Source organism: Microbacterium sp. SWDP-B6 (assembly GCF_059803615.1).
This window is the reverse complement of sequence record NZ_JAPFGV010000005.1, coordinates 1-113,354: the sequence shown is the minus strand read 5'-3', so window position 1 is coordinate 113,354 and position 113,354 is coordinate 1. Positions and strand designations below refer to the sequence as shown.

Here is a 113,354-nt window from a genome sequence, read left to right as displayed (position 1 = left end):
CGCAGGTATGGAATTCCAGCGCAATCAGAGTTACGTCTGGGATGAGCGAACCATAGACTTCCAGGAACAATGAGATCGGGGGAGCTGCGCATGGGCGTAATCGAGAACTTCCTGCGCGAGTATGAAAGGGAATTCGACTTCTGGGATGCATCCGCTCAGGTCGCGCGTGGTCTCCTGGAGGCCGAACTCGCAAGCTCGGGCCTGCGTGCCATTGTGACAAGCCGCGCGAAATCGGTTGACAGACTTGCAGAGAAGCTGCGGACGCGGAATACGAAAGAACGCTATCGATCAGTCCGAGCTATTCGCGAGAACATCGCCGACCTCGCCGGGGTCCGTGTCGCTCTCTACTTTCCAGGCCAGATGGACGAGGCCGAACGGATCATCCGAGACGTACTTGACGTTCAACTTGACAAGCGATTTCCGTCAGTGGGCAATCAAGGGGACGGCCGCCGATTCTCCGGTTATGGCGCGCGACATTTCCGAGTTTTCATCCCCACTCCCCGCTTGAGTCAGGGTCAAGAACGGTTCGCTAGTTCACCGATCGAGGTGCAAGTGGCGTCGGTGCTGATGCACGCTTGGTCCGAGGTCGAACACGACCTTGTCTATAAGCCGCTGGAAGGTACGCTCTCGCGATCGGAGTATGCGTTACTCGATCAGCTGAACGGACTGGTCCTCGCCGGCGAGATCGCTCTCGAGCAGCTACAAAAGGCAGGAGACGAGAGAGTGGCCGCCGCCGCTACGCCGTTCAGGAGCCACTATGAGCTCGCCGAGTATCTGCGAACGCGCCTGTCCACGCTAGGAACAACCCTGTCTGACGCGACTCTGGGTCGCGTCGACGCGCTCTTCGAGTATTTGGCGGAGCAAGGAGACGCGACTGCGGCGTCGGTAGAACCTTACTTGGACTTGCTCGAGAAGGATTTCGAGCGACGTCCCGTCTCGGCTCAGCTCGCGGATCTCATGCTCTCTGGAGATGAATCCCGCTACCGCGCCTATCTGAAGGCGATGGCGACCTCACGGCATCCGAGTCGCGCCCGAATCGCTCGAAGAAGCGCGCACGACGACTCCGACGTCACTCTCGCCCTCGGCGAGTTCGTCGCCGCCTGGGTATTACTCGAGACTCTGCTGAAGAGTCTCGTGCAGACCGAGGATGCGAGACTGCCTCCCCTATCAGTTCTGTTCCGGCGGCTCAGGACGCAAGGTTTGATCTCGCCCGAAGAGCTCGAGGAACTCGACGCCATGCGCGACCTGCGCAACCGTGTCTTCCATGGTCGTGTAGGCGAGATTCCTCCAGCTCGCCTGAGACAAGATGCTGGTTGGCTCAGAGATCTGACCATAAAAATCGAGACCGCAGCCCGTTCCGCCTAGAGCAAGAGAGATCGAGAGCAATGGCTTTGAGAATTCTTGCGCGCCCTTCTACACGAGCTGGTACCTCTATGCCTGTGGCGGCACTTGGAGATTCGCTCGGCGGAGAGCCTTGGCACAACTGAGCGACGCAGACTCGATCGTTTGTCCGTCTCAGGTTCTTGCATTGCTAACAGGCGTGGATGGACGCGCGAGGTCGCTGACAGGGTTGCTGGTAGCTGTGACGCGTCGTGAGGTGTAGCCGCAACTCCTGAGGGCTTCGGGCCCACGAGGCTCACTACCATCGGATAGGTGTAGGTGGATCACTTCGCGGACTCTAAGTCGAAGCGACGCGCGGATTCGCGTGAACCTTCAGAGGAAGGGAGAAACGAGAAGGCCCCGCACGTGGCGGGGCCTTCTCGAACTGTCTCAACACAGTGTGGAGCCTAGGAGATTCGAACTCCTGACATCCTGCTTGCAAAGCAGGCGCTCTACCAACTGAGCTAAGGCCCCGTGAGGGAATTTTTAAGTTGAAAAGTGGGCCCACCAGGACTTGAACCTGGGACCTCTTCATTATCAGTGAAGCGCTCTAACCGCCTGAGCTATGGGCCCGTCAACCTCCGAAACTTTACCGGAGATTTCCGGAAATACCCAATCGAGGGCGGGGCACCGGCGCGCCCCTGCCCTCGATCATGGTCAGCGACCCGGGCGGATGGTCACGCTGCCCGCCGAAAGCGAGACGTCGATCGCGTTCCGGGTGTCGGATGACTGGTCGACCTTCGCGTCGAGCGACCCCGCGCTGACGTCCTGGGTGATCGAGTACGACTCGTCAGGAACAGTGAGGTCGACCGACCCCGCGCTCACGTCGATCGTCGTCTGCGACGGCGCACGTCCGGTCAGCTCGACGTTGAGATCGCCTGCCGAGACACTGAGATCCGCGTCGTCGACGCCGTCGAGCAGCGCGTCCGCACGTCCGGCGCTCATGTCGATGGTGAGGCTCCGTGCGGCTGCTTCGACATCGAGCGCGCCCGCGTTGACCGTGATGTCGAGAGCGCCGAACTCGCCGACCACATCGAGGCTGCCCGCGTCGAGGGTGAGATCGGCATCGAGCTGCACGTCGAGAAGGTCTTCGGGGAGAGTCAGCACGGCTGACTGGTCGTCGCCGAACCAGCTGCCGAACCACCATCCGAACCGGAACTCGGGACTGCGCACCACCAGGTCGTCACCGTCGCGCTCGAGAGTCCACGCCGGGCCACGGGCGTCGGTGACGGCCAGCCGGGCCTCGTCGACATCCCCGAACTCGATTCGCATGTTTCGCGCATCCACGTCGAGGTCGAGGCCCTTGATTCCCGATGCGTCCTCGGTCAGCACCGAGTCGCTACCCTGCGTGGAGCCCATCATGCTGCCGGTCGCCGCGAATGCCGCAGACCCTCCCGCGCCGAGGAGCGCGATACCGCCGACGATCGCCGTCACGATCATGATCGCCGTCGTTCCCGATGAACGGCCGGCATCGGCGGGCGCCGCCTGAGCAACGGGAGCAGTGGTGGGCGCCGGTGCCGGCTCGTGGCCCTGAGGCGCGGAAGCCGGCGGGGGAGTGAGGGGGGTGTGCCCGCCCTGGAAGTCGTCGTTGGAGGTCATCGTCCCAGTCCTGTCTGTCCGGTCGGCGTGGTGCCGCCCGTGTTCTCGATGTGTGCGAGGGCCGCCAGCACGCGTCGGTTGCCCGACTCGCCCTGCTCGAAGCCCAGTTTCTGGAAGATCGCGGTGATGTGCTTCTCGACGCTCGCCTCGGAGAGGAAGAGCAGGCCCGCGATCGCCTGATTCGACTTGCCTTCGGCGATGAGCGACAGCACGGTGCGCTCGCGCTCGGTGAGACGCTGCATGCGGTCGTCGCGGTTGCGACGGGTGAGCAGCTGAGCCACGACCTCGGGGTCGAGCACCGTCGCGCCCTCAGAGATCCTCTGCACCGAGGCGAGGAACTCCGAGACGTCGGCGACCCGATCCTTGAGCAGGTAGCCCAGCGGCCCGCCCTGCGCGGAGATGAGGTCGGACGCATAGCGCTCCTCGACGTACTGCGAGAGAACGAGCAGCGGCAGCGCAGGGTGCGTGACGCGCAGTCCGAGCGCCGCGCGGATGCCCTCGTCGGTGAACGTCGGGGGCAGCCGCACATCGAGGATGCAGAGCTCCGGATCGGTCTCGATCACGGCTTCACTGAGACCGGCGGTGTCGGCGAGAGCGGCGACCACACTGTGGCCGGCATCCTCGAGCAGTCGCACCAGTCCCTCGCGCAGCAGGACGGAGTCCTCGCAGATCAGGATGCGCATGGCACGTTCACCTCCAGGCTGGTCGGCCCGCCGACGGGGCTCTCGAGACGGAAGGTCCCGCCCGCTGCCAGGACGCGGTTCGCGATGCCGTCGAGGCCACCGCCCGGTTGCACCTGCGCACCGCCCATGCCGTTGTCTTCGACACGCGCCCAGAGCACTCCACCGTCGCGAAGACGAACGGTGACCCGAGCCTCACTGGCTCGTGAATGCTTGGCGGCGTTCGTGAGCGACTCGGCGATCGAGAAGTACACGGCGGCCTCGGCCTCACGGCTGCAGCGTCCGTCCATCCTCACGTCCAGACTCACGGGGATGTGGGATCGCCCTGCGAGGGCGGACAGGGCTGCGTCGAGGCCTCGATCGTCGAGGACGGATGCATGGATGCCTCGGGCGAGCTGTCGCAGCTCGGTGATCGCTGCCTTGGTCGAAGTGTGTGCTTCAGCGATCAGCTCTTTCGCGGCATCCGGATCGTTGTCGATCTTCTGCTGCGCCAGCCCCAGGGTCATGCCGACCGACACGAGGCGGGGCTGGACGCCGTCGTGCAGATCCCGCTCGATGCGGGTGCGCTCGACGTCTGCGGCGCGCACGGCGCCCTCGCGCTGAGCGGTGCTGGTGCGCACGCGCTCCGTGAGCTCTGCTTCACGGCTGCGAACGACGATGGCGAGCGAGAGCACCCGGTTCAGCAGTGCCAGGCCGATCATTCCGGCGATGCAGGCGGCGATGCCGAGGATGCCGACGAGCGGCGCCCACGCAGGGTCGATGCCGCCCCCGCCGAACGGGCCCATCACGGCGTCCGCCCCGGTGAGGGGTGCGAACGAGATCGTGATCGACCAGACGAGGCCGAAGGCGAGGCGCAGCACGATCCAGCCGAGCACAGCGGTGATCGCGAAGTTCGCGAGGGCGCGCCACATGCGGCCGTCGATGGCCTGGCGTCCGAGCGAGCGCAGCCAGCCCACGAATCCGGGGCGGTCCCGCGGGCGCCACCGGAGCGGCGTGATCGGCGACCGGTAGAGGGCGCCGACCCGGGCCACCTCGAACCAGCCCACGCCGAAGAGGGCGTAGACGAGTCCGACGAGCAGCACGATGCCGACGCCCGCCGCGAAGAGCAGGCCGAGCCCGGTGCCGAGGAGTCCGGAAAGAGTCGCGAAGATGAAGCCGCCGATGACTCCGATGCCTGCGAGGTGCAGGATCGTGAGCACGATGCGCAACGGCGGCTTCGTGGCCGTCGCCGGTGGTGGCGTGGCAGTGTGTGTCGTCATGGTTCAAAGGTACGGCGGCGCCGATCGGGCCGACACCGAGCCAACCAGACACCCGGCTTCGGGTTTTCCCTACTCCGTCGGAGAGCACAGAAGAGGGGGGGATGCCGAAGCATCCGCCCCTCTTCGAATCCGGAGGATCAGTTCGACATGAAGCCGACGAGCAGACCGCCCGTCACCTTCACGGCGACGTTGTAGATGCCGGCGACGACCGCGCCGAGCACCGTGAACACGATGAGGTTCAGGATCGAGACGACGGCGGCGAACGCCATCACCTGCGGCAGACCTGCCACCTCGGAGATGCGCACCGAGTTGTCGGTGATCGCGCCGACGATCTCGTCGGCCTGAGTGAGGAGGCCCGTGGCCTGGAGCACCAGGAAGATCAGGAAGAACGACACCATGGTGACGATCGCGAGTGCGACCGCTCCGAGGAACGAGAGCTTCACGGCCGACCAGAAGTCGACATAGACGAGACGCAGGCGCACCTGCTTGCCACTGGTCTTGCGCGTGGACTTCTTCGCCAGCTTGTCGGCTACTGTGCTCATGCGTCTGCTTCCTCAGGGTTCTCGTTCGTCTCGGGGGCGGTGGACTCGGCGTCCACCTCAGCCTCATCCGATTCGTCTTCCTCGGTGAGGCCCCGCTCGCCGTTGCGGGCGATGGCGAGGATCCGGTCGGCTTCCGTCGTCCGTGCGAACACCACTCCCATGGTGTCTCGGCCCTTGGCGGGCACCTCGGCCACGGCAGAGCGTACCACCTTGCCGCTGGACAGAACCACAAGGACCTCGTCGTCGGCCGAGACCATCAGACCACCCGCGAGAGTGCCCCGATCGTCGTGCAGCTTGGCCACCTTGATGCCGAAACCACCGCGTCCCTGGACGCGATATTCCTCGACGGCCGTGCGCTTCGCGTACCCGCCGTCCGTCACCACGAACACGAACTGACCGGGAGCGGCGACGGATGCCGACAGCAGGCTGTCGCCCTCACGGAACTTCATGCCCTTCACTCCGGCGGTCGCGCGTCCCATCGGTCGCAGCGCATCGTCGGTCGCGCTGAACCTGACCGACATGCCCCGGCGGCTGATGAGAAGGATGTCGTCCTCGGCGTTGACCATGAGCGCCGAGACCAGCTCGTCCTCGTCGTTCAGACGGATCGCGATGACGCCGCCCTGGCGGTTGGTGTCATACGTGTCGAGGCGCGTCTTCTTGACGAGACCGTCGCGCGTCGCGAGCACCAGATAGTCGGCGACCGCGTAGTCGCGGATGTCGAGCACCTGCGCGATGTTCTCGTCGGGCTGCAGTGCGAGCAGGTTCGCGACGTGCGTCCCCTTCGCGTCGCGCCCGGCCTCGGGGACCTCATAGGTCTTCGCGCGGTAGACGCGTCCCTTGTCGGTGAAGAACAGCAGCCAGTGGTGGGTCGTCGTCACGAAGAAGTGCTCGACGATGTCATCCGCTCGCAGCTGCGCGCCCTTGATGCCCTTGCCGCCGCGGTGCTGCGAACGGTAGTTGTCGCTCCGCGTGCGCTTGATGTACCCGGCGCGGGTGATGGTGACGACCATCTCCTCCTCGGCGATGAGGTCTTCCATCGAGACATCGCCGTCGAAGCCGTGCAGGATGTGCGTGCGGCGGTCGTCGCCGAAGCGCTCGACGATGCCGGTGAGCTCTTCGCGGATGATGTCGCGCTGCAGCATCTCGTCGGCCAGGATCGCCTGGTACTCGGCGATGAGCCGCTCGAGCTCGGCCGCCTCGTCGAGGATCTTCTGCCGCTCGAGAGCCGCGAGGCGACGGAGCTGCATGTCGAGGATGGCCTGCGCCTGGTCGTCGTCGATGTCGAGGAGCTTCTTCAGTCCCTCGCGCGCGTCGTCGACCGTGGCCGACCGACGGATCAGAGCGATGACCTCGTCGAGCGCATCGAGCGCCTTGAGGTAGCCGCGCAGGATGTGCATGCGACGCTCGGCCTTCGCCAGACGGAAGCGCGTGCGACGGACGATCACTTCGAGCTGGTGGGTGATCCAGTAGGTCACGAACCCGTCGATCGCCAGCGTGCGCGGCACGCCGTCGACGATCGCCAGCATGTTCGCGCCGAAGTTCTCCTGCAGCTGCGTGTGCTTGTACAGGTTGTTGAGCACGACCTTCGCGACCGCGTCGCGCTTGAGCACGACGACGAGGCGCTGGCCCGTGCGGTCGGACGACTCGTCGCGGATGTCGGCGATGCCGCTGATCTTGCCGTCGCGCACGAGATCGCCGATCTTCACGGCGACGTTGTCGGGGTTGACCTGGTAGGGCAGCTCGGTGATCACGAGGCACGTGCGGCCCTGGATCTCCTCGACGTTGACGACCGCGCGCATCGTGATCGATCCGCGGCCGGTGCGATAGGCCTCGTGGATTCCCTTGGTGCCCAGGATCTGAGCGCCGGTGGGGAAGTCGGGGCCAGGAACACGCTGGATCAGCCCGTCGAGGAGCTCTTCACGCGGAAGGCCGGGGTTGTCGAGCGCCCAGAGCGCAGCATCCGAGATCTCGCGCAGGTTGTGCGGGGGGATGTTCGTCGCCATGCCGACGGCGATTCCGACCGAGCCGTTGACGAGCAGGTTCGGGAACCGCGCCGGAAGGACCGTCGGCTCCTGGGTCTGGCCGTCGTAGTTGTCCTGGAAGTCGACGGTGTCTTCTTCGATGTCGCGCACCATCTCGAGCGCGAGCGGAGCCATCTTCGTCTCGGTGTATCGAGGAGCAGCGGCTCCCATGTTCCCGGGGGACCCGAAGTTGCCCTGACCCAGCGCGAGCGGGTACCGCAGCGCCCACGGCTGCACGAGACGCACGAGGGCGTCGTAGATCGCCGAGTCACCGTGCGGGTGGTACTGACCCATGACCTCGCCCACGACACGGGCGCACTTCGAGAACGACTTGTCGGGGCGGAACCCGCCGTCGTACATGCCGTAGATCACGCGGCGATGCACAGGCTTCAGACCGTCGCGCACGTCGGGCAGGGCACGTCCGACGATGACGGCCATCGCGTAGTCGAGATAGCTGCGCTCCATCTCGAACTTCAGGTCGACCTGGTCGATGTTCCCGTGGTCGTGGGCCGGGGGCTCGGGGCGTACTTCGTCAGTCATGTGTGTTGTCGATTCCGGTCGTTATTCGAGCGAATGCAGGGCGCGGAGCGCCTCAGATGTCGAGGAAGCGGACGTCCTTGGCGTTGCGCTGGATGAAGCTGCGTCGCGATTCGACGTCCTCACCCATCAGCACGCTGAAGATCTCGTCTGCCGCCGCGGCATCCTCGATGGTCACCTGGCGGAGCGTCCGCGTCGTGTGATCCATCGTGGTCTCCCACAGCTCCTTGGCGTTCATCTCGCCGAGACCCTTGTAGCGCTGGATGCCGGCATCCTTCGGGATGCGCTTGCCGTTGTCGAGGCCGAACTTGAGCAGCGCATCGCGCTCTGCGTCGCTGAACACGTACTCGTGCGGCTGGTTCGACCACTTGAGGCGGTACAGCGGCGGCATCGCGAGGTACACGAAGCCTGCCTCGATGAGGCCGCGCATGTAGCGGAACAGCAGCGTGAGCAGCAGCGTCGTGATGTGCTGCCCGTCGACGTCGGCATCCGCCATCAGCACGATCTTGTGATAGCGCGCCTTCTCGATGTCGAAGTCCTCGCCGATGCCCGTGCCGAAGGCCTGGATCATCGCCTGGACCTCGCGGTTGCCCAGCGCCTTGTCGAGGCGAGCGCGCTCGACGTTGAGGATCTTGCCGCGGAGCGCGAGGATCGCCTGCGTGTGCGGGTCACGTCCCTGCACTGCCGAACCGCCGGCCGAGTCACCCTCGACGAGGAAGATCTCGCTGATCGAAGGGTCCTTGCTGGTGCAGTCCTTGAGCTTGTCGGGCATCGCGGCCGACTCGAACACGCTCTTGCGCCGTGCGGTCTCGCGCGCCTTGCGCGCGGCCAGGCGCGCGGTCGCGGCGTCGAGCGCCTTGCGGATGATGTTCTTCGCCTGGGCCGGGTTGCGGTCGAACCAGTCGCCGAGCTGATCGCCCACGACCTTCTGCACGAACGCCTTGGCCTCGGTGTTGCCCAGCTTGGTCTTGGTCTGACCCTCGAACTGGGGCTCGCCCAGTTTGATCGAGATGACGGCGGTCAATCCCTCGCGGACGTCGTCTCCGGAGAGGTTGTCTTCCTTCTCCTTGAGGATGTTGTTCGCACGCGCGTACTTGTTCACCAGCGTGGTGAGCGCGGCGCGGAAGCCCTCTTCGTGGGTTCCACCCTCGTGCGTGTTGATCGTGTTCGCATAGGTGAAGACGTTCTCGGTGTACGACGTGGTCCACTGCATCGCGACCTCGAGCGAGATCTTGCGCGCCGTGTCCTCGGACTCGAACGCGATGATCTCCTCGTTGACGACCTCGGCGTGACGCACCTTGTTCAGGTACTCGACGTAGTCGACGAGTCCGCGCTCGTAGAAGAAGACATCACCGGGCTGCTTCGTGACGGTCACACCGGATTCTTCGACCTCGTAGGCCGAGGACGCGCGCTCATCGAGCAGCTCGATGCGAAGACCCTTGTTGAGGAACGCCATCTGCTGGAAGCGCGTGCGCAGGGTGTCGTAGTCGAAGTCGATCGACTCGGTGAAGATCGAGGCATCCGGCCAGAACGTGATGCTCGTGCCGGTGTCGTCGGTCGCCTCGCCCTTGACGAGCTTCTGCTGCGGCACTCCGCCGTCGGCGAAGCTGTGCCGCCAGACGAAGCCCTTCTGCTTGACCTCGACGTCGAAGCGGGTCGACAGGGCGTTCACGACAGAGGAGCCGACGCCGTGCAGACCACCGGAGACGGCATACGCGCCGCCACCGAACTTGCCACCGGCGTGCAGGATCGTCAGCACGACCTCGACCGTCGACTTCGACGGGTCGGAGGAGTGCGGGTCGACCGGGATTCCGCGGCCGTTGTCGATGACGCGCACGCCGCCGTCTTCGAGCAGCGTCACGTGGATCGTGTCTGCGTAGCCGGCGAGAGCCTCATCGACCGAGTTGTCGACGATCTCGTAGACCAGGTGGTGCAGACCGCGCGGACCCGTGGAACCGATGTACATTCCGGGTCGCTTGCGCACCGCCTCGAGTCCCTCGAGGATCTGGATCGAGTCGGCGCCGTACTCGCCGGGCTGCTTGATCTTGGGGGAGATCGATGTGGACCTCGTCTCCGCTTCCGCGGGAGCCTGGGTCTCTGCGCCCTGTGAGGGGTCAGGGGTTTCCCCGGTGGTCGATTCCGTCTCGTCAGCAGGGAATTCAGGCGTCATCAGAGGGCATTCTCCACATCAATATCACGAACTCCCATTCTAGCGGTCTTTCGACTCGAAATCCCGCTGAACGGCCGTGTGTGGCCCTCTGAGCCTCTTGAACCCCCTGAACGGTGCCCTACCCGTAGGTATCGCGCGGGCCCCGTCCTGGAACGACTCTGGGACCCCATTTCCATGAGGGTACGTCCGGTCCGATGAAGCGGAGGTTCTCGACCCCCGCATCCGGATACCGTCGGCCGATCTCGGTGAGGATGGTCCCGCGCATGTACTGCAGGTTCTTCGCCCAGGCCGTCGAATCGCACTTCACGGTGAGCACTCCGCGTTCGAGCGAGACGGGTTCGGAGTGCTTCGCCGTGTCCGTACCCGCAAGATCGGCCCACTGCCTGACCAGGTCTTCACGGGCAAGAGTCTTCTGCCACCCGGAGTCGCGGCTGAGCTTGTCGAGCACCGCTCCGAGGGGACCGGGGTCACGTCCGGGGGTGAAGGGGGCGTTGTCATCGTCGGTGACGATGCGCCGCTTGCGCTTCCACGTCTTCGAGCTCGGTGCGAGACCGCGCAGACGCAGATACGTCGCGACCGTCTCGGGAGTCTCGGATGCCGGAACGGGTGCGGCGTCACTCATGCGGCACCTCCCTCTCGTCGCTGATGGTTCCGGCCGAGATCCTCACCACATGCGCGTGGAGCACCTCGGGGATATCCTCCTCCACGGCCGCGGTCACGACCACCTGTTCGTACCCTGCCGTCAGCCCGGCGAGGCGCTGACGGCGCTCGGCATCGAGTTCGGCGAACACGTCGTCGAGGATGAGCACGGGGTCGCCGGCGGGGGACTCGCTGCGCAGCAGCTCCGCCGAGGCGAGGCGCAGGGCGAGAGCAACCGACCACGATTCCCCATGCGACGCATAGCCCTTCACGGGCAGCCCGCGAACGCGGAGAACGAGATCGTCGCGATGGGGTCCGGTGAGGGTGAGCCCGCGGTCGAGCTCGTTCGACCGCTTGGCGAGCAGCGCGGCGTGGAACATCTCGGCGATGTCTCCCGAGGTCTCGGCCGGCGCGTCGACCCCCTCTTCGGGGTCTGCACCTCGCACCGAGAGCGCCCAGTCGAGCTGGGGACGATGGTCTTCGCCGGCGATCGCCGCATACGCCTCTGCCACCGGGGTCTGGAGGTCGGCCGCCAGACGCTGTCGCGCCGTGATGATCTCTGCTCCGAGGGAGACCAGCTTGTCGTCCCACACATCGAGGGTGCTCAGGCCCTCGCCCTTGATGCCCCGCGCTCGGGCCGACTTGAGAAGGGCGTTGCGCTGCTTGAGCACACGGTCGTAGTCGGCGAGCACCGACGACATGCGAGGAGTGCGCTGTATGAGCAGCTGGTCGACGAAGCGACGCCGAGAAGACGGGTCGCCACGCACGATCTGCAGATCCTCCGGGGCGAACAGCACCACATGGGCATACCGGGGAAGCTCGTTGGTCTTCGACGGCGAGCCGTTGATGCGTGCCTTGTTCGAGCCCTGCTTGTTGAGCTGAACCTCGATCAGCACTTTGCGTTCGCCGTGCGAGAGGCGCGCGCGGATGATCGCGAAATCCTGACCTTCACGCACCATCGGCGCATCCGACGAGACCCTGTGAGAGCCGAGCGTGGCGAGGAAGACGACGGCCTCGGCGAGGTTGGTCTTGCCCTGACCGTTGCGGCCGACCAGGACGTTGGGCCCCTTGTGCAGTGCGAGATCCGCGGTCGCGTAGTTGCGGAAGTCGACCAGGCTCAGGTGTTCCACAATCACGCTGTCAGCCTACCTTCGGGGTCTGACACCGCTGTCGCCGCGCGGAGCGCGCCCGTCGCAGGATCAGCGGAGCAGCAGGTTGGGCTGCAGCAGGTACTTGAACGAGTCGAGTCCGGCCTGATCGACCGAGGTCTGGCTCGTGATCAGCACGGGGCTGAGCTTGTTCGCGTTGTCGCTCGAGGTGAACGTGACGCGCACGAACTCGCTCTTGACCGCTCCGAGTGCCTCGATGAGGTACTGCGGGTTGAGACCGAGAGTGACATCGTCGCCACCGTTCAGGATCGCGTCGACGGACTCCGATGCACGGGCGTGCTCACTGCCCGATGCGTCCATCGTGACGCTGTCGGACGTGAACGTGAAGCGCAGCGGGGCTGCACGATCCAGCACGAGCGACACACGGCGCACCGCTTCGACCAGGTCGGCGGTGTTGACGACCGCGTAGTGCTCAGTCTGCTCGGGGAAGAGTCGACGGACAGGCGGGAAGTTGCCCTTGATCAGGAGCGAGGTGACGGTCTTGTTTCCCGCCGTGAAGGCGATGATCTCACGATCGCCGGCTCCGGAGAACGCGATCTGGATCGTCCCGGCGTGACCGAAGGTCTTTCCGACCTCGAGAAGCGTGCGTGCGGGAACCAGTGCGCTCGCCTCGACGGCCTCGCCATCCCACGGCACGTCCCTGAGCGAGACGCGGTAGCGGTCGGTGGCGACCAGGCTGAGCGTGTGCCCGGAGACTTCGAGCTGGACACCGGTGAGGACAGGGGTGACATCATCGCGTGATGCGGCGAAGCCGACCTGTGCGATCGCCGTTCCGAAGTCGTCGGCGGGAACCACACCGGACGAGCCTGAGACTTCGGGGATCGAGGGATATTCCTCGACCGGCATGGCGGCCAGGGTGAATCGTGCGGAGCCGCAGGTGACCGTGATGCTCCCGTCGTCCTCGACGGCGATCTCGATCGGCGCGTTGGGGAGGCGGCTGGCGATGTCGGAGAGCAGGCGACCGTGGACGAGGATCGTGCCGGGAGTGTCGACCGTTGCTTCGATGGTTGTTCGAGCGGATGCTTCGTAGTCGAAAGCGGAGAGAGTCAGTCCGGATCCGTCTGCCTCGATCAGGACTCCGGCGAGGATCGGCTGCGGGTTGCGCTGCGGAAGGAGCTTGACGACGAAGGACACAGCCTCGCTGAAGACATCGCGGTTGACCTGAAACCTCACGGGTGCTCCCTTGTCGTCATTCTGAGACGGTTCGTCATCGGTCCTGCCTGTGCAGGGCTTCCCATGCTAGCCCCACAGTCGGGCGGATCCCTACGAGCGGCGCAAACCTCCGTCCCGTCGGACTTTCCCCACCGTCTGGTGATCGGATCGCCCTTGAATTGAATTAACTCCTTAACGGTGTTAACACCTGTGGATACTGTGGATAACTCGGTGGAAAGCAGACGCGAGTAAGGAACTACACGGTTGTCAGTTGTGGAAACCCTGAGGAATCCGCGGGTGGACACCTTCCCCTCGGTCCGACCGTCTCCCCTAGTTATCCACAGGTTCGGTGGTTTCACACACATCCGTCCCGATCTCGAGGCGAGTCATCCACAAGTTATCCACATGTGCAAACTGGCATCGATCGAGCCGGCCGTATGCCTCTCACACGCACAGAAAGGGGGTCGTAGCGTCCCAACGGAAGCTACGACCCCCTTTTCGAGGTGTCGTGAGGTCAGCGCCGACCGAGCTGCGTGGTGATCTCGGTCACCTGGTTGTAGATCGAACGACGCTCCTTCATGAGCTCACTGATCTTCTTGTAGGCGTACATGACCGTGGTGTGATCTCGGTTGCCGAACAGCTGCCCGATCTTCGGCAGTGACAGGCTCGTGCGCTCCCGACACAGGTACATGGCGATCTGACGCGACGTGGCGATCTGCTGCGACCTGCTCGAGCCATAGAGGTCGTCGACGGTCAGCTTGAAGTACTGCGCGGTGGCGGTGATGATGTCGGTCGGCGAGATGATGTTGTCTTCCGCCGTGTCGATGATGTCGCGCAGCACCGTCTGAGCGAGGGAGATGTCGAGAGCCGAGCGGTTCAGGCTGGCGAAGGCCGAGACCCGGATCAGCGCGCCCTCGAGTTCGCGGATGTTCGACGACACCACCGTGGCGATGTACTCGAGTACCTCGTCGGGAATATGAAGGGCTTCGCTCTGCGCCTTCTTGCGCAGGATCGCGATTCTGGTCTCGAGGTCGGGAGCCTGGACGTCGGTGATCAGGCCCCACTCGAACCGGCTGCGCATGCGGTCCTCGAAGCCGGTCAGGTGCTTCGGGGCGACGTCGCTCGTGATCACGACCTGCTTGTTGTGGTCGTGGAGCGTGTTGAAGGTGTGGAAGAAGGCTTCCTGCGTCTCGGCGCGACCCTGGAGGAACTGGATGTCATCGATCAGGAGGATGTCGACATCGCGGTAACGAGCCTGGAAGGCCGCGCCTCGGTTGTTCGCGATCGAGTTGATGAAGTCGTTCGTGAACTCCTCACTCGACACGTACCTGACCTTGACGCCGGCGTAGAGCGACTGGGCGTAGTCTCCGATCGCGTGCAGCAGGTGGGTCTTGCCCAGGCCCGAGTCACCGTAGATGAAGAGCGGGTTGTATGCCTTGGCCGGCGCCTCGGCGACCGCGACTGCTGCGGCATGAGCGAACCTGTTGGACTGGCCGATGACGAAGTTGTCGAAGGTGTACTTGGGGTTGAGGCGTGATTCGTGACGCTGCTGCGTCGGCTGCTCCATCGGAGATTCGACGCGCGTCTGCTCCTGGCGGCCGTAATCCGCGACGGCGATGGGCGCCGTCGGCTGCTCGGCGAGTTCGTGGTTGACCACCACTCGGTAGGAGGTGACCTCGTCGCCGATGTGTGAGAGAGCCTCCATGATCGGCAGCCGCAGCCGCTTGTTGATCTGCGCCGCGGTGAGATCGTTGGGTACCTCGAGATAGAGCGTCGCCGCCATCACACCGGCGGGAACCGCGAGGCTGATGAATCCCTGGAGCTGAGGGGTGACTCGGTCATCCGCTTCGAGGAGCTCCTGCACCGTGGTCCAGATCGGAACGTCGGGCTGGGCAGGTGATGACATGACGCTCCGTGCTGAGGGGCGACGGGCCGTCGGGATGACGCGGCTCGCCTGTGGATAACTTCGGATGCCACGGTAGTCACCACGGCTGTGAACGGCAACCTGCCCTGAGAAATCCGCGCGCGTGTTGCGCATACGTGCACGCGGCAGGTTGTGGATAATAGCTGTGCGGATCCTGTCAGGGTCCGTGCCGAAGCGCGCAGATTTGCTCTGTGGGCCGCCAGGACGTACCCTTAATCGGTTGACTTATGCCTGAATGGCAGATCCCTATGTCTCCGGTCAAAATGATCCCGGTGGCAGCATTCCCGGAGTGATTTCATGAGCAAGCGCACCTTCCAGCCCAACAACCGTCGTCGCGCCAAGAAGCACGGCTTCCGTCTTCGCATGCGCACGCGCGCCGGTCGTTCGATCCTCTCGGCCCGTCGCGCGAAGGGCCGCACCGAGCTCTCCGCGTAAATCGCTGTGCTCGCCCGCCCGTTTCGTGTGACCCGCGGGAGCGACTATCGCCTGGTCGTTCGACGCGGATCCCGTTGTGGCGGAGCCAAAGTCGTCACATCGATGCTGACGACGGGCGAGAGCAGAGCCGCGAGGTTCGGATTCATCATCAGCAAGCAGGTGGGCACCGCTGTGGTGCGCAACACCGTGCGTCGGCGACTCAAAGCCGTGTGTGCGGATGCGCTGTCGCGGGTCCCCGAGGGCACGGATGTCGTCATCCGTGCCCTTCCTGCATCCGCGACAGCCACCTACGCAGAGCTGAGCGCCGATGTGAACCGCTGCCTCGACCGTCTCGGGCAGGGTCGAGCATGACCGCCCTTCCGGCATCATCGATCGGCAGCGCTCATCTGCAGACCGGGGACGTGCTGCGCAGCATCCCGCTGATTCCGAGGAATCTCGTTCTGGGGTTCCTCACCGGGTATCGCAAGGTGATCTCCCCCATGTACGGAGATGTCTGCGCCTATTACCCATCCTGTTCCGCTTACGCTGTAGGTGCGGTGCAACAGCACGGCGCGGTGAAGGGAGCGATGCTCTCGGCATGGCGCATCCTTCGTTGCAATCCCTGGAGCCACGGCGGCGTCGACGACGTCCGTCCGCACCAACACTTCCGTTATGACCTGACCGCTCGCGGTTTCGTCGTCCCTGCCCGAAAGGATTGATCGGTGGGTCTTGACCTTCTGCTCGCCAGCGCAACACCGTCACCGGAGCCTGCCTCCGGCGGCTTCGATCTGATCGGAACCATTCTCTGGCCCCTCAAGTGGGTCGTCGAGCTCGTCCTCGTCGCCTGGCACTGGCTTCTGACCGCCGTCGGTCTGCCGGCAGCATCCGGTCTGACCTGGGTGCTCTCGATCGTCGGCCTCGTGATCGTGGTGCGCGCTGCCCTGATCCCGCTCTTCGTGAAGCAGATCAAGAGCCAGCGAAAGATGATGGAAATCGCTCCTGAACTGCGGAAAGTTCAGGAGAAGTACCGGGGTAAGAAGGATCAGCTGTCTCGTGAGGCGATGAGCCGCGAGACCATGGGCCTCTATAAGAAGCACGGCACGACGCCGATGTCGAGCTGTCTGCCGCTCCTCGTGCAGATGCCGATCTTCTTCTCTCTGTTCAGTGTGCTGAGCGATGTCTCGAAGCACCACAATCAGGGCGTCGGCGGCGTGGGCCTGCTGAATGCAGAGCTCACCGAGCAGTTCTACAACGCGGAGCTCTTCGGGGTCGCGTCTCTTCACGAGACGCTCGGCAACGCAGTGGACGCCGGCAACACCACCGCGATCATCATCCTGGTCACGCTCGTCGTGCTCATGATCGCGTCGCAGTTCTTCACGCAGCTGCAGATCATCTCGAAGAACCTGTCGCCCGAGGCCAAGACCGGCCAGGCGTACCAGATGCAGAAGATCATGCTCTACGTGCTGCCGCTCGGCTTCATCTTCTCGGGCATCTTCTTCCCGCTCGGCGTCGTCGTGTACTGGTTCATCTCGAACCTGTGGACCATGGGTCAGCAGTTCCTGGTCATCCGCGAGATGCCGACTCCCGGTTCTGAAGCCGCGAAGGCGCGTGAAGAGCGACTCGCCCGCAAGGGCAAGGCGATCGATTCCTCGGGCAAGGTCGTTCCCATGGCCGCCTACGAAGCAGAGCAGCAGCGGCTGCTCGAAGAGGCGGAGCGCGCCAAGGCGCAGACTCCGAAGCGCCAGCAGCCCGTGGGCAAGAAGCGTGCCAAGAAGAAGGGGAGCGGTTCGTGACCGACAACATGACCGAGACCGTGGAGCCCACGGTCGCCGAGCTCGAGAACGAGGGCGACGTCGCCGCTGACTACCTCGAAGAGCTGCTCGACATCGCTGACATCGACGGTGACCTCAACCTCGATGTCCGCCAGGGCCGCGCCTACGTGTCGGTCGAGGCTGAGGGAGATGGACTGGCTCTGCTGTCGGCTCCCGACACGGTGCAGGCTCTTCAGGAACTGACCCGCCTGGCTGTTCAGAACAAGACCGGTTCGTTCTCGCGACTGATCCTCGATGTCGGCGGGTCTCGCGACGCACGCCGTCGCCAGCTCGAGACGCTGGTGAATGCGGCGGCCGCGAAGCTCGATGATGGAGCGACTCAGGCATCGTTGCCCGCGATGTCCAGCTATGAGCGCAAGCTTGTGCACGATATTGCCGCTGATCAGGGACTTGTTTCCGAGTCGTACGGCGAGGGTGCCGACCGCCACACGGTTCTGCGGCGTCGTTGACGTTTCACGTGGAACATTTGAGCGGGATGCTGTCGTGAGTGATGTCGATGTCGAGGTCGAGCCCTCCGTCGCGCCCGAGCTTTTCGGAGACCGGATCGAGCTGGCACGCCGGTTCGCAGCAGCCCTGACTGAGCATGGGGAAGAGAGGGGTCTGATCGGCCCCCTCGAGCTTCCGCGTCTGTGGACCAGGCACATTCTGAACAGCGTCATCGCTGCTCCTCTGTTCCACGGATCGGTTGCGGATATCGGCTCCGGTGCGGGACTGCCTGGAATCGTGCTCGCGATCGCCCGCCCTGACGTGGAGTGGACGCTCATCGAACCGATGGAGCGTCGCACCACGTGGCTGAACGAGCAGGTGGCGGAGTTGAGCCTGGACAACGTCGAGGTCGTGCGCGCACGTGCTGAGGACGTGCCTCGTCCGGCGGGGTTCGATGTCGTCACCGCGCGCGCGGTCAGCGCGCTCAAGACGCTCATCCCGATCACCGCTCCTCTCGTTCGTGATGGGGGAGAGCTCCTGCTGCTCAAGGGGATGAACGCCGACAACGAGATCGAAGCGGCGCAGAAGCAGATCAAGAAGTTCCGCCTCTCAGACGTCCGTGTCGAAGTCCTCGGAGAGGGAGTCCTCGGTGAGAGCACCCGCGTCGTTCGGGCTCGGGTTCGGTAGACAAAGCCGCGCGCTGCAGCTCCTAAGGGATCTTGGCCAGACGCGCCGGGAATCGTCGGAATACAGGGTCCGCCTTTTCGGACGTGGCACCCACTCCAGTGCTGAGTGGTCCGGCTGAGATGGACGGTTCGGATCTACGCGCGGGGGCGTTTGACCCCCACGTCCCTGTCGGCGGGCGATAGGTCTACGACAACTCCTGCGGTTCTGACGTTCTCGGTGAAGTCTTCTCTGATGGCGCCCCTGCCGCGGCATCGCAGACGAACCCTCGCGGCAACTGAGGTCACCCGCCTGGTTCCAGGACGAACGGTGCCCGCGCGTCACCGGCCCGCGCTCGTGCATCGTGACGTCAGCGTCCGCGGGAGGTGGATGCCGAGGAGGTGCAGGAGCCCTCGGAGATCCTGCGCGCCGTGAGTGGCGCTGATCTGGGGCGATGGGGAGTGCACGAGGGGCTTCGGCTGGCGTGGCGAGTGTATTCGATGTTTCACGTGAAACACACACCGGAGTCGATGCTCTTCGACCGGGAGCGCCAGCGGGTGCAGGAGCGGGAGCGGGCGTGGGCTGCGCCGGCGAACCCGCTCGTTCACCCTGATCTTCGCCGTGGGCAGTGAAGGTGAGTCATAGTGGCAGCGTGGTTCGGTCACGCGTCGGTGGGAACAAGGAGTGTTTCACGTGAAGCACTCCTTGTTTATGCCGCTGCTTTTTGGTCTTAGGCGTCGCGGTGTACTTCGCGAAGTTCACTTGCCGGCCTGCGCGATCCGAGTCGCAATCGACACAGGTGTTGAACCGGTGTCGCGGTCGCATGCGACTTCTCGTCGTGAGTATGGGAGGTGACCGGGTGTCACTGCCCGGTCGGCCCGTTCGAGGGTTTGGTGGATCGGCATGGTGTTTCACGTGAAACGCTTCTGACGCGGGAGCAGTGGTCCGCTCATAGGGCTCGACACCCGCCGTGAGCGTCACTATCCGCTCCGGCAGTCCGGGGGATGGGTGGATCGGCATCGTGTTTCACGTGAAACGCTTCTGGTGACGGAGCTGTGGTTTGCTCATAGGGCTCGACGCCCGCCGCGAGCGTCACTCCCCCTGTTCGGCCTGGGCCGGGTCAACGAAAGTCGCCGGGCATTGAGCCTGCGCGGCGAGATCTCATGAAGGCGCGGGCATGCGTCATGTGCACGTCCCTGGAGTAGATCCTTTTCAGTGAGAGGTATCTATCCACCCCGGTTGACAGTGGTGACAATGCTCTGTCGACCGCACCGAGCCGGAGGGACCGGACCGATCCGAGTAGTCAGGGCGGGCGGGGTGCTATCCCGTTATGTCTTCAGCTGCGCTTTCAATAGGGGATCCTTTGAGCATGTTTCACGTGAAACGCACCTCTCTGCCCCTCGGGGGAGAGACCCTCGTCCGGAGTGACTCGTTCGTCCAGCGTCAGTGGGGTCGGCGAAATACCTGAACGTAGTGCCGCGATTCGAGATCTGGTCGTGCCGCGGACACGCCTTCGCGACCTTCCAATCAGCCCGGCTGCCTACGTGCATAGTGGCTGTTCGTAGCCGCGATAACGGTGCTCGTGGCGTGAGGAGTCGAACCACGACAGGTGGCGGTGAGGTGTGACCACATCTAACACGCACCATCTGGGTATGGGACGGGTGTTTCACGTGAAACGTCATTGTGAGAAGCGTCGTCTACCCCAGAAGGCTCGAGTGCGCCCGCACCAGTCGGCGCGTACAGCCATGAGATGGCGATAACAGTGGCAGCCGAGAGGGTTCGTACCTCTTAGCGATGCCGCGGTGCGTTGCGGCATCGTCTCCTCACCAGAGGAACATGGAGGAGTCCTTTGGAGCGTGCTTCCACACACCCAGCGGAACCGCAGGGTCGTGTTGGGAGTGTCACACGTCCGTTGTGTCCTATGGCGAACGAGCCGTAGGCGCGAGATTGGGGTCTAGACCTGATTGGGGGGGGGGAGGGGCTGCACAGAGGATGATCATCAAGGGCGTTTCACGTGAAACATCGCGCTCACGTGAAGCAGCTGTCTCACGTGGAACACCGTGGTCGCGTGACTCTCATATACGTGACTCGAGCGGTCCGATCAGATTCTGAGTGCGACTGGGACTATGGGCCGCGGGAGTTCGAGCCCCACAGGAGGCCACCTCTTGGGGTTACGTGAAGTGCAGGCGACCCGTTTTAATCGCGGGATGTGCGATCCCACGACGGTGGGTGGTCGGGCGTTCCGCCTTGGTGGCTGACCCAAGCGCGGGGAAGTGGGGATACGCGCTGGGTAGGAGGCCGTTCCTATTCCGAAGACTCACTTCACGCGTTTGGGGCCAACACACGCTGTGGCAACAGAGGGTAGGTGAGCGATTTGCGAGGCTCTTCAGGACGGCCGAACTACGGAGAGCTCTCGCGCGTAGACCGTGAGCGGCGCGGCCACATCAGGAAAAGGGGTTTCTGACCCAACTACCCCGATGACCGGAGACCGAGTCAGTGCGACGGTGCCCGAGAGCGCCGGAGTCACCCGGCGCATCGATCGTGGAGGAGCCGAACGGAACGCAGGGACCGTCGCGACGATAGGGGTCGACGATAGGGGTCACAGTGAGTCGCGCGATCCGTAGAGGGGCAAGCCAGCCGATGTGCCGTCAGCATGGGTACAGTCGGGTGGCACTGACGCGGAGAGCCAATGTTCCACGTGAAACATCGGTATCGTGAGCACATGGTTCGCTTGCTCATCACTGGTATGTCGGGTGTCGGCAAGTCGAGCGTACTCCGCGAGTTGGAGGAGCGGGGCTACCCCGTGGTCGATACGGACTACGGCCACTGGACCACCGAGGCGGGGCTGTGGGACGACGTTCTCATGGGTGCTCTGTTGGGGGAGAGTACCGAAGTGGTCGTGTCCGGCACCGTCGAGAATCAAGGCGACTTCTACGACCGCTTCGATCACGTGGTTCTGTTGTCGGCGCCCATCGCGGTACTTCTCGACAGGGTACGGCGACGCACCACGAACCCCTACGGCTCGACCGCAGCTGAGCAGGAAGAGATCACGTCGAATCAGGCGTCGGTTGAACCACGGCTCCGTGCGACGGCGACGGTGGAGATCGACGCTACGCAATCCCTCGAATATGTGGTCGATCGGATCGAAGAGCTCTTGCGCGGCGCTGACCGTTCCACGTGAAACACACCGACTTCGTTCGCTCGCGAGGATGCACGCGCGAGAACGATGGCAGAGGCCGACAAGGCTCCGCGGCGCCGACAGGGATGACCCAGCCGTTGTCCCATAGCTGTGCGCAGGCTGCCGGCAGCGCAGCGGATGCGCAGTTCAGGAGGTGATTCGGCTGATCTCCACCGGTATGAGCGCGCATCACAACGATGGTGAGGATGAGCCCAGCCCGCACATCGCGTGCCGCACGGGATGATGCGTTCCTGCTGTTCGACCACTTCGCGTGTGAGGCCCACGATGCAGAGGGCGAGGGCTGGTCGCAGTCGGCGATGCTCCAGCGGACGACGACGCAGCCGTGATCCCCCGCCGGCGTGTGTGCAGCCCAGGACGGGAGACGAGACGCCACGCCAAGGCAACACACACAGAGCGTGATCCATCTTCCGTGCCACCATCGTGCACACCATGCGAGGGAGTCGATGATGACGAAGGCGCGGGGACCGCAATCGCGCACATCCACCGGGAGTGAAGGTGCGGGACCAGCTCGTGCTCCGATCCCGCGCACGACGGAGCGCCTCTGAGCCCTACCCATGCTTCGCCCCCAGAACCTGAGCGCGCAGCGGGGCGTGTGCGCCCCGAGACTCGCTGCTCCCGGGCGAGTTGACCCGGAGAGACTCTCGGAAATCGCCACCGATCCCGCCGCCAGCGCCAGCTCCGACGCAGCAACGTCCCCCGCAGCGATTAGAGTGGAGGACGGCCCCGAAAGGAGTGGATGTTTCACGTGAAACAGCCCGAAAAGGCATCACCGAAGGACTCTTTCGGGATGGATACGCCGCTCGCGCGGGAACTCGCCGACCTCTCCGCTCGACGCCGTGCGCTCGAGACGGTGAACATCGATTTCACCGGAGACACTCGCATCCTCACGGTCTCGAACCAGAAGGGCGGTGTCGGCAAGACCACGAGCGCCGTCAACGTCGCTTCGGCACTGGCGGGTCTTGGCGCCAAGGTCCTGGTGATCGACCTCGACCCACAGGGCAACGCATCGACCGCTCTCGGTGTGCCGCACAACGCCGATACCCCGAGTGTGTACGACGTTCTGATCGACGACGTCCCGCTCGCCGACATCGTGCAGCAGAGCCCGGAAGACGAGAACCTCTTCTGCGCTCCGAGCACCATCCACCTCGCCGGGGCTGAGATCGAGCTCGTGGCTCAGGTCGCGCGTGAGCATCGCCTGCGACGAGCGCTCGACGCTTATCTCGTCGACAGCCCGATGGATTTCGTCATCATCGACTGCCCTCCTTCTCTGGGTCTGCTCACGATCAACGCCTTCACGGCGGCGAGTGAGGTCTTCATCCCGATCCAGTGCGAGTACTACGCACTCGAGGGGCTGAGCCAGCTTCTCGGCAGCATCCAGATGATCCAGAAGCACCTGAATCCTGGGCTTCATCTCTCCACGATCCTGCTGACGATGTTCGACGGCCGCACGCGGCTGGCGCAGCAGGTCGCTGACGAGGTCCGCACACACTTCCCCGATCAGGTGCTCGACACCGTCATCCCGCGCTCGGTGCGGGTGTCGGAGGCACCGAGTTTCGGTCAGACCGTGATCGCCTACGATGGGCAATCCGCCGGCGCCGTCGCGTATCGCGAGGCCGCTGTCGAGATCGCGTCGCGGACGGCGACGCAGAGCAAGGAGAAATGATGGCGAAGCGCACTGGACTGGGTCGGGGCATCGGTGCTCTCATTCCCACAGCAGATCAGTCCGAGCGTCCCGTGGATGTGTTCTTCCCCGGTGCCAACCTGCGTCCGGCGACGGATCAGACCAGCGACCAGCCTGCCGCTGAAGCCGACCTCGAGGTCGTGCCCGGCATCCACCTGATTCAGGTCGACCCGCAGAAGATCGTGCCGAACCCGCGCCAGCCGCGTACGCACTTCAATGCGGAGGATCTCGCGGAGCTCGTGCACAGCGTGCGCGAGTTCGGCGTGCTGCAGCCGGTCGTGGTGCGCAAGAACAGTGACGGCGAGTACGAGCTGATCATGGGGGAGCGGCGCACCCGCGCTGCCCGTGAAGCCGGCCTGGAGAAGATCCCCGCCATCGTCCGCGAGACCGCCGACGAAGATCTCCTGCGCGACGCACTGCTCGAGAACCTGCACCGCTCCGAGCTGAACCCACTCGAAGAGGCCTCGGCCTACCAGCAGCTGCTCGAGGACTTCGGCATCACCCAGGAGGAGCTGGCTACTCGGATCGGCCGATCGCGCCCGCAGATCAGCAACACGATCCGCCTGCTCAAGCTGCCCATGCCCGTGCAGCAGCGCGTGGCCGCAGGTGTGCTGACCGCAGGACACGCTCGCGCGATCCTCAGCCTGGAGACGCCGGAGGCGATGCAGCGGCTTGCTGACAAGGTCGTGAACGAAGACCTGTCGGTACGAGCCACCGAGGTCGCCGCGAAGACCGAGCCGGCGAGTCCTGGTCGCACCGCGAAGCCGACCCCCGGCGCTCGCCGAGCCTATCTCGATGAGGTCGCCGGCACCCTCGGGGATCGCCTCAACACCCGGGTCAAGGTCTCGCTGGGTGCACGAAAAGGCCAGGTCATCATCGATTTCGCTTCGATCCAGGACCTGAACCGGATCCTCAGCGAACTCGGCGAATCGGGGTATGGCCCGGCGTGATGCCGCGCCGCAGCCACTGACCGGTCGTAGACTCTCGACATCGCGATGACGAGAGGGATGCCATGTCCAAAGCGCTGAATCCGGAAGGCGTCAGGCGACGCGTCATCGCGGTGAGTATCGCCGCAGCTCTCGGAGGGTTCCTCTTCGGTTTCGACACTGCGGTGATCAACGGCGCCGTCGATGCCCTCGCGGGCGATGTCTCGGGCTTCGACCTCGGGGTCGGGCTCAAGGGCTTCGCCGTCTCGTCGGCTCTGATCGGCTGCGCGGTGGGAGCGTGGTTCGCAGGCCCCATCGCGAACAAACGGGGGCGCATCCCCGTCATGGTCGTCGCCGCGGCGATGTTCTTCATCTCGGCGATCGGATCCGGACTCGCCTTCAGCGTCGTCGACCTGATCATCTGGCGGGTGATCGGGGGACTCGGCGTCGGTGCGGCATCCGTCATCGCCCCTGCATACATCGCTGAGGTCTCACCTGCCGCGATTCGAGGACGACTGGGGTCTTTGCAGCAGCTCGCCATCGTCACGGGTATCTTCGCTGCGCTCCTGTCGGACGCCCTGCTCGCGAACATCGCAGGGGCAGCGGACCAGCCCCTGTGGGGGCTCACGGCATGGCGCTGGATGTTCATGGTGGCGGCGATCCCCGCGCTGGTCTACGGGCTGGTGTCTCTGCGGCTTCCAGAGTCACCGAGGTATCTCGTGCGCAAGGGCGACATGACACGTGCCGCAGAGGTGCTTGAGACCGTCACAGGCGCCGTCGACGTCGACGCGAAGATCAAGGAGATCACCAGCACGATCGACACGGAGCGCAAGGAGTCACTGCGCGACCTCCGCGGCAGCCGTCTCGGGCTCAAGCCGATCGTCTGGGTCGGCATCCTGCTGTCGGTGTTCCAGCAGTTCGTCGGCATCAACGTCATCTTCTACTACTCGACGACGCTGTGGCAGTCGGTCGGATTCGACGAGTCGAGCGCTCTGCTGACCTCGGTCATCACGTCGGTGACGAACATCGTGGTGACGATCATCGCGATCCTGCTCGTCGACAAGGTGGGGCGCCGCATCATGCTCCTGGTCGGTTCGGTGGGCATGACAGTGACCCTCGGGCTCATGGCTCTGGCCTTCTCGTTCGGCACGCTCGACGCCGAAGGCGCGGCGACGCTTCCCGATCCATGGGCGACAGTGGCCCTGATCTGCGCCAACGGCTTCGTGGTGTTCTTCGGAGCCACCTGGGGTCCGCTCGTGTGGGTTCTTCTGGGCGAGATCTTCCCGAACTCGATCCGTGCCGGTGCCCTTGCGGTCGCTGCGGCCGCGCAGTGGGCGGCCAACTTCTTCATCTCGACGACGTTCCCGATCTTCGCCGACATCGGCCTCACCTTCGCGTACGGCTTCTACGCGTTCTTCGCTCTGCTGTCGTTCTTCTTCGTGTACTTCAAGGTGCCGGAGACCAAGGGCAAAGAGCTGGAGGAGATGACCGACGAGCTGACGGTGGAGCGCCGGGGCACGCGCAAGGCGACGTAGGCTGGAAGCATGACAGAGTCCGTTCCGCGCCGCGCCAGCCTCGAAGTGCTGAGAGCAGAAGCGTCGGACGAACTCGCCGTGCTGATCCAGGAGAGGCTTCTGAGCGGAGAAGACCCCTGGGAGTTCATGGAGGAGCTGCCGAGCGTCGACGAGCTCGTCGTCTACCTGCTGCGCGCCGACAACATCACGGCGAACGACGGCGTGCGTCCGAACGCCGCTCGGCACTACCGTGTGCTTCGCCAGATCGCGCTGGAGTACCCGGAGCTCACTCCGGCGGTCTGGGGCCTTCTCGACGAGAAGCAGCGCCACCGCCGCTGGGATCCCTCGGTCGCCGACGCCTCCTGAGGGCGCGGAATCGTGCCTCGAATGCTTGTCGGCTACGACCCCACCTGGCCGGAGCAGTTCGAGAGGATCGCACGGCAGATCCGCGCTCTCGGGGATGCCGACTGGACGATCGAGCACATCGGTTCGACGGCGATCCCGGGGATGCGGGCGAAGCCCATCATCGATGTGGCCGTCAGGATCAGGGACCTCGACGACTTCGAGATCCACAGCCAGGCTCTGCAGGCCGGTGGCTGGCGGCGGGGCAGCGCCGTGCGCTCGCATCCGGTGATGATCCTCGAAGCCGACGGCATCCGCAGTGCGATCGCACACTTCTTCGTCGAGGGGGAGTGGGATGCCGTGCATCAGCGGCTGCTCAGGGACTGGCTGCGGTCGCATCCCGACGATGCCGACCGCTACTCCCACGCCAAGTGCGACGCCGTGGCTGCCGCCGCACGCGGTGCGTCGACCTACAACGCCGCGAAGACTCCCGTGATCCAGGAGATCGTCGACCGAGCGCGCGCAGCCCGAGGACTGCCCTCGGTGCCGGTCTACGACAAGTAGGCGGCACGAAGAAAGGGCCGCCACTCCCGGAGGAGTGACGGCCCGTGTCTACGCGGGATCAGCCGATGAACGCGGCGAGATCCTGCTCGAGGGCCGGCTTCGGCTTGGCGCCGATGATGGTCGTCTTGACCTCACCGCCCTGGAACACCTTCATCGCGGGGATCGAGGTGATCTGGTACTTCATCGCCAGCTGCGGGTTCTCGTCCACGTTCAGCTTGAGGATGGTGATCTTGTCGGGGTTGTCGGCCTGGATCTGGTCCAGTACCGGCGCGACCATGCGACAGGGTCCGCACCACTCGGCCCAGAAGTCCACGAGGACGGGACCTTCGGCCTGCAGAACGTCCTGCTCCCAGGTCGCCTGGCTCGTAGCCTTTGCACTCATCAGAGTTCTCCTTGTTCGAGGTTCGCCTGCTACAACAGCAGACGAGGTGAAACTGTTCCCTGCCGCTCAGGCGGTGATGATCTCGGCGGCCTCCGCAGCCGGGAACTCGACCGAGGCGTCTTCGAGATCGGCCAGGAAGTGCTCGGCGTCGAGGGCCGCGACCGTTCCCGAGCCCGCGGCCGTGATGGCCTGGCGGTAGGTAGGGTCGATGACGTCACCGGCGGCGAAGACACCGGGAACCGACGTGACCGACGAGCGGCCGTCGACCCAGATGGTGCCCTCTGCGGTCAGCTCGAGCTTGTCGTGCACGAGGTGCGTGCGCGGGTCGTTGCCGATCGCGATGAACAGACCGTCGAGGGCGAGATCGCTGAGCGTGCCGTCGACCGTGTTGCGCAGCTGCACGCCCGAGACGGAGTCGCCACCGAGGATCTCGGCGACCTCGCTGTTCCACACGAACTCGATCTTCTCGTTCGCGAACGCGCGCTCCTGCATGATCTTCGACGCACGCAGGGAGTCCTTGCGGTGGATGACGTAGACCTTCTCGGCGAAGCGAGTGAGGAACGTGGCCTCTTCCATCGCCGAGTCGCCGCCGCCGACGACAGCGATCGTCTTCTCGCGGAAGAAGAAGCCGTCGCACGTGGCGCACCACGAGACGCCGTAGCCCGAGAGACGCTCTTCGCCCTCGATGTCGAGCTTGCGGTAGGCCGAGCCGGTCGCGTAGATCAGCGCCTGGGCCTCGTGCACGGTGCCACTGCCCAGCGTAACCTTCTTGACGGGGCCGGCGAGGTCGAGCTCGGTGACGTCGTCGTAGACGACCTCGGTGCCGAACTTCTCAGCCTGCTCCTGGAACTTGGCCATGAGCTCGGGTCCCTGGATCCCCTCGGGGAAGCCGGGGTAGTTCTCGACCTCGGTGGTGTTCATCAGCTCTCCGCCGACCTCGACCGTGCTCGCGATGAGCAGCGGCTTGAGGTTCGCGCGCGCCGCGTAGATGGCGGCGGTGAATCCGGCGGGACCCGAACCGATGATGATGACCTGACGCATGTGCTCTCCGTCGTAGATGCTGAGACGCCGAAAGACGTTCGACTGCTTCAACCAATGGTAGCCGCGCGACATTCCCGCGCGAGGAGTGGTCAGCGACCTGGCAGGAACCGCCGCAGCATGGAGCCCGCGACCTTGAGCTCGGGGGCACGCAGCAGGGCCAGGATGCCGATGTAGACCGCCACGACGGCGATGCCGATGATGCAGGTGCCCAGGGCACCGAAGAGCTGACTCCGGAGTGTCCAGCCGTCGTCACCGCCCATGAGGAGGAACACGCCCCAGCCGGCGGCTCCCGCCGGGATCGCCGCGAGAGCGAACCGGCCGATGGACAGCATCCACGACGCGATCTGCAGCCCGCCGATCTTGCGGTGCAGCAACCAGATCGCGAGCAGCGTCTGCGCCGTGCTCGCGATGGACTGGCCGAGGGCGACTGCTGCGGCGAGCAGGCTCGCGGGGAGAACATCGGCGGTGTAGAGGAATGACGCGAGTAGGGCCGTGCCGACGACGAGCGTGCACTGGAAGATCGTGAACCAGAAAGGCGTACGGGTGTCGTCGTAGGCGTAGAACGTCCGCTGCACGATGAACAGGATCGTCAGGGGCAGCAGTCCGATGAGGTACGCGATCAGCACCGGGGCTGCCTGGAACGTCTCGTCTATGGAACGCGTGAACACCCGGGATGCGGGAAGAGCGGCCGCTGCGACCGCGGCGATCGCGGCGATGATGAAGAACACCAGGGTGCGGATGCTGCGGCTGATGTCGGCACGCACCTCGTCGTCCCGACCGGCCGCCGCGTGCTCGCTGATCTGAGTGAAGTACGGGGTGCCGATCGAGAGCACGATCACCGAGTACGGGAGCATGAAGACGAGCCATGCGTTCGCCATCACCGTGGTCGAAGCGTCGGTGCCCGACACCGTCGTAGCGATGCTGGTCTGGAAGAACCCCGCCGCGATGCCGGCGAGAGCCATCAGCAGGGTCCACCCGGCCAGTCGTCCCACAGTGCCGAGGCCCGCGCCTCGCCAGCGGAAGTCTGGGCGGAGCGAGAGGCCGGTGCGCCGCCAGAAGACGAGCAGAACCAGCGCCTGCAGCATGATGCCCAGGGTGGCCGTGCCTCCGAGCATCGCGGTCATCTCGGGCGTCCAGGCGGCGGCTCTCGTAGGCACGTTGCCGAACAGGGCACCGAGCGCCAGGAAGCCGGCGATCGACGCGACGTTGTTGATGACGGGCGCCCACGTGAACGGGCCGAAGATGCGACGCGCATTGAGTGTCTCGCCGAGGAGCGCATAGATGCCGTAGAAGAGGATCTGTGGGAGACACCAATACGCGAGCGCGGTCGCCAGTGCGCGCAGCTCCTGCTGCTTGTCGGACGTCGCGAGGGCGACGAGTCCGGGGGCGGCGATCATCGCGATCGCCGTACAGACGAGGAGCACCACCACGCCCAGCGTGAACATCTTCGAGATGAAGGCGCCGCCGCCATCGGGCTTTGCGGTGGCCTTGACGATCTGGGGCACGATGACAGCCGTCAGCACGCCGACGGAGATCAGTTGAAAGACGCTGTTGGGGAGCTGATTCGCCACCGTGAAGGCGTCGGCAGCCTGAGAGATGGATCCGAGTACTCCGACGAGCACGATGCTTCGGAGGAGGCCCGTCACCCGAGAGACCATGGTGCCGGCCGCGATGACGGCGCTGGCGCGCCCGAGACTACTCATTCATCTCCTCGACGGCATCGGACTCGGATGTCGTCTCCTGTTCGTTCTCAGCGATGGCCTCGCGGCGCCGACGTCGGACGGTGCGGATGATGCCGAGACCGAGAAGCAGCACGATGAGGCCGCCGAAGACTCCGAGACCGATCGCCTCCCATTCGGCCCGCACCGAGACGCGGACGCTCTCCGGCTGACTGATGGGCACGCCGGTGGGGCTCGAGAGCGACAGCGTCAGGGTGACCTCGCCGCTACCGACACGGGCCGATACGGGGACCTTGACCCTCGTGGTGGTTCCGGGCTGGATCGTCCACGGCGTCACCGACTGCACGTCGAGACGCGGGTCGCTCGGCTTGACGCTGAGCTGGATGTTCACCGGCCACGGCAGATCGTTGCGCACCGAGAACGGCAGGTCGGCGTTGGCGGAGAGCAGCTGGATGGTGCTTGCCGGAGGGATGTCGACGGCGTTCAGGGTCTCTGTCGTCGCGATGGTCACGTCGGAGACGGCGTCGTCGAATCCCTTCTCCGTGAGGCCGACCGCAGTCGCCCGCATGATCTGGATGCGCTTGGGGCTCAGCAGCAGCTGACTGTCGTCGAGGATCGTGGAGAAATCGCCGAGCACGATCTCGCTCTCGAGCATCCGCTGCAGAGCCGTCGCACGAGCCTGATCGGGATCGGTCGAGAGCGTCGCCGGAGTCTCCGGGACTGCCAGCACCTCGGCGAGACCGAATCCGAGGGAGTCGACCGACGCGACGGCCTCTCTGAGCGCCTCGGCCGTGCGCGTCTCGTCGCGGTCGAGTCCGATCAGGAGCGGTGCGGTCGGGTTCGACTGGCCCGTCAGGGAGATGTGGGCGCTCGCCTCGGCGAGCCACTGCTGACGCGCGGCGGTGTCGTCTTCCCCTGCGGCCTGCGACAGGGCATCGGATGCTGCAGCCGAGGTGACCAGCACGCTGCGCCCATCCACACCGACGTGCGCACCGACGGCGCCCTCGATGGCCGAGGACGACAGGACCGTGACCGCTCCGTCGCTCATATACGTCGAGAAGACGTCGAGGTCGGCGGCGGACACATCGCTGCGCGGCCACAGGATTCCCGGGGTCGTTCCCTCGATGGCGGTGAGTCCGGCATCATCGGGCAGCACAGGGCCATCGGTGGGCGGCGACGTCGGTTCGTCACTCGGTGTCGGCGCCGGCGTCGGCGCAGTGCCTTCTGACGGCACAGCGCCCTCTGTCGGTACCGAGGCCGGAGTCGGCTCAGCAGTCGCGGTGGGGGTGGGGGTGGGAGTCTCGTCTGCGGGCTCGGTGAAGTTGCTCGGGTTGAGGAACGGCGCGAGCGTCGTGGGCTGCAGGAGCGTGGGAAGGCCAGCCTGAGCCTGCGTGGTGGCGTCGGCATCGGCGAACTGCAGAGCGAAGCGCTCGTTGGGCAATGCGTCGAGAAGGCGCAGCCACTCGCGGGCGCTCTGCGGCGCGGAGGAGCCGAGCACCCGGATGGCGGCTGGAATCGCCGGGTCGATCGCCAGGATCGCCGAGGTTCCACGAACTCCTTCGACGGCCGCGGTGAGTGCGCCGTCGGGGGCGGTGAGGGCAGTGAGTTCGTCTGCGGTCAGGAGGGCACCGTTGTCGGGCGTGGCCGTGATCGGCACCATCACGGCGATGGGAGGGTTCGCGGCGGCGGTCACGACGAGCACCGTTGCCGACGTCACCGATCGCGCATCGTCCTGAGCATCGGTCTGTGCTCCGCTGAGGGTCGCTCGCAACGGGTAGACGCCGGGGGCGAGGTCGCCCAGCACCTCGGGCGGCAGGAAGAGGCTCGAGGTCACGGATCCCTCGGCGTCGACGGGCGCAGTCGTCTCAGAGCCGAGCTGTTCGAAGCCGCCCGTGGCGTCTGCCTCGTCGAGCCATGTCGAGACGGCGGCCTCGTCGGTGAGGGGGGTGCGGTTGAGCTCCACGGTGACGCGACCGGACGAGAGCTCGGTCCGGGAGTCGTTCTGCACGGTGATCGAGGCCGTCGTCGCGGCCCCAGGAGCGACCGTGCCGCGGACACCGGCAGAGACGAGCAGATCGATCGACGAGCCCTCGGACTCGGCATCGGTGGCGGCGAACGCGCTGCCGGCCCCCGCGCCGGCCAGGCCGAGAACGATCGCCGAGATGACGGATCCGCGTGCCAGGCGGTGCAGGCGCGTGCGGAGGCCGTTCTCGGGGGTGGTCGCGGTCATGAAGGTCTTCCTCGAACGCCGGGGATCCCAGGCTGCTCGTGAGTGCTGACCTTGTGATTCTAGGCGGCTGGCTGAATGAGAACCCTGAAGACGCGTAGAGTGACGGCCGTGTCCGACACCCTCGCCCCCACGCCCGATCCGCTCCGCAGCACCGCACTCGCCGCGGATCTCGACGACGCGGATCTGCGTTCGGAGCCTCTTCGCCGACTGTGGGGAGAAGAGGAGGACGACGCGCTGGCCAGAGGCATGCGTGAGCCGATCCTGCGCTCGATCGCCGGTGACGGCGGTGTGCTCGCCACGCTCGGCAGGCTGCTGGTGCTCGGAATGCCGCAGCCGCTCGCCGCGGTGACCGCGGCTCTGCCGAGACTCGGCGCCGACGGCCTCGCCGCTCTCGGTCTCGCACGCATCGAGGGGAGCGATGTGGTTCCCACTGCGCTTCTGCGGCCGCAGTCGTTCGTCGACTCGGATGGGATCGGTGAATGGTGGATCGCCAGCGATCTGGATGAGGTGGCGCTCGACGGCGCGCTTCCGGAGGATCACGTTCTCGGCGTCGGCGGAGCCTCGCGCACCCTCGCCGAGATCATCATGCCGATCGAGGTCGACCGCGCTCTCGATCTGGGCACAGGGTGCGGCATCCAGGCACTTCTGGTCGCTCGCCACGCAGGCTCGGTCGTGGCCACCGACATCTCGGCGCGTGCCCTCGCCTATGCCGAGTTGAACGCCCAGCTGAACGGCGTCACGAACATCGAGTTCCGCCTGGGCAGCATGTTCGACCCGGTGGAGGGGGAGGCGTTCGACCTGATCGTCTCGAACCCGCCCTTCGTGATCACCCCGCGCGCAGAGGGCGTGCCCGAATACGAGTACCGCGACGGAGGTCTCGTCGGCGACGCCCTCGTCGAGCAGTTCCTGCGCGCGGTTCCGTCCTTCCTGACTCCTGGGGGTGTGGCGCAGCTGCTCGGCAACTGGGAGTCACGCGGGGGTCAGGTGGCGTTGACCGGGCGTTCCGGTCTCGACCGCCTCTCTTCCTGGGTTCCCGGCGACCTCGACCTGTGGGTGATCCAGCGTGAAGAGCTCTCGCCGCTCGGATACGCAGAACTGTGGATCAGGGATGGGGGCACGACGCCGCGGGATGCCGCGTTCACTCCGCTCCTCACGGCGTGGCTCGACGACTTCACCGCCCGAGGCGTCACCGCGGTCGGATTCGGCTACATCCTGGTGCGCAGACCGGCCGCCGACGGTGTCCCGCTGCGCCGTCTCGAGCGCGTGACGCAACCCGTCTCGAATGTGGGCGCCGCACTGCGCGCGGGCCTCGCCGCACACGATGTGCTCGCGACCGGACTGCCCGCCACGCTGCTCGTCGCTCCCGACGTCACCGAGGCACGCCATCTGCTCCCCGGCAACGACGACCCGAGCATCATCGAACTCCGACAGGGCGGGGGATTCGCCCGCACGATCACGGTCGATCCCGCGCTCGCCGGTTTCGTCGGAGCGTGCGACGGCGACCTCACCGTCGTGCAGATCGTCTCGGCCCTCGCCGACCTGTTCGAGGTGCCGCTCGTCGAGCTGTGGGCCGACCTCGAACCCCGTATCCGGCAGCTCGTGCTCGACGGCCTGCTGGTTCCGGGGGAGTGATGACGGAATACCGCACCCCATCTATGCGTTCGAATACACCATGAAGGCTTTCGGATTCCTCTCCTTCGGGCACTATGCAGACGTGCCCGGTTCGGCGACCCGCACCGCGGGAGACATGCTGAAGCAGACCATCGAGATCGCGGAGGGTGCAGACGAGATCGGCGTGAACGGCGCCTCGGTGCGCGTTCACCACTGGGCACGGCAGGCCGCCTCGCCCATGCCGCTGCTGTCGGCCATGGCCGCGCGCACGAAGCGCATCGAGGTCGGCACCGGCGTGATCGACATGCGGTACGAGAACCCCTTCCAGTTCGCCGAAGAGGCCGCCGCCCTCGACCTGATCGCCGACGGGCGCATCGCGCTCGGCGTGAGCCGGGGGTCACCCGAGACGGCTCTGCGCGGCTACGAGACCTTCGGCTTCCATGACGAGGAAGACCCCGAGCGGGGCAGCGTGATCGCTCGCGAGAAGTTCGATCTCTTCCTCCGTGCCATCGACGGTGAGGGTCTCGCCCCCGGCGACCCCCGCATGGTCGGCGCCGGGCGCTATCTCGCGATCGAGCCGCAGTCGCCGACTCTGCGCGACCACATATGGTGGGGCTCCGGGTCACGGGCCACGGCTGAGGAGACCGGGCGCAAGGGCCTGAACATGATGAGCTCCACGCTTCTCACCGAGGCGACAGGCGTGCCTTTCCACCAGCTGCAGCGCGAGCAGATCGACCTCTTCCGCGCCGCCTACAAAGAGGCCGGTCACACCGGTGCACCGCGAGTCTCGGTCAGCCGCAGCGTGTTCCCGCTGGTCTCCGACATGGACAGGGCGTACTTCGGCCTGCGCAGCGAGGAGAACGCCGACCAGATCGGCATCATCGACGGCTTCCGCTCGACGTTCGGCAAGACGTATGCGGCCGAGCCGGACGTGCTCATCCAGCAGCTCCTGGCCGACGAGGCGGTCATGTCGGCAGACACACTGCTGCTGACGATCCCGAACCAGTTGGGGCCCGCCTACAACCTCCACGTGCTCGAGTCGTTCGCGACGCACGTCGCTCCGGCACTCGGCTGGAAGCCGAACACCGAGGGGCCTGTGCAGGGCGATCCGGTCTGACGACCTGTCGGCTCGGGCGACGAAAGGGCGGATGCTGACAGCGTCCGCCCTTTCCTTGTCGCGGACCGCGGATTCCGGGCTGACCGTGCTCTGCGGTGCGGAGGCGTCGGTCAGGCGGGGTGGACGACGCGAAAGCGCTCGCAGATGATCGGCATGTCGGCCTCGAATCCCCGAGGGTTCTCGGAGTGGGCGCGCCAGTACCGCTCGTGCGATTCGCGCCAGTAGGTGAGGGTGCGGTCTCCCTCTCCTTCCGCGTGCGCGTGCTCGTCGGTGACCTCGTCGAAGGGCACAGTGCGGACCGCGGTCGTCTCGAGCACGGCGCGCGGAGCGCCGGATCCGTCGAGGATGATGCTCAGCTCTCCGACGTACGGCTCGGGGTCAACCGTCTCGTCGTAGTCCCACTGCGAGGAGGCGGTGCCGGTCTTCACGCCGGCGAGGACGAGCGCGAGCAGAGAATCGGCATGGTCGGGCGTCGCGCCGAAGGCCCAGGCGCCGGGCGTCTGCTCCGGAAGCGCAGGATTCTCTGCGCGGACATGGTTCCAGAAGGCGGTGAGCGCGGCACTGTCGGTCATGCGGCAAGCCTATTGCCGTGCTACTTGGCCGCGGGGCCGAACAGCTCCTCGCCGTGCTCGTGCAGCAGCCGGTAGGCGTCGGCGAACGTCTCGGGCTCGGGTTCGCCCGGCTTGCCGTACTTGGCGATCAGCAGACCGAGCAGACCTCGGGCAGGCGGGGTGAGCGGTTTCATCTCGGTGGGGTCACCGGGCTTCGGCTCAGCACGCTCGGGGTTCGGCGGCGTGTAGGCGGGTGTCGTGACGGGCCAGTCGGCGGGATGCCGGGGCTGGTCGAGGTTCACGGCGGCGAAGAGCGTGTTCGCCGACTGGTCGCGGTCGTTGAGCGGCTTCAGGCCGTGCAGGCGCGAGAGGGTGGCCGTGACCGACCCGTGGTGCATCTCGTCGTGGACGATGGTTCCTCGACGCGTGTACGCCGACACCGCGATCGCCGGCACACGGCATCCGAGTCGATCGAACGTGAAACCCATCTCGCCCGCCCCGGTGTCCTTCGTCGGCTTCGTCGCCGAGGGGGGAGGCACATGGTCGTAGCACCCGCCGTGCTCGTCGAAGGTGATGAGCAGCAGGGTGTTGACCGCGTTCGAGCCCTGGGGCGACGCGCTGGTGCGCACCGCCTCGTAGATGTCGTGGATCAGACGGTCTCCGGCCCGGACATCGGAGATCGCGCTGTCGTAGACGGGCTCGCCGTCGACGACACTCTCGCGAGGCGACCCGAACGGCGGGTGGAAGTCGTTGTGGTCGTAGACCATGCGCGGTTCGATGAACGCGTATGCCGGCAGGGTGCCGTTCTTCGCCTCTGCGTAGAAGTCCTCCATCGTGCCGAAGTGCTCGGTGCGCCAGTACTTCTCGAGCACTGCGGCGTGCAGCATCCCCGTGAACGACACCAGCTGGAGCTTGTCGATGTAGATCTTCCAGCTGACCTTCTCGTCTTCGAGCCGATTGAACACCGTCGGCGCCGCAGGGGCGTCGAGCCACTTGCGGTAGCCGCCGCCCGCCTGGTTGGTGACGAAGCCATGCGAGGTCGACGCGTGGAAGAACGACCGGTTGCAGAACGTCTGCGACGGCACCCCGGCATACCAGTGGTCGAACACCGCGAACTCGGAGGCGAGCGTCGACAGCACGGGCAGCATCTCAGGGGAGAAGGAGCCCATGATGTGCGCGGCCTCCTCGGGCTTGGGCTCGACGCCCTTGCGCAGGCGGCGGAAGTTGATGATGTAGTCCTCGAGGAACCCCGACATCGTCGCCTTCTCGCCGTGCGTCGGTGCGTTGAACGGGGCCGACATCTGATCGACGAACAGGTCTGCGTTGTCCTTCGGTTCGACCGTGCCGAAGATCTGGGTGTTGACGTGCGGATACTCCTCGCCCGGGTCGGGGTCGGGCAGGCTCATGATCCGGTCGGTGTCTCCGGTGTAGACGTGTGCGTCGACGACCGTGCCGTCGGCCGCGGTGTTGCTGTGCGTGCCGAACGCGAGACCCTCGAACTTCTCGCCTTTCGGAAGCGTCTCCTTCGAGTACAGATAGCCGAGCAGGTTGTCGAACGACCGGTTCTCGCCCATCACCACGACGAGGTGGTCGAAGCCGGGTTCGCTGCGCGGAGTCAGCGCGGCGAACGGATCGGGGTCGGAGGCGAAGCCCTTTCGCTGATTCGCGACGTTCACACCGATCGCCGCACCTCCGGCGCCGCCGATCACGGCGCCGGCCAGTGCGGCGCCGCCCATCTTGAGGAATCCTCGCCGGGAGGGCTCAGGCGCGGTGGAGGACTCGCTCTGTTCTCCGGTCACGATGCCGATCCTAGGACGCGGAGGGTGTCGACGCACGGGATGCTGAACGCGGCGCCGCTACGGTGGGGGCATGAGCTACGCAGGAGAGTCCTCGATCGAGGCGCGCGTCCGGGCGGTCAACGCCGATTTCGGTCGCCGTCAGACGCGGCTGTTCGTCACGTTCGCGCTGATCGAGGGCCCGGTGCTGCTTCTCCTCGCTGTCGCGATCTACGGCTTCGAGCTCATCGACCCCGAGATCGGGATCTGGTTCATCGTCGCCGTCGCGGTGATCGGCGGGTTCCTGATGACCATGCTCCTCATGCGGCTGGTGCAGGCGAGAGCTCGCGCGGTCGCGCAGGCCAAGGGCGAGAACCCCTTGTTCTGACACCCTGCCCAGACACACCAGCCGCCGACGGATGACACCCGCACCCCGGTACGCTGGAACCCATGCTCAATATGGCTGACGGCCTCGTCCGTCTCGGCGCGCTCGCCGAGAACCCGGTCGTCCGCACCCTCGCCGGGGCGTTCGAGGAAGCGGGCTTCGACCTCGCCGTGGTCGGCGGACCCGTGCGTGACGCGCTGATCGGCAGGCCGACACACGACCTCGACTTCACGACGAACGCGATGCCGGACGACATCCTGCGCATCGTCAAGCCGATCTCGACCGCCCAGTGGGACATCGGCCGCGCATTCGGCACCATCGGCGCGCGTGTGCAGGGCGAACAGGTCGAGGTCACGACGTACCGGGCCGACAGCTATGACGGCGTGACCCGCAAGCCGACCGTCGAGTTCGGTGACACGATCGACGCCGACCTGCACCGACGCGACTTCACCGTCAACGCGATGGCGCTGCTCGTGCCGGCCGTGAAGCTCGTGGACCCGACCGGGGGAGTCGAAGACCTCATCGCGGGCGTGCTGCGCACGCCGGCGAGTCCTCACGTGTCGTTCGGCGACGACCCGCTGCGGATGCTGCGCGCCGCGCGCTTCAGCGCTCAGCTCGGCTTCCGCATCGACGACGACACGTTCGACGCGATCACTCAGCTGCGAGCGACTCTCGAGATCGTGAGCCCGGAGCGCATCCAGTCGGAGCTCGTGCGGCTCATGCAGACCGACGACCCCGTGCGCGGCATCCGCGTGCTCGTCGAGACAGGTCTGATCGAGGAGTTCCTGCCCGAGGTGAGCGCTCTGCGGCTCGAGGTCGACGAGCACCACCACCACAAGGACGTCTACGAGCACTCGCTCACGGTGCTCAACCAGGCGATCTCGCTCGAGCAGTCGCGCAACCCCGGGGCTGAACCTGACGTCGCACTGCGCATCGCCGCGCTTCTGCACGACATCGGCAAGCCCCGCACTCGCAAGCTCGAAGACGGCGGCGTCGTCACCTTCCACCACCACGACGTGGTCGGGGCGAGAATGGCGCGCAAGCGTCTGCAGGCGCTGCGGTTCGACACGGACACGACCGAGGCCGTGTCGAAGCTGATCGAACTGCATCTGCGGTTCTTCGGCTACGCCGAGGGCGCCTGGACGGATGCCGCGGTGCGCCGCTACGTGCGCGATGCGGGCGACCAGCTCGAACGCCTGCACATCCTCACTCGCGCCGACGTCACCACGCGGAACAAGCGCAAGGCAGGGCGGCTCGCCTCGGCCTACGACGACATCGAGTCGCGCATCGCCGCGTTGCGCGAGCAGGAGGAGCTCGACTCCATCCGCCCGGAGCTCGACGGCAACCAGATCCAGAACATCCTCGGCATCGCGCCCGGCCGCGAGGTCGGCGAGGCCTACCGATTCCTGCTCGAGCTGCGCCTCGACGAGGGTGTCATCGGAACGGATGCCGCTGAGCAGCGCCTTCGCGAATGGTGGGCCGCCCGGGCCTGAGCTCGCTCCGCGGGCGGGCACACCTGGGGATGCCCGTACGGCAGGTGCATGCCCAGAACACGCATCTCACCCTGCATCTGTGATCCGAGCATTCACCTGCCCGTGGATCTGAGCGCGCAACCGGAATATCGCGGGTACCGCCCGCGGCATCCGGCTCCTACACTGAGGTAACGCTCCACCGACGACGAATGGAGACGCCGTGGTTGTGTCGTGGCAGGTGTCACGTGATGGCCCTCCTGAGGCCTCTCGTCTCCTGATCGAGCGTGCGCATGAAGAGCTGATCGCCGGCAACCTCGAAGATCATCGACTGCAGCAGGTGCGTCCTCTCGTCCGTGAGTCGTGGGTGCGGTCGTGGCGCGGCCGGGTCGGGCCCGAGGAGGCGCCGCGGATCGAGCTCGTGACCGAGGAGCTCGAGGCCTATCGACTCGCGCATCCGCTCGCATCCGCCATGGACATGATCCGTGCCCTGCTCCTGCCCGGCACCCCCGAGGAGGCGGGGGTGGTCGTCGCCGTGGGCGATCAGGCCGGTCGGCTGCTGTGGATCGAAGGCGACCGCCAACTCCAGTCGCTCACCGAGGGCATGGGATTCGTCGCCGGCGCGAACTGGGCAGAGAACGCCGTCGGCACGACCGCACCGGGCACGGCTCTCACCCTCGATCAGTCGGTGCAGATCCGCGGGGCCGAGCACTACAACCGGCTGGTGCATCCGTGGTCGTGCACCGCGGCACCGGTCCGCGACCCCGAGACGCGGCGGGTGCTCGGAGTGATCGATGTCACGGGTGGTGACGAGGTCGTCTCGACCCAGGCGCGGTTGCTGGTCGACGCCACGGCGCGCGCCGTCGAGTCCGAGCTGATGGTGGCGCGGCTTCGGGCGCGCAGCGAGGCCCCACGCCCCGCGACGTTCTCGTCGCGCGCCAAGCCCACGACCCGCGCGACCCTGCACGTGCTCGGGCGAGACAGAGCGCGCCTCGAGACCGAGACCGAGCTCGAGGAGTCGATGATCGAGCTGAGTGCCCGACATGCCGCCATCCTGCTGATGCTCGCGGTGAACCGTCAGGGCCTGTCTGCCGAGCGACTGAGCGAACTCGTGTACGGACCCGAAGCGTCTGCCGACACGCTGCGTCCTGAGATGGTGCGCCTGCGCAAGGTTCTCGAGAAGCACGCGCCCAGCCTCGTTCCGGAGTCCCGGCCCTACCGACTGACGGTACCGCTCGAGACCGATGCGCACGACGTGCTCTCGCTGCTCGACCGAGGCGCACATCGTGTCGCCCTCACCGCGTATCGCGGCCCTGTGCTTCCCGAGTCGACCTCGCCGGGTGTGGAGGAGTTCCGTGAGTCGGTGAGAGCGGCGCTGCGCGAGACGATGCTGTCGGAGGCGAGCCTCGACGTCCTGCTGGAATACGCCGAGATCCCGGAAGGGCAGGGGGATGCCGCGGCGCTGCGTCTCGCTCTCGAGATGCTGCCGGCCCGGTCTCCGAAACGCGCCGGACTCGTCGCGCGCATCGAACGCATCGAACGCATCGAAGATCGCTGACCCGGGGTCATCCGGCTGACGGATCCCCGCCCGGCGGCCCACACGCCGACGGCATACCCGCCATCCAGGGAAGTATCAGCCGTTCGACGGATGCCGCCATGCCCGCCCCGCAACCGTTCGCAACGTTGCGCATCGGGACGCAACGTGCGGCGACCTACCGTCGGATCACAGCCGCACGGCATCGGAGCCGCGGCCCGTCGAAGGAGTCACCGATGACCATCGTCGAAGAAGACGTGTCCACCGCATCCGCGTCGTCCGCCTACGCCGCTCCCGGTCAGCCGGGCGCCATCGCGACCTATCGCCCCCGGTACGGCCATTACATCGGCGGCGAGTTCGTGGACCCGGTCAAAGGGCAGTTCTTCGACAACGTCAGTCCGGTCAACGGCAAGCCCTTCACCGAGGTGGGCCGCGGAACAGTCGAAGACATCGACCGTGCCGTCGACGTCGCCTGGAAGGCGTTCGCGAGCTGGGGCAAGACCAGCCCGGCTGAACGATCGGTGATCCTCAACAGGATCGCCGATCGCATCGAGCAGCACCTCGAGGAGATCGCCGTCGCCGAGACCTGGGAGAACGGCAAGCCCGTGCGCGAGACGCTCGCCGCCGACATCCCTCTCGCAGTCGATCACTTCCGGTACTTCGCCGGCGTGCTCCGTGCGCAGGAGGGCGGCATCAGCCAGCTCGACGAGAACACCGTCGCGTATCACTTCCACGAGCCGCTCGGAGTGGTCGGTCAGATCATCCCGTGGAACTTCCCGATCCTGATGGCGGTGTGGAAGCTCGCGCCGGCGCTCGCCGCAGGCAACTGCGTGGTCATCAAGCCCGCGGAGCAGACCCCGGCATCCCTGCTCTTCCTCTTCGACATCATCGGAGACCTGCTGCCGGCCGGTGTCGTGAACATCGTCAACGGCTTCGGCATCGAGGCAGGTGCACCGCTCGCGCAGCACAAGCGCATCCGCAAGGTCGCCTTCACGGGTGAGACCACGACGGGGCGCCTGATCATGCAGTACGCGTCGCAGAACCTGATCCCGGTCACGCTCGAACTCGGAGGCAAGAGCCCGAACGTCTTCTTCGAGGATGTCGCGCGCGACACCGCCGACCCGTTCTACGACAAGGCGCTCGAGGGCTTCACGATGTTCGCGCTGAATCAGGGCGAGGTCTGCACGTGCCCGTCGCGCGCGTTGATCCAGCGGTCGATCTACGACGGGTTCCTCGCCGACGGACTCGAGCGCGTCGGCAAGGTGATCCAGGGCAACCCGCTCGACCCGGCCACGATGATCGGCGCGCAGGCGTCGAACGACCAGCTGGAGAAGATCCTCAGCTACATCGACATCGGAAAGCAGGGCGGCGCGCGGCTGCTCACGGGAGGCGATCGCGTCGACCTCGGCGGCGACCTCAGCGGCGGGTACTACGTCGCACCGACCGTGTTCGAGGGCACGAACGACATGCGCATCTTCCAGGAGGAGATCTTCGGGCCGGTGCTGTCGGTCACCTCGTTCGACAACTTCGACGATGCGATCTCGATCGCCAACGACACGCTCTACGGTCTGGGCGCCGGAGTCTGGAGCCGCAGCGGTGACACGGCATATCGTGCGGGGCGTGCGATCGAGGCCGGTCGCGTCTGGACCAACACGTATCACCAGTACCCGGCGCACGCAGCGTTCGGTGGATACAAGCAGTCGGGCGTCGGGCGCGAGAACCACAAGATGATGCTCGACCACTACCAGCAGACCAAGAACCTCCTGGTCTCGTATGCGGAGGGACCGATGGGCTTCTTCTGAGCGAAGCCCGCCTCCGGTAATTGAGCAAGGAGCGAAGCCCCGAGACGAAACGCGCTGAACCGCTCGCCGCGTTTCGTCTCGGTCGGCTTCGCCGTCCTCGCTCAACGACCGGGAGCTGACGAAAGGTAGGAATCATGGTGAGCATCGGCACCTATCAGCGGGTCGACGTGACGGATGCCGCGGCGTCCCTCATCCGCGACCTCACCGTGCAGCATGGCCCGCTGATGTTCCACCAGTCGGGCGGATGCTGCGACGGCTCATCTCCCATGTGCTACCCCGTCGGGATGTTCATCACGGGCCCCGGAGATGTGCTGCTCGGTGCCCTCGATGTGGGGCTCGACGCCCCGGTCGAAGTCTTCATGTCGGAGTCACAGTTCGAGTACTGGAAGTACACGCACCTGACGATCGACGTCGTGCCGGGGCGCGGTGCCGGCTTCTCGGTCGAGGGCCCGACGGGGATGCGATTCCTCATCCGCTCGCGGATGCTGAACGATGCGGAGCTGGAGTACTTCGGGCTGGCGGGTTCGGCGGGTTGACGACCGCGGACTGATGCCACGTCACGCCGCCGGCGGCGCTCAGCGGGGGAGGCGCGGAACGGCGTCGACCAGCGCCCGCGTGTACGGATCCTGCGGGGCATGCAGTACGGATGCCGTGGCACCCTGCTCCACCACGTGACCGTTCTTCAGCACGACTGTCCGGTCGCACGCCGAGGCGATGGCCGTGAGGTCGTGCGACACCATCACGAGCGACAGGCCGTTCTCGCGGCGCAGGCGGTCGAGCAGCTCGAGCACCTGCACCCGGGTGGTGACGTCGAGAGCGCTCACGGGCTCATCGGCGAGCAGAACCCGCGGACGGGAGACGACGGCCCGTGCGATGGCGATGCGCTGACGCTGTCCGCCCGAGAACTCGTGGGGATAACGGTGCGCGGTGTCGGCGGGAAGGCCGACCGACTCGAGGGATTCGGCGATGCGGCGCTGGGCGTCGGCACCGGATGCCAGGCGCAGTGACCGAAGCGGCTCGCCGATGATGCGGTCGATGCGCTGACGGGGGTCGAGCGACGAATACGGGTCTTGGAACACGGGCTGTACGCTCGCGCGGAAGCGACGCATCTGCGCGCGATCGCGCAGCGACAGGAGCTCGCCGTCGAACAGCACCTGCCCCTCCCGAGGCACGGCGAGGCCGAGCAGCAGACGCAGGATCGTCGATTTGCCGGCACCCGACTCGCCCACGAGCCCGAGGGAGTCGCCTTCATCGAGGCTCAGCGAGATGTCGTCGAGCACTCGATGAGAGCCGTACGCGAAGCCGGCGCCGCGCAGTTCGAGAAGGCTCATGCGCCCGCCTCCGTCGCATCGAGGAACGCGTCGAGTGCGCGAGCGCTGTCGACCAGCATCCGCGTATACGGCTCCACAGGGTTCCGCAGCACCTGGGCGACCGTGCCCTCTTCGACCACGAGCCCATCGCGCAGGACGACGATGCGATCGACCATGCGCGACACGACGGCGAGATCGTGGCTGATGAACAGCAGCGCCATGCCTCGCTCGGCGACGAGACGCTCGAGCAGGGCGAGCACGGCGTCCTGCACCGTCACGTCGAGAGCGGTCGTCGGCTCGTCGGCGATGAGCAGCTGCGGCTTGGCGGCGAGGGCTATCGCGATCGCGACCCGCTGCCGCTGACCACCCGAGAGCTCGTGCGGGTAGGCGCGCGCGATGCGCGGGTCGGTGAGAGAGACCTCGTCGAGGGCGGCCGCCACCGCAGAACGCAGCTCGGCGCCGCGCAGTCCGAGATGACGGCGCAGCGGCTCGGCGATCTGTCGTCCGACGCGCATCAGCGGATCGAGCGCGGTGAGCGGCTCCTGGAACACGATCTGCGCGACGGGTCCGCGCAGAGGCCTGAGATCGGCATCCCGAGCGCCGACCACCTGGTGCTCGTCGAGCAGCACCGACCCGGAGGCCGTGAGCGAATCAGGAAGCAGACCGGTGACGGCGAGCGAGGTGAGCGACTTGCCCGACCCGGATTCGCCGATCAGGCCCAGACGCTCGCCGGGTGCGAGTGAGAACGACACATCGCGCACGAGTGCGCCCGATGCCGAAAGCACGGTGAGGCCTGAGACGTCGAGGATGCTCATCGGCTCCTCCTGCGGGTCGGGTCGGCGAGATCGCGCAGGCCGTCGGCGAGGAAGTTGACTCCGAGCACCAGGGCGATGATCGCGATGCCGGGGGCGATCGCGCCCACCGGGGCGGTGAGCACGGTGCCCTGCGCCTCCTGCAGCATCCGACCCCACGAGGCGTTGGGCGGCGGGGCGCCGAGTCCGAGGTACGACAGGCTCGCCTCGGCGAGCACGGCGGCACCGAACTGCAGCGCGAGACTGACGGCGAGTGTCGGCGCGATGTTGGGCAGCACGTGCTGCATCACGATGCCGAGAACACCCGTGCCGCTGGTGCGCGCGGCGGTGACGAACTGCTCCTGCAGCACGCGGCGCGAGAGGATGCGGGTGAGACGCGCGACGACTGCCGACATCGCGAGACCGATCGCGAGCACCGCAGACCAGAGCGAGGCGCCCTGCACGGCGACCACCAGCATCGCGAGCAGCAGCACCGGGAACGCGATCACGACGTCGAGACCGGCTGACAGCGTGTCGTCGACCCAAGGGCGGGAGAACGCGGCGATGAGTCCGACGATCGTGCCGAGCACGGCGGCGATCGCGACAGAGCAGGTGCCGACGATCAGAGCGATCCGCGCACCCCACATGAGCTGCGACAGCAGATCACGGCCGAGACGGTCGGTGCCGAGCAGGTGCAGGGCGCTCGGGCCCTCGAGGCGGCTGCCACTGGTGTCGGCGAGCGGGTACGGCAGCCAGAACAGCGAGACCAGGGCGATCAGCACGATGACGCCGGTGAGCGCGAGTCCGATCAGCAGGGTCGCCTTCGGTCGGCGCCGCACGGGGACGGAGCCGGTGATCAACTGCTCGGCGACGCGGCTCATCGGTTGCCCGAGACGCTCGTGCGCAGACGCGGATCGATCAGGCGCTGCACGATGTCGGCGGCGAACCCGACGAGCAGCACGAAGAGGGTGCTGACCACGAGGACGCCCTGGATGACCTGGAAGTCGTGCTGCTCGATGGCCGACAGCAGCAGGCTGCCGAGACCGGGGAGAGTGAAGACGCTCTCCACGACGACCGCGCCGAGGAGCGTCGTCGACAGCTCGATTCCGAGGATCGCGACGACGGGCACCGAGCCGTTGCGCACACCGTGACGCAGAAGCGCTTCGGCAGTGCCGGAACCCCCGGCCCGCGCGGTGCGCAGGTAGTCGCTGCCGATCACGTCGAGGGTGGCCGACCGCACGTACCGGCTGAGAGAGGCGCTCATCACGATCACGATGGTGATCACCGGCAGGGCGAGCGAGCGCAGGGCATCGGCCGGATCCTCCCAGTCGTCTCGGGGGAAGCCGCCCGAAGGCAGCAGGCCGAGTCCGAGCGCGAAGACCCAGACGAGCACGACGCCCACCCAGAAGACGGGAACCGCGACGCCGAGCTGCGCGAAACCGGAGAGCGCGATGCCGTACCAGCGGTCGGACTTCACGGCCGCGGTGATGCCGATCACGAGCGAGACGAGCAGCGCGACGGTGAACGCGATGAGCGTGAGCGGAAGGGTCACGGCGAGGCGGTCGGCGATGTCGGGGCCGACCGGACGCGAGCTCAGGAAGGACTCACCGAGGTCGAATCGCAGCAGCTGCCCCGCCCAGGTCGTGAACTGCTGCAGCAGGGGCTGGTCGGAACCGACCTGCGCGCGGGCCGCGGCGATCTGCTCAGGAGTGGCATTGACCGAGAGCAGGGCGTTCGCCGGGTCGCCGGGAAGCAGGCGCAGCAGCACGAAGATCGCGATCATCGCGACGACGAGCGACACCACGAGGAAGGCGAGACGGCGGATCAGATAAGCGAGCATGGCTGTTCAGGATGAGGAGGGGGATGCCGACGCGCGGCATCCCCCTCGCGCGTCAGGACTTGACGATGTCGTAGGCGAAGAACTGGGAGTTCAGGCCATTGACCGGGTATCCGCTGAGGTCGCTCGAGGCGACCACGATCTGCGGGTAGAGGTACAACCATACGCTCGCGGCATCCTCGGCGATCTTCTCGTTGACCTGCTTCAGCAGGGCGGTCTGCTCGTCGGTCGTGACTGCCTGCTCGGCCTCGGCGACCCACTGCTGCACCTGGGCGTCGTTGTATCCCCAGTAGAAGTCGGGGTTGCCGTACCAGACCACGTCGCGGTCGTTCACGTGCTCCTGGAGCGTGGCCTCGAAGTCCTGCTCCTTGAACACCTTCGTGTACCACTCGTCGGCGCTGATCGTGTTGATCTCGACCGTGATGCCGACCTCGGCGAGCTGCGACTGCAGGAACTCCGCCACGGCGGGGTGCGGGTCGTAGCTCGGGGTGTCGAGCGTGAACGTGAAGCCGTCGGCGTAGCCGGCCTGAGCGAGCAGATCCTTCGACAGCTCGACGTCGTAGGGGTTCACCGCGGTGAGGTCCTCGTACCAGGGGTCGGTCGGCGGCACCATGGAGCCGATGAGCGTGCCGTAGTCGCCCCAGATCGACTCGAGGAGCTTCTGGGTGTCGATCGCCGAGTAGATCGCCTTGCGCACGAGTGCGTTGTCGAAGGGGGCGACGCGGTCGTTGAAGGCGAGCAGCTCCTTCGTGGTCGAGGTTCCCTCGCTGATCACGTAGTCGTCGTTGTCGAACTGCGCGAGCGAATCCGGGCTCTGCACGCTCGTGATCACGTCGATCTCGCCCGTGGCCAGAGCGTTGTTCTCGGCGGTCGCGTCAGTGAAGTAGGTGTAGACGACCTCGGCGTTCTTGGCCGGCTCGCCCCAGTAGTCGTCCCAGCGCTCGAGCGTCAGGGTCGAGCCCTTCTTCCACTCGTCGAGCGTGTAGGGGCCCGTGCCGTCTTCCGACCCGGTGATGTCGCCGGCCTCGTCGTTGACGACCCAGACGTAGCTGAGGTTGTAGAGGAACGAGATCGACCGCTGCGACAGCGTGAAGACGACGGTCTGGTCGTCGGGGGTCGCGATGTCGGCGATCGTCTTGAAGCTCGACTTGCGCGCCGACACGGAGTCCTCGGCGGTGACGGCCTCGACGCTCGACTTCACATCGGCGGAGGTCAGCGGGTCACCGGAGTGGAAGGTCACGTCGTCGCGCAGCGTGATCGTGTAGGTGAGGCCGTCGTCGGACACCTGAGCGTCTTCGGCGAGAAGCGGCTCGACCTCGCCGTCGTCGGTCAGGCGGTAGAGGCCCTCGTAGACGTTGCCGGTCAGGGCCTCGGTCACGCCCTGGCCGCCGCCCTGCGTGTTGCTCAGGTTGGTGGGCTCGTACAGCGACCCGATGAAGATCGTGGCGTCTTCGCTCGCGGCGTCGTCGGTGGCGCCCGACGCGCATCCGGCCACGAGGGCGAGCGTGGCCACGGCGCCGAGCGCGCCGAGGATGCGGGTTCTTCTCATGAGTGCTCCAGGGTGAGGGGGTGCGGCGTCACGCCGCGTAGATGTCGAAGCCGTCGCGGAAGACGACGTTCTTCTCGCCTGCTCGGATAGGCAGGGGGAAGCGGTTGGATGCCGGCGGCAGCGGGCAGTTGTACTGGGCGCTGAACCCGCACGGCGGCGCGAAGGCGCGGTTGAAGTCGAGCACCACGGTGCCCTCGTCGTCGCGCAGCTCGACGAACAGGAAGCGGCCGGATCCGTAGGTCTCGGCGCCGTTCGTCTCATCGCCGAACACGAGCAGCAGGGTGCCGCCGTCGTCGAAGGCCGCCAGATCGTATTCACGGCCGTCGAGCTCGAAGTGGATGTCGCCGGGGACGACGAGCTCGCGTGTGCCGCCGTTGTCGCGGATGTGCTCGAACGACACTCGGCGATCGCCGGACACCGGGGTGAAGTGACCCTCGAGCACCCACGCAGGGTCGTAGTCGTAGGTGTCGATGCGGTCGAAGGCGCGGATCGCCGGTGCATCGGCATCCCACAGACGCAGTCCGTGCTCGGCCTCGCCGGTCTCGATGTTCGTGCGCTGGATCGGCGTCACGGTCACCGTGTCGGATGCCGCCTGCTGCTCGGCATCCAGATCAGGCGCCTCGCCCGTCCAGCGGGTCTCGATCAGGGCGAGGTTGCCCGTCGCGGACGTGACGGAGGCGCGGCGCTCGGCCTGCCACTGGGTGTGATCTTCGCGTTCAGACATCACCTTCCATTCTCTTGCATGCAGAAGAGGGTGGGGCCGGGTCCGTCACTCGAGGTAATGCGCGATGACAGGCATTCGCGAGAGTGCACGAATGCCGCCTTCCGGAGGGCCTTTCTGTCCGCATTTCGTGCATCATTCCGCGGGATTCGACCGGTTCGGTCGAGTCTCTCCGACGCAACGGAATGCAACGTATGCCGGTATACCATTACTCATATACGCGCAGAGTCGTCAGTCCCCAGCTGACCCGCGCGTATGGACGGTTCGACCGTCCTGCGGAGGGAGTGTCAGATCTCCTTCTGATCCCGAGGGGGGATGGGGTGGGAACGCTGATCCCCAGTCAGCACCCACCCCCACAACCCACCCTCGGGGGCTCCCGCTCAGAACGATCTGGACCAGAACCAGAACGCCGCAAAGGCGATCATGAAGACCACCGGCACCCACGGGAAGCTGCGCTTCAGTCTGCGTCCTTCGTGCGCGACGCCCGGCGGCGGCGACAGCAGGCCGGCCGGTGGCGCAAACGGAAGCCGCTCGCCTGCAGGCCGCGGTGAGGCGGCCGGGGACGCGGATGCCGCAGCCGTCTGATTCTCGAGGAGCAGACGCTCGTCTCTCCATCGTTCCCATTGATCGAGCTTCGTGATCAAGGCGCCGACGGCGCCGAACAACCACGCCCAGGTCGCTGGGTCGAGCGTCGACACCCTGCGCTGCGTGTAGAGGAACATCCAGTCGTCGACGATCTCGACGTCGAGCTCGGCGGCGTTGTCGATGAACCGGGCCATGATGTCGGGGCTGAACAGATAGAGCGCGTCTCGCTCGTATCCCTCGGGGCAGTAGAGGGTGAAGTACTCGTCGAAGTCGCCCTCGAGCGACAGTCGCTGCTCCTTCTGGAACGACGCCGGCAGGTTCGATCCGAATCCGTTGTTGCCCTTGGCGTCGAGCACGATGTTGGGCAGCGGCACGTCGAGCTTCACCGCGACATAGCCCCAGCGGTAGGTGGTCGAGCTCTTGCCCCGCTTCACCGTGTACTGGTAGTTGCCGAACTCGACGAACCGCGGCGTCGTGCCACGCACGAGATCCGTCGACATGCGCGAGCCGCCGAGGCTGAAGATCATCCCCGGCAGCGCGGGGGCAGTCACTCGTCCCTCGTACGACATCCCGTTCGCCTGAGCGAACCGGTGCAGTCGATAGCGCGTGACGCGGGCGCGCCGCCATCCGACGAACGACCCGATGGCGATCACGACGGCGACGGCGCCGAAGATCACCAGCGGAACGATGGCGAACCCGGATCCGCCGGGCGTGGAGACCATGCCGACGATGGTCGTGAAGACCACAGGCACCACGATGATGGCCATGAGCGCGATGACGACGATCGCGATGATGCTCGAGCCGTTCGTGCCGCTGGACCCTCGGGCTCGAAGCTCGGCGGCGAACGCGGTGACCGCCTTCGGGTCGACCGGCTCGGTGAGCGGAGCGGCGTCGAAGGACGCCGTGGACGCGGGCCGCGGAGTCGTCATCGGTTCACCTCGTCGGCGTCCCACGTGAGGTCGGCGTTCTCGGGAATGGGGAATGCCTCGAGCCGTTCGTCGGCGCAGATCGCGGCGACGAGTTCGGCGGACCCCGCGACGATGGTCGAGTCGTAGTCGATCTCGCTCACGAGGGTCCACGCGTGGTCGTCCGGCCACAGGATCGTCGGGCTCTGCGCCGACGGCGGGAAGCCGTGCTCCTCGCCCGGACGGTCGCGCCAGGGTACGTCGAGCACCCAGTCCGCGCGGGCGAAGTCGCTGACCGCCCCGCGGAACAGCACGTGGTCGCGCCCGGGGAGGCGGAACCGCGGTCCTTCCGAGATCTCGCGTGACAGGATGCCCTCCTGCCACGTCGGCTTGCGGAAGGCGTTGTTGAGAGGGTCATGGATGCTGCGGTCGAGCATCGCCTGGTGATTCGGCTCGTCGTTGAACGTGAAAAACATCCGGGACGGTGAATGGCCGAGGTGTCCGACGAGACCGCCCCGACCTTCCCAGAGCGCCGCGAAGCCGGCATCCGGAGTCGTCGTGTGGGTGGTGAGGTGCCCGGCGATCACGGAGAGCATCTCCGGAGAGACTTCGCCCTCCATCGGCCCCGTGAACTCTCGGCCGTCCGGTGACAGCCGCAGGTTCCAGTCACCGTCGATCGGGGTGCGCACGATGCGCTGCCACTGAGCCGACGGGTGCAGGGTCGTGCCGAAGGCGGATGCCGTCTCCGCCCACGTCGCGGGCTCGTCGACGTACTGATCTCTCAGGCTCAGATGCTCGGCCTCCGACATCCGCTCGTACTCCTCGTAGGAGGGCACGGGGCGGTCGGGCAGAGAGCGCACGGTCGCGGGATGCAGGATGCGGGCGTACGCGGGGAACCCGTGCGGCACGACGTCGTGCATCGTCGCTTTCCACGGATCGTCGAGGCGATCGCGCAGCCAGTCGCCCGCCGAGGTGTCAGAGATCCACTGCATGCGACCCACGGTACCTGCGAGGCATCGGTTCACCTGCCCGCGCGGCGGAGGGGCGCATGCTCGACGTCGAACGAGGGTCAGACGAAACGCCGAGGGCATCGGTGCCCGCGCCTGTTTCGTCTCACCCCGCCTGCTCCGCGAGCTGCCCGGGAAGACGCTTGCCGAAGGGGCTTCAGTGCACCTTCGAGCGCCCTCCATAATCGGAGGGTGAGTTCGACTGCAACCATCCCCTCGCTCGACGGCCGCCGGTTCCTGATGGTCTCCTCGACCACCTCGGCTGTCGACCCCGAGTCTCCCAGCGAGTTCGTCTATTGGGAGAAGGACGGTGCGATCTGGGGTGACTACTCCGGTGACACCGTCACCTTCGGGCGCTTCGTCGGCACCCGCACCGGCGACACCATCTGGGTGTCGTTCGTGCACGTGCTCGTCTCAGACGGCGCCGTCGTGACCGGAGACGGCGAGAGCCAGCTCGAACTCACGGATGACGGCCGCATCCGTCTCGTCGAGCACTACGAGATGCACGGACTGCCGCAGCTCAGTGTCTGCGAAGAGCCCGTCGCGGCCTGATCGGGCGTTTCGTCTCGGTCGGCTTCGCCGTCCTCGCTCGACCACCGGGTTCGGCGTCAGCGTGGCGGCAGCATGTCGCGACCCGGCGTCGCCGGAGTCCATCGCGTCATGCCCAGCGGCGTCGCCAGGTCGCGCTCCGGCAGGTCGCTCGGCAGCAGGAACGACCGGCGGATCACCTCGTCGAGCACGACCACGCTGACGACGGTGCGCACCTCGGGCAGCTGCGCGACGACGCCGGTCGTGAACTCGTGCACGCCGCTCACGTCGACGGCACGGATGAGCAGCATGGCGTCATGCTCGCCCGTGGTGATGGCGCACCACTCGACGTCGGGCATCTCGAGCACGCTCTCGCGGAACGACGCCCAGGCCTGCGGATGCACGGTGACGAAGACGAGCGCACCGATCGACAGCCCCGCCTTGGACTGATCGACCCGCGCGCTGAACCCGGTGATGACGCCGTCCTGCATGAGCGTCTCGACGCGCGTGTAGGCGTTCGCGCGAGAAATCCCCACGGTCTCGGCCAGCGCGGCGATCGAGATCCGACCGTTATCGCGCAGCGTCTCGAGGATTCTGTATCCGATGTCGTCCAGTGGGGCGGCACTTCGTCCAGATTGCTTCACGGCTTCGTCGCTCTTGGTGGACACAATGCTCCTCGTGGGCGGGGTCTTGGACAGACTGTGATGACGTCTGCATTCTTGCTGGACACATAGTCCCATACAATGCGAATCTGATCACCGGTCGTCCACCCGGCGTCGACCGAACCCGATGAAACTCCTCGCCCCTGGAGGCCCATATGTCGTCACGTCGCAGCACGTCCGTCATCGCGATCGGAGCTGTCGCGCTCTTCGCTCTCGCCGGTTGCTCCGGTGGCAACTCGGCGAACACCGGGGGAGAATCCTCCGGTTCCGACTCGCTGGTCATCGACACCGCGTTCTCGATCGAGACCGCCGACCCCGGTCACACCTACGACCCGACCGGCAACATGATCGCGAAGGCGCTCTACGAGACCCTCGTCGACTTCGAGGGCTCGGATGTCTCGACCCCTGTGCCCGGGCTCGCGTCGTGGGAGCAGAACGATGAGGCGACCGAGTTCACCTTCACGCTCGAAGGCGACCGCGTCTTCTCCGACGGCACGCCGATCGAGGCGAAGGATGTCGTCTTCACCCTGCAGCGCATCCAGGGCATGACCGAAGCCAAGCCGAACTTCCTCCTGGGCGGCCTGACGATCACCGAGGTCGACGAGAAGACGATCTCGATCACCTCCGAGACGCCGCTGCTGCAGCTGCCCGCGATCCTCGCCAACCCTGCGCTCGGCATCGTCAACTCCGACGTGGTCATCGAGAACGGCGGATCGATCGACGGCTCCGACAGCGCACAGAGCTTCCTCGACGGCGAGTCCGCCGGCTCCGGTCCGTTCGTGCTCGACACGCTCGACCTCTCGTCGCAGGTCGTGCTGACCAAGAGCGACGAGTACAACGGGGACGAAGAGGCGGCATACGGCCGCGTCGTCGTGCGAAACGTCTCGGAGAGCGCGACGCAGCTCGCGAACCTCAAGGGCGGCGACTCGATGGTCGCGATGGACCTCAACGGCGACCAGGTCTCCGGCCTCGGCGACGGACTGAACGTCGAGTCGGTGCCGTCCGGCCAGACGATCTTCCTGCTGCTCAACCAGTCGGAGGCCGTCGCGGGTGAGCTCGCGAACGTCAAGATCGCCGAGGCGATCCGCTACGCACTCGACTACGACGCGCTGCTCGAGCTCGCAGGTGCGGGAGCCGTGCAGGCGACCGGCGTGATCCCGCCCGGATTCGAGGGCGCCCTCGACACCGGCGTGGAGCAGGACCTCGACAAGGCCGAGGCTGCTCTCGCCGAAGCCGGCTACACGGGTCAGACCCTCAAGCTGCAGTTCCCGAACGACTACCCGGTCGGCGGTGTGGAGTTCACCCCGCTCGCCGAGCGCATCCAGGCTCAGCTCGAGGATGCCGGCATCACGGTCGAACTCGCACCGGCGCCGTTCGCCACCGAGCTCGACGCCTACGTCAACGGCACCGAGGGCTTCGGCCTGTGGTTCTGGGGCCCGGATTACGCCGACTCGGCGAACTTCCTCCCGTTCGCTCCCGGCCTGAAGGTCGGTCTGCGCGCAGGCTGGGCCGCTGAGGCCAACCCCGAGATCGCAGGCATCGCAGCCGGTGCTGCTGCCGCGACCGACGAGGCCCAGCGCAGCGAGGCCTTCACCTCGTTCGCCGAGGCGATGCAGGCCGAGGGCCCCTTCGTGCCGCTGATCGTCCCCGGCCGCAACATCGCCACGGCGGATGCCGTCACCGGCGCCGTGTACAACTCGGTGTGGGAGATGGACATCGCCGAGATCACGCCTGCCGGCTGATCGGGGCTGACTGATGACGACGGTGGCCGTGCGACGGCAGGCTCAGCGTCGCAGGTCACCGCTCGTCGGATACCTGCTGCGCCGGATCGGCACTTCGCTGCTCCTTCTCGTGGGAGTCACGATCGTGACCTTCGCGCTGACGAACCTCGTGCCCGGCGACCCCGTGTCGGCGGCGCTGGGCGAGGGAGCATCGCAGAACCCCGAGACGCGTGAGGCGTTCATCAAGGCCCAGGGCCTCGATCAGCCTCTCTTCGTGCAGTACTTCATCTACATGGGCAACCTGTTTCGAGGAGACCTCGGAACATCGCTGGTGACCGGGCGACCGGTCACCAGCGACCTGGCCACCGCGGTGCCGGCGACGATCGAGATCGCGATCGGGGCCATCATCCTCAGCCTCGCGGTGAGCGTCGTGCTCGGAACCCTCGCGGCCTACCGTCGCGGCCTCGTCACCGACCAGGTCATCCGCATCGTGACGCTGATCGGGCTGAGCGTCCCGACGTTCTGGCTCGCTCTGGTCAGCTTCTACGTGTTCTTCCTCGAGCTGCGCATCGCGCCCGGCTCCGGTCGCATCTCTCCGTCGATCACGCCGCCGCCACGCATCACCGGGCTCTACACGGTCGACTACCTCCTCAACGGAGACGGCGTCGGATTCGCCGATGCCCTCGCCCACCTCGCCCTCCCGGTCATGGTGCTGTCGCTCGTGACGATCGGTCTGCTGACGCGCTTCATCCGCACATCGGTGCTCGAGGTGCTCGGCAGCGACTACGTCCGCGCGGCCCGCGCCAAGGGCCTTCCGGCCATGCGCGTGATCCTCGACTACGTGCTCCGAGGGGCATCCCTGCCGATCCTCACCATCGTCGGCGTCGCGTTCGGCTCGCTGCTCTCCGGCACCGTGCTCGTCGAGTCGGTGTTCGCGTGGCCCGGCCTGGGCACCTACGCCTACAACTCGGCGGCGAACCTCGACCTCCCCGGAATCATGGGCGTCGGTCTCGTCGTCGGCTTCATCTACCTCCTCATCAACTTCGTCGTCGATCTGCTCTACGGCGTCCTCGACCCGAGAGTGAGGATCGCATGAGCCGCATCGACTCGGCATCCGGTCCCTGGCGGTTCCGGTTCCGCTGGCCCCGCGCCTGGCGCACGCCGCTCGGCGTGATCGGCACCGTCATCGCCGGAGCATGGATCATCGTCGCCTTCACCGCGCAGTGGTGGGTTCCCTACGGCCCCAATGCCCAGGTGCTTCCTCGTCTGCAGGCGCCGGGCATCGACACACTGCTCGGCACCGACGGCAACGGGCGAGACATCTTCTCGCGCCTGATGACCGGTGCGACGGTGAGCCTTCCCCTGGCGCTCATGCTCGTGATCGCCGCGATGATCATCGGCACCGTGATCGGCGCGGTCGCCGGCTACTTCGGCGGCTGGGTCGACGAGACGCTGATGCGCATCACCGATCTGTTCATGGCGTTCCCGACGGTCATCCTCGCGATGGTGGTGGCGGCATCCCTCGGGCCGTCGCTGTTCAACGCGGTGATCGCGGCGATCGTGGTCTCGTGGCCGCAGTACTCGCGAGTCACGCGCAGCATCGTGCTCGGACTCCGCGGGCAGAACTACGTCATCGCCGGTCGTCTGCTCGGACACTCGCCGCTGCGGACGCTGTTCATCGACATCCTTCCGAACATCGCCGGACCCGTGCTGGTGCTCGCCACCCTCGACATCGGTGCGGCGATCCTGCTTCTCTCCGGCCTCTCCTTCCTCGGTCTCGGCGCGCAGCCTCCGACCGCAGAGTGGGGATCGATGATCTCCGCCGCCATGCAGAACTTCGATGCCTGGTGGCTCGGGGTCTTCCCCGGTCTCGCGATCCTCACCGTGGTGCTCGCCTTCAACTTCCTCGGTGACGCGATGCGCGACATCCTCGACCCGACGGCCGAGGTCACGCACGAGAAGCAGGCCGAGCACGTGGCATCGGCGAAGGGGGCGGCAGCATGACCGCCTCGACCCCCACGAGCGCGCTGAGCATCCGTGACCTGACGATCGACATCGGTCGCCCCCTCGTGCACGGCATCTCGCTCGACCTCGAAGCCGGACGCATCCACGGTCTCGCCGGCGAATCCGGATCCGGCAAGACGCTCACCGCGCTCGCCGTGCTCGGGCTGCTGCCCCGGCAGGCGCGTACCGGCGGATCCATCACGCTCGCGGGGGAGGAGCTCGTCGGCATGCGCCGCCGCGCCCTCAACCGCATCCGCGGCAAGCGCATCGCGATGATCTTCCAGGACCCGTCGGCGTCGCTGCACCCGCAGCTGCCGATCGGCCGGCAGCTCACCGACCACATGCGCGTGCATCTCGATCTTCGGGGCGAGGCCGCGAAGGCCAGGGCCATCGAGCTGCTCGAGACGGTGCAGGTGCCGAATCCGGATGCGGCACTGAAGCGCTACCCACACCAGTTCTCCGGAGGTCAGCGCCAGCGCATCGCCATCGCATGTGCGCTCGCGTGCGACCCCGAGGTGCTGCTGGCCGACGAGCCGACCACCGCGCTCGACGTCACGGTGCAGGCCGGCATCCTCCGGCTGCTGCGCGACCTCGCGACCGACCGCAATCTCGCCGTGCTGCTCGTCACGCACGACCTGGGCGTCATGAGTGCGATCGCCGATGAGGTCGCCGTGATGAAGAACGGGCAGATCGTCGAGCGGGCAGACCGCGCGACCCTGTTCCGCGACCCGCAGCACGAGTACACCCGCACGCTGCTCGCGGCCCTGCCGGGGTCGAAGCTCGAGATCGCCTCACCGGATCCCGCGCTCATCGATCCGGTGATGTCGGATGCGGCACTCTCGGATGCTGCCGTGAAGGATGCCGAAGAGGAGGCCGCAGATGAGTGAGATCGCCGTCCTCGACGCGCAGGGAGTCGTCGTGCGCTACCCCGGGAGCCCGCCGGTGGTCGCCGTCGACGGCGTCTCACTGACCGTCGCCCCCGGAGAGACCGTCGCGCTCGTGGGCGAGTCCGGCAGCGGCAAGTCGAGCCTGGCCCGTGCGGTCGTCGGCATCGAGAAGCTCGCCGGGGGAGAGGTGCGGTTCCGCGGCGAGCCCGTGAAGCCGCTCGGCATCCGTCGGCGCGAGCTCGCTCTCACCGGCATCCAGATGGTGTTCCAGGATCCGTCGACGTCGCTCAACCCGCGGCGTCGCGTGGGCGACCAGATCGCCGATGGCATCGCGACCGCCCGCGCTCGCGGCGCCGAAGGATCGACCGTCCCCGAGTGGCTCGACCGCGTCGGGTTGCCCACCGAGGTCGCCACGCGCTTCCCGCATCAGTTCTCGGGCGGCCAGAAGCAGCGGCTCGCGATCGCGCGCGCGCTCGCCGCGCGGCCGTCGCTGCTCGTCGCCGACGAGCCGATCTCGGCTCTGGATGCATCGACCCAGACGAGCGTCGCCGGTCTCATGCGAGACCTCGTCGCCGAGGCCGGCGCGGGGATGCTGTTCATCTCGCACGACCTCGCCGTCGTCCGGCGCATCGCCGATCGGACCTTCGTGATGTTCGCCGGACGGGTGCTCGAAGCGGGGGCCACCGATCGTGTGTGGTCTGCGCCGCAGCATCCGTACACTCAGGCGCTGCTCGCGGCGATCCCCGAGCCCGACGGAGCAGGTCGCATCCCGGTCGCGCCCTCGACGAACGAGCGCATCGTCTGGTCGGAGATCGCCCCCGTCATCGACTGACGTCTGTCGTCCGCCCGCTAGGGCGCTTGCCCGCTCGGCTGTGCGCTCGGCTGTTCGCTCGCTCGGCTGTGCGCTCGCTCGGACGACATCTGCCCCACTGCCCCCCGGGAGGAGATCTGCTCCTCGGGAGGACGGATGGGCGCGAAGCCTCCTCCCGTGGCGCAGTCGTCCTCCCGACGGGAGGGCCCTCGAGGCCTCAGCCTGATCGGCGGGTCACGGCGCCGCTGAACACGGCTGGTGCGTTCGCGTCCGCCCCTCGGGAGGAGATCTGTCTCCGGGGAGGAGGTTCCGAACCCGATCCTCCTCCCGAAGCGCAGATCTCCTCCCAGGGGATGGCCCGAGAGGGTGGGTCGAGGGATGACCCGAGCGGATGCTGCGCCAGCAGAGCCCGGAACGCACCGCGGGCCGAGGCGATCGCCCCGGCCCGCAGCATCCCCTGGTGGATCAGAGAGGTGCGACGATGTCCTGCTCGACGTCCCACTCGGTGATCTCGAGCGAGGTCTCGATCATCTGGCCGGCGGCCTCGGTGCTGCCGGTCGTCGCCAGCACCACGTAGTCGTCGGTGACCTCGAACACCACGTCGACGGCGACGCCCTGCGCCTCTGACGTGCCGCTCACGAGGTAGACGTCCTGACCCAGGCGGCTGCCGGTTCCGGTCACGGTGAACTCGCCGGTGAGCGCGCCTGCGGCCGTGGCCGGGTCGGTGCCCGCCGCCGTCGCCGCACCGCTGCTGAGCGCGGCGACGATCGGGTCGCTCGAGTTCGGGTCGGCGACCTGCCACTCGGTCGTAGGAGTCTTGACCCAGGCGTCGTCGCCGATGATGATCAGCGATCCCATCGGAGTGATGGTCTCGACGGCATCCGTCGCGGGGTTGTACCGGGCGGTCGTGTCCATGCCCAGGATCGATGTCTTGGCCTGGTAGCCGGCGGTGTCGGTCATCGCCTCGGTGATGCAGGCGCCGAGCGCGGTGCCGTCGACGGTCGCGCCTTCGGTCAGCTCAGGGCAGTCGGACTCGGGTGCGGTGGTCTCCTCCGCGGCCGCTGTGGGCTCTTCTTCGGCGGGCTCCTCGGCACCCGCGGTGCACCCGGTGAGCAGTACGGTGGCGGTCAGGACGAGGCCGACCCCCCATTTGTTGACGCGCATGGCGTTCCCCCTTCGGTCGTGTGCGCACTGAGTGTCAGACCGCACGCACTCCAGCATGCCAACTGCCCGGCGAGAGGCGTGGGGGCAGGCCGAAGGTTTCTCCGCTAGACTGTCAAGGTTGTCTGCCATCAGGCCCCCACTCGGGTGGCTCGGCGGATGACGTTCACACACCCTCCTGCTTCCGGGAAAGTCCCGGAAGCCGTTCTAGTCCGAAGGAGGTGGGTAAGTGACGCACCAGTACGAACTCATGGTCATTCTGACCCCCGAGATCGACGAGCGCCAGGTAGCCCCTACGCTCGACAAGTTCCTGAAGGTCATCACCAACGATGGTGGCTCGATTGACAAGGTCGACATCTGGGGTAAGCGCCGTCTGGCTTACGAGATCCAGAAGAAGAACGAGGGCATCTACGCCGTCGTCAACTTCACCGCCACCAGCGAGGCCACGCAGGAGCTCGACCGTCAGCTGAAGCTGAACGAGCAGATCATGCGCACCAAGGTCCTCCGTTCTGAGGAAGCTCAGGCGATGGTCGCGTTCGAAGCGAAGCGCACCGAAGAGAAGGCTGCTCGCAAGGCCGCCAAGGCTGCGAAGGCCTGAGTCCGATGGCCGGCGAAACAGTCATCACCGTGGTGGGTAACCTCACGGCCGACCCCGAGCTGCGCTACACGCAGAACGGACTGCCGGTGGCGAACTTCACCATCGCTTCGACGCCTCGGAACTTCGACCGCGCCGCCAACGAATGGAAGGACGGCGAAGCGCTGTTCCTCCGTGCGTCGGTCTGGCGCGAGTTCGCCGAGCACGTGGCGGGTTCGCTGACCAAGGGCATGCGCGTCATGGCGCAGGGCCGTCTGCGTCAGCGCTCCTACCAGGACCGCGAGGGCAACCAGCGCACCGCTATCGAGCTGGAGGTCGACGAGATCGGCCCCTCGCTTCGATACGCGACCGCGCAGGTCACCCGTGCGGCGTCGACCGGTGGCGGCGGCGGTGGTGGCGGCGGACAGTCGCGCCCCGCTCAGCAGCAGCAGGTGTCGGAAGAGCCGTGGTCAACCCCCGGCTCGTCGACGAGCGCAGACGCCTGGAGCACTCCGGGCAGCTTCGGCGACGACACCCCCTTCTGAAACAGGATCTCGGGATGCTTCGGCATCCGTCTCATCATTAAGGAAAAACAATGGCTGGAAAGTCTAGCGGCGACCGCCGCAAGCCGCGGAAGGGTGGCAAGCCCACCGCTCCCGCGAAGTCGATCCGGGTCGGAGTCATCGATTACAAGGATGTCTCCACCCTCCGCAAGTTCGTCTCGGAGCGTGGCAAGATCCGCGCCCGTCGTATCACCGGTGTTTCGGTGCAGGAGCAGCGTCTGATCGCCACCGCGATCAAGAACGCACGCGAAATGGCACTCCTGCCCTACGCTGGCGCCGGCCGGTAAGGGGTATCGAGATGGCAAAGCTGATTCTCACGAACGAGGTCGCCGGGCTGGGTAGCGCCGGTGACGTAGTCGAGGTCAAGAACGGGTTCGCCCGCAACTACCTCATCCCCCAGGGCTTCGCTACGGCGTGGACCCGCGGTGGCGAAAAGCAGGTCGCTTCGATCCAGGCTGCTCGTCAGGCTCGCGCGATCCACGACCGCGACGAGGCCGTGGCGCTGAAGAACTCCCTCGAGGCCACCAAGGTGCGCCTGGCCGTCAAGGCCGGCAACGAGGGTCGCCTCTTCGGTTCGGTCAAGACCGATCACATCGCGGATGCTGTCGCAGCCGCGGGTCTCGGCTCGATCGACAAGCGCAAGGTGCACATCCCGTCGGCGATCAAGTCGGTCGGCGAGCACGAGGCCACCGTTCGTCTGCACGACGACGTGACCGCAGTCATCACGCTGCAGGTCGTCGCCGCCAAGTAAGGCGCGACGCTCTCGAACGCCCCCTGTCCTTCGGGACAGGGGGCGTTCTGCGTTCGTGGCCGGTCGGTGTTTCGGAGGGTCTGGTGAAGGCGGTTAGCGGGTGAGACCGAGTTCGGCGGCGCGACGGGGATTCGCGGGCAAAGTCTCATCGACGTCGACGGACCGTGACCACCCGTCGTCCTCGACAGGTATGCCGCGGGAGACGAGAGCGCGCACTGCTTCGTCGACCCCGTCCACGAAGTCCCCTCCGACGTGGGATCCGGCGACCAGTGAGACGATCACGCGGATCGAGTGCCCGTCGACCGGGCCGATCCAGGTCACGGCGACGCCTCGGGCAGACAGCGGACCGAGCCTGGTCGTGAGGGTCGAGAGCCCGCTTCCGCCGATGAGGACATCGCCGACAACCGACCCGCGTCGGTGGATTCGCTGCACTCCGGCCTCGGCACCGGGCACGTCTGCACGGAAGTGGGCAGCCTGCATCGCACGGTCGATCTCGACCAGGGCGACATCGGCGGCATCAGCCGGGATATGGAATGTCCGTGCGCCGTTGACCGCCCACCGCAGACGGCGCGGATCCTCTGTCACCGCGGCACCTGCGACGCGAGCGCGTTCTGCATGATGACCTCCCCGGAGAGTCTAGGCGGATCGTCCTCGGCGTCATCCGACGCCCCTCGTGCGGGTTCCGGGCACGACGGATGCCCCGCGCTGGGGACGCGGGGCATCCGTGAACTGCGCGGCATCGCAGACGCGGGCAGGTCTGGGGAACCTGCTCAGGGCATCACGGGATCCGCACACCGGCGGTGTCGCATCTCCTCCCCCGAGGACGTCGACACCGCCGGGGTCTGCGGCTACGCCGTCACGGGGCGACGACGCAGCATTCCGGCTCCGAGGAGGAGCAGGAGTGCGGCGAGGAATGCGAAGCCGAAGGAGGAGGAACCACCGGTGGCGGCGAGTCCCTCAGCCGGGGCGGATGCCGTCACGGCTGCGCCGCTCGCGACAGCGGTCGCGGACGTGCCGGCGTCGGTGCCGACTCCCGTGACTGCGCCGGGAGTTGTGCCGGGGTCGGTGCCGGGATCGGTTCCGGGGTCCGTGCCCGGGTCGGTTCCAGGATCTGTGCCGGGGTCGGTTCCCGGGTCGGTGCCGGGGTCGGTGCCGGGGTCGGTGCCGGGGTCGGTTCCCGGGTCGGTGCCGGGGTCCGTTCCGGGGTCAGTGCCGGGGTCCGTGCCCGGGTCGGTTCCGGGATCGCTCGGGGGAGCCGTGACGGTGCTCTCGCCTACCACGGAGATCGCGTTGCCGCCGATCGTGATCGGAAGAGTCACGGGGGCGGTGACCTGGGTTCCGCCGAGGATTCCGTCGTCACCGGTGGTGGTGCTGCCGGTGGACGGGGTTGCCCCGGTGGTTCCGGTGGAGCCGGTTCCGCTCGTCGACTCGCTGTCTCCAATGACGGAGATCGCGTTGCCGCCGACGGTGACGGGCGCCGTCACAGGTGCGGTCACCTGCGTGCCGCTCCCGACCGCGTCGGTACCCGAGGTCTCGGGTGCGGTGGAGCTGCCTCCGGATGCGGGTGCGGTGGTGCCGCCGCTTCCGGTGCTCTCGCTGTCTCCGATGACGGAGATCGCGTTGCCGCCGACGGTGATCGGAGCCGTCACGGGTGCGGTCACCTGCGTGCCGCTCCCGACCGCATCGGTACCCGAGGTTTCCGGTGCGGTGGAGCTGCCTCCGGATGCGGGTGCGGTGGTGCCGCTGCTTCCGGTGCTCTCGCTGTCTCCGATGACGGAGATCGCGTTGCCGCCGATCGTGACGGGTGCCGTCACGGGTGCGGTCACCTGCGTGCCGCTCGCGACGCCGTCGTCGCCCGACGTGGACGGCGCTGTGGATCCGGTTGCGCTGCCGCTCGAGGGCGCCGGTGCTGCGGCATCCTGTCCGAGGGTCTCGCTGTCGCCGAGCACTGCGATCGAGTTGCCCGACACGGTGATGGGCGCGTCGACCTGAAGCAGGCCCTGGGTGCCCGACAGCACACCGTCATCGCCGTTCGTCGTGACAGCCGGGGCGGGGGCGGGGGCCGGTGCCTGGGGAACCTCGGCCGGCGCCGCCGACTCGCTCGACGAGTCGCCGAGCACGGTGATCGCATTGCCGGTCACGGTGACGGGAACGACGACGTCCACGACGGCCTGGGTGCCCGACGCGGTGCCGGATTCACCGCTCGTGGTGGGGGCCGGTGCGGGAGCCGAAGCCGGTTGAGGTGCCGGAGCCGGTTGAGGGGCCGGAGCCGGGGCCTGCTCCGCGGAGGAATCTCCGAGCAGCGAGACGGCGTTGTCGACGATCGTGACGGGCGCCGTGATCGCGGTGTCCGCCTGGGTGCCCGAGAGCAGACCGTCTTCTCCTGAGGTGTCTGCCGCGTTGGCGGCCGTTGCGCCGAGCAGGGTGATCCCGCCGGCGAGAAGCGTGCCCCACAGGGCCCGCTTGATGTATGTACGCATGATGTCCTTCTCCTGACTGGAAATGGGTGTGTCTGGATGGGTGCACGCGAAGAGCATGTGCGCGCGCAGCACGGCATCTGTCGTTCACGAGGAACGACCGGACAACCCGTCAGTCAGGAGAGACGTCGGTGTCGGCGACCAGAGACGTCGGCAGGACGTCGTCGGGTGCACCGGGGGTGCGCTCCACGGCACGGAACGCGACAAGACCCGCGTCGCTGAGGTGCGCGGGGGAGAGTGAGGAGGCTCCGCTCGAACCGGCGGAGGAAGACGGCGCCGCCGGGGCACCGGAGGGCGGAGGGAAAGGCGAGGGCCGGTCATCGGATGCCGGCGCACTCGTGGCGGGCACAGTGATGGGTGCTGCCGGCTGGAGTCCGGATGCTGCCGGGTCGACTGGCTGAAGGCGCGCGACCGCAGGGGAGTGGAGGCCCGTCCGCGCATCGGCTGCGGCATGGATCGGTCCGACCGGATCGGAGTCCGGCCCGGATGCGGGAACGGCTGGCCGAGTGGGCGTGAGGCCCGGGACGATCGGCGGCACGGTGTTGTCGACGACCTCTCCGACGATCGGTGTCGTCCCGTCGACGACACCGACGACCACGTCGATCACCGCGGGCACTCCGAGATCGCCGGTCACATCTCCGACGATCGGCAGTCCTGCGATCAGGTCCGTCACGGGTGTCACGATCGGCGCCACCGGGGATCCGTCGACCAGATCGGTCACGGGCGTGACGACGGCCTCGGTGGTGTCGGCGACGATGTCGACGATCGGCGACGTCACCGGGCCGACGACCGGAACCTGCGCGATCGTCTCCGCGACGTGTTCGACGGTCGGCTGAGCCACCTGCTGCACCGGCTCGACGACCTGGGCCGCGACGGGCTCGACGACGTGGGTGAGGACCGGCTCGACGACGTGGGTGACGACCGGCTCGACCACCTGGGTGACGGCCGGGGCCACGACCTGGGTCACGACGGGGGCGACCGGCGCCACGATCGGCGTGGTCGCTGCCGTGACGGTGTCTTCGACGGTCGAGACCGTCTCGCTGACGACAGAGGAGACACCGTCGAGCAGAGAATCGCTCGAGCTGTCGTCCGCGCTCGCAGACGACCCTCCCGTGAAGATCGTGATCGCCGCCCACGCGACCGCGCCCAGGCTGCCCCACAGGGCGACAGCCGGAAGGCCACGCCGGGCTTCTTGAGCGTTCACGTCGACTTCCCTCCCCCGAGAGCCATCGTTCGTTCACGACGCGCACTGCGTCGATTGCCGGTGACGATACTCCCGGCATATCGCGATGTCTAGAGGGTTCCGCTCGAAAACGATGACATCTCGCGCACATTTCAGGGGGTTGCGCAGTGTGACGCGCCCGGTTGAATCTCGGCTTGACTTTCCCCAGGTTCTACACATCCCCCACCGGATGCGATCAACCTTCAATGCCCAGTTGAACCACGTTCTCATCCACAGGGTGGGGAAACTCTAAATCCCAGACCAGTGGGAAAAATAGAACCCTGTTTCGAGGTACTCCACCGAGTTATCCACATGCGTTCTGCACAGACTCTCCGGACTTGTTCGCACGCTTTCCACATAGTTATCCACAGGCCGTGTTGCGACCGAAAACACCCGCTCGTAGCGTGGTGCAGCGACCCGATGTCGGAAGTGCCTGGTTTGCTGTGCGAACGGTCCTTCTCGAGCTGAATCGCATCGAGTGGCCGACGCAGTCGGCACCGAGCACACCGGAAGAACGTCGCATCGAAGGGAGCAGTGTGTCGATCGCCGACATCTCAGAGGAGCGCCTCGGGGGCAAGCGTCCGCCAGAGCGCACACCCCCGCACGACACGCTCGCCGAGCAGAGCGCGCTGGGTGGAATGCTCCTCTCGAAGGATGCCGTCGCCGATGTGATCGAGACGCTCAAGGGCGCCGACTTCTACATCCCCAAGCACGAGCTCATCTTCGAGGCGATCCTGTCGCTCTACTCGCACGGCGAGCCGACGGACGTCGTCGCCGTCACCGACGAGCTCATCAAGACGGGGGAGCTGAGTCGCGCCGGCGGCGCCGACTATCTGCATACGCTCACCTCGATCGTCCCCACTGCGGCGAACGCCGGCTACTACGCGGGCATCGTGTCGGAGCGGGCGATCCTGCGCCGTCTGGTCGATGCGGGCACCCGCATCGTGCAGCTCGGTTACGACGGACAGGGCGACGCCACCGACATCGTCAACAACGCCCAGGCAGAGATCTACTCGATCACCGGATCCGAGACTGCCGAAGACTACGTGCCGCTGCAGATCGCGGTCGATGCCGCGCTCGAAGAGATCGAGGCAGCCAGCGGTCGCGACGGGTCGATGACGGGCGTTCCGACGGGCTTCAAGGAGCTCGACGAGCTCACCAACGGCCTGCACGGCGGGCAGATGATCGTCGTCGCCGCGCGTCCTGCGATGGGTAAGTCGACCCTCGCGCTCGACTTCGCGCGCTCGGCATCCATCGGCCACAACATCCCCTCCGTCTTCTTCTCGCTCGAGATGGGCAAGAGCGAGATCGCGATGCGTCTGCTGAGCGCCGAAGGTCAGATCCCGCTGCAGAACATGCGCAAGGGAAACCTCGACCCGCGGGACTGGACCACCGTCGCGGCCACTCGAGGCCGCATCAACGACGCCCCCCTCTACATCGACGACAGCCCCAACATGACGCTGGTCGAGATCCGTGCGAAGTGCCGGCGACTCAAGCAGCGCGAGGGTCTGCGGATGGTCATCATCGACTACCTGCAGCTGATGACCTCGGGAAAGCGTGTCGAGTCGCGCCAGCAGGAGGTCTCGGAGTTCTCGCGAAGCCTCAAGCTCATCGCCAAGGAGCTGCAGGTTCCGGTCATCGCACTGTCGCAACTGAACCGTGGTCCTGAGCAGCGCACCGACAAGAAGCCCGCGATCAGCGACCTGCGTGAGTCCGGCTCGATCGAGCAGGACGCCGACATGGTGATCCTGCTGCACCGCGACTCCGTCTACGACAAAGACGTTCGTCCGGGTGAGGCCGACCTGATCGTGGCCAAGCACCGTAACGGCCCGACGGCGACGATCACCGTGGCCTTCCAGGGGCACTACTCGCGCTTCATGGACATGGCGCCGGGCGGCGACTTCAACTGAGTCGGGCGGGGCTCCCGGTCTCTGCGTGGTCGCATCGTTCGGCTGCGAGCTGATCCGAGGAAGGACGGGACGCCCCCACCACGGGGGAGGCGGCAGAAAGGGCGCCCCATCCGATGCCGTCAATGGGCGGCACCCCAGCTGTCGCGTTACAGCGCGACAGAACTGTGAGGCAAGCGTGACACCAGCCGCCTCGCCGCACAAGCCCTATTGTCGACCGGTATGCCGCGGGTCGAGGCAGCGTTCCGATCAGGTCAGCGCTTCGGCGTGACGCCGCAGCTCTCTGCGGTTCGAGACGTCGAGCTTGCGCATGATCCGGTGCATGTGGCTCTCGACCGTGCGCACACTCAGCACGAGTCGGGAGGCGATCTCGGCGTTGGAGAGTCCGCCCGCGGCGAGGCGCCCCACCTCCTTCTCGCGGTCGGTGAGGGTGACAGCTGTCGCACCGAACCGCGCGAGGTCGTAGCTCCTCCCCGGGTGACGGGCACGGATCTGCTCCTCGCGCTCGACCGCGCGCTGCTGTCCGAGGTCGTCCGCCCCCGCAGCGAACCAGGCCCGCGCGAAGCGGCAGGCCGACAGCGCAGTGCCGGTGAGCCCGCGCACGTCGAGCTCGTCCGCGACGGCGAGCATCGCCACGGGATCCCGCTGCACCAGCGCGCTCACGAACGAGGCCTGGGCCGCCAGCCCTGCCGCCTCCGGCAGCTCCTTCGCGTGCGCCATCGCGGCCGACAGGCGGGTCGGCGTCGGGTCGAGTTCGACGGCGGAGAGCTGGGCGGTGAGCCCTGCCACGCGGGCTCCGCGGTTCCAGAGGGCGTCGCCGGAGCGGGCGAGCAGCTCGGCGGCCTTGTCGGTGCTTCCGTCGAAGGCGAGCAGCTGCACCTGGGGCCACGCCTTGCTCTGCCCCGGAAGCGGGCCGTCTTCGGCTCCGAGCTGATCCAGGTCGGCGGCCAGCCGCTCGCCGGTCGTCACCTGCCCTCGTCGGATGGCGACCACGGCGGCGACCGCGAGCAGCGAGAGCTGCACTCCGGGCGGCAGCGGTGAGGGCTCTCCCGCCGAGAAGATGACCTCGAGCAGATCGTCGACGGCCGCATGATCACCTGCTGCCAGATGACACAGCGATGCGGCGGTGCCGAAGGCTCGCACGGCGTCGATGTCGAGATAGCCGTGCGCCTCGTCGAACCCGCGCTGCAGCACGTCGAGAGCGGCGCCCGGGTCGCCCTGGCCGAACAGTGCCATGCCGAGCAGCACCCGAGGGGTGTACCGCTGCTCCTCGTGCTCCAGCGCCTCGATGAGGCCGAAGACCCGCAGTGCATCGGAGAAACGACCGAGGCTGACGAGCACGCTCATCTGGGTCTCGAGCATCATCAGCTTGACCGCCGCGGGCAGCTCGTCGGACACCTCGAGGCGGTTGCCGAAGTCAGCGGGCACGGTGTCGAGGTTCGCGAGCAGCTGCACCTCGACGGCCCGCAGCATCCCGGCGTGCGCACCCACGGTCTGGGCATCGTCCTGCAGCTGCGCGACCGCTCGCTGCAGGTCGTCGTCGACGTAGGCGGTCCACTCCGCCTTGAGCGAGGCGAACTCGGCACGACTGGCGTCGTCCCCGGTGCGCGTCGCAGGAGACGAGAGGACGTCGGCGATCACGTCTCGCACCCTCGCTGTGTGCGTGTGCATGAGGGCACGGATGTAGCGCACGGCACTGGCGGCCGTCGGGTTCGCCTCCCACTCGGCGGCCGTCACGATACGGCGTGCGCGGGCACGCTCCTGCAGCAGCCGGACGAAGAGGGCATCCTGACCACCCGACGCGGTCGGAGACGACTGCTGGTCGGTGAGCACCGACCACACCGACTCTGGCGTGCTCAGCTGTCGCACGATCTGGCTCGTCAGTCGCGTGCGTCGCGCTGTGAGCGGCTCGTGCCGGAAGAACTCGACCAGCAGCGGCGGCATGACGGCGACGAGCTGTCGGTCGCCGCTGGGGATGAAGGTGATCATCCGGCGCTCCTCCAGCAGCTCGAGCGTGCCCCAGTCGACGAGCTGGCTCGCCGTGTCGATATCGGCCACCCCCACGATCGCGATGATCTCGAGCGCATCACGCGTGGCGTCATCGAGGCTCTCGAGGTGCGCCTCCAGCACGGCTCGCAGTCCGCTGCTCCACAGATCGCGGGTGGCGGTCCACTCGCCGCCGCGCAGCACGAGACGCTTCTCACGCACGGTCGCGTCGACCAGGCTCAGGGCGAGGCCGATGTTTCCCCCCGACTTCGCGAACACCCGGCTCATCGTGCTCGCCTCGATCGGGTGCGACAGATACTTCTCGAGAGCCGTCTCGAGCTCCTCGAAGCGCAACGGGGTCATGTCGATCACGTACGAGGGTTCGAGAGTCGACGCGGGCAGGCCGCTCGGAGTGTGTCTGGCTCGAAGACCCTGCAGGCGAGAGAGCACGATCGGCACGCCGTACTCGCGTCGCACCGACTCCGCGACACCCCACGACGACTCGTCGAGGTCATCCCAGTCATCGAGGAACAGCACCGAGCGAGAGGCGCGGAGCGCCTGGCGCAGCGAGTCGGCGGTCTCGTGAAGGCTCGGCCCCGGCCGTTGACCACTGGTCGCGCCGATGCCGGCGAGATGCAGTGCGGCGAGCGGATGCTGGCGCAGCGACGCGATTCCGCGCACCGAGACGACCGTCCATTCGTCCTGCTCGACCCGGGCACGCAGCGCCTTGAGGAAAGCGCTCCGACCCGAACCGCGGCTGCCGACGACATCGATGCTGACGCCCGCCTGGATGAGGTCCACTGCCGCGGCGAGACTCTCTTCACGACCGACCACCATGAGATTCCGCTTCCTCACGTGATGTTCCTATGCAAAAGCTACTCTCCCGGGCCTGTCAGAGATAGCCGCACGGCGGGGGTGATGCGGCTGCTCCCTCGCATGAGCCTTCCCGGTGGCGGCGTCGCTGGTGACGTGAATCCCGAGGAGTACGAGCGGCGAGTGCCGACCTTGCGTACTCACGAGCGATCAGCGGCAGGGAGAAGCGGTGTGGGCCAGTACCCGCGAGGGCACTACTGAGCATCGACGCGTGGTACTCCGCAGGGTCGTGCACACCCGCCACGCAACCGTCGGAGAGGCCCACTGATATCGAGGTGGCGGAGTGCTGAAGACGCCCGAAACCCCTCCAAGCGGGCAGGTCGCCGACCGCATCCTTACGATGACCGCCCATTCTGCGCACATCGTGCCCGCGGTCTCCCATCACTCGAGCGCGCCACATGCGTCGCGCGGAACCCTCTGGAGGACGTCAGCTGTGAGCCCGCGAGAAGAAGGTCGTCGACAGGTGCGCCGCCGGCGTCGCCTGGTGCGACGCATGCGCCTCGTCTCTGCGGTGACGGCATGCGTCGGCCTGATCGCCGGCGGCCTCCTGGTGGCGGCTCCGGCGATGTCCGCGCCCAGCCACGAGCTCGAGATCACCAGCCTCGCGTTCTCGGGAGTCGATCAGGCGCCGGGTGATGGCGTGTGCCGGACAGCCGACGGCTCCTGCACGCTGCGCGCCGCGCTCGAGGAGTCGAATGCCCTGAACGGTGCGCCCGGGGCCGTCGTCATCGGCGTGAAGCCCGGCCTCAGCGGCATCATCCGTCCGGTGATGACCCGCTCCACCGCGAACTGGATGCAGACGAGTGCGGTGTCGACCTGGGATGACGGCGCCTTCTATCGCATCACTGCACCGGTCACGCTCGACCTCGACAATCGTGTCTCCATCATTCCGACGTCCGAGTCGACCGAGGCGGCGGCATTCGAGATCAACGGTCCGGACGTCGCGCTGAAGAACTTCCGCGACATCCTCTCCAGCGGCACGTCCGTCGTGATGGGCGAGCAGGCGAAGAGGATCAGCCTCGCGGGCGGCTCGACCGTGACGAAGGAGAACTACTACCCCGAGCGCTTCGTCGTCTATCGCCAGGGTGCCAGCGACATCTCGGTCAGCGACTACGAGCTGCAGGGGTTCTACCACGAGGGACAGCAGACCTCAGGGCTGTTCCTGTTCAACACCACGACCGCCACACCGATGAAGAACATCTCCATCGCGCGGGTGAAGGTCAACTACACGGCCGGCGGCGTGTGCAACGGATCCGACGGCTCTGGCTGCCGCACGAACCTCACCACCTTCTCGCCGCGCGACGCGAACGTCGTCCTCGACGGCTTCTCGTTCACCGATTCGACCGTGCGGAACCTCAACGGGGCGACGGCCTTCAAGTTCTCGAACAACAGCACGACGGGTGTGAGGCTGTCGAACCTGAACATCTCGGGCAACCAGTTCCTCAACTCCGTCGGAAACGGCACGGGAGACGAGTACGCGTTCGTCACGCTGCCCCCGGGCACCCTCAGCGGAGAGAACCGGATCTCGCGCAACGACTTCGTACGCGCGACGTCGGGACAGACCATCGCGATCTCCTGGGACGGCCTCACCCGCACCGGCACGGTGCCGAGCGGGCTCAGCATCACCGACAACTACTTCGACGGCTACGAGTCGAGCATCCGTCTCTCGCGCAACGGTCTGACCACCGTCTCGGGCAACACCTTCGGCACGCGTTCAGGGTCGCAGGGCAGGCCGGCGACGGGGGAGGAGACCGGCGACGGAGGCTCGCTCCTGGTCGACAACGGAACCGAATCGAACCAGACGGTGTCGACGTGGTACCCCACTGCCGCGGCGTCGGTCGTGGCGGCTCCCTCGAGCGGCGCGATGGTCGCAGCGCCCCGCGCCACGTTCACCGGCGGAACATGCACCGCGGAGATCACGGTGGCAAAGCCTGCAGGCAGCGGCAAGTCGGTGCCGAGCGGACCCGTGTCGCTCGACCTCTACTGGACGGCCGACCGCACAGCCGAGATCCACCTCGGGCGCGTGACCGGAGTGACCGCCGCTGCGGCATCCGTCGCCTTCTCGCTGCCCGTCGGACCGCAGCCGCTCGCCGGCGCCACCGTGCCCGCCTCCGCGCAGGCCGTGAATGCCACGACGGGCGACGTCTCGGGTTTCGTGCGCGTGCAGACGCACGTCGAGACGACGCCGCAGCTGACGTCGTCGCAGCTCAGCCGCACGGTGGCCGTGACCGGCAACTGCCGCCCGACTCTCATGCTCGATCAGGCCGGCGGTCAGAACGACCCGACCATGAGTCGCGACCTGCACTACACGCTGAGGTCTTCGCTGCCTCTCGACCCGTCGACCGTCACCGCGGATGACATCCAGCTGAGCGCTGCGGCGACCGCCGAGACCCTCGATACCGGGCGCCTCGATCCGCGAGTCATCGCCGTGACGCCTGTCGCGGGCACGAACGGACTCGAGTTCGACGTGGTCGCGAGGGTCGACGACTCGGCATCCGTCTCGGCGACTCTCGCGGCCGGTCGCGTCACGTCGACATCGGGATTGACGAACACCGCTGCTGCGGTCTCTGCCGACCCTCGAGTGACCTTCGTCAATCCGCTGCAGGTCACCTCGCCCCGATTCACGCTCGTCACGGGAGACGAGAAGGGCAAGTCCTACTCGATGATGCTGCGAGCCGGTGCGCCCGTGCCGACATCGCCGTTGATCTTCTCGTCGAAGATCGACGCAGTGGGCGTCGCGCACGGAGTCGGTCTCTCGACTTCCACTCCGGTCATCGCCCCTGGCGCGCGTTCGACGGAGTCGATCGTGCTGCAGGCGACCGACGGAGATGTCACGGCGAACACCGAGGCGACCATCGCAGCGACCGTCGCCTCGGAGGACGAGAACTACGACGGGCTGGTCGTGCCGTCGGTGAGCGCGTTCCTGTTCGCCACAGACCCGACCATCGAGATCGAGAAGCGGGCCTACGCCGACGTGGCGGATGCCTCGACTCCCGCGACGATCGAGCAGACAGGTAGGCCCGTGCTCACCGGCGCGCGCCTCGTCGACGGACAGGCGGTGTGCTTCGTGTACACGGTCACGAACCGATCGTCCGACGACTGGATCACGAGCCTGCACGACATCGTCGTCACGGACTCGGACCTGCGCCTGGGCGCGCGGGGAGTGATCGGCTCGATCTCGCAGCTCGCCGTCGGCGAGAACGCGAAGGTCGCCGCGTGCGGCACGATCGTCTCGAACGGCACTGCCGACGGGTGGGGACGATGACCGCCGTCGAGGCTCGGCCCCGCGGCCGCACGCTGCCCCTGGTCGTGAGCGTGATCGCCGTCGCAGCCCTGACGGTCGCGGCGATCGGCGCCGGCACCTACGCGCTGTGGTCGTCGGAAGACACGTTCGCAGGGTCTCTGTGGCGGGCCGGCGACCTCTCGATGACCACGGAGGACGCATCCTGGCGGCAGATCACCCCGGGCGTGACCGAGCCGCGGTCCGGCGACCTGGCAGCCACGCCCGAGGACTTCTTCACGATGCCTGGCGACGTGATCGAGATCACGCAGCCGCTCGAGACCTACCTGTGCGGCGAGAATCTGACCGCGGCGCTGAGTGTCGAGTTCGCGTCTCCCGACGCAGTGCGGGCGCAGGAGGAGACGGGCGAGATCGCGATCGCACTGCGCGTGGAGAATGCCGAGGGAGACACGGTCGCGACCGGCTCTGCCGACGGGACGCCGCTGGCCGTTCCCGGTCTCGCGGGGTCGTCGCAGGGCGAGTCCGACCGGTGGTCGGTGATCGTGACCGTCGAGGTGCGCGGCGACTACGCCTGGACGGACGCCGACGTCCACAGTGCCGCGGGAGTCTGGGCCGCGGGCGACCTCATCGTGCGTCTCGATCAGGTGCGCGCGAACGGTGCCGGTCGATGAGGCTGCGCACGACTCTGTCGCTCACCGCCGCGATCGCCGGTGTCATGGCCTTCGGGGTCGTCTCGACAGCGAACGCGCTGTGGACCGCGAACGACGCGGTCGTGGTGCCTGAGCTCCGCACAGGAGCAGTGACCTTCGGAGCCGCCGCCGAGTCGCAGCGTGTGCTGTCGGCGGCGGGCGAGCCGGTCGAGATCACCCTGCCCGGCACCGAGATCGCCACGGTGCTCGATCAGGGCGGCTTGAGAACAGAACCCGTGATCTGGCGCTTTCAGGTGACCGGGGCCGCTCTCGGCATCGCCGGACTCGACTACGACATCACGCTCGGCGATCAGGTCTGGCACGACGGTCGCTCGGCCGAGCTCGCCGGGGGCGTCGCCCAGGACGGCACACTGCTGGCGGACTCGACCGTTCGGATCTACCCGGCCGGCCTCGGCGACGACTGCTCGGTGATCCCCGACGCGCCCGTCGACGGCGGGGCCGCCGTCGACGTGCACCTGCTCGACGCGTCCGATCGCACGCTGCAGGCGCCCGCGGCCAACCCCACCGGCACCGAGGTCACACAGACCTGGTGCGTCGCGATGCTCTGGAACCACCGTGCCGACGGCGTGTACGTCTCGGAGGCGAGCGCCCGGGGGATCGCCGTCGACGGCAGCGAGAACCGGGACTTCGACACGTGGGACGCCGCGGTGGCGTTTCCCGCGTCCCTGAACGCCATCGGCGTCTACGACCACACGGCGTGGGCGGAAGGGACCGGCGATGACGGCACCCTGTCGCGCGACGACTCGTCGTGGAGCGGATCGGTGCATCCGGATCCCGCGGGCGAACCCGACCTCGTGATCCGCATCGACCCCCGTGTGACGACCGCGAACCCCGCCGTCGCACCCGGCGATCACGCCACTCGCTAGTCGCCGAAGCAGAAACACACCACCCAGGAGAAGGAAGAAGAACATGTCCAACGAGAACCCTCAGATCATCGTCGTGACTGAAGAGCGGAAGAAGCGCCGCGGCGCTCTGCTGCTCGTCGCCGGTGGCGCCGCCGCACTGCTCGCGGGCGGGTCGACGTTCGCCCTATGGACGGCGACCGACGGCTTCAGCGGCGGACAGATCACCGCCGGCGACCTCGACGTCGTGCAGACTGCCGACACGACCTTCTGGGACGTCTCGGCAGACCGCGACGACGCCACCGCCACCGTGGTCGGCACGGACGGCTCGCAGCTCGGCCACGCGCTGGCCCCCGCGGATGCGTCGACCTGGCGCATCGTGCCCGGCGACAAGGTCGCGGCCTCGTTCTCGGCCGACGTGACGCTGGAGGGAGACAACCTCGTCGGTCGCCTCTCGCTCGACGGTCTCACGGCGAACGACTACGACATCAGCGGCATGACCTACACCTACGAGGTCTACCAGGACGGTGCGCTCGTGCAGCCTGAGATCGCGCTGCCCGTCGCGGCAGATGCGACGCTGCTGTACCTGTCGGCGCCGCAGACGGGTCAGAGCGCTGGCCTCGAGGACGCGAACGGCACCACCGTGCTCTCGATGGCCGAGACCACCGAAGACGTGACGGTCGTCGTCTACGGCGCCTTCTCGTCGACGGTCACCGACCGCACCGACGTCGCGCTCACCGACACGCTGTCGGGGCTGAACCTCACGCTCGAGCAGGTTCGCGACACCGGCGAGCAGTTCTAAGACCCACCGTCGCGAGGCGCCCCGAGACAGGGGCGCCTCCGTCGCTCACGATCATGAAGAGAGACGCACGCATGCGCACCACCGGCAGGATTCCGAGGAGCTGGTACGAGTCGCCCTGGCGCATCGCCGGACGGGCCGTATGGATCGCGTTCGTCGTGACGCTGCTCGCGCTCATCGCCGCGCTTCTCGTGGTGCCGCGTGTCTCCGGCGGCACCTCGCTCACGGTGCTCACGGGATCGATGGAGCCGACATTCGCACCCGGTGACGTCGTGGCGGTGCGAGGCGTCGCGCCCGATCAGGTGTGCGCCGAGATCGGGGTCGGCGACATCGTGACCTATCTTCCCGAGCCCGGCGACCCGGCTCTCATCACCCACCGCGTCGTGGGCAAGACCGTCGGCACGTTCGACGACGGCACGGACTGCAGGCTCATCACTCAGGGCGACGCGAACTCCGCCGCCGACGCGCCCGTGTCTCCCGAGCAGGTTCGCGGGGCGATGCTCTACAGCCTGCCCGCCCTCGGATGGGTGCGCCAGTGGGCCACCGACAACATCGTGGTGCTCGGCGTCGCGTTCGGTGCCGGGCTTCTCGGCTACGGCGCATGGACCACCTTCCGGCGGCCGCGCACCCGCGTGATCATGACCTCCGGACGGGGCGTGAACGACGCCCCCGCGGCATCCGCGGCCCCTGCCGTTCCCTCTGTCGCCGACGACCTCCGGATCCGGGAGCTCGATCTCAGAGAGCGGGAGATCGCGATCCGCGAGGAGGAACTCCACCTCGCACGGCTCGGACTCCTCTCGCTCGACGACGGTTCGCTGCGCGAGATGCTGTCGCACGCGACGGATGTCGAGAGGAGCCGGCGATGAACGGAGTGGACGGCCTCCTCGCGGACGCACGACGTCGCACCCGACGGGAGACGTCCATCGCCTGGACCCTCGCCGTCGTGCTCCTGCTCATGCTGGCCGGGGCGCTCTCTGCTGCGGGCGTGCTCCCTGCCGTGGCGGCGGGTTCGACGACCGGCGTCTCGACGACCGGCGAACCCGTCGACAGGGCGGTGGCACCGGCATCCGGGGGTGGTTCGCAGTCAGGGGATGCGATTGCCGAGGCCGCCTGGGACGGTCCGGCGACGCACCTGGACTGGTCGGGCCGGGGGTATTCGACCGCGGAGTCGTCGTTCGTCGGTCAGCGCATCGCCGCGCCGGGAGATCGCACTCGACGCACCCTGATGCTGACGAACAGCGGTCCTGCGCGAGCCGGCCTCACCGTGTCGCTGCGTCTGGATGAGAGCGTGCCCGGCGGCGCTCGCAATCCCGGCCTCGCCGACGAGGTCGAGCTGTTCTGGAGCGTCGGCGGTGTCGAGGGGCGGCAGCGCTTCTCCGCACTCGCCGAAGAGATGACCGGCACTGTCGACATCGCCGAGGTGCGGGTCGCCCAGGGTGAGACGGTGGCCGTGGAGATCGGGTTCGAGCTCCCCTCCGCGACTGCATCGCAGCGCAATGAGGGACAGGAGTCGACCGAGCTCGCGTTCGATGTCGTGTCTACGATGTCCGGCGAGGTCGACGAGCAGCCGACTCGGCTGGCGGCGACGGGGGCAAGCTCGCTCCTTCTCTTCGGAATCGCGGCGGCGCTGCTGCTGGTCGCGGGGCTTCTCCTCGTCGCCGGCCGTCGGCGGCGGTGCGATGACTGCTCGAGGACCATCGGTCAGGACGAGTCCTGGGTGGATGTGACAGAGCCCGACCGCAGCCGTCGGCGCGTGTGCCCGGACTGCGCTCTGCGCGGCACTACTGCGGCGGGCACTCCGCACTACTGAGAGATCGGGCGTCGGCACCGGAGACCGCGGTTTCCGGCTCGGAATCCGCCCCTGCTCGGCGTGCGCGCGCGCGGTTCGCGAGATGGTTGAACCGTTCGATCACCCCGTCGGATCACCGCGGATCATCCGCACGAACGCCGCCACAGAGTCGCATCCCTCCCCGATCGCGACATCTCCTCCCCGGATCGTGGCGGCGTTCACCCGTTCGCTCTGGCTGCGATGACCCGCGAACGAGAGGACGACCACCGCGCTCCTCCGCGAGCACATCCACCCGGTGGTGACGATGCAGGGGTTCGTCCGCGGCAGCGGTGCGCTTCGTCGCGTCGATGCTCCGGTAGACGCCTAGAGCGTGATGTCGGATGCGGAGGCGAGCGGTCGCCGCTCGGTCGATCGCGCACTCGGCCGGGCGAGCACATCGGCGTCGAGCAGGGGCCCCACATCGACCTTCGTGACTCGGGCGATCTCGGCGACCGGAACCTGGAACGTGCGGAAGGCGCCCAGTGGCGGCGCGGCGAGCAGGCCGTCGGGGGTGTCGACCAGCTCGGACTGATCGAGCACGAACCCTGCGGCCGACAGGCCATCCGGCGCCTGCCAGGCCGCGATCTTCCAGAACCGGAGGGGGATGCGGATGCCGCGATACGGCGGGTCGTCGTCGCCCAGCACAGGCGCGGTGAAGACCGAGACACGCTGATCGGTCGTCTCGGCATACTCGATCACATGGTCTTCCAGGCCGAGCCAGAGGTCCTTCGACTGGTTGAATCCTGCCGCCTGCGGGGCGGCGTTCGGATAGAAGAAGGTCGCCTCGGTGGCATCCCTCGCCTCATCGGCATCGCCCCATCCCGGATCACGCCGCCGCACGAGATGGCCGCGATCGAGGTCGTTGCGCGCGTAGACATCGGGACCCGTCTGCAGCTCGTCGTCGATCCGGGGGTCGAGCCTCCACTCGCCGGTGCGCGGCAGTTCGCGGAGCAGCGCTCCGTCGATGTTCACGCCGGTCACGGAGGCCAGCCGACGGTCGCGGTCGAGCAGCACCGTGAAGCGCGGGTAGGTCAGCTCGGTCGCATCCTGCGCCGGCCGGGGCAGGGGGACTCGCGTCGGAAGGAAATCGAGGTCGTATCCGTCTGCCATACCGTCATATTGCCTCGTGCCCCCGACATCGCCGACCATCTCCGAACACGGGAACGCCCCCACCCGGTCGCTTCGGGAGGGGGCGTTCGCTGTCAGCGGGTCACGGCGTGGGCATGCCGCCGTTGACGTTGAGCGTCTCGCCGGCGACGTAGCTCGACTCGGCCGAGGCGAGGAACACGTAGGCGGGTGCCAGCTCGGCCGGCTGACCCATGCGGCCGAGAGGCGTGTCCTCACCGAACTCCGGCAGCTTCTCCTGCGGCTGTCCGTCGCTGGGCTGCAGCGGGGTCCAGATCGGCCCGGGTGCCACGGCGTTCACGCGGATGCCCTTCGGTGCGAGCTGGTCGGCGAGGCCCTTGGTGAAGGCGTTGATCGTGGCCTTGGTCGACGCATAGTCGACGAGGATCCCCGACGGCGAGTACGCCTGGATCGACGTGGTGTTGATGATGGTCGATCCGGCGGGGAGGTGCGGGAGTGCGGCCTTCGTGATCCAGAACATCGCGTAGACGTTCGTCTTGAAGGTGTCGTCGAACTGCTCGTCGGTGATGTCGGTCAGAGACTCCTGGTAGACCTGCTTGCCGCCGTTGTTGACGAGGATGTCGAGACCGCCGAGCGCACCGACCGCTTCTGAGACGAGCGTGCGGCAGTACTCGGGGTCGCGCAGGTCGCCGGGGATCTGCGCGACGGTGGCGCCCGCGTCGCGAAGGATGTCGGCGATCCGCGCAGCATCCTCCTCCTCTTCCGGAAGGTACGAGAGCGCGACGTCGGCCCCTTCACGGGCGAAGGCGATCGCGGTCGCCGCCCCGATGCCCGAGTCGCCGCCGGTGATGAGAGCCTTGCGGCCGGTGAGACGGCCGGTGCCGCGATAGCTCTCCTCGCCGAGGTCGGCCTTGGGAGCGAGGTCGGCGTCGAGCCCTGGTTCGGGCATGTGCTGCTTCTCGGGCTCGATGTCGGAATAGAGCTCGGCCGGGTTGACGAAGGTGTACTGGTCGCGAGACATGGGGTGTCCTCTCGGTCGCTGGTCTGGGGGTATGTCTCCAGCGTGCGCCGAGGTCGGGATGTCGGCCAGCGCCTTGCGTCCGCGGACTCAGGTCGCTAAGGGCGAAGCCCGGGGCCGTCGTCGATGTCGCTGAGCTCGTCGATGTCGCTGGGGGAGGAGAACTGCTCATCGGGAGGGGGGATTCGCAGGATTGCTCCTCCCGAAGAGCAGATCTCCTCCCGAGACGCCGGCAGTGGAGGGTGGCAGCGAGGGGGTCGACCAACCCCCGGCGCGCGGAGTAGCCTCGCCGCATGGGCCGACTCATCTACTCCATGATCACGTCGCTCGACGGATATGTCAGCGGGCCCCACGGAGGATTCGACTGGGCGCTCGATGAGGAGCTGCACGACTTCATCAACAGGCAGTTCGCCGACGTCGGCACCTATCTCTACGGGCGGCGCATGTACGAGACGATGGTCTATTGGGAGACCGCCCACCTCGAGCCCGATCAGCCGCAGGTCGGCATCGACTACGCACGGGTCTGGCAGGCGGCCGACAAGGTCGTCTTCTCGAAAACGCTCGCCGAGGTGTCGAGCGAGCGCACGCGGCTCGAGCGCACGTTCGACCCCGAGACCGTCGAGCGCTGGAAAGCCGAATCCGACAGCGACCTCTCTGTCGACGGGCCGACGCTCGCGGCCGAGGCGATCCGCGCGGGTCTGGTCGACGAGTTCGGCCTGTTCATCGGTCCGGGCATCGTCGGGGGCGGCAAGCCGTTCTTCCCCGGCGACGTGCATGTCGATCTCGAACTGCTCGACGACAAGCGCTTCAGCAGCGGGGTGATGTTCCTCCGCTACGCGACGCGGCGGTGACGGCGATCGCTGCCGGCGTCAGGGGCGCACGCGAACGGTGCGGCCCTCGAAGGTGACCAGGTCGCCGTCGTGCAGCTGACGGCCCCGACGACGATCGACCTCGTCGTTGACCTTCACGAAACCGTCGATCACGACCTCTTTGGCGTCGCCACCCGAGTCGAGCAGACCCGAGTACTTCAGGAACTGCCCGAGGCGGATCATCTCGCCGCCGATGGAGACATCGTCGATGCGGCCGGAATTCGTCATGACTGAAATGGTAGCCGCAGCACCGGGCCGCGGCTCGCGGTCAGCCGAGCGCCCGCTGGATCCGCTCGCTCAGACGGTCGGCCGCCTTCGTAGTCGTCCGGCGACGGGTCGGCGCCTGCAGTGCGATCCTCACGTCGGATCCTCCCTCAGCCAACGGAGTCGCCACGACCCTCACGTCGGCGGCTCCCCCGAACAGCGTCCGTCGTGTGCTGAACGCCACGGAACGATGATCGGAGACTCGCCACTCGACGCGCTTGAGCTCTGTCGTGAGCTGCTGCAGCACCCGCACGACGGAGTCCGCCCGCGCGGGTGTGTAGAAGTACGTGTGCACCGTGACCGGCATGAATTCCCCTGACGACAGCATCTTCGGTCTGCGATCGAGACCGTACCCACCTACAGAGACCGCGCGGTGAACGGATCATGATGCGAAAGTGCCGAACTCGTCGGAGATGCGTCGAGCCGCCGACCCCGGGGGCCGGCGGCTCGAGGAACGACGCGGGGTGCTCAGTCGTCGATGTCGGTGCCGACGACGGCGAAGTCGGCGCTGAAGTCGATGTCGATCGAGCGGCGGTCGGTCGTGAGCACCGACGCGTCGTAGGGGCTGACCTCGTCGTTGTCGGCGTCGAGGTCGGTGATCATGCCGTCGGCCTCGGCCAGCGCGGCATCGACGAGTGCGCGGATGGCCGACTCGTCGAGGGTGTGGGTGGGGGCGGAGTCATCGTCGTCCTGCTCGGTCGAGACGACGGTGGTGGCGAGGTCGGCATCCACCCGCACCTCGGTCTCGCTGCCGTTCGCCGTGGTCAGCTGCACCTCCCAGGTGCCGTCGCGCTTCGCGTCGATGGACGTCACGTCGCCTTCGGCTGCGCCGCGGGCGGCATCCGCGATCTCCACGAGCTCGTCGGCGGAGTCGGTGCCGATGTCGGTCACAGGGCCCCCGCCCTGGGGTGCGCCCTGCTCTCCGTCGTCGTCGCGGTCGTCTCGGTCGCCGCCCGGCTGTCCGCCGTTGTCGTCGACGTCGCCACGGGGACCGTCGGAGACCGAGGGGCGGTCGTCGTCGTCGCCGAACTCGTCGCCGATCGCTGCTCCGATGGCCACGCCGCCGCCGGCGAGAACCACCGCGGCCGCGATTCCACCGCCGATGAGAAGGGCACGCTTGCGACCACGCTTCGCGGGGGCTGCGGGAACGGATGCCGGAGTGCCGGTCTCAGCGGCGAGCGGTGCGACGGGCACGGTCTCGGCGTCGTGGGCCGGAGTCGGCGCGGGCGGAGCGGGGGGCGCCGGCGGAGTCGCGTTCACGGGGAGGTTCTCGGGCGTCTGGTCGGGGGTCGAGTTCTTGTCGTTCATGTCTCGATGCTCTCCCGGCGGTGCTGAAGCCACCCTGAAGCCTCCTGAAGACCTCTTCAGGAACCAGCGACCGAACGGCCGGGGCCGCGAACCGGGGTTTCCTCGTACCGTTTGCAGGATCCGGGCACGTCTGCAGGAGGAGAACAGGTGTCTGGTCCCGCATCCGTGCTTCGGTCCTGCAGACGGGCCGGATGCCGGGAGGTGCCGGGTCCCTGCAGACGGGCCGGATGCCGAGAGGATGTCAGTCCGAGAGCGGCAGGGTCACCACGAAGCGGGCGCCGCCCCAGCGCGAGGCGTCGACCGAGACCGTCCCGCCGCTGGCCGCGGCGATGCCCTGCACGATCGCGAGGCCGAGACCGCTGCCGCCGGCATCCCGGCTGCGGGCCTCATCGAGCCGCACGAAGCGCTCGAAGATGCGCTCGCGCTCGTCGGCTGGCACTCCTGCGCCGTCGTCCTCGACGGTCACGAACACCCAGGCGTCCTGCGGGATCACGCTGATCGCCACGCGGCCGGCGCTGTGCCTGACGGCGTTGTCGGCGAGGTTGCGCAGGAGCTGGCCGAGAAGCCGAGGATCCCCGGCGACCCGGGCCGCACGGATGCCCGACCCGTCGACCTCGACCCCTCGCGACCTCAGGCGTCGCACCTCGCCCAGGGCCAGGTCGTCGAGGTCGACGGCCTCGTCGTGCGTGCCGCCGCCCTCGTCGAGCCGGGCGAGCAGCAGAAGTGACTCGACGATGCCCTGCAGTCGGAGCCCCTCCTCTGAGACGACCTCGGCCAGCTCGCCGATGCTCGTTGTGGCCGGATGCGCCTGTGCGAGCTCGGCGTGCTGACGGATCGTCGCGAGCGGTGAGCGCAGCTCGTGTGAGGCATCCGAGACGAAGCGGCGCTGGGCGGTGGCCGACGAGTCGAGGCGATCGAGCATCCGGTTCATGGTGGTCGCGAGTGCGGCGATCTCGTCGGATGACGGCGGCACCTCGACGCGTCGGTGCAGGTGCTCGGCGGTGATGCCGTCGACCTCCTCGCGGATGCGGGTGACCGGCCGCAGCGCCCGGCCGACGACGAGCCAGGTGGTGACGGCGACGAGCAGCAGAAGCAGCGGCACGGCGACCGCGAGCAGCACGGCGACCGTCGACAGCGTCTCGACACCGTCTTCGATCGAGACGGCGAGCACGAGCGTCTCGTCGTTCTCGAGGTCGTCGGAGACGACGAGCATCGGCTCGCCGCCGATCGTCGTGGTGCGTGCCTGGTCGGCGAGGGGGAGCGCGGTGGAGCCGAGCTCGTCGCGGGCATCCTCGCTGGCGGCCCTGACCGCGCCGTCCTCGCCGATGATCTGGACGATCTCGTCGTCGAGGGAGTCGACCCCGCGCTCGCCGCCCGGGCCGCCGCCGGGACCGTCGAAGCGCTCGGCGAGTTCGTCGAGTCGCTGCTCGGCGGCGCGCTCGGCGCTGGCGTGGATGCTGGAGCTCAGGATGCCGTAGAACGAGAACGCCCCGATCAGCAGCGCGACGGCCACGACCACGGTCGCGCCGAGGGTCGTCCTGGCACGCACCGACCGGAACGCGCGGCTAGCCACCGTCGGCCGCCAATCGATAGCCGGCGCCGCGGATCGTCTCGATCGCCTCGCGCCCGAAGGGCTTGTCGAGCTTGCGGCGCAGGTGACCGACGTAGACCTCGACGATGTTCGGGTCGCCGTCGAAGTCGTCGTCCCAGACGCCCTCGATCAGCGCGCGCTTCGACAGCACCTGACCGCGGTGCCGCATGAGGTGCTCGAGCACGGCGAACTCGCGCGCGGTCAAAGTGACCTGGGTCTCGCCGCGCCAGACGTGGTGCGACGACGGGTCGAGCTTGAGGTCTCCGGCTTCGAGCACCGCAGGGCGCGCGACAGCGCCGCGGCGCACGAGAGCACGGAGCCGAGCCACGAGGATCGCGAAGGAGAACGGCTTGGTCACGTAGTCGTCTGCGCCCGTCTCGAGGGCCTCGACCTGATCCCACTCGCCGTCCTTGGCGGTGAGCATGAGCACGGGCGTCCAGTTCTCCTCGGCGCGCAGCGCCTCGCACACCTTCCACCCGCTCATGCCGGGCATCATCAGGTCGAGCACGATCGCGTCGTACCGCGTCTCACGCGCACGCCACAGCCCGTCGACGCCGTTGTTCGCGACGTCGACCGCGAAGCCCTCCGCCTCGAGCCCCCGGCGCACGGCGTCGGCAAGACGCGCCTCGTCGTCAACCACCAGGATCCGCATTCCTCCAGTGTGGCGGGCGCACGCTGAATCCGCGCTGAAGCGGGTCAGATGAGGCTCGTGCGCATCAGCGCGCGCACTCGGGCTCTCCCTCGTGCGTCCTCGGGAGGAGAACGCTCCTACGGGAGGAGAGAATGCCGCTGAGACTCCTCCCGGCGCGCAGTCCTCCTCCCGGGGCGCAGTCCTCCTTCCGGGGCACAGGCGATGGTCGCCCACGTAACGCACATCGGTTGGCACTGTCCGTCCCGTGTGGTTGCATGAGGGCATGACCGGAATCCGGGGGGACAGGTCGAGAGGTGCACGTCTTCTTCTCGTCGTCGCGGCGACCATGATGCTCGCAGGGTGCGCGACGGCGACCACAGGTCCGCCCGGCGCATCGCCGTCCGCATCCCCGAGTCCCACCCCTACGGCCGCGTGCCCGCAGATCGAAGGCGTAGACCTGCCTCCGGACTGCGCGCCGTACGACCCCGATCACGCGATGGCGCAGAACGAGCGCTATCGCGACCGGGTCGACCTCTCGGAGGAGAGCCGGGCAGCCGCCGAGGCGCCGGCGGCTGCCGTCCGCACCGGCCTTGAGACGCTCCGTACCTCGGGAGACCTGTCGGTGAACGCGGTCGAGGAGGTGTTCGCCGCAGCGGGCCTCGCGGGCGTCCAGACGCTGGGCGATGAACGCGCGGTGGCCTTCGGCGCGGCTGCACCTGAGGGCGGATGCATCTTCGGCGAAGTCTCGGCAGATACTCTCACGGTCGAGATCGGCGGCGTCATCATGGACGGCGGCTGCCTGCCGGCGGTCGGGCACTGACCGCAGCCGACCCGCGCCGACCACGATCGGCCCGCATCATCGAGATCAGGCGTCGGTGCGGAACCCGGCGGCCTTGTGCGTGCCGTCGCAGAACGGCTTGATCGTCGAGAGACCGCAACGGCACAGCGCCACCGTGCGGCGCGTCACCTCGATCGGCTCGCCGTCGGAGGTCTCGAGCACCGCTGCTCCGCGCACCAGCAGCGGACCGTCGGGGTACGCCGTGATCGTGACGGCATCCTGCGCCCCGCTCATCGCGCGTCCCTCTCGCGCAGCGAGGATTCGCCGCGCGTCCAGGAGTCGAGCATGTGTCCCGCCGCCCATCCGTCGACGGTGAGGCAGGCCGCGGCGCCGAACATGATGTCGGGCAGCAGGTCGGGGCGGTCCTCGGCCAGCCCGCCCGCGAGGTCACGCGCGGCGATCTGCTCGTGCACGGCATCCGCCTCGACGTGCTCGTCGAAGTAGTCGGTCACGTCCTCGGTGAAGCCGAGCCGTCGCAGCCCGTCGGCGTAGAACCGGTTGGGGATCGACGAGGTCATCTCGAACGCGGCCAGATGGCCGACGATCGCTCCGACGAGCCGGCGGTTGAGGCCGAACATCGACATCATGTTGAGCGACGCGAGCGTGATCGCCGGCACGTCGTCGACGTAGGCGCCATAGGTGTCGTCGAGGCCGGCGCCGCGCATCGCGCGAGCGAAGATCGTCGCGTGCACACGGTCGGGGCGCCCTCCGCCGTACTCGTCCGACTGGATCTCGACGAGCGCCGCCTTGGGCCGACCGGTCAGGCGGGGGATCGCCCACGAGTGAGGGTCGGCCTCGCGCAGCGTGTAGATCGAGCGCTGCATGAAGAACTCGTGCATCTGCTCGTCCGTGGCCTTCTTCGCGACGTAACGAGAGAGGCTCGGTCCGGTGTCGGCCTCGGCGAGAGCGAACAGGGCTCGTCCGACGGCGTCGACGGTCGGCTCGGGCAGTTCCGGGGTCGGCACGGTCGCCCGCAGCGCCCGCTCGAAGGCGTGCTCGAGGAGTCCTCGCGTGGCGATCAGCGCCGGGTCCCACTCGAGGGCGGGATCGAGCTCGGACAGAGATCCGTACGACGAGGCGTACAGCACGAAGAGCGCGAGTTGGATGTCGTCGTCGCGCACGACATCGTCGCTGGTGGCGAGCGCGGTCTCGGCGCGGGCGCCGAGGTCGTCGGCGTCTTCGCCGGTCAGTCGGCGGATGATGCCATCGCTGAGCGGGCCGCGGGCGGCGATGCCGTGAAGGGCGGACGGAGTGAGAGCCGGTGCAGACATGCTCGAAGTCTCGCCCCCGATCCCCTTCTCGAGAAGGGTCTTGACGGCGACACATCCGATGCGGAAGGGACGGGAGGGCGGATGCCGTCGCATCCGCCTTCCCGTCCCTTCGCTCACCGTCGCTCGATCAGGCGTGCACGGGGTAGTGGCTGCTGATCGCGATGCGGTTCCAGCTGTTGATGATCACGGCGAGCCAGGTCACGGCGGCGATCTGCTTCTCGGTCAGCACGCCCTCGACGTCGACTCCGCGATCCGCCAGGCGGCCGTGGTCGCCGATCATCGTCACGTTCTCGGCGATCTGCAGGGCGGCTTGCTCCTCGGCCGAGAAGTACTGCGACTCCCACCATCCCGCGAGCACGGCCAGCCGGTCGGCCGTCTCCCCGGCCTTGACGGCATCGGCGCAGTGCATCCTGAGGCAGAAGGCGCAGCCGTTGAGCTGCGACGCCCGCACCTTGACCAGTTCGACGAGCAACGGCGAGAGACCGGCATCCTCGGCTGCGGCGACCGCCTGGGCGTTGAACTCCAGCATCGCCTGATACGGGGCTGCGTAGACCTTGCCGATGTTGACGTGCGACACGTCGTCTCCTTCGCTCATGGGGCGCGGGATGCGCCTCCCATGAGTACTGACGCCGCAGCATCCGGATCTGTGATGCGCCCGCGCCGCCTAGGCTGGATGCATGAACAAGAACTCGCTCTGGACCATCATCGGCGTCGTCCTCGCCGTCGTGATCGCCTGGTGGATCGTCAGCGCGCTCTTCTCGATCCTGTGGTTCATCGCGAAGCTCGCGATCGTCGCCGTCGTCGCGGTCGTGGTGTTCCTGGTGCTGCGCGGGATGTTCAGCTCGAAGGCAGACTGACCGGCGCCTCTGATCACCACCCGGCGCTGATCAGGCGACGGGGGCGTTCGCTCCGACCCGATAGCGCGCGGCGCGATGCGTGTCCTGCACGCGGTCGCCCTTGCCCTGCAGCTTGTTGCGCAGAGTTCCCGGCGTGTACTCGTTCGGGTAGACGCCGCGCTCGCGCAGCACCGGGATGACGTGCTCGATGACGTCCTGCCAGGTGCCGGGCGTGACCGCGTAGGCGAGGTTGAATCCGTCGATGTCGGTCTCCTCGACCCACGACTGCAGTTCGTCGGCGATCTCGACGCCAGATCCGACGATGGTCGGCCCGAGGCCGCCGATCGCGTTGTGGCGGCCGAAGTCGCCGACGGTCCACTCGCGTCCGAGGTCGGCCTCCTCCTTGAGATGCTGCAGCACCGACTGGATCGCGTTGGACTCGACGTTGCCGACGGGCTCGTCCTCGGCATACTGCGAGAGGTCGACGCCCATCCAGCCCGACATGAAGGTCAGCGCGCCCTCGGGGCTCGCGTAGGACAGGTATTCGGCGTGCTTCGCCGCGGCATCCGCGCTCGTGGCCCCCGTGATGACGGTGAGCAGCGTGTAGATCTTCGCGTCGTAGCGGTCGCGACCGGCGTCCTCCAGCGCATCGCGGATGCGCTTCACGGTGCCGGCGAGCACCTCCTTCGAGGGCGCGGCGACGAAGATCGCCTCGGCGTTCTCCGATGCGAAGCGCACACCGCGAGGGCTGGCTCCGGCCTGGTAGATGACCGGGGTGCGCTGCGGCGACGGCTCGGAGATGTGGATGCCGGGAACGCTGAAGTGCTTTCCCTCGTGGCCGATCGGGTGCACCTTCGCCGGGTCGGTGAAGATGCCGCGCTCGCGGTCTTCGACGACGGCGTCGTCTTCCCACGATCCCTCCCACAGCTTGTAGAGCACCTCGACGTACTCGTCGGCGTGGTCGTAGCGGTCGTCGTGTGCGAGCTGATCGTGCTGACCCATGTTGCGGGCGGCGCTGGGCAGGTAGCCGGTCACGACGTTCCAGCCGACGCGTCCGTTGGTCAGGTGGTCGAGCGTGCTCAGACGCCGTGCGAACGGATAGGGGTGCTCGAAGGCGGTGCCGGCGGTGATGCCGAAGCCGAGGTGCTCGGTGACGGCCGCCATCGCGCTCACGAGCAGGATCGGGTCGTTCACGGGAACCTGTGCGCCGTTGCGGATCGCCGCCTCGTTGGTGCCGCCGTAGACGTCGTAGGTGCCGAGCACGTCGGCGATGAAGATGCCGTCGAAGGTCGCGCTCTCGAGCAGCTTCGCAAGATCCGTCCAGTACGAGATGGTGTTGTACTGGCGCGAGCGGTCGTCCGGGTGTCGCCACAGACCGGACGACTGGTGGGCGACGCAGTTCATGTCGAAGGCGTTGAAGCGGATCTGACGGGTCATGGGGTCAAGCAAAACCCGCGGAGGCGCCCCGTGTCAGCCCCCGCGACACGGGGCGACACATTCGTCGGTCGAGTCCGGCCGGGTCAGCCCCGGTCGCCGTCGACGGTCTTCGTGGTGGACGTGATCGGACGCGGGTCGGGCATGATCGTCTCGACCTGCGGTTTGGCGTTCGCCTGCGCTCGGCACCAGACGACGAATCCGACCGCGGTGAAGACGCCGTAGAACACATACATGAGTCCGGTCGCGTAGAAGCCCGAGCTGAACAGCAGCGGCACGCCCACGACGTCGACGGCGATCCAGATCAGCCAGAACTCCGTCCACCCCTTGGCCATGCCGTAGGTGGCGAGCAGGGATCCGACGAATGTCCACGCGTCGGCCCACACCGGCTCCCACGAGCCGAGGGCGCGGAACAGGGGAGTGAGGGCGATCGTGCCGATCACCATCACGAGCACCAGGCCGATGCGCGCGCTGTTCGGTGCCCACCGGGGCGTGACGCGACCACCCGACGACGAGGCCTGCCGCCAGCGCACCCACCCGTAGATCGCAACGATGATGAACATGACCTGACGACCGGCCTGGCCGAGCAGGTGCGGCAGCTCATGATCGGGATTGAGGATGGATCCGAGGAAGACGGTGAGCAGCAGCACGTTGCCGACGATGCCGACCGGCCACGCCCAGATCTTGCGCTGCATGCCGCCGAGTGCGCTGGCGAGGCCGAATGCGTTGCCGACCACCTCGCGCACGAGCAGCACCTGGCCGCCGGGCAGCATCCACTGCGAGTTGAAGGCGTCGACCAGCCAGAGGAAGACGTTCACTTCGTCTCGTCGGGGAAGGGCCGCTGATCGAGCACCAGCTGCAGGAACGTGAGGTCGAGCCAGCGATCGAACTTGGTGCCGACCTGCGGCATGCGCCCGACCTGCATGAAGTCGAGGCGCTTGTGCATGATGATCGACCCCGTGTTGCTGCTCTCGATCGCGGCGACCATCACGTGCTTGCCGAGGCTGCGGGCGCGGTGGATGAGCTCGATCATCAGCGCCTTGCCGATGCCGCGACCCCGCTGGCCGTCGCGGACGTACACCGAGTGCTCGACGGTGTGCCGATATCCGCTGTGCGGGCGCCAGTCGCCGAAGGTCGCATACCCGAGCACGCCGGTCTCGTCGACCGCGACGATGACGGGATAGCCGCGGCCTGTGCGCTCCGCGAGCCAGGCGGCGCGGTCTTCGACCGTGACCGCCTCTTCATTCCAGATCGCGGTGGTGTTCAGCACCGCGTCGTTGTGGATCGCCGTGATCGCTTCGAGGTCGGCGGTCTCGGCATCCCGGATCTGGGGGTCGCTCATCGGCTGTCTCCTGCATCTGCGCTCGGGTGCGCACTGCATGACGGTAGCAGGATGCCGGGGCGGGGGCTCTCGGGCACCCGCTTCGCCTCACTGCGATGAGTTCCAGTAGGTGAGCTTGGCGGGGTTGAGCACGATCCACAGCTGGGTGATCACACCCGCCTCGACGTGCACGTTCATGACCGAATGCACGTTCTCTCCGTCGCGGAACACCAGGCCGAGACCTTCGCCGAAGTGCTTCTCCTCGGCGGTGAAGTGTGGGTTCTTGGCCGCGATCCCGAGCAGGAAGCGCGCGACATTGTCAGCGCCGCTCACGACATTGCGGGCGGCGCTGACCACGCCGCCTCCGTCGCTGCGCAGTTCGACGTCCGGTGCCAGGAACTTCAGCAGCGGAGCGACTTCGCCCGTGCGCGTCGCCTGCTGGAAGGCCCGCACCACGCGGTCGTGCTCGGCGCGGGGCACGGCGGTCGCCCGGTTCTCGCGCACGTGACGACGAGCGGATGACGCGAGCTGCCGCACCGCCGCGGAAGATCGCCCCACGGCCTCGGCGATCTCGTCGAACGGCACGGCGAAGACGTCGTGCAGCACGAAGGCGACGCGCTCGGCGGGAGTCATCGCCTCGAGCACGACCAGCAGCGCGGTCGAGACGTCGTCGTCGAGAGTGATGCGATCGAGAGGATCTTCGGGCGTCGAGGCCGTGCGCGATCCGATCGCTCCGGCGAAGAGCTCGGCCGGAACGGGCTCGGGCAGCCACGGCCCGACGTACTGCTCGCGCCTGTGGCGGGCGGAACCCAGAAGGTCGAGGGCGACGCGTCCCGCGACGGTGGTGAGCCAGCCGGCGGGGTTCGCGATGGTCTCGCGCTCAGCTTCGGTGAGCCGGTACCAGCGCAGGTAGGTCTCCTGCACGACATCCTCGGCATCCGCCAGAGTGCCGGTCATCCGGTATCCGAGGGCGAGCAGGCGTCGCCGCTCGCGGAAGACGTCGTCGAGGTCGTCATCCATGGGGTGCCTTTCGGATGCGGGTGCGAGTGTGCTTTCGCAGGATATGACGACGGAGCAGGGTGGAGTGTGAGGCCTCACGTTCTCGGGTGCTGATTCGTCATCTGGTGCAGGAGGCGTGGACGTCGCCCCGGAGCGGAGAGGGAATCGGATGAGGATCGCGGTCGCAGGAGGAACAGGGGTCGTCGGTCGGCACGCCGTGGAGGCGGCGCAGGCGGCCGGTCACGAGGTGGTGGTGCTGTCGCGGTCGTCCGGAGCCGATGTGCTCACCGGCGCCGGACTGGCCGAGCGGATGCAGGGGGCGGATGCCGTCATCGACGTCACGAACACGACCACGCTCTCGGCTGCGAAGGCCGTGAAGTTCTTCGAGACGGCGACCCGCACTCTGCTGGCTGCGGAGTCGCGGGCGGGTGTCACGCACCACGTCGCTCTGTCGATCGTGGGGATCGATGGCATCGACGCCTCGTACTACGCGGGCAAGCTGGCGCAGGAACGCGCGGTGGCTGCAGGGTCGGTGCCGTTCACGATCGCGAGGGCCGGTCAGTTCCACGAGTTCGCCGGACAGCTGCTGTCGAGGATGTCCGGCCCGGTGGCGGTGCTGCCGAAGCTGCTCATGCGGCCGGTGGCTGCGCGCGAGGTCGGGGAGCATCTGGTGCGTGTCGCCGAGGGCGCGCCGGCCGGGCGTGCGTCCGACCTGGTCGGGCCGAGAAACGAGGTTCTCGCGGATGTGGCGCGGAGGCAGCTGGCGTTCGACGGAGTGCGCCGGCGGGTGCTGGGGGTGCGGCTGCCCGGCGCCTACGGGCGAGGGCTGGCGTCGGGGTCGCTGCGCGGAGGGGCGGATGCTCTGCAGGGTCGGATCACGTTCGATGAGTGGCTGCGGGGTGACGACCACCTGCCGTCATGAGCTCGATCTCCTGCTCCAGCGGATTCCGGCATCTCGCTCGAGATTCGAACATCCGTTCTGAAATGGAGACATGCCCTCATCCCGCCTGATGCCGCTTCTCGAGGCCTTCGAGCGCCTCGGCGACGTCTGGGGTGACGCTGAGGAGTCGGCGGAGCTCTCGCGCATCGAGCTGCTCGACGCGCATCGTGCGGTGAGCCAGGCGCAGCGATGCCTCGACGGGCTCCACGCCGAGCTCGCGGCGACGATCGCGCACGAGTCGCGGTCGGAACTCGGCACTGACGGGTTCGCGAAGCAGCATGGACACCGGAGTGCTGCGGCGATGATCGCCGCGCACACGGGTGGGTCGGCCGGCGACGCCAAACGACTCATCGCGGTGGGGCAGGCAGCGGCGCCGCGGACGAATCTGTCGGGTGAGGTCCTGCCCGCGCGGTATCCGGCGCTGGCGTCGGCGCTCGCCGCAGGGGAGATCTCCGTCGCGGCCGCCGCGCTCATCGTCAGCCTGCTCGAGCGGATCTGACTCAAGGTGGGGTCGGCTCGGGTCGAAGAGGCCGAGCGTCTCCTCGTCGGCAGGGCAGCGGGGATGTCCCTCGCCGACGTCGGCAAGCTGGTGGCCCGTGCCGAAGCCTGGCTCGACCCAGACGGCGTCGCACCCAGAGAGCGAGAGGCCCGCGACCGCCGTTCCCTGACGATGTTCGAGCGCGACGGCTCGCTTCACCTCGTGCTGCAGACCGACATCGCCTCAGGGGCGCCGATCAAGGCCGCGATACAGGCCTACGTGGCGGCGTCGTTTCAGTCGCGGATCACCGCGACAGACCCTGACGCGCCGGATGCCGATCGCCGTTCGGTCGCGATGATCCAGGCCGATGCGTTGACCGCCATCTGCGAGCACGCGATCGCCTGCGACAACGGCGGGATGCCCGCATCGGGTGCGACAGTGGTGGTGCGCGTGAACCTCGACCAGCTCATGTCGGGCGAGGGCAGCGCGACGATCGACGGCAGCGACCAGCCCGTGAGCGTCAGCACCTGCCGTCGCATGGCTGCGGGTGGCGGCATCATCCCGGTGGTTCTCGGATCAGCGGGGGAGATCCTCGACTGGGGGCGCGAGAAGCGGTTGTTCACCCGGGCGCAGCGATTGGCACTCGTCGAGCGAGACGGCGGCTGCGCCATGTGCGGTCTCCCTCCGCAGATGACCAAGGCGCACCACATCAGGTGGTGGCAGCGAGACACCGGACCCACCGACATGAGCAACGGCGTACTGCTGTGCGAGTCGTGTCACCATCGCATCCACGACAACGGGTGGGATATCCGCATCGAGGGAATCGGAGCCGCGGCACGGGTATGGCTGATCCCGCCGCGAAGCATCGATCTCGCGAGGACTCCGCGCCTCGGGGGCCGGGCCCGCTATGGCATCGCTGCCTGACGTCGATTCCGTGGTGCGCGGTTCAGACGTGCACGTCGGCGGGCGATTCCTCGCCCTCGTGGAAGTTCGGCTTCTTGCCGATCAGGCGGCCGATCCCCAGGATGATCCCGACGATGATCAGACCCGTGATGAGGCCGGCAATGGCCGAGAAGAGGGTGTCGCCGATCCAGACGATGACAGCGCCGAGGGGCTCGAGCGCGTGCTCGATGGCATGCAGGATGTCCTCGCCGAAGTGCACGCCCACCTCGCCCAGGTTCACGAGCAGCAGGTGGCCACCGACCCACAGCATCGCCACGGTGCCGAGGATGCTGATGAAGCGGAAGACCGCCGGCATCGAGCGCACGATCCGCATTCCCGTGTGGCGGACGCGTGCGACCGGGTTCTTAGCCATCTTCAGACCGATGTCATCGATCTTCACGAGCAGGGCCACGGCGCCGTAGACGACGCCCGTCATGAGCAGGGCGATCACCGCGAGGATCGCGAGGGTCGTCCAGATGTCGAGACCGGCCTCGAGGTTCGCCAGCGAGATCAGCATGATCTCGGTCGAGAGGATCAGGTCGGTGCGCACGGCGCCGAGCACCAGCTTCTTCTCGTCGCGGGCGCCTTCATCGGCGTGACCGTGCTGCACGCCGAACCACTCGAGCACCTTCTCGGCGCCTTCGAAGCACAGATAGGCACCGCCGAGGATCAGCAGGTACGGCAGCACCCACGGCGCGAAGGCGGTGAGCACCAGCGCGATCGGGATGATGATCACGAACTTGTTGACCAGCGAACCGAGCGCGATCTTCGCGACCACGGGCAGCTCGCGCGCCGGCGTGATGCCCTGCACGTACTGCGGGGTCACCGCGGCATCGTCGATCACGACGCCCGCGGCTTTCGCCGAGGCCTTCATCGCCGCGCTGAGGATGTCATCGACGACGGCGAGCAGTCCAACCGACATGTGCGTCTCCCTGTGGTGTGTGTGGCTGAGCAACTCTATCGACTCCTTTCAAACTCACAGCCCGCTCACAGTCCTGCGGGACCAAAACAGGCGCCCGCCTGGTTCTCCTCTAAGACGCTGCAGCCAGCCGCGTCGGACAAGGAGTCAGATCATGTCGAACGAGTACCGCAAGAACCCCGCGGCGGTCAGCGACCTCACGCACCTGCAGTACGAGGTGACGCAGGAGGATGCCACCGAGCCGCCCTTCCGCAACGCGTATTGGAACAACCACGACGACGGCATCTACGTCGACGTCGTCTCGGGCCAGCCGCTCTTCGCGTCGACCGACAAGTTCGACAGCGGCACCGGATGGCCGAGCTTCACCAAGCCCATCGAGGCCGATGCCGTGACCACGCGCACCGACCGCAAGCTCTGGATGACGCGCACGGAGGCGCGTTCCACCGGCGCCGACAGCCACCTGGGGCACGTCTTCGACGATGGACCCCGCGATGCAGGAGGGCTCCGATACTGCATGAACTCCGCCGCCCTGCGCTTCATCCCGGCTGACAGCCTGGAAGATGAGGGGTACGGTCGCTACCGTCACCTCTTCCCCACCACCCCCACCTCTGAGGAGCAGTCATGACCGACACCGGAACCATCACCCGCACCCCCGGAGCCGAGACCGCCGTGCTGGCGGGCGGCTGCTTCTGGGGCATGGAAGACCTGATCCGCCGCCAGCCCGGCGTGCTCGACACCCGTGTCGGCTATACCGGCGGCAGCAACGACCACGCCACCTACCGCAACCACCCGGGTCATGCCGAGGCTGTGGAGATCGTCTTCGACCCCACCAAGACGACGTACCGCGATATCCTCGCGTTCTTCTTCCAGATCCACGACCCGTCGACCAAGGACCGTCAGGGCAACGATGTCGGCTCGAGCTACCGCTCGGCGATCTTCCCGCTCAGCCCCGAGCAGGAGGCCGTCGCCCGCGACACCATCGCCGACGTCGACGCCTCAGGCCTCTGGCCGGGCAAGGCCGTGACCACGATCGAGCCCGCGGGCCCGTTCTGGCAGGCGGAGGAAGAGCACCAGGACTACCTGATCAAGTACCCCAACGGCTACACCTGCCACTTCCCGCGTGCGGGATGGGTGCTGCCGAAGCGCGAAGAGAACGCGACGGTCTGACCGTCACCCTGAGAGCCCTTCGTCACCTCGTGACGGAGGGCTCTTCTCGTGCCTGCGGTCAGCCCTCCGACAGGAACGCGAGCGCTGCTTCCTTGAACGCGCGGGACCCCGGAGCGTTGAAGTGGTTACGATCCGGGATCTCGAAGAACCGCCCCTGAGGGGCTGCGGATGCGAGCGCGCGCGAGCCTTCGATGATCGCGTCCTTCGAGCCCGTCGCGAACAGGATCGGGCTCGAGGGGGCGTTCGACGGATCGGGGTCGATCGTCCGTGACGACCGCATCCCCTCCGCCAGTGCCACCAGGGCTCCGAGGTCGTTGCCCGGCACGCGCTCGGTCAACGTGATGTAGTTCTGCGTCGTCGCATCCGACACGGGCGTGCCGTCCGCCAGGTATGCGCGCACCTGATCGAGATCGAGCCGGGCGAGAGGGATGCCGTCGGGCACCCCGCCGAGCACGGCACGACCGATGCGATGCGGAAGATCACGCACGACCTCCCAGCCGACCCGCGCGCCGAGCGAGTATCCGACATAGACGGCTTCATCGACGAGGTATGCGTCCATGACCGTCTCGACGTCGGTCGCGAGGGTGCGGATGCCGTACGCGTCGGCCTGATGCGGCTTCTGACTGAGGCCATGGCCTCGCTGGTCGAGCGCCAGCACGCGGTATCCGGCCTTGGTGAGTTCGCGCACCCAGCCCGTGAGCACCCAGGTGTCGCGGGCGCTCGACGCGAAGCCGTGCACGATCACCACCACCGGCGCATCGATCTCGCCCCATGTGTACGTCGCGAGGCGAGTGCCGTCAGCGGCGTACACCTGCTGGGGTTCGGGCATGTTGGTCAGGTCGGAGAGAGGAACAGCCACGGCATCCATTGTCCTCCTCCTGCGATGCCCGGAGACGCCGAGACCCACCGGCCCCGAGGGAACGGTGGGTCTCGGTCGTCAGCAGCTCCGGCTCAGAAGCGAGCGCGCAGGGCCTCGCCGAGCGAGCCGTCGACGTTCGTCCAGTACTGGAAGAAGCGCTCGCGGATCGCGTCGATCGTGATGGCCTGTCCCTGACCGGTCAGCGTGTCGAGGAAGCGCGCGCGCTGCTCGTCGTCGAAGACCGTGCGGTACAGCGTGCCCGCCTGACCGAAGTCGTCGTCGTCGAGGTGCAGAGTCGCCGCGGCGCGGATCAGCTCGCCGTCCGACTCCCAGCTCGCCTCGACACCCGCGGCAGGGTCGGCCGTCGGTCCGCCGGCGGGGCCGTACGAGTTCGGCGTGTAGACGCGGTGCTCGGCCGGGTTGAACTTGTACTGCATCTGGCCTTCGTGCATGTAGTTGCGCACCTCGGCCGCATGCGGCTGGTTGACCGGAAGCTGGTTGTAGTTCGCGCCGATGCGGTAGCGCTGTGCGTCGGAGTAGGCGAACACCCGAGCCATGAGCATCTTGTCGGGCGAGATGCCGGTGCCGGGAACCTGGTTGCCGGGCGAGAAGGCGGCCTGCTCGATCTCGGCGAAGAAGTTCTGCGGGTTGCGGTCGAGCGTGAACGTGCCGACCTTGATGCGCGGGTAGTCCTTCTTCGACCAGGTCTTCGTCAGGTCGAACGGGTTGAAGCGGTAGGTCTTGCCCTCGTCGTAGGGCATGACCTGCACGTAGACATCCCAGGAGGGGGCGTCGCCGCTCGCGATCGCGTCGAACAGGTCGCGACGGTAGTAGTCGGCATCCGATCCTGCGAGCTTCTCGGCCTCTTCGGCGCTCATCGCCTCGACGCCCTGCTTCGACAGGAAGTGGTACTGCACCCAGAAGCGCTCGCCTGCGGCGTTGACCCACTGGTAGGTGTGCGAGCCGTAGCCGTTCATGTGGCGCCAGCTGCGCGGCAGGCCACGGTCTCCCATCAGGTACGTGACCTGGTGGGCGGACTCGGGAGAGAGGGTCCAGAAGTCCCACTGCATGTCGGCGTCGCGCAGACCCGAGTCGCCGAGACGCTTCTGCGAGTGGATGAAGTCGGGGAACTTCATGGCGTCGCGCAGGAAGAAGGTCGGGGTGTTGTTGCCGACGATGTCGAGGTTGCCCTCGGGCGTGTAGAAGCGCAGTGCGAAGCCGCGCACGTCGCGCCAGGTGTCGGGCGAACCCTGCTCGCCGGCGACCGACGAGAAGCGCAGCAGCGTCTCGCTCTGAGCGCCGGGCTGGAAGGCCGCGGCACGGGTATAGGCCGACACATCCTCGGTCACGGTGAAGGTTCCGAAGGCTCCGCCGCCCTTGGCGTGCGGGTTGCGCTCCGGCACACGCTCGCGGTTGAACGACGCGAGCTTCTCGACGAGGTAGCGGTCGTGCAGGACCGTGGGTCCGTCTGCTCCGACGGTGAGCGAGTGGGCGTCGCTCGCGACGGGAGTGCCCGTCTGGGTGGTGGTCGATGGGTCGGTCATGTTCTTCTCCTTCTGCGCACAGGGACGACGATCACCCCGGGTGCCCGGGATCGGACGTCGGATGCTACTGCGCGGCGTTCTGGCAACTGGGGCACAGGCCCCAGAAGGTCACTTCGGCTGTCTGGACGGTGAATCCCCCCGCCGAAGACGGGGTGAGGCACGGCGCTTCGCCGACGACGCAGTCCACATCGCCGATCGCACCGCACTGGGTGCACACGATGTGGTGATGGTTGTCGTCGATGCGCCGTTCATAGAGCGCCGCGGAGCCTGCCGGTTCGATCCGGCGGATCAGACCCGCCGTCGTCAGGTCCGCGAGGATGTTGTGCACCGACTGGATCGACGTCGTCGGAAGCACCTCGGAGACGGCGCGGAAGACCCGCTCCGCATCCGTGTGGGCCATGGATTCCAGAGCCTCGAGAACGGCGACGCGGCCCGCGGTCGCACGCAGCCCGGCACCGCGAAGTGCCGAGTCGAGTTCTGTCTCCATGCCTCGACTCTAGCGTCTCTTTTGAGTAATTCAAAAGAATGGCGTGTCGGCCGCGCGGGTTGCATCCTGCACACGTGCACCTAGCGTGAAGGGATGTCTACGACACGAGCGGCAGCAGTGGGACTGATCCTGATGGCGGGCGTCGCGCTCGCCGGATGCAGTGGCGAACCCTCAGGGTCGGGCGAGGGGTCCCCGTCGCCCTCCGCCTCGGCGTCGAGCCCCACGCCGACCCCGACTCCGGACGCCGAGGTGGATGAAGCGCTGCTCCCGGTGCCGGTCGAGGAGATCGCCGACTGGGCGAAGACTGCCGTTCCCAGCGGAGACGCCGACGGATACGTCTTCGGCTTCTCCGGGTGGATGAGCGAGAACAGCTCGGCCCACGACGTGACGTCCTTCACGTCACTCCCGCCGGGGTCGTACCAGGCTCAGTTCGCCTGCAGGGGTGACGGCACCATCACTCTCGTGACCAGCGAGCTGGACGAGGGAGACCCGGCAGAGCCGGTCGTGTGCGCGAACGAGACGATCGCCTTCGACGTCACGAATGCTCGCACCGGGATTCGATTCGCACTCGCTCTCGAGGGCGCCCCCACGGTCCACGCGCTGTCGCTCGTCGAGGCGTCCTGAGCGCGCGGTCGTCTGGATCCACTGCGGGCGTCAGGACTCCGACGGCGCGAGAGGCAGCTCGAGGCCGTAGTTCCAGGTCAGGATCGCCGGCTGCTCGCGGTAGAAGCTCAGCACCGACACCGATCCGGCGTCCAGCGTGATCTGAGCGCCGAAGCGCGGCGCCAGGCGCAGATAGACCGCGGTGAGGATGCGGAGGAAGTGCCCGTGCGCGACCAGCGCCACATCACCCTCGGTCAGCTTCGGCAGAACCCGGGTGAGCACGCGGGATGCGCGGGCCGCGACCTCTTCGACGGTCTCGCCCGGCGTCGCGCCTCGGATCACTCCGTGAGTGAATGCGCTCCAGTCGTAGCCGAGCTCCTCGCGGATGTCCTTCGTCGTGCGGCCCTCGTATCCGCCGTAGTCCCACTCGACGAGCAGCGGATCGATCTCGGCGTGCAGACCGGCGAGCTCGGCCGTGCGCCGGGCGCGCTCGAGCGGCGACGACAGCACGAGCGAGAAGTCGTAGTCGGCGACCAGCTGTCCGGCACCGCGGGCGAGGTCCTCGCCCCGCGCCGTGAGCGGGATGTCCGTGAGGCCGGTGTGCAGGCCGGCCTTCGACCACTCGGTCTCGCCGTGGCGCAGGAGCACGAGCTTTCCCGTCGGGTTGTCGGGCGCGGGGCGGTCGGGCAGCTGGTCGTAGACAGGGATCGCAGGCACACCGCAACCGTAGCCCGACGTCGGGGCCCGGTCACTGCGTGATGGTGAACCCGCCGCCGCGCACGCGCACCTTTCCGCCGCCGACGGCCTGGCCGCGCTGCGATCCGTCCGCCTCGTAGGCTCGGCCGGCACCGGGTGCGAGCGCAGCGACCCGCTGGTCCCGTCGAGTCCCGTTCGCATAGAGCACCGCCGCGCCGGAGGTCGTCGAGTACACCGCGTTCGCGACGGCCGGCTGGATCACCAGGGCGTCGAGCCGCAGGTCGCCGGTGCTCGTGCATCGCACGGTCACCGCCTCCGCGGGCAGCTCGCCACCGAGCAGCTGCGGCACCAGCATCCCGTCGGCCTCGGTGAGTCCGCGCTCGCCGGTGCCACCCGCGGGCGTGCGAGTGCTCCACAGACGCCGGCGACCGCGGAACACCTCCCACACCGCTTCGCCCGCATCCGCCGCCTGTCTCCAGACGAGGCCGTGCAGGATGCCGTCGGGCTCGGTCACATCGAACTCGACCGACTCGCCCGCGGGAACGCGCACGTACGCGCCACCCGACAGGTTGCCCTCGCCAGTCCAGGCGCCGTCCTCGGGCCGCACGACCACGCAGCCCGCCGAGAGCCGGGCGCCCTCGGCGTCGATCACCCTCAGTCCCGAGAACGACGACAGCCCGGTGATCGACGTCGCGATCCGGGCGATGTCGCGGTTCGCATCCAGCAGCAGCATCGTGAGCAGCCCGTGGATGGTGGACTCGGCTCCGGAGTTCCGATTCACCCGTCCATCCGTCTCGACACCGTCGAAAGTCACACCGGTGGCCGGGTCGTAGACAGGGATACCCGCCGTGTTCGCGCCGAAGAACCACCCGGCGGCGAGTCCTGCGAGCACCCGCAGTCCCTCTCCGCCGACGGATGCCGCCTGCACCGCCGCCGCGGCGCGACCGTGCGCGCCGTAGGCGATCTGCGCCTCCGCGGGCAACGGCGCCCAGGCGTTGTGCGGACCGCCCGAGGCGAGCACCTGCGGGGTGAAGGTCCCGGCATCCGCCACGGCCGCCGCGGTCCACTCGCGACGTCGCAGCAGCGCACCGGCGCGGGCGAGAGCCTCGGGGGCGGCCGCACCCCAGGCGTGCCAGAATCCCAACGAACCGGTCCACGGCAGCACGGCGCCGAACGGCCAGCCCTTCGCAGGATCAGTGGCCATCGCCACGACACCTTCTCCATACGTCTGCAGAGCCTGTCGGCTTCGGGCGTCCCCGGCATCGGTCGCCGCGGCGAGTCCGAGCATGGCCTCGGCCGTGGCATCCGCTCCACCCGCGATCAACCAGGCGGGCAGGTCGCGTCCGTCGCTGCGCACCCACTGCCCGGCGCGCGACAGCGACTCGCGACCGAGCGCATCGAGGGCCAGATGCAGCCGCGAGAGCAGGAACGCCGCGAACTCGGCATCCTCCCGTCGGAAGGCCGCGTACCCCTCACCGAACGCCCACACCGTGCGCGCCAGCCAGTACGACTCGGCGGAGTCCGACGGATCCGGCAGTTCGACGGGGATCGCGCTGGGATTCAGCGTGCCGTCCTCCTGCTGCCACAGCACCACGCGGCCGGCATTCGGCCCGCTGGTCGTCTGCAGGAACGCCAGCGACCGGAGCACATCGCGGGCCTCGTCGCGGGCCTGCGCGTCGCCGGTCGCCTTCCATTCGCGCAGGAACACGATCGCGGCTCGGGCGATGTCATCCGCGTTGTACGCGCCCTGTGTCCAAGAGCCGGTCACGGCGTCGCGAGTGCCGCCACCCACCGGTCGGTAGCCCCCGGCGCCATCGGTGTCGGCATACGTCCATGGCGCGAGCACGCGCGGCGAGATGTCGATGTCGAACGTGGTGTGCGTGACGCTCGCCACGACCGGCACCTCCGCGAGCAGAAAGCGCAGGTGCGCGAGGTTCGTGAGTCGCGCCCCGGCACCCGCCCCCGCAGGCGGAGACCCGAGAGGCAGTCCGGCAGCGGACGCCGATGCCTGCGCCCCGGCCGAATCCAGCGGCAGGAGCGCCAGTGCCGAGGAGGCGGCTGCCGCGGTCAGGAAGGTCCGTCGGGAGATGGCCATGGTCTCATTCCTCGCCCGTGTTCGAGTCGGCGCCGTCTCGCAGTGCGCGGCCCCACGGCTGGGCGGGGTCGTGGATGGCGACGGCCAGCGTCGTGTCCGACTGCCCGTAGTACGCGAACCACCGGCCCTGGAACTTCACGAGTCCCTCGACGAAGGTCACGTTCGAGACGAGCCCGTGCATGTCCTCGAAGGTCTGCGGACGCAGCCACGGCTCCTGCAGCCGCGCGAGCACCTTGGTCGGCTCGTCGGGGTCGATCGCGATCTGGCCGCAGCGGTAGTCCACGTCGACCGAACCGTCCTCGTGCACGGTCCTGGTCGCCCCGTTCGTGAGCATCACGAGCAACCCGTTGTCGGTGACGACAGGCGAGGTGCCGATCTCCACGAGCGCCTCGTCCCACGTGCCGGGGGTCGGCGAGTACATCGGCTCGGTGTCGGGGGTGCCGGGCGTCCAGTGGAGGAGATCGTCGCTGGTGGCCCAGTAGATGCCGCCCTCACCGAAGTACATCCACCACTTGCCGTGCATCTTCTGCGGCACGATGACCCCGGCCTTCGACCAGTTGAACCCGCGGGGGTCCATGGTCTTGAACGTGTCGAAGTCGTCGAACAGCGGTCCGTGCTTGGTCCAGGTGCGCAGATCGGTCGAGGTCGCGAGGCACAGCTGCGCGCTGCGCCGATCCCAGCCGGTGTAGGTCAGGTAGTAGGTGCCGTCGATCAGCGCGATGCGCGGATCCTCGCATCCGTAGCGCTCGTAGTCCTCGGAGGGCGAGAGGATCGGTGCGTCCTCGCGGGTGAAGTTCACGCCGTCGCTCGAGCGGGCGATGCCGATGTGCGAGACGATGTCGTCTGCGTGCGCCCGGTAGAGCAGCACCACCTCGTCGCCGTCGACGAGGGCCGCCGGGTTGTAGAGATTGGCCGACTCCCAGCTGTCGCCCTTCGGACGCAGGATCGGGTTGCCCTCGTAGGGGGTGAACGGGCCGAGGGGGAAGGATGCTCCGGTGAACATGGGGGTCCTTTCGGGGATTCTGGGGAGGGGCCGGTCAGCCCTTGACGGCCGCACCGAGGTCGGTGGCCCGGAAGAAGCGCTGGAAGACGATGAACAGGATGACGACGGGGAACGCCAGGGCGGTCGCTCCGGCGAGGATCGCGCCGTTGGGGTTCGCCGTGGACTGGGCCACGTTCGAGATGTAGTTCGCGAGGGACACGGCGAGCGGTTGCAGCGATGCGTCCTTCGTGATCAGGAACGGCCAGAGGAACTCGTTCCACGGGCCGATGAAGGTGACGAGCACGACGGTCACGAGCACCGGCTTGATGAGCGGGATCGCGACGGAGGTGAGCAGGCGGATCTCGCCGGCGCCGTCGATGCGGGCGGCCTCGAAGATCTCGACGGGCAGCGCTTTGAAGAACTGCACGAAGATGAACACCGCCGTCGTGTTGATGAGGAACGGCAGAATCATGCCCATGTACGAGTCCCCGAGCCCGTAATTGCGCGTGATCTGCACGTACAGCGGGATCATGAGCAGCTGGAACGGCACCATCTGCACCAGCAGCATGAGCACCCAGATCACTCCGCGACCGCGGAAGTCGAGCCGCGCGATCGCATACCCGGCGAGCAGTCCGAACACGACGGTGCCCAGCAGCACGCCCGCCGTGAAGATCAGCGAGTTGAGCAGCGAGCCGACCAGGTCGATGCGGGAGTCGATCGCGAGGAAGTTGTCGATCGTCCAGCCGCTCGTCGGGAAGAGCTCGTCGGGCGAGTTCGTCGGGTTCTCCTGGAACGCCCCGACCAGCATGAAGTAGAACGGGAACGCGAATCCGATCGCCGCGACCGTGAGCAGGATCACGCTCAGGATGCGGGGCAGTGAACGCTTGCGTCTCATGGTCATCGCTCCCTGGTGGCGCGGTTGGCGGCGAGCGACAGCATGCCGACCAGGATCACGAGGATCATGCCGATCGCGGCCGCGGTGTCGGGGTTCTGCTGCTGGATGCCCAGCTGGTAGATGAGCAGCACGGGTGTCGAGGAGGCGCCGTCGGGGCCGCCGCCATTCGTGAGCAGGTACGGCTCGGTGAAGAGGTTCGCTCCGGTGATGATCGACAGGATCAGCACGAGCGTGGTGGCGCTGCGCACACCGGGAACGGTGACGTTCCAGAAGCGCGAGAACGCGCCCGCGCCGTCGGTCTCCGCCGACTCGTAGAGCTCCTTCGGCACATTCTGGAGTGCGGCCAGGTAGAGCAGGATGTAGAACCCCAGCTGCTTCCACGTGACGTACAGCGCGATCATCGGCATCGCGAGACCGCTGTTCACCAACCACGACGGATCGGGGGCGAGTGGCCCGAGGATCGTGTTGATCAGGCCGTTGCCCGAGAACAGCAGCATCCACACGCCGACGAGCGAGACACTGGCCGTCAGATACGGCACGTAGAACGCCACCCGGTAGGCGGCGACCCAGCGGATGCCGGTGTTCAGCGCCGCCGCGAGCACGAGCGAGAGCACGGCGGTGAGCGGCACGTTGATGACGAGGAAGACCAGGGTGTTGCGGAACGATCCGAGCACCCTCGGGTCGGTGAGCACGGTGACGAAGTTGTCGAAGCCCACGAACGGCCGGTCGACGTCGACATTGGGTGCCGTGAAGAAGTAGTCGTGGAAGGCGATGTAGACCGCGAATCCCAGCGGGAACGCGAAGATCGCCAGCACGAAGACCAGATACGGCAGGGCGAAGAGGCCGCCGATCGGCTGTGCACCCAGCAGTCGGTTGCGTAACCGCGCCCTCGGTGACCGGCCCGCGGACGGGGCCGGGGCGGTGGTGCCCCCGGCCACGTCCGCGACGGCGTCGTCTCGGAGAGTCATGTGCGGCTCATCACTCGGCGACGAGATCGTCGATCTTCGTCGCGGCGTTCTTCAGGAAGTCGTCGATCGACTCCTTGCCGAAGATCACGGCGGCGGAGTACTCGTCGCGGAACGCCTGCCAGGCCTCCACGGAGTTCGGGATGCTGGGCACGTCTGCCGTGGCCTCGGCCTGCTCGGCGAACGCCACGTAGTTCGGGTTCGCGTCGAAGTAGTCGGCGTAGGTCTCGGTGAGGTCGGTGCGCATCGGCATCTGGCCCGTCGCCTCGAGCAGCTGACCGTCGCTGTCGACGCTCGTCGAGAACTTCAGGAACTCCCATGCGGTGCCCTGGTTCTCGCACGCGGTGAACATCGAGACGCTCTTCGAGTCCGCGAACGTCGTCGGGTTCTCGCGACCGTCGCTGGTCGGCACGGGCATGAACCCGACGTCCACGGTCTCGGCGTACGAGGGGATGGCCCACGGACCGGCGAGCTGCATGGCGGTCGTCCCCGCAGACATCGCGTCATCGGTCGACGCCTCGTTGGGCGAGAGCTTCTCGTCGTAGAAGGTCTTCCAGAACTCCGCGACCTCGCGCCCGGCATCCGAGTCGACCGTCGCCGCGCCGTCTTCGACGAGCATGGTGCCGTCGGTCTCGGCGAGGTACAGGGGATAGAAGTCGAACCAGGGCTGGTAGAACTCGCTGGTGGGTGCCGGCCAGATCGCACTCTGCACTCCGGATTCGACGATCGCGCGTGACCCGGCGAGGAACTCGTCGTACGAGGCCATCTGGGGGTCTTCGGGATCGATGCCCGCAGCCTCGAAGAGGGCCTTGTTGTACATCACCATGACCGGGTTCGACTTCCACGGCAGCTGGTAGAAGCTTCCGTCGGTGGCATACGAGTCGACCTCACCACCGCGCTCGGTGATGTAGTCGCTGCCGCCCTCCATGGTGCTGAGGTCGACGAGCCCGCCCTGCTTGACCCAGCCGGAGACCGCCGCCGGAGCCACGTTGTAGACCAGGCAGGGTGCGGTGCCGGCGGTGATGGCGGCGGTGATCGCCTCTTCCGACGACGAGCCGGCGGGGATCTCCTGCGCGTTCACCTTCTCGTCGGGGTGCTCGGCGTTCCAGGCCTCGACGACGGCGGTGCCCCAGGCGACCTCCTGCTCGTTGTTCGACAGCCAGATGTCGATCGAGCCGGTGCCCTCGCCCGAGGCATCGCCGCCTCCACCTCCGGATGAGCATCCGGTGGCGACGAGCGCGACGGCTCCCAGGAGCGCTGCTGCGCGGATCTTCTTCTTCATGTTGTCCTCCTTGACGCGATGGTTCGGGTGATCGTCTAGCGGGCTGTGCTCTCCCGGAAGTGCACGACGTTGCAGTCGACGACCTCTGTGCGCGGCTCGGCGCCGAGGATGTCGGCCTGAATCAGGCGGGCGGCAGCGCGTCCTCGCGCGGCGGGGCCCGACGAGACGCTCGTGAGTGCGGGGGAGAGGTGGGCCGAGAGATGGTCGTCGTCGAAGCCGGCGATCGCGAGATCGCGGGGGATGCTGAGGCCGCTCGACCGCGCGAACGACAGCCCGGCGATCGCCATGGTGTCGTTGGAATAGAGGATGGCGGTCGGGCGATCGGGCAGCGCGAGCAGCTCGGCGGTGCGCTCCCGGCCACTCGAGGCGGTGAAGTCGCCCTCGCGCAGCAGGGCATCGCCGCCCACGGCATCGGTGTAGGCATCGGCCCGCACGCGCGAGTGCACGTAGTCGAGCGGACCCGAGACATGAGCGATGCGTTCGTGGCCCTCGGCACGCAGGTGAGCGATGATCTCGCGCACGGGCGCATCGTCGTCGGTGCGCACGCACGAGAATCGGGTCGGCTGCTCGTAGGCGCCGACCAGCACCGAAGGGAGGTCGAGCTCTTCGAGCAGCGGCACGCGCCAGTCGTCGTTCCGCAGGTCGAGCAGCAGGGCGCCGTCGGCGCGCCCGTGGCTGAGCGACCGGTAGGCCCGCTCCTCGGCCGCCCGATCGGGAACGACCTGCAGGATCAGCGCCGTCTCGGTCTCAGCCAGCACCGATTCGACGCCAGCGATGAACGCGGGGAAGAACGAGTCGTTGGCGATGACCTCGGGGTCACGGGCCAGCACCACGGCGATCGCATTGGCCTTCTGCGTGGCCAGCGCGCGGGCGCTCTGGCTCGGCACCCAGTTGAGCTTCTCGGCGGCGGCGAGCACCTTGGCCCTGGTGTCGTCGGAGATGGGCCGCTTGCCGCTCATCGCGTGCGAGACGGTGGCCTTGGTGACGCCGGCCTCGCGGGCGACGTCGGCGATCGTCGTGCGGCTCATGTCACCTCCTCGTGGAACTTCCGGGTTGTTCCCTGAGCACTCGGCACGGCACGATTTAACCGGTTTGACGAATGCGGGTGAAGCGAGTGTAAACCGGTTTGACGGATGCGGTCAAGGCCCGTCACAACCGACGGGATCATGCGTCGGGGGAGGAGCCCCCATCTGCCCACTCGAGGACCCGCGTCCCCATCAGGGTCAGCCACCGCGACGGGGCGCCTTCCGCGGCATCGACGGCGAACCACGTCCGCCCCTCCAGCGGCGGGCCCTGGAGCCAGGATCCATCTGCCTGTCGCGCCGCGCGCACGAGCTCGACTGCGGCATCCGTTCGCGGGTCTCGGGCGGTTCGGTCGGACTGTGACGCGTCGCGGAAGTAGTCGAGCGCCGCCAGAGCGCTGTACTGATGTCTGCTCGGGTAGACGAAACGGACCACGAACCCGTCCACGAGCTCGCCGGTGGAGGCACGGAACATCAGCTGCCTTCGGAGGAGGTACTCCTCGCCGGCGTGCCGCGTCGATCGCAGTGACGTGTCCCCGGTCGCGAGCTCATAGGAGAGCATCCCGCGGAGCGCGTTGAGCGTGGAGTGAAACGAGGATCGGACCGAGTCGCCCTCCTCCGCCTCGCAGTTCCACCCTCCGTCGGCGAGCCGGTGCTCCGGGAACCATCGGACCAGTCGCGAGACGTCGGCCCCCAGCCATGCGCCGTTCGCGAGGGTGAACGCGTTGATGCACACGTCGATCTCGCCACCCCAGAAGGGCATGTCGTCATACTCCCACCGGCAGTTGCGTGCGAGACGGTCCGCGGTGTCGCCGAGCGCCGCCGCGGGCACCCCCCACTCCCGGAGCTGATTCAGAGACCAGCTCGTGGCAGTCCACGGTTGACCCGGCTGCTCCGCCTCCGCAGTTCCGAAGAAGTCGCGGGGAAAGTGCGCCCCTCCGTCCCAGCGTCCGTCCGGATCCTGCGCGGCGAGGAGTGCGGCCCCGAAACCCTCCGTCGACACCCGAGCTCGCGTGGATCTCCAGACATCGGCCGGGGCGCCGAGCAGGTCGCGCTCCACCTGCCAGCGCAGGGCCGGATCGGCATCGAGCATCCATGCCATCGTCGCCGCGGGCGTAGCCATGCGAGCAGGGTACTCCCGCCGAGTCGATGCCGGGAGTCCCTCGTTCTGGGAGGCCGGGGTCAGACGAAGGTGACGGTCTGCTGCAGGCGTGTGCGCACGTCGAACAGCTCGTTGCCGCCGATGGCGCGGGCACCGGGGACTCCCTGGCGCAGCACCATCGCGAGCGCACTGCGACGCACGACGACCACGGGAACGCCGCGGCTGCTGCCGAGCGGGGTGACGGCCTGCGCGAGATCGTCGTCGGGGAGCACCATGATCAGTCCGCCGAACTTCACCCGTGCGGCCTTGGCCACGGTGCGCATGCGCGAGAGTGCGGCGGTGACGGGCGCGCGTGTGCCGAGACTCGGGCCCGTGATCTCGCCCCGACGGAACCCGACGACTCCCCCGAAGTCCTCCGACATGACGCCGTAGAGGCCCGAGGGGCTGAGCACGACATGGTCGAGCTTGTCGTCGGCATCCGCTCCTGTGGCGACGTCGTGCCACACCGTGAAGCCCATGCCGAGCGCGCTCACCGTGCGGGCGGTCGCCTCTTCGGCGAGAGCATCGGCGAGCAGGCGTCGCAGGTCGCGCGGGGCCGAGCGCACGAGCGCCGGGTCATAGGGGTCGGGCACCTCGACGCCACGGCCGGCCCATTCGCGGATCAGCGACAGGTAGCGCTCGCGGCGCCACCCGCCGGGATGCCCGTACGAGCGAGCTCGAGGGCGGGTGTCCGTGCGGGCGGCCGACTGCGGCCGCCAGCCGTTCCACTCAGGCTCGGCCGGGATGCCGGGGTGCGCACCCGAGCGACGGTCGTAGGCGGCGCGGCCCTCGGGGGTGCCGATCAGCTCCCATGCTCGCTGCACCTGGATGAAGACGGCCGCGTCTCCGCCCGTGTCCGGGTGGGTCTGCCGCAGGCGCAGGCGATACGCGCGCCGCAGCTCGCCGTCGTCGACGGTCGGGTCCACGCCGAGGATCTCATAGGCGGAAGCCGAGAGCGGGCTGTCGAACATCGCTCTCCTTCCGAGATCGCGGCATCCAGAATATCCGGATGCTGTTGTGGATCAGCCGGGCGCGTCGGCCGGGGTCAGGCCGGCACGTCGACGACGCGCTCCACGCCGATCACCGGCACCACGGAACCGGCGGATGCCGCTGCGATGTCATCCGCGAGCCGGTCGAGCTCCTGCGCAGGCACCCACACCTCGAAAGTCGCCAGCGCTGCGTACCGGGGCTCGCCGAGCGTCGCGCCGTGACGCGGCACCCAGTCGCGCAGAAGGTTGTCGAAGCGTCCGGCATCCGCCTGCGCGACGTCGATCGTCACCTGGGTCAGAGACTGCCGGTGCACGAGCGATGCGAGATCGAGGGCTTCCGAGACAGCGGTCGAGTAGGCCCGCACGAGCCCGCCGGCGCCGAGCTTCACGCCGCCGAAGTAGCGGGTCACCACTGCCACGACGTCCGTCAGCTCGCGCCGTCTGAGCACTTCGAGCATCGGCACCCCCGCAGTGCCGGACGGCTCACCGTCATCCGACGAGCGGGCCTGATCGCCGAGCAGGCCGGTGACCATCGCGCTGCAGTTGTGCCGCGCATCCCACCACTGCTTGCGCAGGCGTGCGATCACGGCATCCGCGTCCTCGACCGAGGTGACCGGCTCGACGGTCGCGATGAACCGCGACTTCTTGATGATGAGTTCATGCTCCACGGGCGCGGCGATCGTGGCCGGGTAGGTGCGGGGCGGAGTCATCCGCCTCAGACTACCCAGCGCACGCCGCTGCTCAGCGGTCGACTCAGATGTCGACTCAGCGGTCGACGAACGACATCTGCTGCGGGTTGTACCGATCTCCCTGCACGCCGACCCGGTCGGCGAGCTGATCGAGGTCGGCGAGTTCGTCGGCCGACAGGGCCACCGTGGTGGCTCCCGCATTCTCGGCGATCCGCGACGTGCGCCTCGTGCCGGGAATCGGCACGATCCACGGCTCCCGAGCGAGCAGCCATGCGAGGGCGATCTGGCCGGGGGAGGCCTCCTTGGACTCCGCGAGCGAGGCGACGTGGCCGACCAGCGCCTCGTTCGCCGCCCGGTTCTCCTCGCTGAAGCGCGGGATCGTGCCGCGGATGTCGCCGTCGGCGAATGAGGTGCGGCGATCGACCGTGCCGGTGAGGAACCCCTTGCCGAGCGGGCTGAACGGCACGAAGCCGATGCCGAGCTCGCCGAGTGTGGGCAGGATCTCGGCCTCAGGGTCGCGCGTCCACAGCGAGTACTCGCTCTGCAGCGCCGTGACGGGCTGCACGGCATGGGCCCGGCGGATCGTCGAGGCCGATGCCTCGGACAGCCCGAAGTGCCTCACCTTGCCCTCGGCGATGAGCTCGGCCACCGTGCCTGCGACGTCGTCGATCGGCACATCCGGGTCGACACGGTGCTGGTAGAAGAGGTCGATCACGTCGGTGCGCAGGCGACGCAGCGACTGCTCGGCGACGCGTCTGATCTGCTCCGGCCGGCTGTCGAGCCCGACGCTCTTGCCGTCTTCGATGCGCCAGCCGAACTTCGTCGCGATGACGACCTGGTCGCGGATGGGCTCGAGAGCCTCGCCGACCAGCTCCTCGTTCACATAGGGGCCGTAGACCTCCGCGGTGTCGAAGAAGGTGACGCCGAGGTCGAGAGCCGACCTCAGCACGCCGATCATCTCGTCGCGGGTGCCCGGGTTCGGCCCGTAGCTCTGCGACATCCCCATGCATCCGAGCCCGACGGCAGAGACCTCGAGGCCCTGTCCGAGTGTGCGAGTGTGCATTGCGTGTCCTTTCGTCGAGACCGACGCTACGCGCGGCCTCGACGATGAGGGAGGGGCTGTCAGACCCTCCCTCGGCACGAGCAGGACTACTCCAGGACTACTCCGGGGAGTCGTCGCGCAGGTACGCGATGTGCTCCGCGTGACGGGTCAGATGGTTCTGCGACGTGCGCACGAACATCCAGGCGACGAGCAGCAGCACGAACCAGATCGGCGTCACGAGCAGCGCGATCAGGGTGTCGGGCTGCGTCGTGAGCGCCCAGAGGATGAACACGAAGAACGCGAGCACCACGTAGACCATGAAGATGCCGCCCGGCATGCGGAACTTCGACGCTGCGACCTTCTCCGGCCGCCGACGGCGGTACACGAGGTAGCTGCAGAGGAAGATCGTCCAGACGAACATGAAGCACACGGCCGAGACCGTGGTCACCATGTCGAACGCGGTGCCGATGTCCTTGCCCGCGTAGAGCAGCACGACGCCCGAGAGCAGCAGGATACACGACAGGAACAGAGCGTTCTGCGGCACACGTCGCTTCGACAGCCGGCCGAAGACGCGCGGGGCGTCGCCGTCCTGCGCGAGGCCGAACACCATGCGCGACGTCGAGTAGATGCCCGAGTTGGCGCTCGACATGGCCGAGGTCAGCACGACGAGGTTCACCACCGTCGCCGCGATGCCGAGACCAGCGAGGGCGAACATCGCGATGAACGGGCTCTCGCCGGCGACGTACTCGGTCCACGGGGTGACCGCCATCAGGATGATGAGCGCGCCCACGTAGAAGAGCAGGATGCGGATCGGGATCGCGTTGATCGCCTTGGGCAGGTTCTTCTCGGGGTCTTTGGTCTCGGCCGCGGCGGTGCCGACGAGCTCGACGCCGACGAACGCGAACACGGCGATCTGGAACCCGGCGACGAAGCCCATGAAGCCGTGCGGGAACATGCCGCCGTGGTCCCACAGGTTGCTGAAGCTCGCGGTTCCCGCATCGTGCTGGAAGCCGGTGAAGATCATCACGAGACCCGTGACGATGAGCGCGACGATCGCGATGATCTTGATCAGCGCGAACCAGAACTCCATCTCGCCGAACGCGGCGACGGTGGGCAGGTTCAGTGCGAGCAGGATGACGATCACGAGGACGCCGGGGATCCACAACGGGATGCCGGGGATCAGCGCATCCGTGTACCCCGCGATCGCGATCACATCCGCGACTCCGGTGACGACCCAGCAGAACCAGTACGTCCATCCGGTGAAGAAGCCGGCCCACGGGCCGAGCAGGTCGCTCGCGAAGTCGCTGAACGACTTGTACTTGAGGTTCGACAGCAGCAGCTCGCCCATCGCCCGCATCACGAAGAAGAGCATGAAGCCGATGATCATGTAGACGAAGATCACCGAGGGGCCGGCGACCGAGATCGTCTTGCCGCTGCCCATGAAGAGGCCGGTGCCGATGGCGCCGCCGATCGCGAGCAGCTGGATGTGACGGTTGCTCAGGGCCCTCTTCAGGTGCTGGTCGTCGCCGTCGGCGGTTCCGTCCACCCCGACGGATCCCCGTGTTCTCTCTGTCGTCATCGCTCGAACCTCCGGTGTTGGGCGCCGCGTCCCGCTGCGGCATCCTTCCGACCGTAATGGCCGATCGGGGATGGCAGTTAACCGAATCGATTCGATATCCTGGTTCGACCCCCGATCATCCCCCCCAGTTCTGCGAGCCGCTCCCACCATGGCCACCTCTCTCACCACGGGCCGCCCGTGGCGTGTCATCCTGTCGTTCTCGATCCCCCTGCTGCTCGGCAATGTCGTGCAGCAGATGTACCAGTTCGCCGATGCCGTCGTCGTCGGCCGGCACCTCGGCGTCGAGTCCCTCGCCGCCGTCGGCGCGACCGGCAGCCTGCTGTTCCTGCTGATCGGCTTCGCCTGGGGCCTGACGAGCGGTTTCGCTATCCCGATCGCGCAGGCGTTCGGCGCGGGAGACGGCGCAGCGGTGCGTCGCTCGGTCGCGACGGGCGTGATCCTGACCGGCATCACGAGCGTGGTGCTCACGATCGTCGCGCCGCTGATCGCGGCGCCGACGCTCGCCCTGCTGCAGACGCCTGACGAGCTCATGGCCGAGGCGACGATCTTCACGCAGATCAGCTTCATCGGCGCCAGCGCGACGATGTTCTTCAACTTCCTCTCGGCGATCATCCGTGCCATCGGCGACTCGCGCACGCCGCTGATCTTCCTCACGGTGTCGTGTGCGCTCAACGTCGGCCTCGTGATCCTCATGGTCGGCCCGCTCGACTGGGGCGTGGCCGGTGCGGCTCTCGCGACCGTCGTCGCCCAGGCCGTGTCGGTCGTGCTGTGCCTCGAGTTCGTGCGTCGCCGGCTGCCGATGCTGCACCTGCGTCGTGCCGACTGGCGCGTCACCCGCGACGACATCCGAGAGCACCTGCGCCTCGGCCTGCCGATGGGCTTCCAGGCCTCGATCATCGCGATCGGCACGCTCGTCGTGCAGGTGGCCCTCAACACACTCGGCTCCGAGGCCGTCGCCGCCTATACGACGGCGTCCCGTGTCGACGGCCTCGCCGTCGCCTTCCTCTCGTCGCTGGGTCTCGCCTCGTCGATGTACACGGCGCAGAACCTGGGCGGACGCCGACCCGACCGCATCCGCCGCGGTGTCGTGGAGGGCACCTGGATGGCGATCGCCGCCGGTATCGCGCTCGGAGGCGTCATCATCGCGTTCGGGGCGCCGCTGGTGCGGCTGTTCGTCGGCGAGGGCGCGGCGGCGGATGGGGTCGTCGAACTCGCGCACCTCATGCTGATCATCAACGGATGCGGATACTGGGCGCTCGGCGTGCTGTTCGTGCTCCGTGGTGCGCTGCAGGGCCTCGGCCACACCCTGGTGCCCACCGTCACGGGTGTGATCGAGCTGGTGATGCGCGTGGGCGCCGCGATCGTGCTCGGCGCGCTCATCGGCTTCGAGGGCGTCGCGCTCAGCAACCCTCTCGCCTGGCTCGGCGCGATCGTGCTGCTGGTGCCGGCGTACGTGCGTGCGCACCGGTCGCTCGGCCGCATGCGCGTCGACCCCGTCGAGGCCACCGAGACCTCGGCGATGGCGATCATCGGACCCACCGACGGCTCGATGGTCGTGGACGCGGTCGTCACCCAGCCGGTGCGAGTGATCAGGACCTCGCGTTTCGCCCGGTTGACGCGCCGCTGAACAGCTCGTCACAGTTGCAGAACATCATCCTTGAGATGGATGCCCGGCATGCCGACACTTCGTAATGTTGGTGATGCGGAGATTCCGCAGACCGGGGGGTCGTGATGACATCGTCAAGGGTGGCAAGCGAACTGGCATCGATTCTGGTGCCGATCGGAGTGGTGGGGGCTGTGCTCGCAGCGCTGTGTGCGCTCATCGCAGGAATCGCGATCATGCGCGGAGCGGCGGGTCTCGCCGGCGGAGCGGTCGGTCTGTGGATTCCGAGCGCGATGCTCAGCTCCACGGCATCGTTCGCGAATCAATGGACGCCGCTGCTGATCTCAGGCGCCGCGCTCGTCGCGATGCTGGTGATCGGAGCCGTGGGTCGCGGCATCGTGAACACGGGTGAGCCGGCGCGAGAAGCCGCCCGCGCCGCGCGCGTCCAGGCACTCATCGACGCACCGGACACGGTCGTGGGGGGGGGGGGGGGGGGGGGGGGGGGGGG

General features: G+C 67.5%; 107 protein-coding genes, 2 tRNA genes and 2 pseudogenes. 49 read left to right on the top strand and 62 right to left on the bottom strand.

The features are described 5' to 3' along the window. The first annotated feature begins 90 nt into the window (after positions 1-90). Positions 91-1,365 (top strand): RelA/SpoT-related domain-containing protein, encoded by a 1,275-nt coding sequence (locus OPU70_RS09000; RefSeq protein ID WP_498557565.1) that lies wholly within the window; start codon positions 91-93, stop codon positions 1,363-1,365. A gap of 416 nt (positions 1,366-1,781) precedes the next feature. On the opposite strand, the gene OPU70_RS08995 is transcribed toward OPU70_RS09000, so the two are convergent. The 12 genes and pseudogenes from OPU70_RS08995 to dnaA form a co-directional block, all read right to left on the bottom strand. Further along, positions 1,782-1,854: transfer RNA gene (locus OPU70_RS08995), tRNA-Ala, on the bottom strand. 25 nt (positions 1,855-1,879) lie between these two features. Continuing rightward, positions 1,880-1,953, bottom strand: a tRNA-Ile gene (locus OPU70_RS08990). Positions 1,954-2,037: 84 nt separating this feature from the next. After that, positions 2,038-2,979: a DUF4097 family beta strand repeat-containing protein gene (locus OPU70_RS08985; protein ID WP_498557564.1), complete on the bottom strand. Its 942-nt coding sequence runs from the start codon at positions 2,977-2,979 to the stop codon at positions 2,038-2,040. Continuing rightward, the gene (locus OPU70_RS08980; RefSeq protein ID WP_475123293.1) at positions 2,976-3,662 is read right to left on the bottom strand and encodes a LuxR C-terminal-related transcriptional regulator; all 687 of its coding nucleotides are present in this window, start codon (positions 3,660-3,662) and stop codon (positions 2,976-2,978) included. The genes OPU70_RS08985 and OPU70_RS08980 overlap by 4 nt, the downstream gene beginning before the upstream one ends. Then, positions 3,650-4,918: a histidine kinase gene (locus OPU70_RS08975; RefSeq protein WP_475123292.1), complete on the bottom strand. Its 1,269-nt coding sequence runs from the start codon at positions 4,916-4,918 to the stop codon at positions 3,650-3,652. Before OPU70_RS08975 ends, OPU70_RS08980 begins: the two co-directional genes overlap by 13 nt. A gap of 137 nt (positions 4,919-5,055) precedes the next feature. Then, a complete protein-coding gene (locus OPU70_RS08970; protein WP_042541050.1) occupies positions 5,056-5,460 on the bottom strand; it encodes a DUF3566 domain-containing protein in 405 nt (134 codons plus the stop codon). After that, positions 5,457-8,021 (bottom strand): DNA gyrase subunit A, encoded by a 2,565-nt coding sequence (gyrA, locus tag OPU70_RS08965; RefSeq protein WP_042541052.1) that lies wholly within the window; start codon positions 8,019-8,021, stop codon positions 5,457-5,459. The genes OPU70_RS08970 and gyrA overlap by 4 nt, the downstream gene beginning before the upstream one ends. 52 nt (positions 8,022-8,073) lie before the next feature. Continuing rightward, positions 8,074-10,188 carry a DNA topoisomerase (ATP-hydrolyzing) subunit B gene (gyrB, locus tag OPU70_RS08960; protein WP_498557563.1) on the bottom strand — a complete coding sequence of 705 codons (2,115 nt, stop codon included), beginning with the start codon at positions 10,186-10,188 and terminating at the stop codon, positions 8,074-8,076. Between the two features lie 118 nt (positions 10,189-10,306). Further along, positions 10,307-10,810, bottom strand: a complete 504-nt coding sequence (locus tag OPU70_RS08955) for a DciA family protein (protein WP_042541559.1) — start codon at positions 10,808-10,810, stop codon at positions 10,307-10,309. Next, the gene (gene recF / locus OPU70_RS08950; protein ID WP_498557562.1) at positions 10,803-11,963 is read right to left on the bottom strand and encodes a DNA replication/repair protein RecF; all 1,161 of its coding nucleotides are present in this window, start codon (positions 11,961-11,963) and stop codon (positions 10,803-10,805) included. Before recF ends, OPU70_RS08955 begins: the two co-directional genes overlap by 8 nt. Before the next feature lie 63 nt (positions 11,964-12,026). Beyond that, entirely contained in the window at positions 12,027-13,169 is a 1,143-nt protein-coding gene (dnaN, locus tag OPU70_RS08945) for a DNA polymerase III subunit beta (protein WP_042541557.1), read from the bottom strand. A 493-nt stretch (positions 13,170-13,662) separates the two neighbouring features. Next, positions 13,663-14,991 (bottom strand): annotated as a pseudogene (gene dnaA, locus OPU70_RS08940) (chromosomal replication initiator protein DnaA); the annotation flags it as partial. Between the two features lie 378 nt (positions 14,992-15,369). On the opposite strand from dnaA, the gene rpmH reads away from it, so the two are divergent. From rpmH to OPU70_RS08875, 13 genes are all read left to right on the top strand, one after another. Then, positions 15,370-15,507: a 50S ribosomal protein L34 gene (gene rpmH, locus OPU70_RS08935; RefSeq protein WP_042541555.1), complete on the top strand. Its 138-nt coding sequence runs from the start codon at positions 15,370-15,372 to the stop codon at positions 15,505-15,507. A gap of 6 nt (positions 15,508-15,513) precedes the next feature. Next, entirely contained in the window at positions 15,514-15,858 is a 345-nt protein-coding gene (gene rnpA / locus OPU70_RS08930) for a ribonuclease P protein component (protein WP_079113846.1), read from the top strand. Continuing rightward, entirely contained in the window at positions 15,855-16,205 is a 351-nt protein-coding gene (yidD, locus tag OPU70_RS08925) for a membrane protein insertion efficiency factor YidD (protein WP_042541553.1), read from the top strand. The genes rnpA and yidD overlap by 4 nt, the downstream gene beginning before the upstream one ends. Positions 16,206-16,208: 3 nt before the next feature. Next, positions 16,209-17,279, top strand: a complete 1,071-nt coding sequence (gene yidC, locus OPU70_RS08920; RefSeq protein ID WP_042541552.1) for a membrane protein insertase YidC — start codon at positions 16,209-16,211, stop codon at positions 17,277-17,279. An 8-nt stretch (positions 17,280-17,287) separates the two neighbouring features. Beyond that, a complete protein-coding gene (locus tag OPU70_RS08915) occupies positions 17,288-17,767 on the top strand; it encodes a Jag family protein (RefSeq protein ID WP_153302332.1) in 480 nt (159 codons plus the stop codon). Positions 17,768-17,801: 34 nt separating this feature from the next. Beyond that, the gene (gene rsmG / locus OPU70_RS08910) at positions 17,802-18,431 is read left to right on the top strand and encodes a 16S rRNA (guanine(527)-N(7))-methyltransferase RsmG (protein WP_498557561.1); all 630 of its coding nucleotides are present in this window, start codon (positions 17,802-17,804) and stop codon (positions 18,429-18,431) included. A 2,698-nt stretch (positions 18,432-21,129) separates the two neighbouring features. Further along, positions 21,130-21,588 carry a dephospho-CoA kinase gene (locus OPU70_RS08905; protein ID WP_042541571.1) on the top strand — a complete coding sequence of 153 codons (459 nt, stop codon included), beginning with the start codon at positions 21,130-21,132 and terminating at the stop codon, positions 21,586-21,588. 203 nt (positions 21,589-21,791) lie between these two features. Continuing rightward, on the top strand, positions 21,792-21,932 hold the full coding sequence (locus OPU70_RS08900; RefSeq protein WP_156145942.1) for a hypothetical protein: 141 nt from the start codon (positions 21,792-21,794) through the stop codon (positions 21,930-21,932). Between the two features lie 461 nt (positions 21,933-22,393). Beyond that, the gene (locus OPU70_RS08895; RefSeq protein ID WP_153302272.1) at positions 22,394-23,269 is read left to right on the top strand and encodes a ParA family protein; all 876 of its coding nucleotides are present in this window, start codon (positions 22,394-22,396) and stop codon (positions 23,267-23,269) included. Next, positions 23,269-24,237 carry a ParB/RepB/Spo0J family partition protein gene (locus OPU70_RS08890; RefSeq protein WP_079113844.1) on the top strand — a complete coding sequence of 323 codons (969 nt, stop codon included), beginning with the start codon at positions 23,269-23,271 and terminating at the stop codon, positions 24,235-24,237. The genes OPU70_RS08895 and OPU70_RS08890 overlap by 1 nt, the downstream gene beginning before the upstream one ends. Positions 24,238-24,299: 62 nt before the next feature. Then, on the top strand, positions 24,300-25,748 hold the full coding sequence (locus OPU70_RS08885; RefSeq protein ID WP_042541546.1) for a sugar porter family MFS transporter: 1,449 nt from the start codon (positions 24,300-24,302) through the stop codon (positions 25,746-25,748). Positions 25,749-25,757: 9 nt separating this feature from the next. After that, positions 25,758-26,093 (top strand): hypothetical protein, encoded by a 336-nt coding sequence (locus OPU70_RS08880; RefSeq protein WP_042541545.1) that lies wholly within the window; start codon positions 25,758-25,760, stop codon positions 26,091-26,093. 21 nt (positions 26,094-26,114) lie between these two features. Further along, entirely contained in the window at positions 26,115-26,633 is a 519-nt protein-coding gene (locus OPU70_RS08875) for a GrpB family protein (RefSeq protein WP_455903909.1), read from the top strand. 58 nt (positions 26,634-26,691) lie between these two features. Here the strand turns inward: OPU70_RS08875 and trxA are convergent, their stop codons facing one another. The 4 genes from trxA to OPU70_RS08855 form a co-directional block, all read right to left on the bottom strand. Next, complete coding sequence (trxA, locus tag OPU70_RS08870; protein ID WP_042541543.1) at positions 26,692-27,015, bottom strand: thioredoxin; 324 nt, start codon at positions 27,013-27,015, stop codon at positions 26,692-26,694. Between the two features lie 66 nt (positions 27,016-27,081). Further along, entirely contained in the window at positions 27,082-28,056 is a 975-nt protein-coding gene (gene trxB, locus OPU70_RS08865; RefSeq protein ID WP_498557560.1) for a thioredoxin-disulfide reductase, read from the bottom strand. A gap of 89 nt (positions 28,057-28,145) precedes the next feature. Then, positions 28,146-29,759, bottom strand: a complete 1,614-nt coding sequence (gene murJ, locus OPU70_RS08860) for a murein biosynthesis integral membrane protein MurJ (RefSeq protein ID WP_056374975.1) — start codon at positions 29,757-29,759, stop codon at positions 28,146-28,148. Continuing rightward, positions 29,752-31,965 carry a DUF6049 family protein gene (locus OPU70_RS08855; protein ID WP_498557559.1) on the bottom strand — a complete coding sequence of 738 codons (2,214 nt, stop codon included), beginning with the start codon at positions 31,963-31,965 and terminating at the stop codon, positions 29,752-29,754. The genes murJ and OPU70_RS08855 overlap by 8 nt, the downstream gene beginning before the upstream one ends. Positions 31,966-32,064: 99 nt before the next feature. On the opposite strand from OPU70_RS08855, the gene OPU70_RS08850 reads away from it, so the two are divergent. After that, positions 32,065-33,597 (top strand): class I SAM-dependent methyltransferase, encoded by a 1,533-nt coding sequence (locus tag OPU70_RS08850; RefSeq protein ID WP_498557558.1) that lies wholly within the window; start codon positions 32,065-32,067, stop codon positions 33,595-33,597. A gap of 40 nt (positions 33,598-33,637) precedes the next feature. Continuing rightward, on the top strand, positions 33,638-34,693 hold the full coding sequence (locus OPU70_RS08845; protein ID WP_042541541.1) for an LLM class flavin-dependent oxidoreductase: 1,056 nt from the start codon (positions 33,638-33,640) through the stop codon (positions 34,691-34,693). A gap of 110 nt (positions 34,694-34,803) precedes the next feature. Here OPU70_RS08845 and OPU70_RS08840 read toward each other — a convergent pair whose 3' ends face one another. Continuing rightward, complete coding sequence (locus OPU70_RS08840) at positions 34,804-35,265, bottom strand: ASCH domain-containing protein (protein WP_498557557.1); 462 nt, start codon at positions 35,263-35,265, stop codon at positions 34,804-34,806. A 20-nt stretch (positions 35,266-35,285) separates the two neighbouring features. Next, a complete protein-coding gene (locus OPU70_RS08835; protein ID WP_498557556.1) occupies positions 35,286-37,043 on the bottom strand; it encodes an alkaline phosphatase family protein in 1,758 nt (585 codons plus the stop codon). Between the two features lie 70 nt (positions 37,044-37,113). Between OPU70_RS08835 and OPU70_RS08830 the strand changes: the two genes are divergently transcribed. From OPU70_RS08830 to OPU70_RS08810, 5 genes are all read left to right on the top strand, one after another. Next, a complete protein-coding gene (locus tag OPU70_RS08830) occupies positions 37,114-37,407 on the top strand; it encodes a hypothetical protein (RefSeq protein WP_498557555.1) in 294 nt (97 codons plus the stop codon). Positions 37,408-37,469: 62 nt separating this feature from the next. Next, positions 37,470-38,897 (top strand): CCA tRNA nucleotidyltransferase, encoded by a 1,428-nt coding sequence (locus OPU70_RS08825; RefSeq protein ID WP_498557554.1) that lies wholly within the window; start codon positions 37,470-37,472, stop codon positions 38,895-38,897. A 199-nt stretch (positions 38,898-39,096) separates the two neighbouring features. After that, positions 39,097-40,431, top strand: a complete 1,335-nt coding sequence (locus OPU70_RS08820; RefSeq protein WP_498557553.1) for an AfsR/SARP family transcriptional regulator — start codon at positions 39,097-39,099, stop codon at positions 40,429-40,431. A gap of 212 nt (positions 40,432-40,643) precedes the next feature. After that, on the top strand, positions 40,644-42,209 hold the full coding sequence (exaC, locus tag OPU70_RS08815) for an acetaldehyde dehydrogenase ExaC (RefSeq protein WP_498557552.1): 1,566 nt from the start codon (positions 40,644-40,646) through the stop codon (positions 42,207-42,209). Between the two features lie 134 nt (positions 42,210-42,343). Next, positions 42,344-42,745 (top strand): DUF779 domain-containing protein, encoded by a 402-nt coding sequence (locus OPU70_RS08810; protein ID WP_498557551.1) that lies wholly within the window; start codon positions 42,344-42,346, stop codon positions 42,743-42,745. Positions 42,746-42,784: 39 nt separating this feature from the next. Here OPU70_RS08810 and OPU70_RS08805 read toward each other — a convergent pair whose 3' ends face one another. The 8 genes from OPU70_RS08805 to OPU70_RS08770 all read right to left on the bottom strand — a co-directional run bounded on the left by OPU70_RS08805 (position 42,785) and on the right by OPU70_RS08770 (position 50,899). Beyond that, the gene (locus OPU70_RS08805) at positions 42,785-43,540 is read right to left on the bottom strand and encodes an ABC transporter ATP-binding protein (protein ID WP_311877838.1); all 756 of its coding nucleotides are present in this window, start codon (positions 43,538-43,540) and stop codon (positions 42,785-42,787) included. After that, positions 43,537-44,334 carry an ABC transporter ATP-binding protein gene (locus OPU70_RS08800; RefSeq protein WP_498557550.1) on the bottom strand — a complete coding sequence of 266 codons (798 nt, stop codon included), beginning with the start codon at positions 44,332-44,334 and terminating at the stop codon, positions 43,537-43,539. The genes OPU70_RS08805 and OPU70_RS08800 overlap by 4 nt, the downstream gene beginning before the upstream one ends. Then, positions 44,331-45,191: an ABC transporter permease gene (locus tag OPU70_RS08795; RefSeq protein WP_042541531.1), complete on the bottom strand. Its 861-nt coding sequence runs from the start codon at positions 45,189-45,191 to the stop codon at positions 44,331-44,333. Before OPU70_RS08795 ends, OPU70_RS08800 begins: the two co-directional genes overlap by 4 nt. Next, complete coding sequence (locus OPU70_RS08790) at positions 45,188-46,150, bottom strand: ABC transporter permease (RefSeq protein ID WP_455903897.1); 963 nt, start codon at positions 46,148-46,150, stop codon at positions 45,188-45,190. The genes OPU70_RS08795 and OPU70_RS08790 overlap by 4 nt, the downstream gene beginning before the upstream one ends. Positions 46,151-46,202: 52 nt before the next feature. Then, positions 46,203-47,696, bottom strand: coding sequence for an ABC transporter substrate-binding protein (locus OPU70_RS08785; protein WP_498557549.1), 1,494 nt, complete (start codon positions 47,694-47,696; stop codon positions 46,203-46,205). A 28-nt stretch (positions 47,697-47,724) separates the two neighbouring features. Next, positions 47,725-48,420: a DUF1684 domain-containing protein gene (locus OPU70_RS08780; RefSeq protein WP_498557548.1), complete on the bottom strand. Its 696-nt coding sequence runs from the start codon at positions 48,418-48,420 to the stop codon at positions 47,725-47,727. A 377-nt stretch (positions 48,421-48,797) separates the two neighbouring features. After that, positions 48,798-49,931, bottom strand: a complete 1,134-nt coding sequence (locus tag OPU70_RS08775) for a hypothetical protein (RefSeq protein ID WP_498557547.1) — start codon at positions 49,929-49,931, stop codon at positions 48,798-48,800. After that, positions 49,928-50,899, bottom strand: a complete 972-nt coding sequence (locus OPU70_RS08770) for a hypothetical protein (protein WP_042541526.1) — start codon at positions 50,897-50,899, stop codon at positions 49,928-49,930. The genes OPU70_RS08775 and OPU70_RS08770 overlap by 4 nt, the downstream gene beginning before the upstream one ends. 207 nt (positions 50,900-51,106) lie before the next feature. Here OPU70_RS08770 and OPU70_RS08765 point away from each other — a divergent pair, with 207 nt between their 5' ends. Next, positions 51,107-51,466: an avidin-fold protein gene (locus OPU70_RS08765; RefSeq protein ID WP_228385603.1), complete on the top strand. Its 360-nt coding sequence runs from the start codon at positions 51,107-51,109 to the stop codon at positions 51,464-51,466. Between the two features lie 56 nt (positions 51,467-51,522). On the opposite strand, the gene OPU70_RS08760 is transcribed toward OPU70_RS08765, so the two are convergent. Beyond that, positions 51,523-52,110 (bottom strand): Lrp/AsnC family transcriptional regulator, encoded by a 588-nt coding sequence (locus tag OPU70_RS08760; RefSeq protein ID WP_228385602.1) that lies wholly within the window; start codon positions 52,108-52,110, stop codon positions 51,523-51,525. 149 nt (positions 52,111-52,259) lie between these two features. Here OPU70_RS08760 and OPU70_RS08755 point away from each other — a divergent pair, with 149 nt between their 5' ends. From OPU70_RS08755 to OPU70_RS08735, 5 genes are read left to right on the top strand one after another with little or no spacing between them, the layout of a single operon-like run. Further along, positions 52,260-53,846: an ABC transporter substrate-binding protein gene (locus tag OPU70_RS08755; protein ID WP_498557546.1), complete on the top strand. Its 1,587-nt coding sequence runs from the start codon at positions 52,260-52,262 to the stop codon at positions 53,844-53,846. Positions 53,847-53,859: 13 nt separating this feature from the next. Next, positions 53,860-54,921: an ABC transporter permease gene (locus OPU70_RS08750; RefSeq protein ID WP_042541524.1), complete on the top strand. Its 1,062-nt coding sequence runs from the start codon at positions 53,860-53,862 to the stop codon at positions 54,919-54,921. After that, positions 54,918-55,829: an ABC transporter permease gene (locus tag OPU70_RS08745; RefSeq protein ID WP_056275557.1), complete on the top strand. Its 912-nt coding sequence runs from the start codon at positions 54,918-54,920 to the stop codon at positions 55,827-55,829. The genes OPU70_RS08750 and OPU70_RS08745 overlap by 4 nt, the downstream gene beginning before the upstream one ends. Then, the gene (locus tag OPU70_RS08740; protein WP_498557545.1) at positions 55,826-56,716 is read left to right on the top strand and encodes an ABC transporter ATP-binding protein; all 891 of its coding nucleotides are present in this window, start codon (positions 55,826-55,828) and stop codon (positions 56,714-56,716) included. The genes OPU70_RS08745 and OPU70_RS08740 overlap by 4 nt, the downstream gene beginning before the upstream one ends. Next, a complete protein-coding gene (locus tag OPU70_RS08735; protein WP_042541522.1) occupies positions 56,709-57,548 on the top strand; it encodes an ABC transporter ATP-binding protein in 840 nt (279 codons plus the stop codon). Before OPU70_RS08740 ends, OPU70_RS08735 begins: the two co-directional genes overlap by 8 nt. Positions 57,549-57,992: 444 nt before the next feature. On the opposite strand, the gene OPU70_RS08730 is transcribed toward OPU70_RS08735, so the two are convergent. Next, positions 57,993-58,691, bottom strand: a complete 699-nt coding sequence (locus tag OPU70_RS08730; RefSeq protein WP_228385601.1) for a hypothetical protein — start codon at positions 58,689-58,691, stop codon at positions 57,993-57,995. Positions 58,692-58,917: 226 nt separating this feature from the next. Between OPU70_RS08730 and rpsF the strand changes: the two genes are divergently transcribed. From rpsF to rplI, 4 genes are read left to right on the top strand one after another with little or no spacing between them, the layout of a single operon-like run. Next, a complete protein-coding gene (rpsF, locus tag OPU70_RS08725; protein ID WP_042541520.1) occupies positions 58,918-59,286 on the top strand; it encodes a 30S ribosomal protein S6 in 369 nt (122 codons plus the stop codon). A 5-nt stretch (positions 59,287-59,291) separates the two neighbouring features. Continuing rightward, complete coding sequence (locus OPU70_RS08720; protein WP_042541519.1) at positions 59,292-59,807, top strand: single-stranded DNA-binding protein; 516 nt, start codon at positions 59,292-59,294, stop codon at positions 59,805-59,807. Positions 59,808-59,857: 50 nt separating this feature from the next. Next, on the top strand, positions 59,858-60,112 hold the full coding sequence (gene rpsR / locus OPU70_RS08715; RefSeq protein WP_042541518.1) for a 30S ribosomal protein S18: 255 nt from the start codon (positions 59,858-59,860) through the stop codon (positions 60,110-60,112). An 11-nt stretch (positions 60,113-60,123) separates the two neighbouring features. Next, positions 60,124-60,576 carry a 50S ribosomal protein L9 gene (rplI, locus tag OPU70_RS08710; protein ID WP_042541517.1) on the top strand — a complete coding sequence of 151 codons (453 nt, stop codon included), beginning with the start codon at positions 60,124-60,126 and terminating at the stop codon, positions 60,574-60,576. A gap of 93 nt (positions 60,577-60,669) precedes the next feature. Here rplI and OPU70_RS08705 read toward each other — a convergent pair whose 3' ends face one another. From OPU70_RS08705 to OPU70_RS08695, 3 genes are all read right to left on the bottom strand, one after another. Then, a complete protein-coding gene (locus OPU70_RS08705; RefSeq protein WP_498557544.1) occupies positions 60,670-61,161 on the bottom strand; it encodes a hypothetical protein in 492 nt (163 codons plus the stop codon). A gap of 263 nt (positions 61,162-61,424) precedes the next feature. Continuing rightward, positions 61,425-63,056, bottom strand: coding sequence for a beta strand repeat-containing protein (locus OPU70_RS08700; RefSeq protein WP_498557543.1), 1,632 nt, complete (start codon positions 63,054-63,056; stop codon positions 61,425-61,427). 109 nt (positions 63,057-63,165) lie between these two features. Next, entirely contained in the window at positions 63,166-64,257 is a 1,092-nt protein-coding gene (locus OPU70_RS08695) for a hypothetical protein (protein ID WP_498557542.1), read from the bottom strand. A gap of 554 nt (positions 64,258-64,811) precedes the next feature. Between OPU70_RS08695 and dnaB the strand changes: the two genes are divergently transcribed. Next, positions 64,812-66,185 (top strand): replicative DNA helicase, encoded by a 1,374-nt coding sequence (gene dnaB / locus OPU70_RS08690; protein ID WP_042541564.1) that lies wholly within the window; start codon positions 64,812-64,814, stop codon positions 66,183-66,185. A gap of 246 nt (positions 66,186-66,431) precedes the next feature. Here the strand turns inward: dnaB and OPU70_RS08685 are convergent, their stop codons facing one another. After that, on the bottom strand, positions 66,432-69,023 hold the full coding sequence (locus OPU70_RS08685; protein ID WP_153302270.1) for a LuxR family transcriptional regulator: 2,592 nt from the start codon (positions 69,021-69,023) through the stop codon (positions 66,432-66,434). 511 nt (positions 69,024-69,534) lie between these two features. Here OPU70_RS08685 and OPU70_RS08680 point away from each other — a divergent pair. From OPU70_RS08680 to OPU70_RS08655, 6 genes are all read left to right on the top strand, one after another. Continuing rightward, entirely contained in the window at positions 69,535-72,306 is a 2,772-nt protein-coding gene (locus tag OPU70_RS08680; protein ID WP_498557541.1) for a hypothetical protein, read from the top strand. After that, on the top strand, positions 72,303-72,953 hold the full coding sequence (locus tag OPU70_RS08675; RefSeq protein WP_498557540.1) for a SipW-dependent-type signal peptide-containing protein: 651 nt from the start codon (positions 72,303-72,305) through the stop codon (positions 72,951-72,953). The genes OPU70_RS08680 and OPU70_RS08675 overlap by 4 nt, the downstream gene beginning before the upstream one ends. Continuing rightward, positions 72,950-73,858 (top strand): hypothetical protein, encoded by a 909-nt coding sequence (locus tag OPU70_RS08670; RefSeq protein ID WP_498557539.1) that lies wholly within the window; start codon positions 72,950-72,952, stop codon positions 73,856-73,858. The genes OPU70_RS08675 and OPU70_RS08670 overlap by 4 nt, the downstream gene beginning before the upstream one ends. A 43-nt stretch (positions 73,859-73,901) precedes the next feature. Then, positions 73,902-74,636, top strand: coding sequence for a SipW-dependent-type signal peptide-containing protein (locus tag OPU70_RS08665; RefSeq protein ID WP_056374911.1), 735 nt, complete (start codon positions 73,902-73,904; stop codon positions 74,634-74,636). A 71-nt stretch (positions 74,637-74,707) separates the two neighbouring features. Further along, entirely contained in the window at positions 74,708-75,499 is a 792-nt protein-coding gene (locus tag OPU70_RS08660; protein WP_498557538.1) for a signal peptidase I, read from the top strand. Next, positions 75,496-76,443: a hypothetical protein gene (locus OPU70_RS08655; RefSeq protein WP_498557537.1), complete on the top strand. Its 948-nt coding sequence runs from the start codon at positions 75,496-75,498 to the stop codon at positions 76,441-76,443. Before OPU70_RS08660 ends, OPU70_RS08655 begins: the two co-directional genes overlap by 4 nt. A gap of 342 nt (positions 76,444-76,785) precedes the next feature. On the opposite strand, the gene OPU70_RS08650 is transcribed toward OPU70_RS08655, so the two are convergent. Together OPU70_RS08650 and OPU70_RS08645 are read right to left on the bottom strand one after the other, a co-directional pair. Beyond that, positions 76,786-77,571 (bottom strand): DNA/RNA non-specific endonuclease, encoded by a 786-nt coding sequence (locus OPU70_RS08650; protein WP_498557536.1) that lies wholly within the window; start codon positions 77,569-77,571, stop codon positions 76,786-76,788. Positions 77,572-77,671: 100 nt separating this feature from the next. Further along, on the bottom strand, positions 77,672-78,568 hold the full coding sequence (locus OPU70_RS08645; RefSeq protein ID WP_042541506.1) for an SDR family oxidoreductase: 897 nt from the start codon (positions 78,566-78,568) through the stop codon (positions 77,672-77,674). Positions 78,569-78,858: 290 nt separating this feature from the next. Here OPU70_RS08645 and OPU70_RS08640 point away from each other — a divergent pair, with 290 nt between their 5' ends. Then, positions 78,859-79,416 (top strand): dihydrofolate reductase family protein, encoded by a 558-nt coding sequence (locus OPU70_RS08640; RefSeq protein ID WP_311877859.1) that lies wholly within the window; start codon positions 78,859-78,861, stop codon positions 79,414-79,416. A gap of 18 nt (positions 79,417-79,434) precedes the next feature. Here the strand turns inward: OPU70_RS08640 and OPU70_RS08635 are convergent, their stop codons facing one another. From OPU70_RS08635 to OPU70_RS08615, 5 genes are all read right to left on the bottom strand, one after another. Continuing rightward, positions 79,435-79,662: an RNA-binding S4 domain-containing protein gene (locus OPU70_RS08635; RefSeq protein ID WP_042541504.1), complete on the bottom strand. Its 228-nt coding sequence runs from the start codon at positions 79,660-79,662 to the stop codon at positions 79,435-79,437. A 40-nt stretch (positions 79,663-79,702) separates the two neighbouring features. Further along, entirely contained in the window at positions 79,703-80,005 is a 303-nt protein-coding gene (locus tag OPU70_RS08630; RefSeq protein WP_042541503.1) for a hypothetical protein, read from the bottom strand. A 161-nt stretch (positions 80,006-80,166) separates the two neighbouring features. Beyond that, positions 80,167-81,006, bottom strand: coding sequence for a PepSY domain-containing protein (locus OPU70_RS08625; RefSeq protein WP_498557535.1), 840 nt, complete (start codon positions 81,004-81,006; stop codon positions 80,167-80,169). A 241-nt stretch (positions 81,007-81,247) separates the two neighbouring features. Continuing rightward, positions 81,248-82,579, bottom strand: a complete 1,332-nt coding sequence (locus OPU70_RS08620) for a sensor histidine kinase (RefSeq protein WP_042541500.1) — start codon at positions 82,577-82,579, stop codon at positions 81,248-81,250. After that, a complete protein-coding gene (locus tag OPU70_RS08615) occupies positions 82,572-83,249 on the bottom strand; it encodes a response regulator transcription factor (protein ID WP_311877864.1) in 678 nt (225 codons plus the stop codon). The genes OPU70_RS08620 and OPU70_RS08615 overlap by 8 nt, the downstream gene beginning before the upstream one ends. A gap of 262 nt (positions 83,250-83,511) precedes the next feature. Here OPU70_RS08615 and OPU70_RS08610 point away from each other — a divergent pair, with 262 nt between their 5' ends. Continuing rightward, a complete protein-coding gene (locus OPU70_RS08610; RefSeq protein WP_498557534.1) occupies positions 83,512-84,048 on the top strand; it encodes a hypothetical protein in 537 nt (178 codons plus the stop codon). 45 nt (positions 84,049-84,093) lie between these two features. Here OPU70_RS08610 and OPU70_RS08605 read toward each other — a convergent pair whose 3' ends face one another. From OPU70_RS08605 to OPU70_RS08595, 3 genes are all read right to left on the bottom strand, one after another. After that, positions 84,094-84,300 (bottom strand): CDGSH iron-sulfur domain-containing protein, encoded by a 207-nt coding sequence (locus OPU70_RS08605; RefSeq protein WP_056374892.1) that lies wholly within the window; start codon positions 84,298-84,300, stop codon positions 84,094-84,096. Continuing rightward, positions 84,297-85,337: an iron-containing redox enzyme family protein gene (locus OPU70_RS08600; protein WP_498557533.1), complete on the bottom strand. Its 1,041-nt coding sequence runs from the start codon at positions 85,335-85,337 to the stop codon at positions 84,297-84,299. Before OPU70_RS08600 ends, OPU70_RS08605 begins: the two co-directional genes overlap by 4 nt. A 127-nt stretch (positions 85,338-85,464) precedes the next feature. Next, positions 85,465-85,914, bottom strand: coding sequence for a carboxymuconolactone decarboxylase family protein (locus OPU70_RS08595; protein ID WP_498557532.1), 450 nt, complete (start codon positions 85,912-85,914; stop codon positions 85,465-85,467). A gap of 100 nt (positions 85,915-86,014) precedes the next feature. On the opposite strand from OPU70_RS08595, the gene OPU70_RS08590 reads away from it, so the two are divergent. Then, positions 86,015-86,194 (top strand): hypothetical protein, encoded by a 180-nt coding sequence (locus OPU70_RS08590; RefSeq protein ID WP_042541496.1) that lies wholly within the window; start codon positions 86,015-86,017, stop codon positions 86,192-86,194. A gap of 30 nt (positions 86,195-86,224) precedes the next feature. On the opposite strand, the gene OPU70_RS08585 is transcribed toward OPU70_RS08590, so the two are convergent. The 4 genes from OPU70_RS08585 to sigJ form a co-directional block, all read right to left on the bottom strand. Beyond that, the gene (locus OPU70_RS08585; protein ID WP_079113814.1) at positions 86,225-87,610 is read right to left on the bottom strand and encodes an LLM class flavin-dependent oxidoreductase; all 1,386 of its coding nucleotides are present in this window, start codon (positions 87,608-87,610) and stop codon (positions 86,225-86,227) included. Positions 87,611-87,693: 83 nt separating this feature from the next. Next, positions 87,694-88,380, bottom strand: a complete 687-nt coding sequence (pnuC, locus tag OPU70_RS08580; RefSeq protein WP_498557631.1) for a nicotinamide riboside transporter PnuC — start codon at positions 88,378-88,380, stop codon at positions 87,694-87,696. A gap of 41 nt (positions 88,381-88,421) precedes the next feature. Next, on the bottom strand, positions 88,422-88,949 hold the full coding sequence (locus OPU70_RS08575) for a GNAT family N-acetyltransferase (RefSeq protein WP_042540414.1): 528 nt from the start codon (positions 88,947-88,949) through the stop codon (positions 88,422-88,424). An 87-nt stretch (positions 88,950-89,036) separates the two neighbouring features. Next, on the bottom strand, positions 89,037-89,948 hold the full coding sequence (sigJ, locus tag OPU70_RS08570; protein WP_498557531.1) for an RNA polymerase sigma factor SigJ: 912 nt from the start codon (positions 89,946-89,948) through the stop codon (positions 89,037-89,039). A 148-nt stretch (positions 89,949-90,096) separates the two neighbouring features. Here sigJ and OPU70_RS08565 point away from each other — a divergent pair, with 148 nt between their 5' ends. The 3 genes and pseudogenes from OPU70_RS08565 to OPU70_RS08555 all read left to right on the top strand — a co-directional run bounded on the left by OPU70_RS08565 (position 90,097) and on the right by OPU70_RS08555 (position 92,269). After that, entirely contained in the window at positions 90,097-90,849 is a 753-nt protein-coding gene (locus OPU70_RS08565; protein WP_498557530.1) for an SDR family oxidoreductase, read from the top strand. A 70-nt stretch (positions 90,850-90,919) separates the two neighbouring features. After that, positions 90,920-91,990 (top strand): annotated as a pseudogene (locus tag OPU70_RS08560) (DUF222 domain-containing protein); the annotation flags it as partial. 24 nt (positions 91,991-92,014) lie between these two features. Next, positions 92,015-92,269 (top strand): HNH endonuclease, encoded by a 255-nt coding sequence (locus OPU70_RS08555; protein WP_498557630.1) that lies wholly within the window; start codon positions 92,015-92,017, stop codon positions 92,267-92,269. Between the two features lie 22 nt (positions 92,270-92,291). On the opposite strand, the gene OPU70_RS08550 is transcribed toward OPU70_RS08555, so the two are convergent. After that, entirely contained in the window at positions 92,292-93,209 is a 918-nt protein-coding gene (locus OPU70_RS08550) for a DUF808 domain-containing protein (RefSeq protein WP_475433060.1), read from the bottom strand. A gap of 151 nt (positions 93,210-93,360) precedes the next feature. On the opposite strand from OPU70_RS08550, the gene msrB reads away from it, so the two are divergent. After that, positions 93,361-93,831, top strand: coding sequence for a peptide-methionine (R)-S-oxide reductase MsrB (msrB, locus tag OPU70_RS08545; protein WP_042540424.1), 471 nt, complete (start codon positions 93,361-93,363; stop codon positions 93,829-93,831). Then, positions 93,828-94,373 carry a peptide-methionine (S)-S-oxide reductase MsrA gene (msrA, locus tag OPU70_RS08540; RefSeq protein ID WP_056374879.1) on the top strand — a complete coding sequence of 182 codons (546 nt, stop codon included), beginning with the start codon at positions 93,828-93,830 and terminating at the stop codon, positions 94,371-94,373. Before msrB ends, msrA begins: the two co-directional genes overlap by 4 nt. A 58-nt stretch (positions 94,374-94,431) precedes the next feature. Here msrA and OPU70_RS08535 read toward each other — a convergent pair whose 3' ends face one another. The 3 genes from OPU70_RS08535 to OPU70_RS08525 form a co-directional block, all read right to left on the bottom strand. Beyond that, positions 94,432-95,241 (bottom strand): alpha/beta fold hydrolase, encoded by an 810-nt coding sequence (locus tag OPU70_RS08535; RefSeq protein ID WP_042540428.1) that lies wholly within the window; start codon positions 95,239-95,241, stop codon positions 94,432-94,434. A gap of 83 nt (positions 95,242-95,324) precedes the next feature. Then, positions 95,325-96,776, bottom strand: a complete 1,452-nt coding sequence (locus OPU70_RS08530) for a catalase (RefSeq protein WP_475123276.1) — start codon at positions 96,774-96,776, stop codon at positions 95,325-95,327. Between the two features lie 64 nt (positions 96,777-96,840). Further along, the gene (locus OPU70_RS08525; RefSeq protein WP_042540432.1) at positions 96,841-97,263 is read right to left on the bottom strand and encodes a Fur family transcriptional regulator; all 423 of its coding nucleotides are present in this window, start codon (positions 97,261-97,263) and stop codon (positions 96,841-96,843) included. Positions 97,264-97,356: 93 nt separating this feature from the next. Between OPU70_RS08525 and OPU70_RS08520 the strand changes: the two genes are divergently transcribed. Further along, complete coding sequence (locus OPU70_RS08520; protein WP_498557529.1) at positions 97,357-97,887, top strand: hypothetical protein; 531 nt, start codon at positions 97,357-97,359, stop codon at positions 97,885-97,887. A 30-nt stretch (positions 97,888-97,917) separates the two neighbouring features. Here the strand turns inward: OPU70_RS08520 and OPU70_RS08515 are convergent, their stop codons facing one another. The 12 genes from OPU70_RS08515 to cycA all read right to left on the bottom strand — a co-directional run bounded on the left by OPU70_RS08515 (position 97,918) and on the right by cycA (position 111,243). Further along, positions 97,918-98,574 (bottom strand): histidine phosphatase family protein, encoded by a 657-nt coding sequence (locus OPU70_RS08515; RefSeq protein ID WP_228385721.1) that lies wholly within the window; start codon positions 98,572-98,574, stop codon positions 97,918-97,920. A 40-nt stretch (positions 98,575-98,614) separates the two neighbouring features. Beyond that, a complete protein-coding gene (locus tag OPU70_RS08510; protein ID WP_498557528.1) occupies positions 98,615-100,657 on the bottom strand; it encodes a hypothetical protein in 2,043 nt (680 codons plus the stop codon). Positions 100,658-100,661: 4 nt separating this feature from the next. After that, on the bottom strand, positions 100,662-101,660 hold the full coding sequence (locus OPU70_RS08505; protein WP_079113809.1) for a glycoside hydrolase family 130 protein: 999 nt from the start codon (positions 101,658-101,660) through the stop codon (positions 100,662-100,664). A gap of 34 nt (positions 101,661-101,694) precedes the next feature. Beyond that, positions 101,695-102,534, bottom strand: a complete 840-nt coding sequence (locus OPU70_RS08500) for a carbohydrate ABC transporter permease (protein ID WP_042540439.1) — start codon at positions 102,532-102,534, stop codon at positions 101,695-101,697. A 2-nt stretch (positions 102,535-102,536) separates the two neighbouring features. Beyond that, positions 102,537-103,502 carry a carbohydrate ABC transporter permease gene (locus OPU70_RS08495; protein ID WP_079113808.1) on the bottom strand — a complete coding sequence of 322 codons (966 nt, stop codon included), beginning with the start codon at positions 103,500-103,502 and terminating at the stop codon, positions 102,537-102,539. 10 nt (positions 103,503-103,512) lie between these two features. Next, positions 103,513-104,781, bottom strand: coding sequence for an extracellular solute-binding protein (locus tag OPU70_RS08490; RefSeq protein WP_042540443.1), 1,269 nt, complete (start codon positions 104,779-104,781; stop codon positions 103,513-103,515). 35 nt (positions 104,782-104,816) lie between these two features. Next, complete coding sequence (locus OPU70_RS08485) at positions 104,817-105,809, bottom strand: LacI family DNA-binding transcriptional regulator (RefSeq protein WP_455903861.1); 993 nt, start codon at positions 105,807-105,809, stop codon at positions 104,817-104,819. Positions 105,810-105,945: 136 nt separating this feature from the next. After that, complete coding sequence (locus OPU70_RS08480; RefSeq protein ID WP_498557527.1) at positions 105,946-106,926, bottom strand: squalene cyclase; 981 nt, start codon at positions 106,924-106,926, stop codon at positions 105,946-105,948. A gap of 59 nt (positions 106,927-106,985) precedes the next feature. Further along, positions 106,986-107,915 (bottom strand): J domain-containing protein, encoded by a 930-nt coding sequence (locus OPU70_RS08475; RefSeq protein ID WP_042540447.1) that lies wholly within the window; start codon positions 107,913-107,915, stop codon positions 106,986-106,988. Positions 107,916-107,989: 74 nt separating this feature from the next. Continuing rightward, positions 107,990-108,643 (bottom strand): IMPACT family protein, encoded by a 654-nt coding sequence (locus OPU70_RS08470; RefSeq protein WP_498557526.1) that lies wholly within the window; start codon positions 108,641-108,643, stop codon positions 107,990-107,992. Positions 108,644-108,698: 55 nt separating this feature from the next. After that, complete coding sequence (locus OPU70_RS08465; RefSeq protein ID WP_367821607.1) at positions 108,699-109,685, bottom strand: aldo/keto reductase; 987 nt, start codon at positions 109,683-109,685, stop codon at positions 108,699-108,701. Positions 109,686-109,782: 97 nt separating this feature from the next. Then, positions 109,783-111,243, bottom strand: a complete 1,461-nt coding sequence (gene cycA / locus OPU70_RS08460; RefSeq protein ID WP_056374858.1) for a D-serine/D-alanine/glycine transporter — start codon at positions 111,241-111,243, stop codon at positions 109,783-109,785. 148 nt (positions 111,244-111,391) lie between these two features. On the opposite strand from cycA, the gene OPU70_RS08455 reads away from it, so the two are divergent. Continuing rightward, positions 111,392-112,870 (top strand): MATE family efflux transporter, encoded by a 1,479-nt coding sequence (locus tag OPU70_RS08455; protein ID WP_079113804.1) that lies wholly within the window; start codon positions 111,392-111,394, stop codon positions 112,868-112,870. Between the two features lie 170 nt (positions 112,871-113,040). Next, a partial coding sequence (locus tag OPU70_RS08450; protein ID WP_498557525.1) for a hypothetical protein occupies positions 113,041-113,354 on the top strand: 314 nt, incomplete at its 3' end.

Coding starts and splice junctions, on each gene's coding strand:
- OPU70_RS09000 (WP_498557565.1), top strand. CDS start 91: ATGGGCGTAATCGAGAACTTCCTGCGCGAGTATGAAAGGGAATTCGAC.
- OPU70_RS08985 (WP_498557564.1), bottom strand. CDS start 2,979: ATGACCTCCAACGACGACTTCCAGGGCGGGCACACCCCCCTCACTCCC.
- OPU70_RS08980 (WP_475123293.1), bottom strand. CDS start 3,662: ATGCGCATCCTGATCTGCGAGGACTCCGTCCTGCTGCGCGAGGGACTG.
- OPU70_RS08975 (WP_475123292.1), bottom strand. CDS start 4,918: ATGACGACACACACTGCCACGCCACCACCGGCGACGGCCACGAAGCCG.
- OPU70_RS08970 (WP_042541050.1), bottom strand. CDS start 5,460: ATGAGCACAGTAGCCGACAAGCTGGCGAAGAAGTCCACGCGCAAGACC.
- gyrA (WP_042541052.1), bottom strand. CDS start 8,021: ATGACTGACGAAGTACGCCCCGAGCCCCCGGCCCACGACCACGGGAAC.
- gyrB (WP_498557563.1), bottom strand. CDS start 10,188: ATGACGCCTGAATTCCCTGCTGACGAGACGGAATCGACCACCGGGGAA.
- OPU70_RS08955 (WP_042541559.1), bottom strand. CDS start 10,810: ATGAGTGACGCCGCACCCGTTCCGGCATCCGAGACTCCCGAGACGGTC.
- rpmH (WP_042541555.1), top strand. CDS start 15,370: ATGAGCAAGCGCACCTTCCAGCCCAACAACCGTCGTCGCGCCAAGAAG.
- yidD (WP_042541553.1), top strand. CDS start 15,855: ATGACCGCCCTTCCGGCATCATCGATCGGCAGCGCTCATCTGCAGACC.
- OPU70_RS08915 (WP_153302332.1), top strand. CDS start 17,288: ATGACCGAGACCGTGGAGCCCACGGTCGCCGAGCTCGAGAACGAGGGC.
- OPU70_RS08905 (WP_042541571.1), top strand. CDS start 21,130: ATGGTTCGCTTGCTCATCACTGGTATGTCGGGTGTCGGCAAGTCGAGC.
- OPU70_RS08900 (WP_156145942.1), top strand. CDS start 21,792: ATGAGCCCAGCCCGCACATCGCGTGCCGCACGGGATGATGCGTTCCTG.
- OPU70_RS08895 (WP_153302272.1), top strand. CDS start 22,394: ATGGATACGCCGCTCGCGCGGGAACTCGCCGACCTCTCCGCTCGACGC.
- OPU70_RS08890 (WP_079113844.1), top strand. CDS start 23,269: ATGGCGAAGCGCACTGGACTGGGTCGGGGCATCGGTGCTCTCATTCCC.
- OPU70_RS08885 (WP_042541546.1), top strand. CDS start 24,300: ATGTCCAAAGCGCTGAATCCGGAAGGCGTCAGGCGACGCGTCATCGCG.
- OPU70_RS08880 (WP_042541545.1), top strand. CDS start 25,758: ATGACAGAGTCCGTTCCGCGCCGCGCCAGCCTCGAAGTGCTGAGAGCA.
- OPU70_RS08875 (WP_455903909.1), top strand. CDS start 26,115: ATGCTTGTCGGCTACGACCCCACCTGGCCGGAGCAGTTCGAGAGGATC.
- trxA (WP_042541543.1), bottom strand. CDS start 27,015: ATGAGTGCAAAGGCTACGAGCCAGGCGACCTGGGAGCAGGACGTTCTG.
- trxB (WP_498557560.1), bottom strand. CDS start 28,056: ATGCGTCAGGTCATCATCATCGGTTCGGGTCCCGCCGGATTCACCGCC.
- murJ (WP_056374975.1), bottom strand. CDS start 29,759: ATGAGTAGTCTCGGGCGCGCCAGCGCCGTCATCGCGGCCGGCACCATG.
- OPU70_RS08855 (WP_498557559.1), bottom strand. CDS start 31,965: ATGACCGCGACCACCCCCGAGAACGGCCTCCGCACGCGCCTGCACCGC.
- OPU70_RS08845 (WP_042541541.1), top strand. CDS start 33,638: ATGAAGGCTTTCGGATTCCTCTCCTTCGGGCACTATGCAGACGTGCCC.
- OPU70_RS08840 (WP_498557557.1), bottom strand. CDS start 35,265: ATGACCGACAGTGCCGCGCTCACCGCCTTCTGGAACCATGTCCGCGCA.
- OPU70_RS08830 (WP_498557555.1), top strand. CDS start 37,114: ATGAGCTACGCAGGAGAGTCCTCGATCGAGGCGCGCGTCCGGGCGGTC.
- OPU70_RS08825 (WP_498557554.1), top strand. CDS start 37,470: ATGCTCAATATGGCTGACGGCCTCGTCCGTCTCGGCGCGCTCGCCGAG.
- exaC (WP_498557552.1), top strand. CDS start 40,644: ATGACCATCGTCGAAGAAGACGTGTCCACCGCATCCGCGTCGTCCGCC.
- OPU70_RS08810 (WP_498557551.1), top strand. CDS start 42,344: ATGGTGAGCATCGGCACCTATCAGCGGGTCGACGTGACGGATGCCGCG.
- OPU70_RS08805 (WP_311877838.1), bottom strand. CDS start 43,540: ATGAGCCTTCTCGAACTGCGCGGCGCCGGCTTCGCGTACGGCTCTCAT.
- OPU70_RS08800 (WP_498557550.1), bottom strand. CDS start 44,334: ATGAGCATCCTCGACGTCTCAGGCCTCACCGTGCTTTCGGCATCGGGC.
- OPU70_RS08795 (WP_042541531.1), bottom strand. CDS start 45,191: ATGAGCCGCGTCGCCGAGCAGTTGATCACCGGCTCCGTCCCCGTGCGG.
- OPU70_RS08790 (WP_455903897.1), bottom strand. CDS start 46,150: ATGCTCGCTTATCTGATCCGCCGTCTCGCCTTCCTCGTGGTGTCGCTC.
- OPU70_RS08785 (WP_498557549.1), bottom strand. CDS start 47,696: ATGAGAAGAACCCGCATCCTCGGCGCGCTCGGCGCCGTGGCCACGCTC.
- OPU70_RS08780 (WP_498557548.1), bottom strand. CDS start 48,420: ATGTCTGAACGCGAAGATCACACCCAGTGGCAGGCCGAGCGCCGCGCC.
- OPU70_RS08775 (WP_498557547.1), bottom strand. CDS start 49,931: ATGACGACTCCGCGGCCCGCGTCCACGGCGTCCTTCGACGCCGCTCCG.
- OPU70_RS08770 (WP_042541526.1), bottom strand. CDS start 50,899: ATGCAGTGGATCTCTGACACCTCGGCGGGCGACTGGCTGCGCGATCGC.
- OPU70_RS08755 (WP_498557546.1), top strand. CDS start 52,260: ATGTCGTCACGTCGCAGCACGTCCGTCATCGCGATCGGAGCTGTCGCG.
- OPU70_RS08750 (WP_042541524.1), top strand. CDS start 53,860: ATGACGACGGTGGCCGTGCGACGGCAGGCTCAGCGTCGCAGGTCACCG.
- OPU70_RS08745 (WP_056275557.1), top strand. CDS start 54,918: ATGAGCCGCATCGACTCGGCATCCGGTCCCTGGCGGTTCCGGTTCCGC.
- OPU70_RS08740 (WP_498557545.1), top strand. CDS start 55,826: ATGACCGCCTCGACCCCCACGAGCGCGCTGAGCATCCGTGACCTGACG.
- OPU70_RS08735 (WP_042541522.1), top strand. CDS start 56,709: ATGAGTGAGATCGCCGTCCTCGACGCGCAGGGAGTCGTCGTGCGCTAC.
- OPU70_RS08730 (WP_228385601.1), bottom strand. CDS start 58,691: ATGCGCGTCAACAAATGGGGGGTCGGCCTCGTCCTGACCGCCACCGTA.
- OPU70_RS08720 (WP_042541519.1), top strand. CDS start 59,292: ATGGCCGGCGAAACAGTCATCACCGTGGTGGGTAACCTCACGGCCGAC.
- rpsR (WP_042541518.1), top strand. CDS start 59,858: ATGGCTGGAAAGTCTAGCGGCGACCGCCGCAAGCCGCGGAAGGGTGGC.
- rplI (WP_042541517.1), top strand. CDS start 60,124: ATGGCAAAGCTGATTCTCACGAACGAGGTCGCCGGGCTGGGTAGCGCC.
- OPU70_RS08700 (WP_498557543.1), bottom strand. CDS start 63,056: ATGCGTACATACATCAAGCGGGCCCTGTGGGGCACGCTTCTCGCCGGC.
- OPU70_RS08680 (WP_498557541.1), top strand. CDS start 69,535: ATGCGCCTCGTCTCTGCGGTGACGGCATGCGTCGGCCTGATCGCCGGC.
- OPU70_RS08675 (WP_498557540.1), top strand. CDS start 72,303: ATGACCGCCGTCGAGGCTCGGCCCCGCGGCCGCACGCTGCCCCTGGTC.
- OPU70_RS08670 (WP_498557539.1), top strand. CDS start 72,950: ATGAGGCTGCGCACGACTCTGTCGCTCACCGCCGCGATCGCCGGTGTC.
- OPU70_RS08665 (WP_056374911.1), top strand. CDS start 73,902: ATGTCCAACGAGAACCCTCAGATCATCGTCGTGACTGAAGAGCGGAAG.
- OPU70_RS08660 (WP_498557538.1), top strand. CDS start 74,708: ATGCGCACCACCGGCAGGATTCCGAGGAGCTGGTACGAGTCGCCCTGG.
- OPU70_RS08655 (WP_498557537.1), top strand. CDS start 75,496: ATGAACGGAGTGGACGGCCTCCTCGCGGACGCACGACGTCGCACCCGA.
- OPU70_RS08650 (WP_498557536.1), bottom strand. CDS start 77,571: ATGGCAGACGGATACGACCTCGATTTCCTTCCGACGCGAGTCCCCCTG.
- OPU70_RS08645 (WP_042541506.1), bottom strand. CDS start 78,568: ATGTCTCGCGACCAGTACACCTTCGTCAACCCGGCCGAGCTCTATTCC.
- OPU70_RS08640 (WP_311877859.1), top strand. CDS start 78,859: ATGGGCCGACTCATCTACTCCATGATCACGTCGCTCGACGGATATGTC.
- OPU70_RS08635 (WP_042541504.1), bottom strand. CDS start 79,662: ATGACGAATTCCGGCCGCATCGACGATGTCTCCATCGGCGGCGAGATG.
- OPU70_RS08630 (WP_042541503.1), bottom strand. CDS start 80,005: ATGCCGGTCACGGTGCACACGTACTTCTACACACCCGCGCGGGCGGAC.
- OPU70_RS08625 (WP_498557535.1), bottom strand. CDS start 81,006: ATGAACGACAAGAACTCGACCCCCGACCAGACGCCCGAGAACCTCCCC.
- OPU70_RS08615 (WP_311877864.1), bottom strand. CDS start 83,249: ATGCGGATCCTGGTGGTTGACGACGAGGCGCGTCTTGCCGACGCCGTG.
- OPU70_RS08610 (WP_498557534.1), top strand. CDS start 83,512: ATGACCGGAATCCGGGGGGACAGGTCGAGAGGTGCACGTCTTCTTCTC.
- OPU70_RS08605 (WP_056374892.1), bottom strand. CDS start 84,300: ATGAGCGGGGCGCAGGATGCCGTCACGATCACGGCGTACCCCGACGGT.
- OPU70_RS08600 (WP_498557533.1), bottom strand. CDS start 85,337: ATGTCTGCACCGGCTCTCACTCCGTCCGCCCTTCACGGCATCGCCGCC.
- OPU70_RS08590 (WP_042541496.1), top strand. CDS start 86,015: ATGAACAAGAACTCGCTCTGGACCATCATCGGCGTCGTCCTCGCCGTC.
- OPU70_RS08585 (WP_079113814.1), bottom strand. CDS start 87,610: ATGACCCGTCAGATCCGCTTCAACGCCTTCGACATGAACTGCGTCGCC.
- pnuC (WP_498557631.1), bottom strand. CDS start 88,380: ATGCTGCCCGGCGGCCAGGTGCTGCTCGTGCGCGAGGTGGTCGGCAAC.
- OPU70_RS08575 (WP_042540414.1), bottom strand. CDS start 88,949: ATGAGCGACCCCCAGATCCGGGATGCCGAGACCGCCGACCTCGAAGCG.
- sigJ (WP_498557531.1), bottom strand. CDS start 89,948: ATGGATGACGACCTCGACGACGTCTTCCGCGAGCGGCGACGCCTGCTC.
- OPU70_RS08565 (WP_498557530.1), top strand. CDS start 90,097: ATGAGGATCGCGGTCGCAGGAGGAACAGGGGTCGTCGGTCGGCACGCC.
- OPU70_RS08555 (WP_498557630.1), top strand. CDS start 92,015: ATGTGCGGTCTCCCTCCGCAGATGACCAAGGCGCACCACATCAGGTGG.
- OPU70_RS08550 (WP_475433060.1), bottom strand. CDS start 93,209: ATGTCGGTTGGACTGCTCGCCGTCGTCGATGACATCCTCAGCGCGGCG.
- msrB (WP_042540424.1), top strand. CDS start 93,361: ATGTCGAACGAGTACCGCAAGAACCCCGCGGCGGTCAGCGACCTCACG.
- msrA (WP_056374879.1), top strand. CDS start 93,828: ATGACCGACACCGGAACCATCACCCGCACCCCCGGAGCCGAGACCGCC.
- OPU70_RS08535 (WP_042540428.1), bottom strand. CDS start 95,241: ATGGATGCCGTGGCTGTTCCTCTCTCCGACCTGACCAACATGCCCGAA.
- OPU70_RS08530 (WP_475123276.1), bottom strand. CDS start 96,776: ATGACCGACCCATCGACCACCACCCAGACGGGCACTCCCGTCGCGAGC.
- OPU70_RS08525 (WP_042540432.1), bottom strand. CDS start 97,263: ATGGAGACAGAACTCGACTCGGCACTTCGCGGTGCCGGGCTGCGTGCG.
- OPU70_RS08520 (WP_498557529.1), top strand. CDS start 97,357: ATGTCTACGACACGAGCGGCAGCAGTGGGACTGATCCTGATGGCGGGC.
- OPU70_RS08510 (WP_498557528.1), bottom strand. CDS start 100,657: ATGGCCATCTCCCGACGGACCTTCCTGACCGCGGCAGCCGCCTCCTCG.
- OPU70_RS08505 (WP_079113809.1), bottom strand. CDS start 101,660: ATGTTCACCGGAGCATCCTTCCCCCTCGGCCCGTTCACCCCCTACGAG.
- OPU70_RS08500 (WP_042540439.1), bottom strand. CDS start 102,534: ATGAGACGCAAGCGTTCACTGCCCCGCATCCTGAGCGTGATCCTGCTC.
- OPU70_RS08495 (WP_079113808.1), bottom strand. CDS start 103,502: ATGACTCTCCGAGACGACGCCGTCGCGGACGTGGCCGGGGGCACCACC.
- OPU70_RS08490 (WP_042540443.1), bottom strand. CDS start 104,781: ATGAAGAAGAAGATCCGCGCAGCAGCGCTCCTGGGAGCCGTCGCGCTC.
- OPU70_RS08485 (WP_455903861.1), bottom strand. CDS start 105,809: ATGAGCCGCACGACGATCGCCGACGTCGCCCGCGAGGCCGGCGTCACC.
- OPU70_RS08480 (WP_498557527.1), bottom strand. CDS start 106,926: ATGGCTACGCCCGCGGCGACGATGGCATGGATGCTCGATGCCGATCCG.
- OPU70_RS08475 (WP_042540447.1), bottom strand. CDS start 107,915: ATGTTCGACAGCCCGCTCTCGGCTTCCGCCTATGAGATCCTCGGCGTG.
- OPU70_RS08470 (WP_498557526.1), bottom strand. CDS start 108,643: ATGACTCCGCCCCGCACCTACCCGGCCACGATCGCCGCGCCCGTGGAG.
- OPU70_RS08465 (WP_367821607.1), bottom strand. CDS start 109,685: ATGCACACTCGCACACTCGGACAGGGCCTCGAGGTCTCTGCCGTCGGG.
- cycA (WP_056374858.1), bottom strand. CDS start 111,243: ATGACGACAGAGAGAACACGGGGATCCGTCGGGGTGGACGGAACCGCC.
- OPU70_RS08455 (WP_079113804.1), top strand. CDS start 111,392: ATGGCCACCTCTCTCACCACGGGCCGCCCGTGGCGTGTCATCCTGTCG.